Consider the following 111,972-nt stretch of genomic DNA (forward strand, 5'->3'; position numbering starts at 1 on the left):
GCCCCGCTCAATGTCGTCGTCATGCAGGCCGACTTCGTCCGGCTCAACCTGATCCGTCGCCATCCCAAGGGCATCATGCGGGCCATGCGAGTCGGCGCGCGCACCTACTTCGCCAAGTGGACCGGTAAGCATATCCTCGGCATGGGGCAGGCGATTATCGCTGCCATGCGCAAGGGGCTCATCGACGCGAATGTGCCGCTGCTGCTGAACACTCCGCTGACCAAGCTCATTGTGGAGAACGGCGTGGTCTCCGGCGTCGAGGCCGAGCACAACGGCGAGACCGTGCGGTTCACCGCCAAATACGGTGTGGTGCTCGGCAGCGGGGGTTTCGAGCACAACGCCGAAATGCGCACCAAATACCAGCGCCAGCCCATCACCACCGAGTGGACCACGGGCGCGGCCGCGAATACCGGCGACGGCATCAATGCGGGGATGGAAGTCGGCGGCGCGGTCGACTTCATGGAGGATTCCTGGTGGGGGCCGACCATCTTCAAGGGCGGAAAGCCGTGGTTCGCGCTGGCCGAGCGAAATCTGCCCGGCACCATCATGGTCAACGCCGACGGTAAGCGATTCGGAAATGAGTCCGCTCCTTACGTCGAGGCTGTGCACACCATGTACGGCGGCGAATATGGGCAGGGTGAGGGTCCGGGCGAGAACATCCCCGCATGGCTGGTGTTCGACCAGCGCTACCGGAACCGCTACATCTTCGCCGGACTGCAGCCTGGTCAGCGGTTTCCGTCCCGCTGGATGGAAAACGACCTGATTGTCAAGGCCGATAGCCTCGCGGAGTTGGCCACCAAGATCGGCGTGCCGGCCGAGAATCTGACATCGACCGTCGAGCGGTTCAACAAGTTCGCCGAGACCGGAAAGGACGAGGATTTCGGCCGCGGCAACAGCCACTACGACCGGTACTACGGCGATCCGACCGTGAAGCCGAACCCGTGCCTTGCCGGGCTCGTCCAGGGTCCGTTCTACGGGGCCAAGATCGTGCCGGGCGACCTCGGCACCAAGGGCGGCCTGGTCGCCGATACAGCCGGACGGGTCCTGCGCGAGGACGGCACCGTGATCGAGGGTCTGTACGCCTCCGGCAATAGCGCGACCCCCGTAATGGGGCACACGTACGCGGGCCCGGGCGCGACCATCGGCCCCGCGATCACCTTCGGCTACCTGGCGGTGCTGGATATCGCCGAGCGCAAGAAGCAGCAGTCGGTCAAGGCCACCGCCGAAGCGTAGGCAAGGCGTCTCACCGAGCGGACGCCACCTTGTCCGCCGCGACACAGCCGCCGCACGATCGATCCGAGGCAGCTGCCACAAGAGCCTCGGATCGCTGGGGATACGCCCACGACAGGTCGCCCGCATGGCGCGGGCGACCTGTACACAAGCATTCACAAGGAGGACGCGATGCCCATCGACCCGAAAATCGCACTCGGTGCGGAACTCCCGAGCGGGGAGTTCGCCTGGACGCCGACCGAGGTACAGCTGTACCACCTGGGCCTCGGGGCGGGAGCGCGCTGGACGGATCCGTCCGAACTACGCTACGTCGACGACCGCAACCCACAGGTGCTCCCGACCTTCGCGACTGTGGCACCCACTTTCCACGACACCGAACCGCCGAAGGTGCAGTTCCCCGGGATAGATATCGATCTGGCGAAGGTCGTGCACGGCCACCAGGAGATCGAAGTGCACCGCCCGATTCCGGCCGCGGGCAAGGCCACCATCACCAGGCACATCACCGAACTCTGGGATAAAGGTTCCGCCGCTGTCGTGGTGCAGGAGCATACGATCACCGGCTCCGACGGCGAACCGCTCTGGACCGCACGCTCATCCATTTTCGCCAAGGGTGAGGGCGGCTTCGGCGGCGAACGCGGCCCGAGCACCAAGGCCGAACTCCCCGATCGCGCACCGGATTTCGACGTCACCACACGCACCCTCCCGCAGCAGGCCCTGCTGTACCGCATGTGTGGCGACCGCAACCCGTTGCACTCGGATCCCGAATTCGCCCGCGCCGCAGGCTTCCCCAACCCGATCCTGCACGGCCTGTGCACCTACGGCATCGTCTGCAAAACCGTCACCGACACCGTGCTCGATTCGGACGCGAGCCGCGTCACCGGCTTCCGCGCCCGCTTCGCCGGTGTCCTCTACCCGGGCGAAACCATCCGCACCCGAATCTGGCGCACCGACGGCGAGCTCATCATCAGCGCCACCGTCGCTGACCGCGCCGACGCCCCCGTCCTCGCCGACGTCAGCCTGCGCTTCACCTGAGCACTGGAGGTCTGATCACCAGGCGTTGGTGGAAGTAAGGGGGCACAGGTAGGCCTCGATGCGAATAAGCCTAGGCCGCTCGATTGCGACCATGGCTTCAACTGGGCGCGGTCGCGGTCTCGTTGCTGCGTGCCCGTTTGATCGCGACGCCCTGGATTACCAGGGCGTATAGCAGGGTCACCAGGATTGGGGCGGCGATCGGGACCCATGCCAAGTGCAACGGGAGCAGCGCCGCGCCGACAGCCACTGCGGAAAATGCCACCGCACCGGTGACGGACGGGACCGTGGTCGGCACAACTCCAACCGGCGCGGAGACGGTCGCGGTATTCAGCAGATAAGTCGTGGCCACCAAACCTGTTGCGGCGGCGGCCAGTACACCAGTGTCCGCGGCGGCAAGCACCCCGATCGCGAGCAGCACCGCGCCGACCGCGGGCAGCCGGAACCACCAGCCCGCTACCACCAGCGCCACCGCCGGAATCCCGGCCCATGGCGTCATCAACGTCACCGAGGTAACCAGTAGGACCCCGGACAGAATGGCGAGGAATCGAATCATCGGCGCACCCTCACGGTTCGGCGATGGTCGGGGATCAATCGCATGACCTGATCCAGTCGCGCGTCTTCGGTCCAGGCCACGATATCGACGCCGACGGTTCCCATATCCCGATACATCGAGGCGCGCTCCAGATTCCACATCCGAGCCAGGGTCGGATCGAGATTTTCGTGGAAGGGCGTGCCGCGCAGGACATCGACGACCACGACCACATGTCCACGCTTGCGCAGATCGATCAACGCCAGCGCGAACTGGGTGTCCAGCAATGTGGAGAAGGCGACGATGATCGCACCCAGCGGCACGGCAGCATGCGGCGCCAAGGTGCCGGTGGTCGGAATGTGCTCATCGCCGACATCCAGCACGGTATCCACGATCCGATAGAACTGCCGCCGCCCGATATCCGGGCGCAGCCAGCGCGGCGCCTGACCGAGGCAGACCACTGCGGTCCGGTCACCGGCCTGCAGTGTCGACTGCACCACCTGCGCCGCACCGCGCACCGACAGCTCGAGCGAATCGGTGGCCGGACCCGGCGCCTGCTGCGAAGTATCCACCAGCACAACCACATCCGCGGATCGGTTGGTCAACCGCTCGGTGACGTATAGTCGCCCGCGCCGCGCACTCACCGGCCAGTTCACGATGCGGAGCTGATCACCGGGCGCGTAGGCGCGGATATCGGCATACTCCACGCCCGGACCGTGCTTGCGGGTGAGGTGGGTGCCGAGCCGTTCGGGAAGTTCGGTGCGCGGCAACTTCATTCGCTGCGGATCGGTGATCGGGTAGACGAACAATTGCCCGGCGGGCAACACCGCTGCGGCCACGGACAGTCCCGCCGGGCTCAGCGCGGTGACCCGCACCGATAGCGGATAGCGACCCCAGCGATCCGCCGTCAGGGCCAGCCGCAGCCCGGCGGGCGCCGTCCCGGAATCGATCGCCTCCTCGATGTCGATCCCGAGTCCCGCGACCTTCTCCGGCTTCAACCGAAGCAACGCGTGACCCGATTCTACGAAGGCACCGATCGTCGTCACGACCTCCTCCGTCTCGAAACAGCGCAGCGTGCCGCCGCCGTCCACCTGGATGCGGGTCTTGGACTGCTGCCACGGCGCGGTGGCGAGCACGCCGAGCAGCGGAGCCGCGAAGACGACCAACTGCCAGCGCCCGAGCACCACGGCCAGTAGCAGCGCCACGGCCGCGCTCACCGCCAGCATGAACACCAATGGCGCTGGACGCCAGCGCAATTCGGCCTCGACAGCGGCGCTCGCATCCCGATGCCGCGCACCGCCGGCAATCGGCTCGTCGCGGGTCGGCGGTCGCGACGCTGCCGCGTTCGCCGCCGCGATCCCCTGGATGACGGGGCCGGTATCCGGCTGGGTCATACCCTTTCCCGCCGGGTCATGTCACCGATGCGCGCGGAACCGGCAGACGGCGCAGCAATTCGGTGATCACGTCCTCGCCGCGGATCCTTCGCACCCACATCTCGGGACGCAAGGTGATGCGGTGGGCCATGGCCACAACCGCGAGCGCCTTGACGTCTTCCGGAATCACATAGTCGCGTCCGAGCAATAGCGCCCGGGCCCGTGACATCTGCACCAGATCGAGTTCGGCGCGCGGACTCGCACCCACCTCGACCTGCGGATGCGCACGCGTCGCACCAGCCAGCGCGACCACATAACTGACCACATCCGGATGCACTGTGACGAATTCGACCGACTGCCGCATCTCGAGCAGTCCGTTCGCATCCACCACCTGCACCACCTGTGGTGTCGCCGAACCGCGCTCCAAGCGGCGGCGGATCATCTGGCGCTCGTCGTTCTCGGACAGATAGCCCAGCCGCAGCTGCATGGCGAACCGGTCCAGCTGCGCTTCCGGCAGCGGATAGGTGCCCTCGTATTCGATCGGGTTATCGGTGGCGAGCACGATGAAAGGCTGCGGCAGCTGGAAGGTTTCGCCGTCGATGCTGACCTGGCCCTCGGCCATCGCCTCGAGCAGCGCGGCCTGGGTCTTCGGTGGGGTGCGGTTGATCTCATCGGCCAGCAGCACATTGGTGAAGACCGGTCCGCGCCGGAAATTGAAGCGGCCCGAGGACATGTCGTAGATGGTGGAGCCGAGCAGGTCGGCGGGGAGCAGGTCGGGCGTGAATTGCACGCGGGTGAATTCCAGGCCGAGCGCGGCTGCGAAGGACCTGGCGATGAGCGTCTTGCCGAGTCCGGGCAGATCCTCGATCAGGATGTGACCGCCGGAGAGTACGGCGATCATGATCAGCTGCAACTCATCCCGCTTGCCGACGATCACCCGAGAAAGTTCCCGGAGCACCGCCTCGCTGCGCTGGATGGTCGCGTCCATCGGCACGGTCATATGTCTACTCGCACTTGCTCAAACCCATTCTCCTAAGACGGTATTCAATTTGGCATGCCCCGGGTCGGTTACATCTTCTGCAGGCGGCGCAGGATTTCGTCCAGCGCCGACCGCCCCGGCGCGGGAGTCGTCTGATCGCGCAGTGCCGAGTTGGCCGGGTCGACCCAGCGCCACAGCTCCGGGCCGAACTGCAATATTCCGGCGGCCTCGGTCGCCTTGCGGTTCTTGGCGACCCGCAGGCCGGTGGACAACTCGAACTCCTTGGCCAGCAGCGGACGCAGATGCCGATCCCAGTCGGCTCGGGTGCCGTCCGCGCGATCGGCGAGCATCTCCGCTCTGGCATGCCAGTGCCGCAGCATCTCCGCCGGACCGTTATCGATATCGTCGGTTCCGGCGTCGGTTTCCACGGCCGAGCGGCCGGTCAACGACCAGACGAGCTGAATCATGGCCAGCGCCACCGGAACTCCGGCGGCGATGAGCAGCGCACCGCGGGCCTTGCCCAGAGTGATGAGCTCGATCAGCACGATGAGGATCAGCGCACCGGTCACGATCGCGCGGTTCATACCGTCTCCCCCTGCAGATCGGCCAGTACGATACGCAGCAACTGTTCGGCCCGCATCCGCTGCCATTCCAGCATCGAATGCGGACTGAACCTGGCCTCCTCGAACAGCGCGACCAATTCTCGGGCCGACGCGTCGTGCAGTGCGCCGCGCTCGAAGGCCCTGGCCAGCACCTCCATCGGGGTATCCGAAGCCAGTGGTGCGGCCGCGCGATCGAAGGACAGTCCGCGCTCCATCGCGACATAACAGGCGATGATGGCCTCACGCGGATCCTGGCCCGGCACATTCATCGCGGCCAGGCCCATCTCGGCCGCCCTGGCCAGCGAACCCGCGACCGTCGGCGCGGCCGGGGGCACCGGGACCGGCACCGCGCGCGGCCTGCGCCGCCCTGCCAAAGCGACCACGATGAGTCCGATCATTGCCCCGCCGACCAGCACGACGGCGGCGACCATGGCCACCAGTAGCGCCGTACCGGTGAGATGCTGCGTGGGTGCACTGTCGGGGGTCGCGGGGGCGGTGACCGCCTCCTGCGGGGTGTGGGTGGTGCTGGCGCGCGGCGACGACGGCGCCGGCTCACCCTCGCGGCCGAATCCGACGAAGAAGACAGCCGACGCCGCCGCGATGATCAAGGAGACGACCGCCAGCGCGGCCAGCACCAGCAGGCCGGTGCGGCCGAGCAGTCCATGCCTGCGCTCGGAATCACGATCCACCTCCGGCATAGCCAACGGCAGTCGATGCTGGCTGGCAATTACCCCGGCGATCAGGATCACCACCGATACCGTGAGCAGTACCGGCATCAATACAACCGAAATCGCCGATGGCACCGCGCGGTGATCGCCGGAATCGTGGGCCCCGGGGATGTGGCCGCGCAGCGCGATCGCGGCACACGCCAGTAGCGTGATCAGCACGATCACGCGCGATATCGGCGCTCCCGCCCTGGCCACCTGCTACCACCACATCTGAGTACAGCTCTGAACAGGCACATAGTTACATGCCGAGCGGTCCGCTCGGGAGTGAATCGAATACTTAGGATCGCCTCCTTTTTATCCGTAACCAGCCGTGCACTTACGTGGGTGCGCAGCTAGCCGAGCGTGACGGATTCGGGCTGACGGAGTTCACTGAGGCGGCTTGCGGTCCGTGCCAGGTCGGGGACGGCGGGGACGTCGGCCACCAGGTCCGACAGCGAGGTGCGGGCCTCGACGGTCAGTTCGAGATCGGCGTCGTAGAGCACGTCGACCAGATTGACCAAGCGCATCGCCCAGTCGGGTGGGACCTCGCGCAGAGCTGGGACGCCGCGCAAGGTCCAGCGGCGAAAGCGGCGTGCGAGTTCGACGTAATCCGAGGCGGCGGTGGCGGTGCCGCACAGGGCCGCGAAGTCGAAGGTAATGGCCGAGCCGTCGATGACGCTGGCGTAGATCTCACGGGTGCCCGAGATAGCAACCCGCGCGGTGTCGACGTCCCCAGCGTCGCCGATGCGGTAACACCCCGAGGCGAACCCAGCGCCGCCGTGCGCGGCGCGGGTGCGGTAATCGAGTGGACCGTCGACCGAGACGGTATCCAGATGCGCGCGGATGCGCGCGATGGTCGGTAGAAAGCGGTCGTGGAACAGCGGGTTGGGCAGCAGCTGCTCGGGCGGGTAGTTCGAAGTCACCACCAGGACGATGCGGCGGGCGAACAGGGCGTCGAGCATGCGGGCGATCAACATGGCGTCGCCGATATCGTGAACGTGGAATTCGTCGAAGCAGACCAGTTCGGCATGGCCAAGCAGGTGGTCGATGGCCTTGTCGATGGAGCCCGATTCGTGTGCCGCGACATGCAATTGGGCGAAGAAATTGTGGAAGTGGAAGCGGCGCTTGCGGTTCGACGCTGCGCTCGCGAAGAAGCCGTCCATCAGCATTGTCTTGCCGCGACCGGGTCTGCCGTGCAGGTAGATGCCGCGATGCCGCTTTATCGGCCTGCCGTGCCGGTCGAGTAGTTCGAGCAAGCGCGCCCGAGCCCGGAGTTGGTCGGCATCGAGTGTGACGCTGTCTTCCATGGCACCCTCCTGATCCTCTACAGTTGTAGAGGATCAGGAGATGCGGCCGCCAGAGAAGGTGATCATGTCCACAGCCGACCGACGCGCGGCACTCGTCGATGCCGCCATAGATGTGATTGCCACCCAGGGCATTCGAGCGCTCACCCACCGCGCCCTCGATACCGCCCTCGGGCTACCCGGCGGGTCGGCCTCCTATTACTTCCGCACCAAACGCGCGCTTATCGAGGCGATCGCGGACCGGATCACCACCCGCTCCCGCGACGACTTCGCCGCCGCCGAACTCGCCCCGTCGCCATCCCTCGACCCCGATGACATCGCGAAGGTCATAGCCGGTTGGCTCGACCGCCTACTCGTCGACCGTCGCAATCACCTGATCGTCCGGCATGCGCTGATCATCGATCTGCTCGGCGATCCGCAATTGCATCGGCGGCTCACACACAGCCTTTTCTCGACCGAGCGAGCGCGAGAACTATTCCACGCCTTGGATTTTCCCGATCCCGATGCGGCCGCCGCCGACTTCATCGCGGTGGTCGAAGGCGCGGTCTTCGACAGATTCGCGGGCGCGCGGGCGCACATTCCGGCAGGTACGCGGGACAGCACCGACCAACTCGCGGCCGTGCTGTCCCGCTATCTCACCCAGCCCCACTCGCTATAAGGCGTGCCCGTCGTGAACCCGCGGATTCCGGCAGCGGAATAGCGGATCAGCGAGTCTTCCGGCAGTGCGTCGAGCGAAAACCATTGCAGCCCATAGCTTTTATCCGGCTCACGATTCGCCGGCGCACCCACCCAGCGCAGCGCATGGAAGAACAGCCCGAGCCGGGCTTCCCGCCCGGAGCCGATCACGTGCGCGGTATGAATCAGCCGCAGATCCGCCGGGTCGATGACAACCCCGATCTCCTCCCCCGCCTCACGTGCGGCAGCAGCGGTCGCGGACTCGCCGGACTCCAACTTTCCCGCGGGCAGATGCCACAGCCCATCGAACTCGTCCGCACTGCGCCGCCTGCTGAGCAACACGTCACCATCACGAACAAGCAGAACGTGGACATCGACCAGATGTCGATCGGTCATATGAATCCCCTCACAACTGTCTGCCGCACCAATCGGTATACTCTGAGGTATGACTGCTACAACCATCAAGGTGCCGAAGGCAACGCGTGACCGGCTGCACCGTCTGGCGGCAGCACACGGATTGACGTTAGCCCAGCAAATCGACCGATTGATCGATGAGAGTGCGGCGAAACCACGCCCAACAACCGGTGGATACCGCAGCGACCGACCGCTCAACGCCGAAGAAATCGATGAGCAGTTGGCTCGAGGCTTCGGCGAGTGACCGCATTCATCGTCGATACCAGTGCCGTCCTCGCCGCCTTCGACGAGGCATATCCGGAGCAGCCAGCCATCGCACGCATCCTCGAGGAGGCCGATGATCTGCTTGTCGTCTCCCCCCTGATCGTTGCCGAAGCTGACTACATGCTTTCCTCCCGCCTGGGGGCGGACGCCGCGCGCGCCTTTGGTCAAGACGTCGTGACAGGCGCGTATGAGCTGGCCGAGTGGACTGCAGAGGACCATGCCGTGGCGCTGGCTATTACCCGCAAGTTCGACGGACCCAAGGACTACATCGGAATCGCGGACGCGTCCAATGTCGTGCTCGCAGACCGTTATCGCACGACCTCGATTGTGACCTTGGACCAGCGTCACTTCCGCCAGCTTCGTCCGCTCTGGGGCTCGGACCACTTCACTCTGTTGCCTTACGACACCGACTGAAACACGCTCTGCTGGTCGCGGAGGGCGGCGCTGGAGACCATCCCGTCGCGACGGCCGAAATCAGTTGGCGCTGAGTATCAATCCCGATGTCGGAACACCCGTACCCGCGGTGACCAGGATATTCGCCAAGCCCGCAACGGGATTAACCGAAGTGCCGCGGATCTGCCGGACCGCCTCGGCAATCCCGTTCATACCGTGGATATAGGCCTCGCCGAGCTGTCCGCCATGGGTATTGAGCGGCAGGCGACCACCGATCTCGATCGCGCCGTCGGCGATGAAATCCTTTGCCTCGCCGCGTCCGCAGAAACCGAGTTCCTCCAACTGCATGAGGACGAACGGGGTGAAGTGGTCGTAGAGGATGGCGGCCTGCATATTCTCCGGGCGCAAACCGCTCTGCTCCCAGAGCTGATCCCCGACCAGCCCCATCTCCGGTAGTCCGGTGAGCGCATCGCGGTAGTAGCTGGTCATCACATATTGGTCCGCACCGGAACCCTGTGCGGCGGCGGCGATTACGGCCGAACGCTGCGGCAGGTCCCGGGCGCGTTCGACGCTGGTGACCACGATCGCGACACCGCCGTCGGATTCCTGGCAGCAGTCGAGCAGATGCAGCGGTTCGGCGATCCAGCGCGAATTCTGGTGATCTTCCAGGGTGATCGGCTTGCCGTAGAAGAAGGCGGCCGGATTGACCGCGGCATGTTTGCGATCGGCGACGGCGACGCGGCCGAAATCCGCACTCGTCGCGCCGTACACATGCATATACCTGCGGGCGACCATGGCCACCTGCGCGGCCGGAGTCCCCAACCCCTGTGGATAAGACCAGCCCGCATCGATACCCGATGAGGTCGGCGCGCTGGCAAGTGCGGTGGAGAACTGGCCGAAGCGCGATACCGAACGCTCGTTGAAGGCACGGTAGGCGACCACCACATCGGCGATGCCGGTCGCGACCGCCATGGCCGCCTGCTGGATGGTGGCGCAGGCCGCACCACCGCCATATCCGATGTGGCTGAAGAACTTCAGCTGCGGAATACCGACCGCACGTGCCACCGCCGCCTGGGTGTTGGTATCCATGGTGAAGGTGGTCAAGCCGTCCACATCGGCCGGTGTGAGACCCGCATCGGCGAGTGCCGCGGTGACCGCCTCGGCGGCCAAACGTAATTCGCTGCGGCCGGAGTCCTTGGAGAAGTCGGTGGCGCCGATGCCGACAATGGCGGCGCGGCCGGCAATCCCGGTGGTGTTGTCAGCGGTCATCATGGCCTCCGCAGTGCGATAACGGCTTTCGCCGTGATGTGGTCACCGAGGCTGTCGCGACCGACGACATCGATATGGATGTCATCGCCATGGATCGCGGAGACGGTGCCGGAAAGCGTCAGGGTGTCACCGGCATACAGCGGCACACCCAGGCGCAGCGCGATCGATTTGACGATGGCGCGCGGTCCGGCCCAGTCGGTGACGAAGCGCTGCACCAGCCCGGTATCGGTCAGGATATTGACGAAGATGTCCTTGGAACCGCGGGCGAGGGCCTTGTCCCTGTCGTGGTGCACATCCTGAAAGTCCCTGGTGGCCAAGGCGGTACTGATCACGAAGGTCGGATCGGCGGCAATGACCAACTCGGGCAGCGCGGTACCGACCTGCACGGTGGCCGGTTCGACGTAGGTCATGCGATCACCCGCCAAACCGGCAGCACGGCCTCGTCGTCGAGCTTCTCGAACTCGACCTGCACCGGCAGGCCGATCTTCACCTCGGCCGGATCGACGCCGCGCAATTCACCGAGCATCCGCACACCCTCCTCCAATTCGACCAGCGCGACCACGAAAGGCAATTGCCGCCCAGGCACTTTCGGTGCGTGATGTACGACGTAACTGAACACCTCACCGCGCCCGGATGCGACGACATAGTCGGTCTGCTCCGACTTGTCCCGCCACAGCGCCGGAATCGGCGGATGCCGCAGCGTGCCGTCCGGCAGCCGCTGGATCCGCAACTCGCCGACCTTGGTGCCCTCCCAGAAGAATTCGGTATCCCAGGAGACCAGCGGTTTGACCCGTTCACCCGCGGGCGCTTTCGGGGCGGTGCCGGTACCGGGCGCGAATTTCAGCATCCGCCAGAGCATTTCGGCGACCACCTCGTCGCCCACCTGCCAACTGATCTGGAAGGTGATGAACCACCCTTCACCGAGCGCGGTCCGCTTCGGGCCGCGGATATCGCACAGCCTGCTGGTCACCGCCACTTGCTCACCGACATTCAGGTATCGGTGGTAGGTCTGCTGGCAGTCGGTCGCGACCACCGAGGTGAAGCCCGCGCTGTCCAGCAGCTCGATGACCTGGTTCGTAGGATCGTCCGCCGCGCGGGAACCATTGAGCCCGAGCATGGTCCAGACCTGGATCATGGCGGGCGGCGCCACGGTGCCGGGATGTCCGGCGGCACGCGCGGCGTCCTCGTCGACGTAGATCGGATTCCGATCCCCGAGCGCCTCCACCCAGTTGTTGATCATCGGTTGGTTCACCGGATCACGCCCGAGGCGTGGCGCGCAATCACCCGCCGCGATGATCTTCTCGGCGGCTTCGGTAATCGCTTCCGGAGTCATGGTTTCCGGCACGCGCGGCTCCTTAGTAGTCGTGGCGTACCGCGCGTCGGCGCGGATTCATCGAGGTACCCGAGGCAGTTTCAGCCCGGAGGAGGCGACCAGTTCGCGCATCACCTCATTGACGCCGCCGCCGAAGGTCACCACCAGATTCTGTTTGGTTCTGCGGTCCAGCCAGGTCAGTAGTTCGGCGGTGTCCGGATCGGCCGGATCGCCGTAATGCCCGACGATCTCCTCGGCCAACCGGCCCGCCTCCTGCAGCGATTCGGTGGAATACACCTTGGTTGCCGAGGCATCGGCGATAACGGTGGCCTGGTCACCGTTGACGGTCGCGGCGACCTGCCAGTTCAACAGTTCGTTGAGCCGAGCCATGGCGTGGATGCGGCCGAGCGAGCGGCGCACATCGGCCTCGGCGAGGACACCGCGCGACTGGGCCCATTCGCGCGCCCGGTCGTAGAGCTGTTCGATCTTGCCGGACGGGCCCAGGCTCACCCGCTCGTGATTGAGCTGGGTGGTGATCAGCCGCCAGCCCTTGTTCTCCTCGCCCACCAGCATGTTGGCAGGCACCCGGACATTGTCGAAGTAGGTGGCGTTGGTGTGGTGCGCACCGTCGCAGGTGATGATGGGGGTCCAGGAGTACCCGGGGTCCTTGGTGTCCACGATCAGGATCGTGATGCCACGGTGCCGCGATTCGACCGAGCCGGTGCGGCAGGCCAGCCAGACATAGTCGGCCTCATGCGCACCGGTGGTGAAGATCTTCTGCCCGTTGACGATCCAGTCTCCGGATTCGTCGCGCACCGCACTCGTGCGCAGCGCGGCGAGGTCGGTGCCTGCCTCGGGTTCGGAGTAGCCGATCGCGAAATGGATATCGCCGGAAAGGATTCCGGGCAGGAACTTCGCCTTCTGCTCGTCGGTGCCGAAGCTCTGCAGCGTCGGTCCGACCGTCAACAAAGTGACCAGCGGCAACGGAACATCCGCGCGCACTGCCTCATTGAAGAAGATCTGCTGTTCCATCGGCCCGAACCCCTGGCCACCGAACTCCTTCGGCCACCCGACGCCGAGCCAACCGTCGGCACCCATCCGGCGCACCACCGTGCGGTAAGCATCACCGTGCCGGTTGACCGCCATCTCTGCCTCCTCTTCGGGAGTCACGAGATCGGCGAAGTACGTGCGCAATTTATCGCGCAGCTTGCGCTGCTCCGCGGTCAGGTCGATGAACATCTGGCCCCCAATCGATCGAGTCGCAACGATTCGCCGCCGAGCCAGCGGGCGATGTCCTTGGCCTGCGAGTAGTAGCGGTGCATCGGATGTGTCACATCGACCCCGAGGCCGCCGTGCAGGTGATGGCATTTCTGCATGGCGGCGGGCAGTTCCGAGGCCACGGTGTAGGCGAGCACATCGAGGTCGTCATCGATGCGCTCCTGATGCGGCGGTGTCGAATCCGACTGTGCCAGTGCCCAATTTGCCGAAACGGCGGCGCCGTGCAGGGTCCGCGATACGACATACACATCGGCGATCTGCTGTGCGACCGCCTGGAATTCGGCGAGCGGCCGATTGAACTGCCGTCGGGTCCGCAGGTGCTCTGCGGTGAGAAGTAGCGCACCTTTGAGCAGTCCGTCCGCGGTCGCGCCGATCGATGCGATGGCCAGGCGGTGCAGTTCAGCGATGCCGTCGGGCAGCAGTTGCTCGGCCGGAATCTCGACCTGGTCCAGGCGCACCGAGCATTCCGGAATCCCGCCGGAGACCGGCGACGGCGTCAGGGTGAGCCCGGTTGAATCCGAACCCACCAGTGCGATACCGGAATTCGTCGGAATCAACAGCCAGCGCGCCTGCTGCGCATACGGCACCGCCACCTTGTGACCGGTGATGCGTACGGTGTCGCCATCGGAAACCGCGGTGGTCTCCGGCTTGACCACGAACGGGCTCGCACGCTCGCTGAGGGCGGCGGTGAGCACCGCGCCCTTGGCAACCTCCGAATAGACCCGCTCGGCGAGGCTGTCCGGCAATACGGCCAGCAGCGGCAGCAGGCCGAAGCCGAGGGTCGGCAGGGCGGGCACCGCCACCGCTTCGGTGGCCAGTTCGGTCAATAGCACCGAGACCTCCGGCAGGCCCATGCCGTCACCGCCGAAGCGTTCCGGCAGCGCGAGCGAGAGCAGTCCGGTCTCGATCAGACTCGGCCACAGCTCGATATCGCGTGTCGATTCACGCTCCAGCAAACTCACGACGACCTCGGCCACGGCGTCCTGGCCCTCGTCCCGGGTGAAGTCCACGCTTTACTCCCAGTTGGTGTTCGTCGACTAGCTGTCCGTATCGCGAGGCAGTCCGAGGATTCGCTCACCGGCCACGGTCAACAGAATCTGCTCGGTTCCACCGGCGATCGACAAACAGCGCGTGAGCAGGAACTCTTTTACCACCTCCGAGTCCTGCGCACCGGTGGGACCTGCCGTCTCCACCGCGAATTCGGCCACCGCCTGGCGGTGGCGGACCCCGACGAGCTTGCGCACACTGCTCTGCGCCCCCGGGTCACCGCCCGCCAGCATCCGAACCGCGGCACGCTGTTCCAGCAATAATCCAGCGATCGCATCGGCGACGAAGCCGCCGAGCCGATCGTTCAATAGCTCCGCACCCGGCCCGGTGGCCGGCAGTTTGGCGATGAGCTCCTCCAGCACCGGCCCGATCCCATTGCCGCCCATGGCGACTCGTTCGGTCGACAGAGTCGAGCGGGCGATCTTCCAGCCATTGTTCAGCGCGCCGACCAGGCAGTCGTCGGGCACGAACACATCGTCGAGGAACACCTCGCTGAAGCGCGCCTCCCCGGTGATCTGCACCAGCGGACGCACCTCGAGTCCGGCGCTGTGCATATCGACAAGGAAGTAACTGATCCCGCGATGCTTCGGCGCATCCGGATCGGTGCGGGCCAGGCAGATCGCCCAGTTCGCCCGATCGCCCAGCGACGTCCAAACCTTCTGTCCGCGCAGCACCCAGCCGCCATCGACCTTCTTGGCGGTGGTGCGCAGCGCCGCCAGATCCGAACCGGCCTCCGGCTCACTGAACAGCTGACACCAGACCACCTCGCCGCGCAGCGTCGGCCACGCGAAGCGGTCGATCTGCTCCTGGGTGCCGTGCTGCAGCAAGGTCGGAATGGCCCAGCCGCCGATCGTCAGATCCGGCGACTCCACGCCCGCCCGCCGCAGTTCCTCCGAAATCACCAGGCCCGTCATAGGATTCGCGCCACGCCCGTACGGTGCGGGCCAATGCGGCATGGCGAGCCCGGCGTCGACCAGTGCATTGCGCTGTTGATCGACCGGCAGCGCGGCGATCGCGGCCACCTCGGCGGCCAGCTCGTTCGCATTGCTGTCGTCGACCTCGACACCAGCTGTGTTCAATTCGCGTCGCTCCCGGGCCCCTCCGTGGTTACGCTCCGCTGCCTCCTCCGGGGCCGCCGCTCGCGCCGCTGTGTTCAATTCGCGTCGCTCCCGGGCCCCTCCGTGGTTACGCTCCGCTGCCTCCTCCGGGGCCGTCGCTCGCGCCGCTGTGTTCAATTCGCGTCGCTCCCGGGCCCCTCCGTGGTTACGCTCCGCTGCCTCCTCCGGGGCCGTCGCTCGCGCCGCAGAGGCGAACACCCGGTCCGCACCGGTGGTCCGGCGCTGACCGGCCCGGGTCAGCTCGGTAACCCTGGCCCGCCACCGCGCCGATCCTCCGAGCAGCTGCCGCAGTGCGGTGGCCCGGCGCAGGTAGAAGTGCGCGTCGTGCTCCCAGGTGAAACCGATACCACCGAGCACCTGAATGCAGTCCTTGGCGGTCTCGACCGCGGCGTCCAGCGATATCGCGGCGGCGATGGCGGCCGCGATGGGTAGTTCCGCACCGCCCTCGTCGACCGCGGCCGCGGCATCGGCCGCGACGGAACGGATCAGCTCTGCCCGACAGAGCATCCACGCGCAAATGTGTTTGAGCGCTTGGAACGAGCCGATCTTGCGGCCGAATTGTTCACGCACCTTGGCGTATTCGACGGCGGTCTCCAGGCACCAGCCCGCCACGCCGGCGAGTTCGGCCGAGACCAGAACCGCGAGAAGATCTTCCACCGCATGCGGCGACTCGAACACCCGGTCCGCAGGCACCCGCACTTCGGCGCAGTGCACACGCGCCAGTGGCGTACTCGGGTCAGCAGGCGCGAGCACCTCGACGCGCAGGCCTTCGGCCTCGGGCCCGATCACGCACCAGCGCAACCCATCCGGCGTCTGCATCGGCAACAACACCGAGGTGCCCGGCGCCGCGCCGAGTACCGATTCCCAGACACCCGTGAGCAACAACTCCTCGGATGCGGACGCTGTGCTGATGGTTCGTTCGCTACGCTCACTCGCGACATCCCCGACAACGAAGTCGAGCGCGACCCCGCACGGCATATCCTCGGCGAGCGCGCCGGCGGTGACCAGGTTCGCCAATGCGGTGGATAGCACCGGCCCACCGACCAGATCGTGCGCCGCCTGCTCGACCAAAACCGCGAGGTCGGCGACCGATCCACCGTGGCCACCGGCCGCTTCGGCAATGGCGACCCGGAAAATTCCGAAGTCCGCCAATCCCGGCCAATAGGTGCGCCAGAAGTCCGTCGGTTCGTCCCGCATTGTTGCAATCGGACGTACCGATCCGGCCCATCCGCGCATCGACTCCTGAACGGCTTTATGCTCGTCAGTGGTGGCGATGGTCACAGTCCGTACCGCCTTTCCGGCGTGACTCCCACACCTAGAACATGTTCTAATATCCTAGCTGGGCGGAAGTCAAGAGACGACCGATGCCCGTTGCCGGAATGCAGGAAAGGACTCTCATCAATGGCCAGTCCCTCCCGATCGCAGCCAGCCGATTCGAATGCGGCGGGGCGAGCATCGGCTACCGCGACGGTCACGACGCTGAGCGAGGACGAGCTCAGCTCGGCCGCGCAGCGGGAACGGCGTAAGCGAATTCTGGACGCGACGCTCGCGCTGGCCTCCAAGGGCGGCTATGACGCCGTGCAGATGCGCGCGGTTGCCGAACGCGCCGATGTCGCAGTCGGCACGCTCTACCGGTATTTCCCGTCCAAGGTGCATCTGCTCGTCTCCGCGCTGTCGCGGGAATTCGAGCAGATCGAGGGCAAACGCAAACCACTTGCCGGCCAGACGCCGAACGAGCGCATGCATCTGCTGCTGACTCAGATCACCCGGATGATGCAGCGCGACCCATTGCTCACCGAGGCGATGACGCGCGCGTTCATGTTCGCCGACGCCTCGGCGGCCGCCGAGGTCGACCGGGTCGGCAAGGTGATGGACCGGGTATTCGCCAGGGCCATGAACGACGGCGAGCCCACCGAACGTCAGTTGGCGATCGCGCGGGTGATAAGCGATGTCTGGTTGTCGAATCTGGTTGCCTGGCTGACCAGACGCGCCTCGGCAACCGATGTGACCGAGCGGCTGGAACTCACCGTGGATCTGCTGCTCGGCGACAACGGCGCCAACCGCTAGCGATCGCTTGCGGTTCACTCGAAAAGGTCAGCTGCTAGCACCGATCAGCTCATGCCCGGCAAATCGACCGGGCCTGTCACGCAGCATCAATCGGATCCGCTGACGTGAGCCTGCACACGCTGGTAGTTGTGTAAAAACGCGTCAGCTGGGCAGATCCAGTAAGGGGCGGCTAGACGCGTGCGCAATCATGCGCACGCCACGCGGCGCGCTTCGGTGCGGCAAATTCAACAAAGTATTGTCACGCGTGCCCCGGAAAAAACTCCTCCGATCACTAGGTTGGATGCGTGAGCGCACAGGATCTGCCACTGGAACTTCGCCGTGCACTGTCGACGGTCGCGCGCGTGCCACGGCTTTTGGTCGCATCGGACTACGACGGGACGATCGCACCCATCGTGTCCGACCCGTCGAAGGCCTTTCCACATCGAGAATCGGTAAGCGCGCTACGAGCGCTTGCCGGTCTCACCGGAACGACCGCCGCCGTGATCTCCGGCCGGGCACTGCGAGATCTCGCGGCATTGTCGCGACTTCCGGTCGAGGTGCAACTAATCGGCAGTCATGGTTCGGAATTCGATGTGGGTTTCGTGCACGCCATCGACAATGATGCCAAACAACTGCTGGTCGAAGTACAGACCAGTCTGACGCAGATCGCCGCGGAAAATCCCGGCGCCAGCGTCGAGATCAAACCGGCCAGCGTCGCGCTGCATGTTCGCAATGCGAGTCCGGAAATTGGGCTACGCGCACTGAAGGCGGTGCGCCAGGGTGCGGCCTGCTGGGTCGGCGTGCAGGTGACCGAGGGTAAATCGGTTATCGAGCTCGCGGTGATCCAGACGGATAAGGGCGTCGCGCTCGATACCGTCCGACATCAGGAAGGCGCGTCGGCCGCGGTGTTCTTCGGCGACGATGTCACCGATGAGAAGGCTTTCCGCATGCTGTCCGGTCCTGATGTCGGCATCAAGGTCGGCGACGGCGAGAGCCTGGCCAAATACCGGGTCGACAGCACAGAGGCGGTGTCCTGGGCGCTGGCCTACCTGCTCGAGGAGCGACGCACCTGGTTGGCCGGTGCGAGCGCGCCGCGCATCGAGCGGCTGAGCATGCTGGCCAGTCCACGCTCGGTGGCGCTGCTCACACCCGACGCGACGGTCACCTGGTTCTGCCATCCGGAGCCGGATTCGGCCGCGGTCTTCGCCCATCTACTCGGCGGACCGCAGGCCGGACACTTCACCATCGAACCGGAACGTCCTGGGCTGCCGCTGTCGCAGCGCTACGTCGACGGCACCATGACCGTCGAAACCCGCTGGGCCAAACTGCAAGTGGTCGACTACCTGCCGCACGATGTGGCACCCACCCGCACCGACCTGACCCGAGTGATCACCGGCGATGCCAAGGCGGTCGTAACCTTCGCGCCCCGACCGGAATTCGGCCAGGTTCCGGTCAGCATCGAAATCGAATCGAACGGACTGCGCGTGGTCGGCACCAATGATCCGATGGTGCTGCGCTCGCCCGGGGTGCACTGGCAGATCCAGTCCGACGGTATGCACAGCTCCGCGCGCGCGGTCGTCGATCCGTCCCGTGGCCCGATCGTGCTGGAAATGCGCTGCGGCACTCAGGATCTCGCGCCGGCAATGGTCAGCGAGCCGGAGCGGCGCAGGGATGCCGAGGACTACTGGTCCAAGTGGGCGGCCAAATTGCAACTGCCGCCGCTGAAGCCGGATCTGATGAAGCGTTCGGCACTCACGCTGCGCGGGCTGGTACACGCACCGTCGGGTTCCATCCTGGCCGCCGCCACCACCTCGCTGCCGGAAGATATTGGCGGCGTACGCAACTGGGACTACCGCTACTGCTGGCTGCGCGATGCCTCGCTCACCGCACAGGCATTGGTGTCACTCGGCTCGCTGACCGAGGCCGAGGAATTCCTCGGCTGGGTGCATCGGGTACTGGAGACGCTGCCCGGGCCGGAGCGCCTGCACCCGCTGTACACGCTCTACGGCGAAACCCTGCCGCCCGAGGCATCGATCGATCAGCTGCCCGGCTATGCGGGTTCGCGTCCGGTCCGCGTCGGCAATGCCGCGAATATGCAAGTGCAGCTGGATGTTTTCGGTCCGATCGTCGATCTCATCGCATCGCTGGCGCACGGCCGCGAGGCGAAGGGGCTGACCGATCCGGCCAAGGCACTGCCGGACGCCGACTGGGAACTGGTGCACGCCATGGTTTCCGCGGTGCAGCGGCGCTGGCAGGAACCCGACCACGGCATCTGGGAGATCCGCGGCAACCCTCGCCACCACGTGTACTCCAAGGTGATGGGCTGGCTGACCGTGGACCGGGCGATCACCCTCGCGCAGCGGTTCCAGCGTCAGATCGATCCGCTCTGGATCACATTGCGCGAGACCATCGCCGACGAGGTGAAGACCAAGGGCTGGAACGATGACGTCCAGTCCTACACCGCCGCCTATGACGGCACCGATCTGGACGCGGCCACCCTGCACATCGGCCTGAGCGGACTGATCGAACCGTCGGATCCACGTTTCGCGGCCACGGTCGTCGCCACCGAGGCAGAGCTGCGCAGCGGTTCGACGGTGTACCGATACCACCACGACGACGGCCTGCCCGGCGGCGAGGGGGGCTTCCACCTGTGTGCGGCCTGGCTGGTCGAGGCGTATCTGCTGATCGGTAAGCGCTCGGATGCCGAGGCGCTGTTCGCGCAGCTGATCGATGTCGCCGGACCGACGGGTCTGCTCAGTGAGGAGTACGACCCGGTCGCCGAACGCTCACTCGGCAATCATCCACAGGCCTACAGCCATCTGGGCCTGCTGCGCTGTGCACAGTTGCTGGGTAAGCCGGTAGAAGCATTCGTCTGAGCCGACCACCTCGGGCCCGCGAACCGATCGGTTCGCGGGCCCGACCCATATCCGGCGCAGCGTGATGCGGCAAACATCGACTCGTGCTTTAGCAGGGCCTGCTGCTACAGTTCAAATGGTAACGATTTCCATTATGATCTAGAGCACGCTCAGATCTGCCGCATTGCCAGGAGTACCCCGCGTGAGCACACGGATTGCCCTCAGATTCGCCGGTATCGCCGTGGGGGTCGCCACCGCACTGGCGCTCACCGCGTGCGGTAGTTCGAAGGCTTCGGATAAGCCGAGCGTCGTCGCATCCACCAATGTCTGGGGCAATATCGCGGCAACGATCGCGGGCCCGGATGCCTCGGTGACGGCGCTGGTCACCGATCCCGCCGCCGATCCGCATTCGCACGAGACCTCGGCCGTGGAATCAGCGAAGATCAGCGATGCCGATCTGGTCGTCTTCAACGGCGGCGGCTACGACGAGTTCATAGAGAAGGCGATCCAGGGCAAGGACAAGCACACCGTCGACGCATTCGAATCCCGCACCAATAAGAGTGACGAGAACGAGCACGTCTTCTACGACATCGGCACGGTGAGCGCGGTCGCCGACCGGATCGCGAGCACCCTCGGCGAAATCGACTCCGCCCACGCCGGCGCCTACACCGACCGCGCCGCCGCATTCAAGAGCCAACTGACCGCGATCACCGCCATCGCCACCAAGATCGCGGGCGAGCACCCCAAGACCCCGGTGCTGCAGACCGAACCGTTGGCGCACTACCTGCTGGTCGCCGCCGGAACCCAAGATCTGACCCCGCACGAATTCCAGGAGGCGATCGAGCAGGAGACCGATCCGGCTCCGGCCGCCGTCGCCGCCACCCAGGATCTGTTGACCGGTAAGAAGGTCCGCGCCCTGGTCTACAACATCCAGACCCAGGACAAGATCACCAAGGATTTGCGGGCGCTCGCGCAGTCGAATGGGTTGCCCATTGTCGAGGTGACCGAAACACTGCCCGACGGTGTCGATTACATTCAGTGGCAGACCAAGAACGCCCAGGCCCTGGCCGCGGCGCTGGCCTGATCAATATGACAGCATCGCGTAGCGATTCCGTGAGGGGTGGTGGCCGGGTGACGGGTGGGCCAGCATCGCGTAGCGATTCCGTGAGGGGTGGTGGCCTGATGACGGGTGGGCCAGCATCGAGCAGCGATTCCGTGACGGGTGGCGGTCGGGTGACGGGTCCAATGGGAGCCGCGTTGACCACCGAAGACACCGACAGCGTGGAGCGGCAGTCCGATACCCGCTCAGCTGCCGTAAAACTCGATTCCGCCAGCCTGTCATTCGGCGAACGCAGGCTTTGGCAAGGGCTGGATCTAGAGATCGCGGCCGGTGAATTCGTCGCGGTTCTGGGGCCGAACGGGTCAGGCAAGACCTCGCTGCTGAAGGTGCTGCTCGGTCAGCTCGCGCTCAGCTCCGGCACCGCCGCTATCGCGGGCGGACCCGCGCGCGCTGGCAACCCGGATATCGGCTATGTGCCACAACAGAAGACGATTGACGCCGGTGTGCAGCTGCGCGGGGTCGATCTGGTCGGCCTCGGCGTCGACGGACACCGCTGGGGCCTCGGACTGCGTCGTCGAGCCGAGCGCAGGCGCAAGGTTCGCGCGGCCATCGCCGATGTGGGCGCGGAGAAATTCGCTTATGCGCCACTGGAATCCATGTCCGGCGGCGAACAGCAGCGGCTGCGGGTCGCGCAGGCGCTGGTCGGCGATCCCAAGGTGCTGCTCTGCGATGAACCGCTATTGAGCCTCGATCTGGCGAATCAGCGGTTGGTTTCGGAACTTATCGATCGACGCAGGCGAACCCATGACACCGCAGTGCTTTTCGTGACACACGAGATCAATCCCATTCTGCCGCTGGTGGATCGGGTGCTGTATCTGGTCGACGGCAAGTTCCGGATCGGCACGCCCGATGAGGTGATGACCTCGGCGGTGCTCTCGGAGCTGTACCAGACCGAGGTCGACGTGCTGCGGGTGCGCGGGCGGCTGGTCGTCGTCGGCACCGGCGACACCATGGATGCGCTCGGCGCGGCCGGGGCCCAACACTGCGACGGCGCAACACTTTCCGATGAGCTGTCCGAAACGAGCGGGGTTCGTTCGTGATCGACAGGCTCTCCGATGTCGTCACGAAGATGTTCGACTTCACCACCACCGCCGACCTGCTCTCCTACTCCTTCGTCCAGCAGGCGGTGTTCGCGGCCGCACTGCTCGGACTGCTGGCCGGTGCGATCGGGCCACTGATCATCAGCAGGCAGATGTCATTCGCGGTGCACGGCACCAGCGAGCTGTCGCTGACCGGGGCGGCCGCCGCATTGCTCGCCGGAATCGGAGTCGGGCTGGGCGCGATCGTCGGCTCGGTGGTGGCGGCGGTGCTGTTCGGTTTGCTCGGAACCAAAGCCAGAGAACGCGATTCGGTGATCGCGGTGGTGCTGTCGTTCGGACTCGGACTCTCGGTGCTGTTCCTGTGGCTCGGTCCCGAACGCGCCGGGTCGAAGTTCTCGCTGTTGACCGGCCAGGTGGTCAGCGTCGGATACAACGGGCTCGCACTCCTGCTGACCTGCACAGTTCTGGTCCTCGCCGTACTTGCGGTGGTGTACCGGCCGCTGTTGTTCGCGAGTTCGGATCCTGAGGTCGCACTCGCACGCGGGGTTCCGGTGCGGGCGCTTTCGGTGGTGTTCGCGGTCATGCTCGGCATTACCGCGGCCTTCGGTGTGCAGATCGTGGGCGCGCTGCTGGTGCTCGCGCTGCTGATCACGCCCGCGGCCGCTGCGGCGCAGTTGACCGCGAATCCGGTGCGCGCCACGGTGCTGGCGGTGCTGTTCGCGGAAACGGCGGCAGTGGGCGGCATCCTGTTGTCACTCGCGCCGGGCGTCCCGGTCTCCACCTTTGTCACCACCATATCCTTCCTGATCTATCTGGTCTGCCGAGTCATCGGGCCCCGACGCCGTCAAGCCGCCCGCACCCGCTGACTCCTCCTCTCCAACCCGAGCCGGTGCCGCGCACTTATTGCTCGCCGCGTACGGAATAGCCGGCAAGGCCGTGCGTGGCGCGCCCAGTGCGCACGGACTACCGGGCACAGCGCACGCGGGCAGCGCGGATCGCCGCACGCGGATCGGGTGCCGAACTGGCGAGCACCTGGCAGGTGGGCGGTCGATCAGACGGTTGCACAGAGCGATCAGGACCACGATCGAACCGCCGAAGACGATGATGTGGCGCAGGTTCTGCAGGTACGGGGTCCCCCAGCGGGGAAGGCGGCTTCGGCTACGTCGAGGAAGCTCTGGACGTCGATACGGGCCAGTTCCGGGTCACCCTTGCGGGCGAAGGCGATCGCGGTCATCACCAGCGCGATCCCGACCGGGGCCCAGGTCTCGTGGCCACCGGCGTCGAACCGCATGCCGTTCTCGGCGAGGACCCTGGGGCGCACACCCTGACGGGCCAATTCGGCATCGGCGGCGGTCTGGGCGGCGGCACCGTAGCGTGGCACACCAGCGGAATGCTGACGAAGGCGAGAGCGATCAGCAGTTGGGCGACGGCGGCGACGGTCATCTTGGCGGTTTCTCCTCATCGGGTTGTTCGTCGAGTGGGCTCCTCGAATGACCGAACGATCTCCCGCCGCGCCGACAGCGCGCTGACACCTGATCAGCCCGCGCTGACATCAGATATCAGCAGGTCAGCAAGGCTCTAACCGGCCGTGCACAACGTTTGATGGCAGTCGCCTTCAGTCGGACACCCCCGGTTTCGTATGCTCGATCCACGCGCCCCATCGAACGAATGGTGACCAATGATCGACTTCACGATTCCCGCCGAACTCGTCGCCGAACGCGACCGGGTCCGCCAGTTCGTCATCGACAAGATCGTCCCCTTCGAACGCGACCCTCGACTCACCTCGCACGGCCCGACCGACGAACTGCGCCAGGAACTCGTCGAGCTGGCCCGCGCGGAAAAACTGCTGACAGTGCAGGCCCCGGAGGACCTCGGCGGGCGCGGCCTCACCCATATCGAGCAGGCCGTGATCTACGAGGCGGCGGGCTGGTCCACCCTCGGCCCCGTCGCCATGAACTGCGCCGCACCCGATGAGGGCAATATGTTCCTGCTCTCCAAGATCGCCAACCCGGAACAGATCGAACGTCACCTCGCCCCCGCGGTCGCCGGACACCGCCGCACCGTCTTCGCCATGACCGAACCGGACGGCGCGGGTTCGGATCCGAATCAGCTGGCCACCGAGGCCGTCTTCGACGGCGAGAACTTCACCATCAACGGCCGCAAATGGCTCATCACCGGCGCGGACGGCGCGAAGACCTGGATCATCATGGCGCGGGTCGCACCGAATCCGCATGTGCCCGACGGCCCGACACTGTTCCTGACCGAAGGCGACCACCCCGGTATCGTCATCGAACGCACCATGAACACCATGGACCGCAACTATGTCGGCGGTCATGGCGTGGTGCGCTTCGAGAATCTGGTGCTGCCCAAGGCGGCGCTGCTCGGCGAAACCGGTCAGGCACTGCGCTACGCCCAGTTGCGACTGGCCCCGGCCCGGCTCACCCACTGCATGCGCTGGCTCGGAGCCGCCGAACGCGCACAGTCCATCGCGGTCGAATACGCCAGGACCCGCACCGCCTTCGGCAAACCGATCGGCGACCACGAGGGCGTTTCGTTCATGCTGGCCGATAACGAGATCGCCCTGCACCAGTGCCGCCTCACCATCTGGCATGCCTGCTGGCTGATGGACCAGGGCGAGAAGGCCAGGCACGAGAGTTCGATCGCGAAGGCATACGTCTCCGAGGAACTGTTCAAGGTCGCCGACCGCTGCGTGCAGGTGCTCGGCGGCATCGGCATCAGCGATGAGACGGTCGTCGAAATGATCTTCCGCGACATGCGCGCCTTCCGCCTCTACGACGGCCCAACCGAGGTACACAAGTACGCCATCGGCCGCCATGTGCTGCGTTGAATTGCCGCGCCTTCGGCGCGGCGTGTTCACGGCCCGTCTCGCGTCCGACCCTTTCGAGCGACCTGCAAGCAGTCCGCTAGCGGGTGCCGTCGAGACTCGCGCCTGCGGCGCATGCGCTTCGTCGACTCGACTCTGTTGAATGGCCGCGCTTCGGCGCGGACGCGAGACGGGCCGCGAACTGCTCGCTCGTAAGACTCGCTCCATGGGGGTGATCAGTGCTTGAACGGCCTTCGTCGGGACGGGCACGCAGCCGCGCGGGTCGACTACCATCCAGTGGCATGAGTTCGGAACTGCTCGTCGATGTCTCCGCGGGCATCGCCGTCCTCACCCTCAATAGACCCGCACAGCAGAATGCCGTCACCCCGGCCATGGCCGCCGAATTGAGTGCGGCACTCCAGCGTTGCGATGTCGAGGATGCGATTCGCGCGGTCATCATTACCGGCACGGCACCCGCGTTCTGCGCGGGTGCGGATCTGTCCAATCGGGTCGGCGAGGTCAGTGCGACCATCGAACCGGCGCCGTGGCGGGTGCGCAAACCGGTAATCGCGGCGGTGAACGGGCATGCGGTCGGCATCGGACTCGCACTGGCCCTGCAATGCGATCTGCGGTACATGGCACGCGACGCGGTCTACGGACTCAATCAGGTGCGTCGCGGTGTACTCGCCGACGGCTACGCGCACTGGACGCTGCCGCGGCTGGTCGGCATGGCCAATGCCGCCGACATCATGCTGACCGGTCGCACCTTCGACGGCGACGAGGCCAAGGCCATGGGCCTGGCCAATGGCTGCCTGCCCGGAGGCGAGGTGCTGCCGACGGCACTGGCCATCGCCCATGACATCGCGAACGGGGCGGCGCCGCTGCCGGTAGCACTGTCGAAGCGGCTGCTATGGGAGAGCCTCGGCATGAGCCCGGCCATGGTCGGTCAACTGGAGACCGATCTGAACCAGCACGTCAGCAAGAGCATCGACGGCGGTGAGGCAATGGCGGCCTTCCGGGATCGCCGCCAGCCCAATTGGACCGGCAGCATCAGCGAGGAATGGCCCGCCTGGGACAGCAAGGACGATAAGCAACGGCCAAGCCTGGATTGACCCGCATGGCTACGCGCGGCCGCCGATCAGGATGAGCAGGAATACGATCGCCATGCAGACCATGAGGATCGTGCCGATAACGCCGAGGATGTAGCCGACCAGCACCTGGGTGCGTCCGCCGTAACCACCGTGGGATTCCTCGATCTGGTCGAGCGCGCGTCTGCCGAGCGCCCAGGCAACCGGTCCGAGCGCACCGCAGCAGAACAGACTCGCCGCACCGAGCGCAAGCACCGCCGTCGCATGCGGATGCTCGACCGTCTCCTGGGGAGCCTGATTCGGGATGACCACGAGTCGAATTCTACGGGGCCGGAGTCGATTTGCGGTTCAACCCCGGCGGCCGATTTGCTCGATCGCTGATTCGCGGGCCGCCCGTTGCGGTTCGAACAGGTCTGCCGATGAACCAGCTTCGGTATTCAGACTCGGCGCTGGCGCGCGATCTCGGAGAGTACGACGCCCGCCGCGACGGACGCGTTCAACGATTCCACCGGCCCCGCCATCGGAATGCCGAGAATCGAATCACAGGTCTCGCGAACCAGCCGGGACAGGCCCTTACCCTCCGAACCGACCACGACCACGGTCGGGATGCGACCGTCGAAATCATCGATGGTGGTATCACCGCCTGCGTCCAGACCGACGATCTGGAATCCCTTGGACGCCCAATCCTTCAGTGTGCGAGTGAGATTCGTCGCTCGCGCGACCGGAAGCCGGGCCGCGGCACCGGCACTGGTGCGCCAGGCCACCGCGGTCACGCTCGCGCTGCGGCGCTGCGGAATCAGCACACCCTGGCCACCGAAGGCGGCCACCGAACGGATCACCGCACCGAGATTGCGCGGATCGGAGATATTGTCCAGCGCGACCAGCAGGGCGGGTTCGGCCGAATCCTGGACCCGCGCAACCAGATCATCCGGGTGAGCATACCGATACGGCGGCACCTGCAGCGCAACACCCTGATGCAGTCCGTTGGCGCTCAACCGGTCCAACTCGGAGCGCGGCACCTCGAGAATCGAGATGCCCGCATCTGCGGCAATCTTCACACTTTCGGTGAGCCGGTCGTCGTTCTCGGTGCCCACGGCAACGTACAGCGCGGTCGCGGGCACACCGGCACGCAGACATTCGACGACCGGATTGCGGCCGAGCACCATCTCCGGACTGTCGTCGCTCTTACGTCCGGCCGGACGAGCGCCACCGCGCGGACCCGACTTGCCTTGCGCCGCTGCCTTCGCCTTGGCCGCCGCGCGCTTGGCGGCGGGATGTTTGGTGCGCGCCTCGGCGGGCGGGGTCGCACCGCGCGGTTCCAGACCGCGCCGCCGCTGCCCACCGGAGCCGACGACCGCACCCTTCTTGCTGCCGCCCTTGCGGATCGCGCCTCGACGCTGCGAATTACCTGCCATCAGTTCGCCTTTCCACGCTGTACCGCGCCCGGCGAATGCTGTGCCGCGCCCAGCGACCATTCCGGACCCTGTGGGGTATCGGTCACTTCGATTCCGGCCGCCTGCAACCGGTCCCGCGCCGCATCGGCGCTGGCCCAGTCCTTCGCGGCGCGCGCCCGCTGGCGCCGGTCGAGTTCGGCACGCACCAACACGTCCAGGGCATCCAGTGCGACGGAATTGTCCTGTGGGCTGTACCACTGCGGGTCGAACGGGCAGACGCCGAGGATATTCAGCATGGCCCGCACCTGCCCGGCCAGTTCGACCGCCTCATCGATCGCGCCCGACTCCAGCGCCTTATTGCCCTCGTGCACAACGCGGTGCACCTCGGCCAAGGCCCGTGGAATCGCCAGATCGTCGTCGAGCGCCTCAGCGAACGCATCGGTCCACTTGCCGACCGCGATCTCACCGGCCCGCTCGGCCACCCGATGCACGAAGGCCTCGATGCGCTGATACGAGGCCGCGGCATCGTAGAGCGCCTTATCGGAGTACTCCAGCATCGAACGGTAGTGCGCGCTACCCAGGTAGAACCGAAGTTCAACGGCCCGAACCTTTTTCAGCACATTCGGCACCGATAACACATTGCCGAGCGACTTGGACATCTTCTCGCCGCCCATGGTCACCCAGCCGTTGTGCAGCCAGTACTGCGCGAAACCGGCACCGGCCGCCTTGGACTGGGCGATCTCGTTCTCGTGATGCGGGAAGACCAGATCCATTCCGCCACAATGGATATCGAATTCGGAACCGAGGTAGAACTCGGCCATCGCGGAGCATTCCAGATGCCAGCCGGGCCGACCGGGACCCCACGGCGACGGCCACGTCGGCTCGCCGGGTTTGGCGGCCTTCCACAGCGTGAAGTCGCGCGGATCGCGCTTGCCCGCACCGGCGCTCTCGCCCTGGTGCACGTCATCGAGTTTGTGCCCGGACAGGCTGCCGTATTCCGGATAGCTGACCACGTCGAAGTAGACGTTGCCCTCCGAGGCATAGGCGTGCCCGCGCTCGATCAACCGCTGCATCAGATCGATCATCTGGGTGATGTGGCCGGTCGCGCGTGGCTCCACCGAAGGCGGCAGTACGCCGAGGGTTTGGTAGGCGTTGTCGAAGGCGCGCTCGTACGTGGACGCCCATTCCCACCAGGGCCGACCCGCTTCGGCGGCCTTGGTCAGGATCTTGTCCTCGATATCGGTGACATTGCGGATGAACCACACGTCATAGTCGTGGGCGAGTAGCCAGCGCCGTAGTACGTCGAATGCGACTCCGCTGCGCACATGGCCGATATGGGGTTCCCCCTGCACGGTGGCGCCACAGAGGTACACCGAGGCACGGCCGGGGACCAGTGGCGCGAAATCGCGCATGGTCCGCGTGTCGGTGTCAAAAAGGCGCAGAGTCACGGAAGTCGATCCTAGCTGGTAGATAAGGCCGTTCACGGAGCGGCTCAGGTCGGCGGAAGCTGGATCAGCGACACTCTTGTAGCAGGGCGGTAGCCACTGCCGCAATGCCCTCGCCGCGGCCGGTCAATCCGAGGCCGTCGGTTGTGGTGCCCGACACCGAGACCGGGGCGCCGAGCAGCTCGCCGAGTACCTCTTGGGCCTCGGCGCGACGCGGTCCGATCTTCGGCCGATTGCCGATCACCTGGACCGCCGCATTGACGATTTCGAAGTCTGCCGCGTCAAGGAGCCTTCGCACTTCTTTGAGCATGGCCGCGCCCGAAACGCCTGCCCATTGCGGCCGACCGGTGCCGAAGACCGCGCCGACATCGCCGAGTCCGGCCGCGGAAAGCAGCGCATCACACAGTGCGTGCGCGGCGACATCGCCATCGGAATGTCCGGCGCAACCATCGTCGCCGTCGAAGAGCAGACCCGCCATCCAGCACGGCCTGCCCGCTTCGACGGGATGGACATCGCTGCCGATGCCGACGCGCATGCTCATGCCTGCGCCTCGCTAGCGCTCGGCTCCAGCACGACCATGCACATGGCTGTGTCGAACGCTCGCTCGCTGCGCTCACTCATGCCTGCGCCTCGCTAGCACTCGGCTCCAGCACGACCATGCACACGGCTGTGTCGAACGCTCGCTCGCTGCGCTCACTCATGCCTGCGCCTCGCTAGCACTCGGCTCCAGCACGACCATGCACACGGCTGTGTCGAACGCTCGCTCGCTGCGCTCACTCATGACAGGCCTGCCGTCCGCGCACCCTCGAGCGCCGCATTCGCCAACACCAGATCGAGCCGAGTGGTGATCTTGAAAGCCATGGGGTCGCCCGGAATCGTGCGCACCCGGGTGCCGAGCAGTTCGACCAGACCGGCGTCGTCGGTGGCCTGCAGGCGCTCATCGGCATAGGCCGCGCGCAGCAAGTCGGCGGCGAAACCCTGCGGAGTCTGAATGGCGCGCAGACCGGCACGGTCGGGCGTACCGGTGACCTCGCCGCGCACGTCGACGGATTTGATGGTGTCGACCACCGGCAATGCGGGCACGACAGCTTCGGCACCGGCACGCAGTTCCGCGACCACCCGGGCGATCAGCTCGGGCGGGGTCAATGCGCGGGCGGCGTCGTGCACGAGGAAGTGGGCGGCATCGGGGGCGGCGGCGATACCGGAGCGCACCGAATCGGTGCGCTCGGCGCCACCGATGACCACGCGCACCGACTCCGAGGGCGGCAGCAGGGCAACGGCGCTCTCGACGAGTTCGGTGGGGACCATCACGATGATCCGGTCGACCACCCCGGAGGCGATCAGGCCGTCGACGGCCAGCCGGACCATAGGTGTGCCGCCGACCGTGACGAACGCCTTGGGTGTCGATTCACCCAGACGAACGCCACGGCCGGCGGCAGGCACCAACGCAACGACGGATCCGTCGTTGTTAGAAACGTTCACGGTCAGGAAGCCGCGGCGAGAACCTCATCGAGGAGCGTCTCGGCCTTGCCGTCATCGGTCCCCTCGGCGAGCGCGAGCTCACCGACGAGGATCTGACGGGCCTTGGCCAGCATCCGCTTCTCACCCGCAGACAGACCGCGGTCCTGCTCCCGACGCCACAGGTCGCGAACGACCTCGGCCACCTTGTTCACATCGCCGGAGGCGAGCTTCTCCAGGTTGGCCTTGTAGCGGCGAGACCAGTTAGTCGGTTCTTCGGTGTGTGGCGCACGCAGCACCTGGAAGACTCGATCGAGACCCTCCTGGCCGACGACGTCACGCACGCCGACGTATTCGGCGTTCTCTGCGGGAACGCGCACAGTCAGGTCACCTTGGGCGACCTTCAGGACCAGATACTCTTTCTGCACACCCTTGATGGTGCGAGTCTCGATTGCTTCGATCAGCGCCGCTCCGTGGTGGGGGTAAACGACGGTGTCTCCGACCTTAAAAATCATGTGTCCCGTGCCCCTTTCGATGTTCACAGTTTAACATGCGACTCGGTAACGGCGCGATCAACTGTGCAGGTCAGGGCCACAACGAGCCAACCGCGGGGGTTGACAGAACCGGCGCGGTGTGCATTGCGTTGTGCCAGAACAGGTTATCGACCGGCGCGAATAGCGCACCGAACGGTCCGCGAGCCCAGCAGCGTGTCCGCAACCACGCTGCCGCCACGCAAAACCGTTACCCAACGGATGCCGAGCATTGGGGTGTCCGAACCTTCCAACCCTGGGGACCATAGATTCAACACAACCCCCGCGCCCCCGCCGCGGAGGCTACTACTACGCTGCCTAGTTATTACTCTCCCTAGCGGAGTGAGCCCGGTCGACATGGAGGGACAACCCGTGACTGCCCTGAAAGCTGTGACCGCCTCGACAGGGGCGCGTCGTCGCATGGTTTCGGTCGCCGCGCTCGCCGCCGGAGCGGCCCTCGTGCTGTCCGGCTGCGGTGCGGGCCAGGTCGCACAGACCGCGACCCAGGTCGCCGCGGTCAACGGCAATCACGCCGACATCGACCGGATCTCGTTGCGCAATGTGCACATCGTCTTCCCGGCCGCTGGCACCGACTACACCAATGCCAAGGGCGGCAAGGCGATCATCGCGCTGTCGGCCATCAACAATGGCGAAACCGTCACCGACGAGTTGACCAGCATCACCACCGACCTCGGCACGGTGAAGATCACCCCGCCCGCGGGTGCCTCGGCCTTCCAGATCGCCCCGCAGCAGACGGTCGTCGCGGCGACCTCCCCCGCCGCCAAGTCCGACGAGCACGGTGCGACGCCCAGCAGCACCGCCGCTCCGACCACTAGCGCCGCGCCCGGCTCGGCCAGCGAGAAGACCCCTGTCGATCCGGAGAAGAAGCCGGGCCTGATCGAGATCACCGGCCTGACCAAGGACATCACCCCCGGGCTCACCTACGCGGTGACGTTCAACTTCAAGCAGAACGGCACCGTCACCGTGCAGGTGCCGGTCGACGCCGGTGCGGGGACCGAACGGCACGAAGGCCAGGCCGCCGCGACCGAGGGCGAGCACAAGGGCGGACACTGATCCACTGCCCCTGGTCGAGGTACGGCTGTCGCGCATTCGCGCGGCAGCCGTTTTCGTATCCCGATTGTCGGGGGCGGTACGTAAGGTGCGCGTGTGGCCAAGACCAAGTCGATCTTCCGATGCTCCGAATGCCGGTACGAGGTCGCCAAGTGGGTGGGCAAATGCCCGGACTGCGGCGCATGGGGCACCGTCGACGAGGTAGCCGGATCGGCGGCCACCGCGGCATCACCGGTCGGCCGCAAGGCCATGCTGCCGAGCACCGCCGCCGCACCCATCTCGCATATCGATTCGAAGGTCACCAAGGCCAGGCCGACCGGTGTCGAGGAACTCGACCGGGTGCTCGGCGGAGGCATCGTGCCCGGATCGGTCGTACTGCTCTCCGGTGAGCCCGGCGTCGGCAAGTCGACGCTGCTGTTGGAGGTCGCCCATCGGTGGGCCACCCAGCGCGACGAGAAGTCGCTGTATGTCACCGCCGAGGAATCCGCCGGACAGGTTCGGCTGCGCGCCGACCGGACCAATGCGGTGCACGAAAGGGTCTATCTCGCAGCGGAATCGGATCTGTCGATCGTGCTCGGCCATATCGAACAGGTGCGCCCGACACTGCTGGTGGTCGACTCGGTGCAGACCATGCTCGTCCCGGAGGTGGACGGCACCATCGGCGGCGTCACCCAGGTGCGCGCGGTGGCGGCGGCGCTCACGTCACTGGCCAAGGCGAGCGGAATCGCGGTGCTGCTGGTCGGACATGTCACAAAGGACGGCAATGTCGCCGGCCCGCGCACGCTCGAGCATCTGGTTGATGTGGTGCTGCAATTCGAGGGCGACAAGAACTCCACACTGCGCATGGTGCGCGGCATCAAGAACCGCTTCGGCAGCTCCGATGAGGTGGGCTGCTTCGAATTACACGACGACGGGATCTCCTGCGTCACTGATCCGTCCGGACTGTTCCTGCACCACCGCACCGATTCGGTATCGGGTACGGCGGTCACGGTGGCGATGGACGGTAAGCGGCCGCTGGTCGCCGAGGTGCAGGGGCTGACCGTGCACACCGAGATCCCGAATCCGCGGCGCGCGGTGAGTGGACTGGACTACAACCGGGTCGCGATGGTGCTCGCCGTACTACAGAGCCGCGGTCGGGTTTTTCTCGGCAAGCACGACGTCTACGCCGCGACCGTCGGCGGCATGCGTCTGTTGGAACCGGCCGCGGATCTCGCTGTTGCACTTGCCATTGCGAGTGCCGAGCGTGATCAGGCGCTGCCGGTCGGCTGGGTCATCCTCGGCGAGGTCGGGTTGGCGGGCGAGGTGCGCCGGGTCACCGGCCTGGAGCGCAGACTCGCCGAGGCCGAACGCCTCGGCTTCACCACCGCCCTGGTGCCCCCCGGTTTGGCACGCACCAAGAGCGGCATGAAGATCCACGAGGTGGCCGACGTCAAATCGGCCATCCGCCTCGCCGGTCTCCGCAAACAGCGCGCCGCACCCACCGAAACAGCCCCCGACTTCTGACCCGCTGCCGCACAACCAACTGATCACGACAGCCAATGGCTATCTCGCACTACCCCCAGGCTATGCGCGATGACCACTGGTTATGCGATGTTGAAGGGTTCGGCGGCGCTGCGTAGTGAGCCCAGTTGGGCGACAACGGCGTACGCGCCGGGTGGGACCTGGACGCGGTCGCCCACGCAGTTGGGTTGGGACGTCGAGCCGGACCAGGTGACCATGAAGGCCGCCTGTTCGCCGCGGTTCAGGGTGCGGACATCGGGGGCGCCATCCGGGTAGCAGTCGGTGCTCGACCACAGGCGGCGCTGACCGTCGAGGGTGGTCACCGAGACCTGCTGCAATCCGGAGCCGACATCTCGCGAGCAGGCAGTGGACGAGATATTGGTGATCACGATGCCGAATACCGGATTCTCGCCGGTCTTATAGGTCGGCTGCTCGACGGTCACCTTCACCGCCAGCGACTGATCCGGGCAGGTGCCCGCGGCGACCTGACTTCCGCTCGCGGCCGCGGCGGTAGTACCGGAGGGCTTCGCACTGGATTCGCCGGTGGCCGGTGGCGGCGTCGAGGCCGACGCGCCCGCTGGCTTATTCGTCGCCAACGCCGAACTCGTCGCGGCCGCCTTCGTTGTACCGGGCGAATCGCCGCCGCGCGTGACCGTCAACACCAACCAGATCACCAGTACGAGCGCCACGACCAGGACGCCTACGGCGAGCGCGCGGCGTCGCCAGTAGATCTCCGGAGGCAGCGGTCCATTCGGTTCCAGCACGGAGTCAACGGTAAGGGCACGATCCGGTGCAGCGACTCAGGACCCCGGCGTGTCGGATCGGAAAACGCGCGCACGGCAGGTAAATTCCGCTCCCGCCGGCGGCCGTCTCAGATCAGCGGTATCAGACCAGCTCACCGATATTGCCGACGACCCGCTGCAGCTTGACCTCGCCCTCGGCCAGTTTGTATGTGACGCAGGCAATCGCGCACTCACCCGTCGCGACGCGCTGCGAAATGATCATCGAGCGCTGCATGAGCAGTCGGCTGGTCTCCACCACATGCCTGGCCTCCATCTCGTCGACGGTGGACAGTCCCTCCCTGCGGCCGATCAGAATCGACGGCGTGACCCGCTCGACCACACTGCGGATGAAACCGCCGGGCACCTCGCCGCCGTCGAGCGCGTCGAGGGTGGCCTTCACCGCACCGCAGCTGTCGTGCCCGAGCACCACGATCAGCGGCACATTCAAGACCTGTACGCCGTACTCGATCGAGCCGAGCACTGAGCTGTCCACGACATGGCCCGCGGTGCGCACGACGAACATATCGCCGAGGCCCTGGTCGAAAATCAGCTCGGCGGCAACGCGGGAATCACCGCAGCCGAACAGGATCGCGTGTGGGTGCTGGCCACTGACGAGCTTGGCCCGGTCGGCTGCGCCCTGACTAGGATGCAGCAGGTTGCCGTTCACGAAGCGTGCATTGCCCTCGCGAAGGGATTTCCAGGCACTGATCGGGTTGGAATCCGGCATACCGACCATTGTGCACATCGCAGTGGTTACCAGCGAGTCGGTTTCGTTACGGCTCGGCAAATATAGACCGGCCGCAGGACAATAGGAACGGTGAGGGCAGTGTCGGAGGGCGGCGCAGCGCAACGGCGTGCAGGCGGAAAACCCAAGATCACGACGGGTACCAACCGGATGGATGCCGAGTTGTTGCTGGACTGGTACCGGGCGACCGCGCGGGATCTGCCGTGGCGGCGCAAGAATGTCACCGCCTGGCAGATCCTGATGAGCGAAATCATGCTGCAGCAGACCCCGGTGGTACGGGTCGAACCGATCTGGCGCGAGTGGGTCGCGCGCTGGCCGGTCCCCTCCGCCATGGCGGCCTCATCGCAGGCCGAGGTGTTGCGCGCGTGGGGCAAGCTCGGCTATCCGCGGCGGGCGTTGCGGCTGCACGAATGCGCCAAGGTGCTCGCCGAGGAACACGGTGACGAGGTGCCCACCGACGTCGATGTGCTGCTCAGCCTGCCAGGTATCGGCGCGTATACCGCACGGGCGGTGGCCTGTTTCGCCTACGGACAGCGAGTGCCGGTGGTGGACACCAATGTTCGCCGAGTAGTCGCGCGGGCGGTGCACGGGCGGGCGGCGGCCGGGAACCCCTCGTCGCGCGATCTGCCTGAGACCGAAGCGCTGCTACCGCGCCGAATCGACCATGCCGCGATATTTTCCGCCGCGCTGATGGAACTCGGCGCGACGGTGTGCACGGCCCGCACACCCGACTGCTCGCGCTGCCCGCTGCCGGAATGTGCGTGGGTTTCCGCGGGCAGGCCGGTCTCCGATGTGGTGCGCAAGACGCAGAAGTACGAGGGCACCGATCGTCAGGCGCGCGGTCGGCTGCTCGATGTGTTGCGGGACGCAACCGGTCCGGTCGAGCGAATCCGCTTGGATCTGGCCTGGACTCGCGATCCCGGCCAGCGCGACCGCGCGTTGGACTCGCTGCTCGTCGACGGCCTCATCGAACAGACCCCCGACGGGCTGTTCGCCCTGGCCGGCGAGGGCTGAACCAATCGCAACCCGGGGTTGTAGTGGCCGCAAACCCAACCACATGCTGGTCATCGAACGAACGCGACGACTTGTCAGCCCTGGCCAGCGGACTAGATCAATCTTGTACGCGGTGGTCGAGAATTTTGCGAAGGAAGGCTTCGACCTCGGTGCGGTAGCGCTCGGGCTGATCGTCGTGAACCAGGTGTCCGGAGTTCGGAATTCGGACGTAGACGGCGTCGGGATGGACCTCGGCCATCTGCCGCATCTGCCCCTCGGGAGTGATGGTGAATTCGCCTTCGATCAAGAGCGCCGGCGCTTCGACCGCGCGCCATTGCGCCCAGAAGTCGCGGGTCCCCCACTCCTCGGAGATATCGCGGAAGGTCGCGACCGAACCGTGTAGGCGATAGCCGTCCGGACCCTGATCGAAAGAGTCGAGGAAGTACCGCCCGGCGACCGGGCCGAAGAAATCCAACACCGCGTCCGCATTCGGAAATGGCTGCGGCCAGGCCTCGATCATGGCCGCCCAGTTCGCGGCGGTGCGGCCGCGGAAGTCGGGGGCGATATCCTCGACCACCAGCGCGCGCACCCGCTGCGGATACTGCGCCGCGAATACCCAGCCGTGCAGGCCACCCATCGAATGTCCGATGACCACCATGGGTTCGGAAATTTCGGCCGTCGCCGAAGCGAGGTCATCGATGAAAGCCTCGGTGGTCAGCTCCACGGGTGCGGGGCGACCGTGACCAGCGGCGTCGAAGGTGTAGATGTGGCCGAACTTCCGCAGCCAGCCCAGCTGATCGCGCCAGGTGCGGGCACTGCCCATCAGTCCGTGCAGCAGCAGGATCGGCACTCCCGCTCCGCCTTCGTCGTACAACACTGGGTCATCTTGCCGCGCCTGCGGCGCGGCGTGTTCGCGGCCCCCTGGTGTCTCGCGTCCGAGCCGTCGAGACTCGCGACTTCGTCGCATGCGCTTCGACGGCTCGGACGCGAGACGGGCCGCGAACGGTCGCTCGTAAGACTCGCTCCGTGGTGGTTGGTGATGGCGGGGCCGTTCGGCACCCGGTGCACGCATGCGGGAAGGCGAGTCCCGTGACTTCGTCGCATGCGGTTCGACGGCTCGGACGCGAGACGGGCCGCGAGCTCCTCGCTCGTAAGAGCCGTCATTGCAGAGTCTCGCAATCGACTCGCCTTCGATGGTCTGCCCCGTATGCGCTGCGGGGTGCCCGGTTGGCACGGACGTATCGTCGGAGCCATGGCTGTTGTGAAGATCAATGCGATCGAGGTTCCGGAGGGCGCGGGCCCCGAGTTGGAGAAGCGATTCGCCCATCGCGCACATGCGGTCGAGGGCTCGCCGGGCTTCCTCGGCTTCCAATTGCTGCGGCCGGTGGCCGGGGAGAACCGGTACTTCGTTGTCACCCAGTGGGATTCGGAGGAGTCGTTCGCGGCGTGGCGGGACGGGCCCGCGCGCGAGGCGCACGCCGGCGAGCGGCAGAAGCCGGTTTCGACGGGTGCCTCGCTGCTGGAGTTCGAGGTCGTACTGGACGTCGCGGCCAAGTCCGCTTCCTGAAACCGCTGGACAGACGCGGCGCGCGACTCGCCCATCCCGGCCTGGGCAAGTTGCCCGCCGTGTTGACGGCGAGTGCGAGGGGATGTCACAGTTCGAAATGACAAACGCGAGGGTGACGCGGTAATTCGGTGAAATTCCGAAGCGGTCGCGCCACTGTGTTCTTGCACCGAGTCCTTGGTGCCGGAAAGCCAGACACCGGCACCTTCGCACCGAACAACTCACGGGACGCGCATCCCTAGGAGGACTCGAATGGCTATCGCGCATTCACCGAGTCGGGCAACTGATTCACTCGGCACGCTGCTCATCGCAGTAGGCGTCGTTCTTCTCGCATTGCTCACGCTGTACCTGGTCGGCTTCGATCAGGGCGTCATCTCGCGCAGCGGGATGTATCTGCATGAGCTCATGCACGACGGACGCCACCTGCTCGGTGTGCCGTGCCATTGATCGGATCGCTCAAGACCCTGCTGCTCCGTGGCCTGCTGGCCGGCCTCATCGCCGGCCTGCTGGCTGCGACAGTGGGCTACTTCGTCGGCGAACCCAAGATCGACACCGCCATTTCTATCGAAGAAGCCAATTCCGCTAAAGAACAGGCCGCCGAGCACGCCCAGGAACCAGCCGGGCATACACACGGCGACGAGGAAGAACCGCTGGTCAGCCGTTCCGGACAGAAGTTCGGGCAGTTCCTTGCCCTCGGACTTGCCGGGCTCGCGTTCGGGGCGATCTTCGCTTCGGTCGCGTCTTTCGCGCGCCGATACACCACCTTGTCCGGACCGAAGCTCGCGCTCGGATTGGCATTGGCAGGTTGGACCGCGATCGTAGCGGTGCCGTTCTTCAAGTACCCGGCCAATCCGCCCGCCGTGGGTGAACCGGACACAATCAACCAGCGCACCCTGCTGTGGTTGGCGGCGGTGCTACTCGGACTGGCTGCGGTCGGCATCGGGCTGTACGTCTACAAACTGCTTGCCGCGCAACTCGGTACGATCCGGCTGATCGCCGGGGTCGCGGCGTTCGTGCTCATCGTCGTGCTCGGGTACATCCTGTTGCCCGGCGTCAACGAGGTGAACGACGACTTCCCGGCCGTTCTGCTGTGGCAGTTCCGTGCGACATCGCTCGGCGAGACGGCCACGCTGTGGGCCTGCCTCGGTCTCGGATTCGCGGCACTCACCGAATTCGCCACGCGCGATAGCACTCCGGTACGAGAAACGGCTGCTACCGCAGGCTGATCCGGAGTTCGGAACGCGAAAGGCAGTGTCGGTTGTATGACCGGCACTGCCTTTTCCGCACAGCCACGAACCGACCCACCGCGCTCGATTTCCGTGGCATTCATCGGACTCGTAGTAGCGCTGCTGTGCGGCGTCGGCGAGGCCATCACATACATCGCTGTGCAATTGGACCGCCCGAACGCCGATATCGGCTCGCTCGCAACAGGTCTAGCTATTCGCGGCGGCATCTATCTGGTGGTTCTCGGCGTTGCCGTCCAGATGGCGCGCGGTGCCCGCTGGGCCAAGACGGTACTCACCTTGGGCATCGGTGTGATCGGCCTGGCCTCGTTGATCATCGAACCACTGGCAGCCACGTTGTCCGCCAAGCAAATCGGCGACCTGTTCGACAACCTCACCGCATCCGCGGTGATCACCGGAACCTTCCGCACCGGGCATATCCTCGCCGTCCTGATCGCCATCCCCGCCATGTACCACCCGAGTGCCCGCCGCTACTTCCGAGGGGAAGCGAGGCAATTGGTGTCGCATAGGTAGTGGCTATCGCGCACAGGCTATTCGGTATGTGCGACAGCATTATTGCCAGCCGGGGCGGACCAGGCCGGATTCGTAGGCCATGACTACGAGTTGGGTGCGGTCTCGCGCGTCCAGCTTCATGAGGATGCGGCTGACGTGGGTGCGGGCGGTGGCGGGGCTCATAAACAGGCGCTCGCCGATTTCGGCATTGGTGAGACCCTCCGCCACCAGGGTCATCACCTCGCGCTCGCGGTCGGTCAGTTCGGTGAAGGCGGCGGGTGGGGGCTGTTTGGCATGGGCGGAGAATTCGGCGATGAGGCGGCGCGTGACACCGGGCGAGAGCAGGGCATCACCCGCGGCGACAACTCGGATAGCACGGACGAGATCAGCGGGCTCGGTGTGTTTGACCAGGAATCCCGTTGCCCCCGCGCGCATGGCCTCGAAGACGTATTCGTCGAGTTCGAAGGTGGTCAGGACGACCACCCGCACATCGGCGAGTTTCGGATCCGCAGCGATCATTCGGGTGGCGGCAAGTCCATCCAGAACGGGCATTCTGATATCCATCAGGACCACGTCGGGGGTCAGACTGCGGGTCATGCGGACGGCTTGTTCACCGTTATCGGCCTCACCCACCACCTGGATGTCGTCCTGTGCCTCGAGCAGTGCGACGAAACCGCCGCGCACAAGTGCCTGATCGTCGGCAACAAGCACCCGAACAGGCCCACCTGTCGAATTGCCGCGGGATCCCGCGTTCATCGCGCCTCCTCCTGAGCCCCCATCTGGGACGGTAGCCGAGCCACCACGCGGTATCCGCCACTCGGCCGAGGGCCGGCGATGAGCTGTCCGCCGAGGGCGTGTGCGCGCTCGCGCATGCCGAGAATGCCATTGCCGCCGCTGGCTCCGGACTTCGATTGTGTGCCGGTGGCGCGAGCATTGTCGATGGTGATCTCGACCGAATCGGCGGCATACCGGATGGTCACCGCGGCCGGCGCGCCGGGCGCGTGGCGGACCACATTGGTCAGCGATTCCTGGATGATGCGCGCCGCCGCCACATCGACGACGCTGGGCAGTTTGTGTGCGGTGCCGATAATGCGGGTGTCGACCGTGAGACCGGCCGCACGGGTGCGCTGCAGCAATGCGTCCAGGTCCTCGATGCTCGGGGCGGGACTACGTGGGGCGGGCGGGCGGGTCTCGAGGCCGTGGGCAACCGAATTGTCTTGGACCCGTTGGAATTGCGCAGGCGTGGATTCGGGGCCAGGCGCGAGGTCCGAGTCGCGCACTTCGGCCGCACCGAGCGTCGGGCCGCCGCTGCGGATCGCGTGCAGCAACGTATGCACCTCGGCCAACGCATCCTTACTCGCCGTCTTGATCGCCGCGAGCGCCGATTCGGCCTGCTCCGGCTTCTTGTCGAAGAGCTCCAGCGCCACCGACGACTGCACATTGATCAGCGAAAGACTGTGCGCCAGTACATCGTGCAGCTCACGGGCGATCGCGAGCCGCTCCTCGCTGGCCCGCCGTTCTCGCTGCGCCTCCTCATCACGACGCGCCGCCTCGGCCCGCTGTCTGCGCGCGACCAGCACTGCCTTGCGTTGGCGGATCCCCTCCGCGATCGCGACCAGTATCCCCAGCCAGGCGATCATGCCGAATGCCAGCCACGGGTCGGCCGGATGCCCGATCAGCGCGGGCAGCGGCCAGAGCAGCACGAGATAGCCGATCGGTGCGAGCGGATATGTCCACCAGCGTGATCCGACGATCGCGGCGCTGATGAATGCGATCACCAGCGAGATGAAAATCGGGCCGTAGCCGTAGCCGCACAGCAGATACACCGCACAGGTCGTGACCGTAACGAGCAGCGCGGGCAGCGGGTAGGAACGGCGTAGCAATAGCGCCACCGGTCCGATGAGCAACAGCACATAGCCGAGCCAGTCGAGCGAGTGCACTCCGGTCTGGCGCAGGTTGGCATTGCGGCCCCCGGCGACCTGGATCACCGCGACGACGAGCGCGAGTACCCAGTCCTGGACGGCCGGGCCACGTTTCGATTCCCCTAGCGCTGTCACATGTGCAGCCTATTAGCCCGGACGAGTCACGACGTCCGCCGCGCTACGTATGCCCGTCCTCCTCCCTGAATATATTTCCGATCGCGGCTGCCCACATGGTCACCTCACGGGCCGTCAGTCGAGGTGACGCCCAGGATTTGGGCATTCCCGAACCCCCTCGCTCCGCGACATTGGCGGCGCATACGCCGCGCTGGTGCTCATCGTCGGCGCCGCTGCGGTGACCGGAGCATATGCTGGGCGACATCAATCCTCGCGGCCGCTTTCACCGTCTGTTCGTATGCCGCCGTACGTACGCCGAGCATCGCCGCTCGACGGATGTGTCACCCCTGGTCGGTGGCGGATTCTCGGTGCATGACAGATTCCATCGTGGTCACCGCAGGGCTGACCAAACGCTACGGCACCCACGCAGCCGTCGACCGCGTGCATATGAATGTCGCGCCCGGCGAAATCTACGGCTTCCTCGGCCCGAACGGTGCGGGTAAGACGACCACGCTGCGAATGCTGGTCGGTTTGATCCGCCCCACCGAGGGCACCGCCACCGTGCTCGGACATACCCCCGGCGATCCGGCCGTGGTCCGCCGCATCGGCGTCCTCATCGAGGGACCCGGCTTCTATCCCTATCTCACCGGCCGCGACAACCTGCGGGTACTCGCGAAATACCGCGGCATCGAGCCCGTCGAGGTAGAGCACGCACTCGACCGCGTCGGCCTCGCCAATCGCGCCGACGATAAATTCCGCACCTACTCCCTCGGCATGAAGCAGCGCCTCGGCGTCGGCGCGGCCCTGCTCGGCCGTCCCGATCTGCTGATTCTAGACGAGCCGACCAATGGCCTCGACCCGCAGGGCATGGCCGAAATGCGGGAGCTCATTACAACTCTCGCCGGGGACGGTCACACGGTGCTGTTGTCCAGCCACATGCTCAGCGAGGTCCAGGAGATCTGCGATCGCGTCGGGGTGATCTCCGGCGGACAACTGCTCACCGAATCCACCGTCGCCGAATTACGCGGCGCCTCTTCGCTTTTACTGCGCGCCGAACCGCTGGAGGTGGCATTTCCCGCGGTACGTCGCGTGGTCGGCGAGCGCTCGGCCATGTTGACCGCGGGTGGAATTCGAATCGAGGCGGGTGCTGCCAGCGCCCCGGTGGTCGCGCGTGCGGTCGTCGAATCGGGCGCGGACCTGCTGGAACTGCGGACCGACGAAAAGTCCCTGGAAGAAGTGTTCTTCGAAATGACCCGATTGGAGCCGGTGAAATGATCGGGAAAGACCTGGTGGCAAGCACGCAAGCGGAAATGCTGCGACTGCGCAAGTGGCCCGCATTCTGGATCATTCTCGGCACCTGGATCCTGCTGAATCTCACCTTTTCCTACCTCTTCAACTACCTCGCCTACTCCTCCGGCGATATGAAGACGATGTCGAACGGTGTGCCCAAAGACGTGCTGCTGCACCAGATGTTGCCCGCCGCGGTGCCGGAGGTCTTCACCCAGGGCATGGCAATGTTCGGTGGCGCGCTGATGCTCATTCTCGGCGCATTGACCATCGGTAGCGGTTACGGCTGGGGCACTTGGAAAACCGTGCTCACCCAGGGTCCGTCGCGAAACAACGCCATCGGCGGTGCGCTGGTCAGCCTGGCGGTCACGGTAATCGGGCTGGTGTGCGTCGCATTCGTGGCGGATGTCGGGGTCGCGTCGACAATCGCGATGACCCAATCGCAGTCGCTCGCACTGCCCGGCCTGGGGCAGGCGGCGAACGGAATCATCACCGGCACAGCGATTCTCGGCATGTGGACGCTGGCCGGTGCGCTGATCGGCGCGATCGCGCGCGGTCCGGCCCTGGCTGTCGGGCTCGGACTGGTTTGGGTGCTGGTGGTGGAGAATCTGCTGCGCGGCGTGGCGGCGATCTTCAGTCCGATCAAGGTGCTCACCGATCATCTGCCGGGTACGGCGGCGGGCTCGATGGCCGGTGCGATGCGGACCGTCGACGGGCCTTCGACGCCGGGTGTGCTCGATATCCTGCCGCGGGCTCAGTCGCTCGTCGCGCTGCTGGTGTACGTGGCACTGTTCGCGGCGGGCACGATGTGGCTGGTGCGACGGCGCGATATGGTCTGATTTTCAGTAGCCGAAAACCGTTGGCGGACAGCAGTTCGTCAACGGTTCGGCGCATTCTCCGACAGTACGGAACGGGCCAATTCGGCCAGCGCCGCCGCGATCTGCGCGGAGGTGAGGCCCCGTGTCCGCTGCTGCTGATAGACCTCGGCAGCCAACGGCGCGAGCAGCGAATCGACCATGGCGTCCGGTTGACCGACACCGGCTGCAACCAAGAGCGACCGGACGTGCGCGAACCAGAAGCCGTAGGCGCCTGTCGCGAATCGTGCGCCGCCGGTCTCGGCACCGAGCACCAAATCCGCGTGCTGGTCCAATAATTCGACCATGGCGGCATAGAACGCAGCGAGTCGTTCGGCGGGTGGCGCGCCGGGACCGAGCGGCGGCGCACCGCGCAACAACTGCTCCTGCAGTGTGCGTTCGTGTTCGTCGAGCAGTGCGACGGCGATCGAATTCGTATCCGGATAGCGGCGATACAGCGTGCCGCGCCCGACCCCCGCCGCCTTGGCGATGTCGTCCATCGTGACGGTGCGCGGATCCCGCGTTGCGAACAGTTCGGCGGCCGCGGCGAGCACCTTGGCCCGGTTGCGGGCCGCGTCCGCGCGCTCGGTCGGCGCCGCCGGATGCCCGCTGAGCAGGTCCATATCGCTGTTCATGATCCCGACTGTACTCGACATTCCATGTAACTGGACAATGTGTCCGGTTGTCCATTACGGTATCAACCGGACAAAGTGTCCAGTTATATCTACGGGAGAAATCATGAGCACGTTGTTGCATCTCGATGCCAGCGCCCGACGTTGTTCCATCAGCCGGGAACTGAGCGCGGCATTCGCCAAGGCATGGCGCGCCGAGAATCCGGACGGCAGCTACATCTATCGCGATTTGGCTGCCGAGCCCGTGCCGTTCATCGACGAGGCATGGACCGAACTATGCGATGCCGTCCTCGCCCAACCCGGCACCGACCTGCATCGCCTCACCGAACTGATCCGCACGCCGAAACAGACCGCCGCGTGGGCGATCGTGGAGCCACTGCTGACCGAGTTGCTGGCCGCCGACGTGATTCTCATCGGCACCCCGATGTACAACTACTCGATCCCGGCCGCACTCAAGGCTTGGCTCGATCAGGTCACCTTCCCGCGGATGTCATTGGGCGACAAGCGTTTTGTCGTCGTCTCGGCGCGTGGGGGCTCCTACGCACCCGGCGCCCCGAAGGCCGCCTTCGACCACCAAGAGAGCTACCTGCGCGATTTCTTCGCGGGCCATTTCGCCGTCACCGACACCGTTTTCGTCAATGCGGAACTCGCCAACTCGAGGCAGGACCCGGCATTAGCACATCTGCGCCGCAAGCATGACGAGTCCTATTCGGCCGCAATGGAATCCGCGCGCGAGCTGGCCAAGGGGCACTGATGAACTGGATAATTCTCGGCTTCGCCGGACTGGTGGAGATCATCTGGTCACAGAGCATCAAACCGACGCAGAACTTCACCCGCCCGGTCCCGACCCTCATCTGCTTCGTGCTCGGTGCGGTCGCGGTGTACCTGCTCTCGCGGGCCATGCAGACGCTGCCGGTCGGCACGGCGTACGCGGTATTCACCGGAATCGGCGCAGTCGGGGCGATCAGCCTAGGTGTGGTGATCAACAAAGATCCGATGAGCGCCGGACGGCTGCTGGCGCTGTCGCTGATCCTCGGCGGCATCGTGCTGGCGCGCGTCACCAATCCGGAGTGAGCAGGTCCGGCGGTACAGTCCGAAGCATGTTCGAACCAGTGCGGGTACCCGATCTATCGTCGCGCCCCTTCAGGCTCGAGGTCGAGCGCACGATGGCCGCGCTGCCACCGGCGCTGTACCTGGCCTGGACCGAGCGGTTCGACCACTGGTTCGCGGCCCCCGGCTCGGTCCTCATGCGCCCAGTCGTGAACGCGCCGTTCTTCTTCGAGACCGACCACCAGGGCATGCGCAGCCCGCACTACGGACGGTTCATTCGTCTGATTCCGGACCAGATCGTCGAGCTGACCTGGGTGACCGGGGCCGGTGGCACCGAGGGCGCGGAAACCATGGTGACGGTCGAGCTCATGCCGATCGACTCCGGCACTCGACTTCGCTTGGCGCACGCGGGATTTGCCGATGAAGCTGCCCGCGACCGGCACTCACAGGCCTGGCCGCTGGTACTCGAGCAACTCGATCAGCACACCGGCGAGCCCGCCTGACCACTGTCCACCGAGGCGCTCGATTCGGGCTGGCCTTCGCACGCGCCGCTGGGGCGGCGGGGGTAGGTTCGACTGCGAATTGTGATTCACACATCTTCGAAAGGATCGTGATGCCCACACGTACCGCGCGCACCGCTTGGACCGGAGGCCTCCAGGACGGCTCCGGACAGGTCGAGCTGGCCAGTTCCGGTGTCGGCAAGTACGACGTCTCCTTCCCCAAGCGCGCCGCCGACGATGCCGACGGCACCACCAGCCCCGAGGAACTGATCGCGGCCGCGCACTCCTCCTGCTTCGCCATGGCCCTCTCGGCCCAGATCGGCAATGCCGGCGGCACGCCCGAGAGCCTGGACGTCACCGCCGATGTGACCCTCGGCCCGGATCCGGACGGCGGCTTCCGCATCAGCGCCATCAAGCTCACCGTCCGCGGCCGGGTCTCCGGTCTGGACGCCGACGGCTTCGCAGCTGCCGCGGCCGCCGCCAAGGCGGGCTGTCCGGTCAGCAAGGCCCTCGCCGGGGTGGACAACATCACCCTCGACGCCGCCCTCGCCTGACTTCCCGGCTCCTCGCACCGCAGGTGCGAGGAGCCCAGTGGTTATGCGAGCGCATGCATACCGCCCCAGCGCATCCGGTATCGCAACCGCACACCCCACATGAGTGTGTGAGCCTGCGACAAGGGGCGCATGCTCACTAACCGTTTCGACACCCTGTAGTCCTGGCTTGTACGCACGTAGGCGTATGGCGAATGCCGTCGACAGGCCGATGTACGGGTGGGGGTATCAGGAGCAGGGTTGCGGCATGAACATTCTTACTCAACCCGAGGCCATCACCTTTTGGGCCGATCACTATGACGGCGGATGGCATCCCTGGCCGTTCTTCTGGATCTTCCCACTGCTGTTCTGGGCCGCCATCATCGTCTTCTTCGTCGCGCGGCGGCGGTTCTGGGGTCACCAGAGCGGAATCGGCGTGCTGCGTACCGCATTCGCGCGCGGCGAGATCACCGAGCAGCAATATCGGAGTCGACTTGCGGTGCTGCGCGAACGCGGAGGAAAGCCGCGCGGCGGTGAAACTCCCACCACTTGAGCCGCATTCCGCCCCAACGACCATCCGACCCGATTCACGGGAGACCACACCATGAGCATGACCTTCGGCATCGTCATCACACCGCGTTCCGGCGCCGAATGGGCCCGCGCGGCCCAGCGCGCCGAGCAACAGGGCTACCGGACGATCCTGCTTCCGGACACCCTGAACACCCCATCCCCATTCCCGACACTCGCGACCGCCGCCGCAGTGACCACCACCGTCCGGCTGCGTCCGAACGTCCTGGCCGCGCCCCTGCGCAATCCGGCGGTCACCGTGCGGGAAACCGCCGCACTGCAACTGCTTTCGGACGGACGATTCGAACTCGGCATCGGGTCGGGGCGTCCCGATGCGAGCGCCGAGGCCGAACGGCTCGGTATGCCTTGGGGTTCGGCCGCCGAACGTCGCGAGCAACTCATCGCCACCGTGCATGCGGTTCGCGAACAGGTCGACCCGGCGCCGCCGATCATCGTCGCCGCGAATGGTCCTCGAATGCTCACTGTCGCAGCGGATTTCGCTGATCGCGTGCTGCTGGCCGCCGGACCGGACGCCACCGAATCCGATCTCGCCGAGATGGTCCGGATCGTGCGCGACAATACCGATCGCGATGTGCGCTTCACCCATCAAATGGTCGGCATCGGTGACGAACTGCCGTTCTGGTTGAGCAAGCGGCTCGGACTCACCGCGCACGGCCTGCGCGCAGCCGGCTCGGCGGGTGTGCTCGACGGCGATCCGGCCACCATCACCGAGGTGCTCGAATACCGCAGGGAGAAGTACGGCATCGATGAACTGATCGTCCCCGGCGAACTGGCCGAAGCCTTCGCCCCGGCGCTGGCCCGGTTCACGAGCTGATACGAAAAATGCCGCCCACCGGAATCCGGTGGGCGGCATCTTCTAGCCGTTGCGACTTACTCGCCAGCTGCTTCGGCCGCGGTGCCTTCGCCCGCACCCGTGAGCACGACTTCTGGCTTCTCCTCGGTCGCTGCCGCCTTGGTCAGCTTCGCCTTGCCGGTGAAGGTGAACTTGGCATTCTCGCCGGAGCCCTCTCCGTCCCAGCCTTCGACGTCGACCACGATGGTCTGACCCGCACCGATCTCGCCGAAGAGGATCTTCTCCGACAACTGGTCCTCGATCTCGCGCTGGATGGTCCGGCGCAGCGGCCGAGCGCCGAGCACCGGATCGAAGCCGCGCTTGGCAAGCAGTGCCTTGCCCTGCGGGGACAGCTCGATCTCCATGTCCTTGTTCCTCAGCTGCGTAGCGACGCGGCCGATCATCAGATCCACCATCTCCACGATCTGATCCGTGGTGAGCTGGTGGAAGACGATCACGTCGTCGATGCGGTTGAGGAACTCGGGCCGGAAGTGCTTCTTCAGCTCGTCGTTGACCTTGAGCTTCATCCGCTCGTAGTTCGAACCCTCGGCGTTGGACTGGGTGAAGCCCAGGCCGACCGCCTTGGAGATGTCCGAGGTACCCAGGTTCGAGGTGAAGATCAGCACGGTGTTCTTGAAGTCGACCGTACGACCCTGGCCGTCGGTGAGACGACCGTCCTCGAGGACCTGCAACAGGGTGTTGTAGATCTCCTGATGTGCCTTTTCGATCTCGTCGAACAAAACGACCGAGAACGGCTTGCGGCGCACCTTTTCGGTGAGCTGGCCACCCTCTTCGTAGCCCACGTACCCGGGCGGGGCACCGAAGAGCCGCGATGCGGTGAAGCGGTCGTGGAACTCGCCCATATCGATCTGGATGAGCGCGTCGTCATCGCCGAACAGGAAGTTCGCCAGCGCCTTGGACAGCTCGGTCTTACCGACACCGGACGGACCGGCGAAGATGAACGAGCCCGAGGGCCGCTTGGGATCCTTCAGACCGGCGCGTGTACGGCGGATCGCCTTGGAGACGGCCCGGACCGCATCCTCCTGGCCGATGATCCGCTTGTGCAGCTCGTCCTCCATGCGGAGCAGACGGGTCGTCTCCTCCTCGGTGAGCTTGAACACCGGAATACCGGTCCAGTTGGCGAGCACCTCTGCAATCTGCTCGTCGTCGACCTCGGCCACGACGTCCAGATCACCGGAGCGCCATTGCTTCTCACGCTCGGCGCGCTTGGCGACCAGCTGCTTTTCCTTATCGCGCAGCCGCGCCGCCTTCTCGAAGTCCTGCGCGTCGATGGCGCTTTCCTTCTCCCGGCGCGCATCGGCGATCTTGTCGTCGAATTCGCGCAGGTCCGGCGGGGCGGTCATGCGACGGATACGCATGCGAGCACCGGCCTCGTCGATCAGGTCGATCGCCTTGTCCGGCAGGAACCGGTCGTTGATGTAGCGGTCGGCCAGCGTCGCGGCGGCAACCAGCGCGCCATCGGTGATGGAGACCCGGTGATGCGCCTCGTAGCGGTCACGCAGACCCTTGAGGATATTGATGGTGTGCTCGACCGTCGGCTCGCCGACCTGCACCGGCTGGAACCGGCGCTCCAGGGCGGCATCCTTCTCGATGTACTTGCGGTACTCGTCGAGAGTGGTCGCACCGATGGTCTGCAGCTCACCGCGGGCCAGCTTCGGCTTCAGGATGGAAGCGGCGTCGATCGCGCCCTCGGCGGCACCCGCGCCGACGAGCGTGTGCAGCTCGTCGATGAACAGGATGATGTCGCCGCGGGTGTTGATCTCCTTGAGCACCTTCTTCAGGCGCTCTTCGAAGTCACCGCGGTAGCGGCTGCCCGCGACCAGGGAACCCAGGTCGAGGGTGTAGAGCTGCTTATCCTTCAGCGTCTCGGGGACCTCACCGTTGACGATGGCCTGCGCCAGACCCTCGACCACGGCGGTCTTACCGACACCGGGCTCGCCGATGAGGACCGGGTTGTTCTTGGTGCGGCGGCTCAGCACCTGCATGACGCGCTCGATTTCCTTCGAGCGGCCGATGACCGGGTCGAGCTTGCCTTCGAGGGCGGCCTGGGTCAGATTCCGACCGAACTGGTCCAGCACCAGCGAGGTGGACGGTGTCCCGGCCTCGCCGCGTGAACCGGATTCGACCGGCTCTTTGCCCTGATATCCGGACAGCAACTGGATGACCTGCTGGCGCACCCGGTTGAGATCGGCACCCAGCTTCACCAGCACCTGCGCCGCGACACCCTCACCTTCACGGATCAGGCCGAGCAGAATGTGCTCGGTGCCGATGTAGTTGTGGCCGAGCTGCAGCGCCTCGCGCAGACTCAGCTCCAGCACCTTCTTGGCACGCGGGGTGAACGGGATATGACCGGACGGGGCCTGCTGGCCCTGGCCGATGATCTCCTCCACCTGGCTACGCACACCCTCCAGCGAAATACCAAGGGATTCCAGCGACTTCGCCGCTACGCCCTCGCCCTCGTGGATCAACCCAAGCAGGATGTGCTCGGTGCCGATGTAGTTGTGGTTAAGCATCCGGGCCTCTTCTTGGGCCAGGACAACGACGCGCCTCGCGCGGTCGGTGAACCTCTCGAACATCGCTCCCTCACTCTCCTGCTCCGACATTCTGGCGTCCGACGCTTCTGTGGCGTCAGCCTGCCATGAAGCCCGGGGGTTGCGGCCCCGGACTCCACTCTAGTTGGCCGGGGATTACGCCGCCTCCAGTCCACCCTATTGGGGACCAGCGACAGCACGGTCATTCACTCATAACGTGCTTGTTGCGGGATACGTTTCCGCTCGGGTTTTGCCCTCAGCGAAATCGCCGGTCGTCGCTTCCCAGTCGTGGTGTCAGCCGGTGAACGGCGGGACGAACTCGCACGGCACCTCGCGCGCATGCCCCGGATCGAGGGCGTTGAGCACGAAGCGGGCGGTGCGGGGACTGCCCGCGATGGCCAGATGTTCGGAGTAGTCGGACGCGCAGCCGTCCTGGACGACGATATTCGTGGCATTCGGCCCGGGCACGAAGCCCGAGTCGTAGGGGACGACGATCTCGTCGAGGCTGCCCATGATGTTGGTGTAGGTGATGCCGGGAACGTAGACGCCGTCGCTGTTGAGATCCCGCAGGAAGGCCGAGTCGCGCAACAGCTCGGTGCAGGCTTCGCACAGCGAACCCGCCGCCGCGTGGAAGTAGGCCCCGGCGCCGAGCCGGTCGGCGAACGCGGCCACATCCGCACCGCCGCCCGCATTGGTACCGCGCCAGGCCGGTGCGATCGATACATATTTATCGATCTTGTCCGCCCCGCCGAGCCGCTTGGCGTAATAGTTCGGCATTACCGTGCCCTGCGAATGCCCGACCACATCCACCTTGCTCGCCCCGGTTGCCGCGAGGACCCGATCCACGAACGCACCGAACTGCACCGCGCTCTGCTCGATCGGCAGCATCCCGCCCACCGCGGAGATCGGCCACGGCAGATCGTATGCGCCATAGGTCAGCGAGAAGACGCAGTAACCTTCGTTCGCGAGCAGCGGTGCGTAGAGTCCCCAATTCGTCTGTGCCCCACCACCCGTACCGTGCGCGAGCACAACGGGATTGGGATGCTCCGCACTGGGCCGGCACCCCCAATCATTCGAACCCGGCAGCGAGCCACCATGATTCACCAGCTCGTTCGGAATTCCGGCAAAGAAGTTGTAGTCGACCGGATACTCCGCCTGCGCAATGCCACCCGCGCCAATCCACAGCACAGCCAGCACGGCAACGACGAGCGCGGAACCGGAAACACTCCGCATGAAGACCTCCAAATCTGGAACGTGTTCCAGAACGTAGCGCAACTTATCCTCACCCGGAGGGCAGTTCGCGCAAGTCAGCCGCGAATCCAGTTCCCCTCCCGATACTCACCAGCTATGCGCCCGACAGTGTTTCGACCGCTCGCAGGGTGCGAGTTACCGGCGTCGATTCCGGAGGCGTACGGCCCTCGCGGCGGAGACGCCTTGCTGGAACACGTTGCCGTATTGGCAGGCGAGCCGACTTGACGGTGGCTCACGGCATGCCGGTCCCGCGCTCGCGCAATTGCCGCGACCGAACCACGCCGGCCGGTGCGCCGACGTGCTGCCCGCCGGCCGCGCAGCAGTGCCCGATTGCCGTCCTGGTTACCGCACGGCAGGCCCGCCAGAGTCCGGTAAGGGGCCGAACTCAAAAGCACCGTTTTCGGCCCGCAGACGGCCCGTCAGGCGGTTCCCGCCGGCGCTGCGGCATCGCCCCTCCGGCGCGTGGCCCGCAGTGCGGAATTGGATGTGCCTGCCGCGTAATCGTTCGCGAGAATGTAGTCCGACCTGGCGGATTCGCAGTTCGCATACCGAAACCGCCGTCGACGAGCCGATTGCTGATCGACCCGCCGACGGCGGCATAGAACTAGCAGTTACTGCGGTCGATTCCTATGCGAGGGGATGCACACCAGTCCGCTGCGCACCGAACTGCCCGAATCCATGCTGCTGGGCCATGATCGGCGCCCGGTAGTACTGACCGGCGGTCTGCGGGCCGCTGCCCGGCACCGACTGAACGGGTGAAACCTGCTGTGCGCCAACCGAACCCGCGGCATGCGCGCGGCCGTGCTGGATGCCCGCCACGAACAGCGCCCCGGTCAGCACCAAAAATGCCAGTGTGTGCAGAATCGCACGGAGGATATTCCAACGGACCCAAGCGGATTCGAAATCGGCACGCACCTTTGCCAGATCACCGATCTGGCCCGGATCGCCCGCGGCGGCCAGTTGATCGTTCAGAGGAACATTCAATCCGGAGGTGACCGCGAAGGCGATCACATTCAGTGCCAAGGCCACACCGAGCCAGATCAAGATGGTGCGGTGTTCCTTGCCCAGGTGCAGCGCCGCCGCGAGGAAGGTGAAACCGACGGTGCCGAGGAATCCGAGCATGAACCACGGGTTGATGATGACCACATTGATCTTCTGCATCACATCGATCATCGCGCGATCATCGGTGCGGTTCAGCGCGGGCATCACCGATATCGCATAAGCGTAGAAAACGCCCGCGATCAAGCCGGTTGCGAGCGTGGCCGCCACCAGCGCGGCGAGTCGTAGCGCGAACATGAATTTCTCCTGCCTCGAAACCCGGACCTGGTCCGATTTACTCGGTCCGGCGATGTTTCAAGTACACCGGTAACCGTCGCGACCATCCATGGTTCAAGCGCTCGGCCACCTAAGCGAGAGTCCACGCCGCTACGGCGTCACAAGTCGCGGTCGGAGATCAACCCACTCTGCATGGCCAAACCGGCCAGTCGGACTCTTTTCTGATTCTGCGGCAGATTTTCCACACCGAACTTGGCGAACAGTGCCCGCAGATGAGTCTTGATCGCATCGACGCTCAGGAACAATTCCTCGGCGATCTGTTGATTCGAAGCCGGCGACGCGAAACCAGCACCGTTCTTATATGGGCGGCACAGCGCGACCAGCACCGCGCGCTGGGTATCGGTCAGCGAGCGCAGCGTGGGAATAGTGCCGGTCGAGGTCCGCGTCGCGTCATCGACCACACCACCGAAATCGTGAAACGACACCAGCGAGGTGCCGACCCGGATCCGATCGCCCGCCATCAGCCGCCGCCGCCCGACCAGTCGCTCTCCGTTGACGAAGGTGCCGTTGCGGGACAGGCCGTCATCGACGATCGTCCAGTGCGCACCCAGATATTCGACCGCCGCATGCAGCCGCGAGACCTCCGCGTCCCAGCGCAGCGCCAGATCGGCCTGCGGGGAACGCCCGATGGTGACGCGCTGCTGGTCCGGGGTGAGCATGAACTCCTGCTGCCGACCCGAGTCATCAGTGAATCGCAACAGCGATCCGACGAAACCAGTCACTGCGCCGATACCTCATCTCTCCATACCGCCAGTGACGCTCTTCGCACAGTTCCATGGTGCCGCGTCCTGGTACCGCGAGCAAGATCGAGTCGACTGCAGACCTTCCTCATATCGAAGGCCTATCACAAACGACCGCCGCCCGGGCGTCGCACGATTCGCCCGGGCGGCAGCCCAATAAAATAAGAACTCAGCCCTTCGCGGCCTTGTTGTACGCATCGGTGATGTCGGCCGAGATACGACCCCGCGCGGACACCTTGTGTCCATTCCGGCGCGCCCACTCGCGAATTGCCGCGCTTTGTTCACGATCGATCGAGACCCGGCTCTTTGCGGCTCCGGGAGCAGCAACCGCCGCCTTGACCCGCCGCCGGCCACTCACTCGCCGAGCACTCGAAACCCACTCTTCCAGGCCGTCGCGCAGCTTCGCCGCATTTGCCGACGACAGGTCGATCTCGTACGACACACCGTCGATCGCAAACTCAATGGTCTCGTCCGCGATGGACTCACCATCGACATCGTCGATCAGGCTAACGGTGACCTTCTTTGCCATGAGATGAACGTCCTCTCGAAATCGTGCGACCCGCATACTAGGCCGATTACCCGAGGCAAGAATACCCCGAATTCGAAAAATTCCAAGACGAGGGCCGAGCTATGCAATCCGATCGTCAGCGAGCGACTGGACGCACAATTGGGAACAGTATCGTTTCCCGGATTCCCAATCCCGTGAGTGCCATCAACAACCGATCGATTCCCATACCGGTACCTGTTGTCGGAGGCATGCCGTGCTCCATCGCCGCGAGGAAGTCCTCGTCGAGTGCCATCGCCTCGTCATCACCTTGTGCGGCAAGCCGCGCTTGATCCACGAACCGCTCGCGTTGGATCACCGGATCGACCAACTCCGAATAGCCAGTTGCCAACTCGAAGCCGCGCACATAGAGGTCCCACTTCTCGGTAACTCCGGGATTGCTGCGATGCTGTCGGGTCAGCGGTGATGTCTCCACCGGGAAGTCGCGCACGAAAGTCGGGGCGTAGAGCTTGTCACCGTACTGGTGCTCCCAGAGTTCTTCGACAAGTTTGCCGTGGCCATAGCCCTTGTCCTCGGGAATTTCCAGTCCGACCCGATCGGCGAGTGCACGCAATTCCTCGATCGAAGTTTCCGGAGTCACCGAAACACCAAGTGCATCGGACAGCGACGGGTACATCTCGACCGTGGTCCACTCGCCGCGGAGATCGTATTCGGTGCCATCGGCAAGGGTTACCACCTGCGTGCCGAAGACCTCCTCGGCAACTTCCTGCACCAATTCCCGAATCATCCGCGCAGAGTCATCATAGGTGCCGTATGCCTCATAGGTTTCCAACATTGCGAACTCCGGGGAATGCGTGGAGTCCGACCCCTCGTTACGGAAGTTCCGGTTGATCTCGAAGACCTGTTCCAGCCCACCGACCACGCATCGCTTGAGGAACAGCTCGGGCGCAATTCGCAGGTAGAGATCGATATCGAGGGCATTGGAATGGGTGACGAACGGCCGCGCCGCCGCACCACCGTGCAGCGTCTGCAGCATCGGCGTCTCCACCTCGAGGAAGCCCCGGCGTTCGAGCGCATTGCGCAGCGCGCGCACCACCGCGACCCTGGTCCTGGCCATTTCCCTGGCCTCGGGACGCACGATCAGATCGACATAGCGCTGCCGTACCCGCGACTCCTCGTTCATCTCCTTGTGCGCCACCGGCAGCGGCCGCAGGGCCTTGGCCGACATGGCCCAGGAATCGGCCATGACGCTCAATTCACCGGTCCGTGAGGAGATCACCTCACCGCGCACGAAAACGAAGTCTCCGAGGTCTACATCGGCCTTCCAGGCCGCCAGCGCGTCGGCTCCGACACCGTTGAGGCTGATCATCGCCTGCAGTTTGGTGCCGTCGCCCTCCTGCAGCGTCGCGAAACACAGCTTGCCGGTATTGCGCAGGAAAATGACGCGCCCGACGACACCGACCCGCAGACCGGTCTGGGTGTCGGGCTCGAGCTCCGGATAGGCGCCCCGAATTTCGCCGAGAGTATGTGTGCGCGGCACCACTACCGGATAGGCCTCACCGCCATCGGCGATCAACCGCTCGCGCTTCTCGCGCCGAATCCGCATCTGCTCCGGAACGTCGTCCGCGGCGGGCGCGGGACGGTTGGCTTGCCCCGCAGGAACCGAACCCGCGGAGCGACCGGATGAAGGCGTGTTCGGGTTGCTCACGTTCAACAACACTAGCGGGCACCGGAAATCGATTTGCGGGCCGCCCGGGCACGACCGACCGCTAACGAATCAGCCGCGCCCGGAACTGTCCTTCATGTCCTGTTTCGCGGCCTTCTCCGACACCACGAATAGCGGGCGCGCTCCGGCAATCCCGCGAAAGCCATTGCGCACCCGTATGTTTCGAGATGGAAGTGGTTCGGCCAGAATTTACAGTGTCGCCAGTGCCTCGACCTCGCGGGCGAAGTGCGGCGCGCGGACCCCGACACCGAGCAGGCCGGCCGCCTTCAATGCCTGATAGCCACCGATCACATCGGTGGCCCGATGCAGACCGAGTTCCTGCAGCGCGGCCGCGGCGAGACTGGAGGTATAGCCCTCCGAGCAGACGATGATCCATTCCACATCGTGATCGGTGGCCAGCGCCAGCCGGGCCGAACTCGACGGATCCAGCCGCCATTCCAGGACATTGCGTTCGATCACCAGTGCGCCCGGCAGTGCGCCCTCACGTGCGCGCTGCGCCTGCGGCCGGATATCGACCAGAATCGCGCCCCGATCCAGCGCCTGCGGCGTTTCGAAGGCATAGATCCGATTCAGGCGGGCCCGCGCGTTCTGGAGCATCTGATCGATGGTCAAACGGGTCATCACATATCACCTTCGGGCTGGTCGGTGAGGACTGTTCGGGAGCGCCGCAGGGTGCCGTGGCCGGTCACCTCGTAATAGGACATCGCGGTGAGCGGCGGTGAATAGGCGTGCACGCTGAGCGTCGGATCGAGCGGCCCGACGGATTCCACGGCAGTGCCGTTTCGAGCGACCTGCGAGCAGTCGCCAGCGGCCGGTGCGCGCATCACATCGTGCACCCAGCCGATCGGGAACGAGGCCTGATCCCCCGCGGTCAGGGTGCGTCGGCGCAGTTCCGTTCCGTTCCAGCGGAATTCCGAAAGCGCGCCGCTGAGCACGGTCAATGCGCCGAGCGAGCCGGCGTGATCGTGCAATTCGGTGGATTTGCCGGGCGTCCAGCTGATCAGCCAGACATCGACCTCGTCGTCGGAAAGCAGCCGGGTGGCCCAGCGCTCATCGGTCGGCCAAATTCCATTGGCGGGCAACAGATGGTCGTAACGTCCCGCGAGTACGTCTTCGGCGCCCTCGTCGGTCAGCCGCAGCAGATCGGCGGGACGCAGGCGGGTGGGTAATGCAGAAGAGACGGCACGATCCAGCGGCGGGGTAGCCGAAAGGGCATTACGTGCGGAATTGAGCGAAAGAACGGAAGAACGCATCAGCGAATCTCCAGGAGTATGTCAACGGTCGAGGGACTTGGTCAGCCTCGAACGGTCGAGGCAGGTCAGCCTCGACAACACTCCTGGGTGCTCACGCGGGAATACACGGGAGCGAGTGTAGCAGTGCCGAAACCGGCGGCAAAGTGGCCGGTCATGCGCGAGCACCCCGGATCGGCATATCAAGCGCCCTTACGGCGCTGATTGCGCTCGTAGACCAGGCGCAACCCGGTCAATGTGAGATGCGGCTCGTGGTGGTCGATGGTCTCCGATTCCGGCACGATCAACGGCGCGGTGTGGCCGGTCGCGACCACCGCGACATCGTCACCGGCGAATGCGTCGAATTCATCGCGAATCCGATCGATCAGGCCGTCCACCAAACCGGCGAAGCCGAATATCGCACCGGATTGGATGGCCTCGACGGTGTTCTTGCCGACCACCGAACGCGGCCGCGCCAACTCGACCCGGCGCAATGCGGCGCGCTCGATGAGCGCCTCGCCGGAGATCTCCACACCCGGCGCGAGCACACCACCGAGAAACTCGCCCTTGGCCGATACCAGATCGACGGTGGTGGCCGTACCGAAATCCACGACAATCGCGGCCGTACCGAAACGATGATGGGCGGCAAGGGTGTTCACGATGCGGTCCGCGCCGATTTCCTTGGGATTGTCCACAAGTAGCGGAATACCGGTTCGCACACCGGGTTCCACCACCACATGCGGCACGTGATCCCAATAGCGAGTGAGCATCGATCTGATCTCGCGCAGTACCGGCGGCACGGTGGACAACGCCGAAACCCCGACGATCTCCTCCACCTGCTCACCGACCAATCCGCGCACCTGCATGGCGAATTCGTCCGCGGTCAGCAGCGGATTGGTATGTATCCGCCAGTGCCGCACCAACTTCGCGTGATTACCACTGCCCGAGAACAATCCGAGCTCAATGCTCGTATTCCGGACATCGATGGTCAGCAGCATCGGCTCAGGCGTGAGCGACGGACACGGCGGCGGCAGCCCGCGTAACCACGGAGGGCCCCGGGAACGCCGCATCGGGCACAGCGGTCAGCGAGCGCGGGGTGACCAGACCGGAACCCTCCGGGGCATGCGCCGGATCGGAACCGAGATCGGTCGCACGATTGTGCTCGTCGACGAATACGACCTTCGGGGCGTATTCCTTCAGCTCCGCCTCGTCCATCATGCCGTAGGCGATCAGGATGACCAGATCACCGGGATGCACGAGATGTGCGGCGGCGCCATTGATTCCGATGACACCCGAACCGCGCTCACCGGCGATCACATAAGTCTCCAGGCGGGCGCCGTTATCGATATCGACAATGCAGACCTGCTCACCCTCGAGCAGATCGGCGGCGTCGAGCAGATCCTGGTCGACGGTCACCGAACCGACATAGTGCAGATCGGCATGGGTCACCGTGGCGCGGTGGATCTTCGACTTCATCATGGTGCGCAACATCGCTGTCGCCCTTCCTAAATATTGGCCTGGGCAGGCTGGGAGTCGGTCGCGGCGGTGCGCGAATCAGGGAGTGTGGGGCCGCCAGCGACTGCTTGCAGGTCGCTCGAAACAACGTCGCTCGACACAACGTCGCTCGACACAACGTCGCTCGACACAACACCGCCACCATCGACGGGCGCGCCGAGTGCGACGGCGGTGTTGTCGATCAAGCGGGTCGAGCCGACCTTGGCGGCGACGAGCAGGCGCGCATTGCCGTTCGCGGGGGCGGGGCCGAGTGCGGACGAGCGCAATTCGAGATAGTCGACATCGACACCGGGAGCCGCGTCGAGCACTGCGCGGGCCGCGGCCAGCACGGCATCCGCACCGAGCGCGCCGGCATGCCGACCCGCGGCCAGCGCCGCCGACAGGGCCAGTGCCGATTCCCGTTGTGCCGCATCGAGATACCGATTGCGGGAAGACAGTGCGAGGCCGTCGTGTTCGCGAACCGTCGGCAACGGGACGATCTTGACGTCCATATTCAGATCGCGCACCATCTGGCGGATCAGGGTGAGCTGCTGATAGTCCTTCTCTCCGAAGAATGCCTCGGTCGGGCGCGCGATATTCAGCAGCTTGGCGACCACGGTCAGCATGCCCGCGAAATGCGTCGGGCGGCTGGCACCTTCGAGCTCGGCGCCGATCGGACCGGGATGCACGGTGGTGCGCGGGCCGTCCGGATACATATCCGAGGCGCTCGGCGCGAATACCAGCTCCACGCCCTCCTTGCGCAGCAATTCGACGTCTGCGTCGAGGGTTCGCGGGTATTTGTCCAGATCCTCGTTTGCGCCGAACTGCAGCGGATTCACGAAAATCGAGACGATGACCACCTGATTGGTCCGCTTGGCCCGGCGCACGATCTCGAGATGCCCCTCGTGCAGTGCGCCCATGGTTGGTACCAGGCCGACGGTACGTCCGACGCCGCGCAGGGCCTTGGAGACCGCGGCGATCACCTCGGGATCGTGGTGCACCGTCAGCTCGCCGCGCCGATACGCGCTCTGCTCGATATGGCGCTCTCCGGGCCCTCCGTGGTTACGCACGCCGCCTCCTCCGGGCCCGTCGATCGCGCCGGGAAAACTTCGGATCCATCATCGGCCTCCCTCCAGCAGCTCGATCAGAGCCGGATTGGTCTTGGCGCGCTCGGCCGTGCGCAGCGACATGGCGCGATAGCCCGCGGCCAAGCGGGTATCGACGGCGGCCATGGCGCTCAGATGTGCGGCAACGGCATCCGCATCACCACGCGCCACCGGACCGGTCAGCGCGGACTGACCGCGGCGCAGGGCGTTGTCGAGGGCGGCCGAGGCCAATGGGGCGAGCAGACGTTCAGCCAGACCGTTCGGTTGATCGTCGACGATCTGCTGGCCGAGCAGGCCGGGGCCAGCGAGTGCGGCGCGTAATGCGTCGACCGCGTCCAGCACCACCGTGACCAGGTGATTACTGCCGTGTGCGAGTGCGGCGTGATAGAGCTGGCGATTCTCTTCCTGCACCCGAACCGGCTCGCCGCCCATCTCGATCACCAGCGATTGCGCGATGGCGAAGCCGATTTCGTCGGCGGCGGTAATGCCGAAGCAGGCATTGCCGAGCCGGGCGACGTCCTCGTCGTGTCCGGTGAAGGTCATGGCCGGATGGATGGCCAGCGGCAATACGCCACGCTCGGCCAGTGGAGCAAGCACGCCCACACCATTGGCGCCAGAGGTATGCGCGACGATGGTGCCGGCGCGGACCACATCCGCGGATACGAGCCCGCGCACCAGCCCGGGTAGTTCGGCATCGGGTACCGCGAGCAGCAGCAATTCGCTGCGTGCGGCCACCTCCTCGACCGGCAGGATTTCGGATTCGGGTAGTCGCGTGCGGGCCCGATGCACCGAGGCATCGGAAATGGCAGCCACGCCGAACACCACGTGTCCGGCGCGCTCGAGCGCCGCGCCGAGTGCGGAACCGACGCGTCCCGCCGAGACGATTCCCACCGTCAAGCGTGCAGGCGCGGGGTCACCCGAAGCAGCGTTGTCAGGGTTGACGCTTCTCGAGGTCAACGTTGTCCTCTCGATGTCGTTCCAGTCCCGGACAGCCGGGTACCAGACGTTACGCACCGAGAATATCGGCCCATCCTTCGCCGATGCCACGGGGCACCCGCGTGATTTACACCGCAGTGTTGGATTTGCTCTGTCTTTTGGCAGCGCCTTCGGCGCCGCGTGTTCGCAGCCAGGGAGTGCGTGGCCCTCACCGCTCGCGCCGGATCAGCGTCCGGTACGGCGTCCGTTTTCTTCCGACTGCAGGTTGGCCATGATCTCGGCCACCGAAAGTCGACGCGACGAATTGCCGGAGTCGGCTTCCGGATCGACGCGGCGACGGCGGCGGGAGGTGGCGGTGCCCGGCGGCGGGACCGTGGTCGTCGGGCGTGGGGCGGGCTCCGGATTCGGGGTCGGCTCCGGTGCCGAGAAGTCCTGCTCGGCTTCGGACGCGGTCGGCTCGGGCTCCGGCAAACGCGGCGGCACGGTGTACTCGAGCGGCTGTAGCCGCGGCGGAACACCGGTCTTATCCGGATCCTCGGTGAACGCGTCGGCCCAGCCGCCAGTGGTGGCCAGCGGGCCGGTGTCGTGCATATCGTCGACCTCGGCGTCGGTGATCTCTGAATCGTCGAGATCGTCGAGATCGTCGAGATCGTCGAGATCGTCGAGATCGTCGATCTGGACGATAGCGGTCTCCGCGGTCACCGGATCGTCGAAGGGACTCGCGAAGCGTGGAGGCTCCGGATGATCCGAGTCGAAGACAGGGGTGAAGGTGCTAGGAGATTGCTGAAACGCCATGTCCAGCCAGCTGTCGGCATTCGCCGAGCTATTGTTGGCCGAATTTCCGGATGCGCTCGGCAACTCCTGAATCCGGGTCGCATCGGCGCGCAATGCGGGTCGATCCATCGGCAGATCACCGTCGAAGAGCCGCTGCAGGCTCTCCCGGAGCACGGTGAGTTCGGCGCGCAGGGCGGCCATTTCGGTCGCATCGGCACCCACTTCCGCGCGCACCCGCGCCTCGACGCCGAGCTCGTATTCGCGTCGGGCGGTCACCTCGCGTTCCAACTGGAGTTCGTACACCGTCTGCAGGTCACGGACCTTGGCCTTATCGATCGTGGCTTCCTTGCGGTACCGCGTCGCGGCCAAAGCGCCGATCACGGCCGCCCACAGCGCCGCCACCAAGCCGATCCGAACAAACTGCAGACGGTCACTGAAAACCAGGAAAACGCTGGCAACCAGACCGAGCAGAATCAATACGCCGATGAACAATTTTCCCGCGTCGTCCCGCCGTCGACGAGAGGTGCTGCTACGGGAGGGTGAAACCATGCACGCCAGGGTAGCTTGATCAGCCAGCCGCGCCCAGATTCTCGCGCAGTGATTCCGCCAGGATTATTTGCTATGTAGTTGCCGGATCATCTGAAGGATCCTCCGGAGCCCGACAGCAGTACTCCAGCCACAGTGCCGCAGCTACCAAAGCCACCCCCGCCAGCATCCCGACAATTGCGCCGGGGCTATCCGCCCCCGCCGCATTCAAGGTGTCGCGCTGTGGATAAACCCACAAAAGGAAACCCAGCCATACCCCGGCAGCAAGCGAGCCGACTTGCGCGGACGCCTTGGCCAATGCGACCGCGCGGGCCGCGGTGATCGGATGCAGCTGATGGCTGCCGTCACCGATCTGATGTTCATTGACCCGCGCGCGGATTACGAAACCGAGTGCCACTTCGATCGCGGCGACCGGATAAAGCGATGCGCCCGCGTAAATCGAGATCGGCGGGAAACTGCCATAGGCCATCCGCGTGAGCAACCAGGCGATGAGGGCCGCGACGACGACATTCGCGATGAGATCGAAAATCCGGGTCGGCTTCAGTTTCACGACGCCGATCCCTCCGCGGCTGCCGGCAGCACGAATTCGGTCGGTCGGACACCCGCGCGTTCGGCCGCGTCTAGTTCGGCGAGCCAGTCGCGCACCAGCCGCACGGTGCCATCGACCTCGAGTTCCGCGTCCGGCTGCACATCCAGCCACGGGATCAGTACGAAGGCCCGCTTGTGCGCCTGCGGATGCGGCAGGGTCAATTCCGGATCGTCACTGCGACTGACCGCGCCGTCCTCGGCACACCACACCACATCGACATCGAGAGTGCGCGCGCCCCAACGCACTTCGCGCACCCGACCGGCGGCCTGCTCCAACTGCTGGCCGAAGCGCAACCAATCGTGCGGGCCGAATTGCGGATCACCGACCAGCACAATGGCATTGAGATAGTCGTCCTGTTCGACACCGCCCCACGGCGCGGTCGAGTACACCGGCGACACCGCCACCACCCGCTCCCCCAGCCCGTCGACAACGCTGCGCAGATGCGCGAGCCGATCGCCCAGATTCGAGCCGATCGACAAGACGGCGTGACTCATGCCACCACTCCCCGCTGCCGCGAGGTGACCACGCGGACATCGGCGAAGGTATGCGGAATGGGCGCGGACGGTTTGTGCACGACGACCTCGACCGACTGGATGCGTGGATCGGTCATCACATCGTCGGCGATATCGGCGACCACCTTTTCGATGAGATTGCGCGGCGGCCCCTGGATGATCTGCACGGCCCGCTCGGCGAGGGCGCCGTAGTCGATGGTGTTCGCGAGGTCATCGGTGGCCGCGGCGGCGGCGAAATCGGTCCATACCGTCAGATCGACCAGGAATTCCTGGCCGTCGCGGCGTTCATAGTCGAAGCAGCCGTGATAGCCATACGCGCGCAGGCCGCGCAGCTCGATCCGGTCGGGCTGGTGCCCACCAGCCTCCCGGCCGCTATCCCTCATCGAATCGCTGCGCGATGCTGCGGTCATAGAACGGCTCCTCGGGGGCTCTGCCTCGCAGCGCGCTGCCAGGCATCGGTCACGGCAATGGCATCGAGCGAGGCACGCACATCGTGGACGCGGACACCCCAGGCCCCGTGCAGGGCGGCCAGCGCCGACACCGTCGCGGTGGCGGTCTCCCGGCCGTCGGGCGGCCGCGGGCCGGTGGCATCGGCGAGCAGGGAGCCGAGGAAACGTTTACGAGAGGCGCCGATAAGTATCGGCAGCCCGCGGCCGACCAATTCGGGCAGCGCGCCGAGCAGCGCCCAATTGTGTTCGGCATTCTTGGCGAAACCGAGGCCGGGATCGAGCACCAACCGGGACCGGTCGACACCGGCCGCGACGGCCAGTTCCACCTGCGCGGTCAATTCGGCGAGCACCTCGGCGACCACGTCGTCGTAGTAGTCGGCCGGACCGGTGTGCCGATAGTCCGCACCCGCCCGCCAGTGCATGAGGATCCACGGAACCTCAGCCGCCGCAATGACTTTCACCATATCCGGATCGGCGCGACCACCGGAGACGTCGTTGACGACCGAAACTCCGGCCGCGATCGCCGCCTCGGCGACACCGGCCCGCATGGTGTCAACACTGGTCGGCACACCCGCGGCAACCAAACCGCGAATGACCGGAACCACCCGCGCGGCCTCGGTTTCCGGATCGATCCGCACTGCACCGGGCCGGGTCGACTCGCCACCGATATCGATGATGTCGGCGCCCGCCTCGAACAGCTCGATGCCGTGTGCGATGGCCAGACTCGGATCCAGATAGCGGCCGCCGTCGGAGAACGAATCACTGGTGACGTTCACGACCCCCATCACCACACAGGAGCGGTCACCGCTAGCGATTGCTTGCAGGTCGCTCGAAACGACACCGCGCGGCGCGACACTGCTCCGGACGGCATCGGGGGCGTGGGTCGACACCGCGCGGGGCCTCACTTCCGCAGGATCAGATCGAGGGCCTCGGCCCGCGAGGCGGCGTTGGACTGCAGCAGACCGCGCACGGCGGAGGTGGTGGTGCTGGCACCGGGCTTGCGAATACCGCGCATGGCCATGCACAGATGCTCGGCCTCGATCACGACAATGGCACCGCGCGGATCCAGCTTGCGCATGACCGCATCGGCGATCTGGCTGGTCAGCCGCTCCTGCACCTGCGGACGCTTGGCGTACAGATCGACCAGCCTGGCCAGTTTGGACAGTCCGGTCACCCGGCCGTGCGGGCCGGGAATATAGCCGACGTGCGCGACGCCGTGGAAGGACACCAGATGGTGTTCACAGGTCGAGTACAGCGGGATATCGCGAACCAGCACCAATTCCTGGTGCCCCTCGTCGAAGGTGGTGTTCAGCACCGCATCCGGCTCGGTGTAGAGCCCGGCGAACATCTCCCGATAGGCGCGGGCCACCCGCGCGGGCGTATCGATCAGGCCGGGCCGGTCCGGATTCTCGCCGACCGCGATCAGCAGTTCTCGGATCGCGGCCTCGGCTCGGGGCTGATCGAATGGGCGGCCGCTCTCCAGTGCGATCAGGTCCGGCTCGGGGCCCGCACCGTTGTACTTGACCGGTTCATCGAACTCGTCGAAATTGCTGGCATTCGCAACGGCACCGCCGCTCCCATGCCCGGGGCCACCGACGTGATTGTTGGCCGACAATCGAGGACACCTCCAAAATCTCGGGTACGAGCAATCACCCCGCACCCAGATGGTCGAGCCTAATCGGCACGTGTCAGTGCCGACCGTTCGGTCCATCCCAATCGTGGTTCTCGCCCTCGTTATTCCCGGTGCCGTTGGCGGGCTCGTCATAGCCGTCGTTGCCCCGGCCCGGCTGACCCCATGGCTGTTGCGGCTGCGGGTAGCCGTGGCGCGGCTGCGGCTCACCCTGCCAGCCGCCGTAGCCCGGCTGACCCGACTGCTGCTGCTCGTCGCGCGGCGGCCACCCCGGGGCCGACCAACCGGCCGGAGCACCATAATCCGGCCGTGAGCCGTGCGTCGCGCCCTGTCGCGGATAAGCCGGGGAGGGGGCCTGCGGCAACGGGTAACCGGGCGCGGGCTGCTCGGGGTGACCGCCGCCGTAGCGCGGTTCCTGATAACCACCGTCCGGGTAGCCATTGGCCACGGCGGGTTCACGCTGCGGCAGCTTCGGCAGCGCCGGCGCCTGCGGGGGCCACGGCTCGCCGCGCTCGGCGGCCAGTTCGCCCGGGGTCTTCACCGGCGGCTTATCCGATGGCACGCGCTCGCCGAAATCGTTGAACGCCGTGATGCGCGGCCGCTTCTGCACCGCGGCGAGGATCTCCTCGAGATCCTTGCGGTGCAAGGTCTCCCGCTCCAGCAGTGCCGTGGCGAGCACATCGAGCACATCGCGGTACTCGTTGAGGATTGCCCACGCCTCGGTGTGCGCGGCCTCGATCAGGTTGCGCACCTCCTCATCGATGGCGCCGGCGACCTCGTGCGAGTAATCCGAACCCATGCCCATCGAGCGCCCGAGGAACGGGTCGCCCTGCTCTTGGCCGTAGCGCACCGCGCCCAGACGTGCGCTCATGCCGTATTCGGTGACCATCGCGCGCGCGATCTTGGTGGCCTGGTCGATATCCGAGGACGCACCGGTGGTCGGCTCGTGGAACACCAGTTCCTCGGCCGCGCGGCCGCCCATCGCCATGACCAGGCGGGCGATCATCTCCGAGCGGGTCATCAGGCCCTTGTCGTCCTCGGGCACCGTCATGGCGTGGCCGCCGGTGCGACCGCGGGCCAGGATGGTCACCTTGTAGACCGGCTCGATATCCGGCATCGCCCAGGCGGCCAGGGTGTGGCCGCCCTCGTGGTAGGCGGTGATCTTCTTCTCGTGCTCGCTGATGATGCGGCTCTTACGGCGCGGACCACCGACGACGCGGTCCACCGACTCCTCGAGTTGCTCGCCGGTGATCACCGCGCCGTTCTCACGGGCAGTGAGCAGTGCGGCCTCGTTGACGACATTGGCCAGATCCGCGCCGGACATGCCGACGGTGCGCTTGGCCAGACCGTCGAGATCGGCCTCCGGCGAGATCGGCTTGCCCTGCGAATGCACCCGCAGGATGGCACGACGCCCGGCCAGGTCCGGATTGCTGACCGGGATCTGCCGGTCGAACCGGCCCGGACGCAGCAAGGCCGGATCGAGGATGTCGGGGCGATTGGTCGCGGCGATCAGGATGACGCCGGTGCGATCGCCGAAGCCGTCCATCTCGACGAGCAACTGGTTCAGCGTCTGCTCACGCTCGTCGTGACCACCGCCGAGTCCGGCGCCGCGCTGGCGGCCGACCGCGTCGATCTCGTCGACGAAGATGATGCACGGGCTGTTCTGCTTGGCCTGCTCGAACAGGTCGCGCACGCGGGAGGCGCCGACACCGACGAACATCTCGACGAAGTCCGAACCGGAGATGGTGAAGAACGGCACCCCGGCCTCACCCGCGACGGCACGCGCCAGCAGGGTCTTACCGGTACCGGGCGGGCCGTAGAGCAGCACGCCCTTCGGGATCTTCGCGCCCAGCGCCTGGTAGCGCACCGGGTTCTGCAGGAAGTCCTTGATTTCGTAGAGCTCTTCGACGGCCTCGTCGGCGCCGGCCACATCCGCGAAGGTGGTCTTGGGCATGTCCTTGGACAGCTGTTTGGCCTTGGACTTGCCGAAGCCCATCATGCCGCCGCGACCACCGCCCTGCATGCGCGACATCACAAAGATGAACAGGCCCAACAAGATCACCATCGGCAGCACGAACAACAGGATCTGGGTGAACCAGCTGTCCTGTTTGACCACGGTGTTGAATGGTGCGCCGGACTTCTGTACGGCATCGAAGACCTGGTTGGAGGTCTCACTGCCACCGGGATACTTGGCGATGACCTTCTTCGAGCCCGAGGTGGCGTCGTTCCCGTTGTTCAGCTCGATGCGCAGCTGCTGCTCGCGATCGTCGATCTGGACGTTCTTGACGTTGCTCTTGTCGTTCAGCTGACTCAACGCCACCGAGGTATCGACGCTCTTCCAGCCGCGCGTGTCATTGCCGAAATAGCTGAACGCATAAATCACGAGCAAAATGCCCGAGACTATGGCCAGGGTGCGAAACACAGTCTTGCGGTTCATAGAGCTTAGGCCGGGCGGCCAGTCCTTTCCGGGTGTCTCCGGTGCATGCCTAGCGTGGCGTCGGGCGCGTCCCGTCCGGTGTTCGGATGCGGACATGCCACGTTACCGCGTACGGTCTAGTCGATACATCGCGCAGTTCGGCAGCTGGTGTAGTTCGACAGGTAAACGGTCGGGGAACGTCCGTGGTTCCCGAAGTCTCCGGTCGGGTTACGCCAAGTGGTCACAATCATGTCATGTTCGGCCTATCGTGAGCGACGACACATAAGAGCGCAGGGGGTATGGACATAGTTGAGCTACGGACACCCACAGCGATAGTGCGGCACGGCCGAGGACGACTTATCGTTCTACGCCCGGGCAGCGAGGGCGAGCGCGTCCTGGATGTGCCGGTCACCGACCTGCTCAAAGTTAGGCTGAACCGCCGGGCCGACGATGCGGTCGTCATCGAGATCTATCTGCGTTATCCCACGCCGGTGCTCACCGGCGTCCCCGCCGACCGCACACCATTACCGGTATTGATAGCCGAACACGATTTCCCCGCGGCCGCCGAAATCGTCGAGCGCATCAACGATCAGATCCGGGCCAGCCAGCGCATCGATGTGGCCGCACCCGATCTACAACCGCCCGCCCCGCAGTGGGGTAAGAGCGGGCCGACCCGAGCCGATGTCGATCGAGCCGTGCGGCGGATGGCGCCCAAGCGCGAAGCCAAGGCCGCGATAGCCGCGCTGCATCGCTACGTCACAATCGACGAATACGTGCTGGAGACCGCCATCGTGGTGGCCCATTCGCCCGCGGGCAGCGGTCCTGGCCTGCTGGCCGCGACCACCGGACGGCTGCTGTTCATCTCCATCGGCCCCGGTGACAGGTACGCGCACGAGCTACCCATCCCGGTCGTGATGTGGGCGCGCACCACCGACGGCGCGTTGACCACGCCCGGTGAGATCGGCTCGGTGCGCGGTGAGACCGGCATCGATGTGCACGACGGAAACGTCACGTTGCATTTCACCGGCACCGATCGGGCCGATACCGAGCGCGTCACCTGCGCGGTGAATTTCGCCGTCCGGCGCGATTCGGCCGACGGTGCGGCCGGTCCGTCCGATCCGGGTGTCGCCCAGCTCTATTCCGAGTGGGAATTACTGGTGGAGCGACACTCCCTTGGCATGGTCGATGACGGACAGTTCCAGCGCTACGGGCGCGGGATCCTGCGCTCACTCCCCGACGGGCACTGATTGCAATGTGATCCGCCGCCACGGGCTGGTCGGACGCAACCACAGGCGCAGCAGTTCCATGCGCCGATCCACGCCGCCGTTCTTGAGTTCGGCCAGATCCTCACAGGCCTGCCAATAGGTCCAGCCGGTCAGGTAGGCATCACCGAATTGGCGCCAATTCTGGTATTTGCGCTGGGCCAGCGGCAGTGCCCGCATCAGATAGTCCCAGGCCATCTCGGCGTCGAGATAGCCCGCGGTGAAGGCCATTCGGGCCACCGCGACCACCCGGGCCAGATCCCAGGCATGGATATCGCTGGGCAGCGGGCGGGCCAGATGTTCGGTGAAACCGATTTTGATCGCCTGCGACCAGATGTCGTAATCGCGGACCAGCGCCTCCGGATTGTCCATCCCCCGGAACGAACCGACCTGCCGCAGGAAGGCCCGATGTCGATCGGCCCGCTCACCGAACCGGTCGCGCTCACTGGCATTGATCGATGCCATCACCAACGGGTGCACCATCGCGTACAGCGGCGCGTGCATCCCTTCGAGCAGCTGCTCCATGGAGGCCTGCGCCTCGGTGCCGTCGGTGATGCCCCACGCGCCGGTGAGCGTGTCGATGGCGAGTTCGCGCCGGTCACCGAGCGGATGATCGCGCTCTGGGCCGAGCAGCAGCGCATCGTGGAAGGCATCCCAGCGCGCCGAATAGAACCCGCCGAGTGCGAGCGCGCGCAGCTCGTCATCCGATACCGCCGCGCCGGACCAGTGGTCCTCTTCCCTCTTGTCGAGCTCGTCGTAGGGGAATGTTGTCAAGGTCGGTACACCGCGGGCAGGCATACCCCCGATTGTTCACTATGGATCTTGGATGGACCTGTGTAATCGCTCGGCTTCATCGGATCTGTTTCTTGGCCTGCCTTACCTCGACAATGGGCAGTAGTGTGCTCCCATGAGTAGCAACATCACCCTCCTTCGTGGCCTGGATCCTGCGCCTACCGAGCAGGAAATCTATGCTGCCGCACTGCAGTACGTGCGTACGGTCGGTGGCGTGTCCGGCCTGAGCACCACAACCAAGGCGGCCGTGGACAAGGCGGTGAACGCCATCGCGGCAGCGACCACGCAATTGCTCGCGGATCTACCGGATGTGCGGGTCGCACCGGCCACCGAACCGCCGCTACGCCGCGATCGCGCGGTCGCGGAGAGGGAGTAGTTCGTAGCGTTTCAAGGTAGGGCGTCTGCGCCGTAGGTGGCGACGCAGGCCAGTGCGATCTCCAGCGGCAGACTGCGCGCTTCGATCGGATGGCCGAGCAGTTCCTCGATCCGCTGGATCCGATAGCGGACCGTGTTCTTGTGCACACCGAGTAATTTCGCCGTGGCCTCCGGGCTGCGATGGCTTTTCAGATATGCGTGCAGTGTTTCGCGCAGCCGTGTGGCATTGACATCACGGCCAGCCAGCGCGCGAATTTCGCGCCCGATCAGACCGCGCATGGCCGCGTCGTCAGCGCCCACCAGGTAGGCGATCTCCACCTCGCGATATGCGGTGACCCGCGCTCGATCCGCCGGAGCGCGCTCGGCGACGTGCCTGGCCGCGACGGCCTCATGATGGCTGCGCCGGAACCCGGCGGTCTGCGGCGCGGGCACCCCGAACGCGGCCCGCACCGGCGACTGCACCTGACCGAGCACCATTCGCTCGATCTCCCCCGGCACCGCCAATTCGGCGGCATGCGCGTCGTCGTCCAAACCCACCCAGGCCCACATGCCGCTCGCGCCGGAAGCGACCGAGAGCACCTGGTTACTGCCGAGCGCGGTGCCCAATCGTGTCGCCACCCGATCCAGCAAGCCGCTCGACTCACTGTCCGGCTCGCCGGTGGTCTCATCGGTCCACAGCACAAATGCCAAGTGCTGCTTGGCAAGTCGGTAGCCGAGCCGGACCGAAGCCTGGTCGATATCGAGTTCGTCACCGGCGAGCAGCGCACGCACGATTTCGGTGCGGCGGTTGAGGGCGGCGCGCATTACGCGCTCGCGTTCCTCCATGTAGGTATCGGTGAGCGTCTCCACGGAAATGCTGACCCATCGGGTGGAACGCTCGAACAGCCGCAGCATTACCGCCCGCTCGATTTCGGGTGGCGGCTGGCGTTCGTCGACGGCGTCGGTCATGTAGTCGAGCACTGCCTCCTGCCCGACATGATAAGTCCGCAGTAGTAGCCGAAGGTCGTAGCCGCGCCGGGCGAGGGTTCTGGCGAAGGCGTGCGCCTCCTCCGGCAGGGCGAATTCGATGGTGTCGCTGGTGAGGTTGGCCAGCACCACCCTGGCATGTGCGCGGGTGCTGGCGGCCAGGTCGCGACGCATATCGCGATCGGCGAGTTCCGGGATGTGCGCAATGATCGCGTTGTCGAGGCGGTCGACGACCTGTTCGAGGGCCTGGGTGCGCATGGTCTCGTAGACGTATTGGGCCAGCCAGTCGCGGACCACTGCGCTATTGGGGCTGATCCGGCCGGTGCTCATGCAATCTCCGAATTGTGCTTCGAGAACAAAAACGGCCTCATTCGTTGACAAATCGGGCCAAGAAAGTCCACCAACCTTGTGTCACGATCATAGGTCAGTGAACTGATTCACAGCGATCAGCGGTGCACAGCACAACGTAGTGGGAGAACAGCGTGACCGATACCGTGCCCGGCGCGGCCGAGAAGAAAACTGCGCGCAAGACAGCCGCCGAGAAAGCGGATCCGGAACTCATCGAGGTGCGCAACCCGGGCACCGGCGCGGTGGTCGGCACCGTGCCGAACGAGAGCGCCGACGCCGTCGCGGCCAAGATTCGCGAATTGCGCCTGTTCCAGCCGGAGTGGGAGGCCATCGGTCCCGACGGGCGCAAGAAATGGCTGCTCGCGCTGCAGGACTGGATCATCGACAACACCGAGCACCTGGCGGATGTACTGCAGGCCGAGGCGGGTAAACCACGGGTGGACGCGCTGATCGACCCGGCCTTCTCCACCGATCTGATCGGCTACTACGCGCGCCGGGCGGGCAAATTCCTCGCTGATGACCACCCCTCACCGCACAGCCCGCTGGCCCGGGTCAAGAAGTTGACCACGGTGTACAAGCCGTACCCGGTGGTCGGCGTGATCACGCCGTGGAACTTCCCGCTGGCCATGCCGGTCATCGACGTGATTCCGGCGCTGGCCGCGGGTGCCGCGGTGATTCTCAAGCCGTCGGAGGTGACTCCGCTTTCCGCGGTCGAATTGGCAAGAGGCTGGGCCGAAATCGGTGCGCCGCCGGTTTTCGCGGTGGTCACCGGTGCGGGCGCGACGGGTGCGGCAGTGGTCGAGAATGCCGACTACATCCAGTTCACCGGTTCGACCGCGACCGGGCGCAAGATCGCCGCCGCCTGTGTCGAGCGGTTGATTCCCTACAGCCTGGAATTGGGCGGTAAGGATCCGGCGATTGTGCTGGCCGACGCCGATTTGGATCGGGCCGCGCACGGCATCGCCTTCGGCGGCATGTTCAATTCGGGCCAGGTCTGCATTTCGGTGGAGCGGGTGTATGTCGAGGCTCCGGTCTACGACGAATTCGTCGCCAAGCTCACCGACGCGGTCAAGAATCTGCGGCAGGGTCTCGACGGGCGCGAGTCCAAATCCGACGTGGGCGCGCTGGCCAATGAGAACCAGGTCCAGATCGTGCAGCGGCATGTCGACGAGGCCGTCGCGGCGGGTGCCAGGGTGACCACCGGCGGTAAGCGCACCGGTGTCGGCACCCTGTTCGAACCGACCGTGCTGGTCGATGTCGACCACACCATGTCCTGTATTACCGAGGAGACCTTCGGCCCGACCCTGCCGGTGATCAAGGTCGCCGATGAGGCGGAAGCCGTTCGGCTGGCCAATGATTCGATCTATGGCCTGTCGGCCTCGGTGTGGACCGGCGATAAGGAACGCGGCGAGCGGGTGGCCCGTGCCCTCGAGGCCGGTGCGGTGAATATCAACGACGTCTTCGTCAATCTGTTCAGCTTCGCGCTGCCGATGGGCGGCTGGGGGCAGTCCGGTGTGGGTGCACGTTGGGGCGGCGCGAACGGGATCCGCAAATACTGCAGGCAGAAGGCGATCACCACGCCGATCCTGCCGACCCAGCAGAAGGAACTGCTCTGGTTCCCGTACCAGATGCCGAAGGTGCTGTTCGGGCTCGGCGCCATGCGTGCCGCCGGCGCTCGCGGACTGCGGCGCATCGATATCGCGGCAATCCTGAAACTCAAGGGAGACAACAAGTGACCGGGGACCGAGACGCGGCGAAGATTCGCGGCAAGGTCGTCGTCATCACCGGCGGCGCGCGCGGCATCGGACTGGCCACGGCGACCGCGCTGCAGGCGCTCGGCGCCAAGATCGCGATCGGCGATATCGACGAAACCACGGTCAAGGAATCCGGCACCGCGCGCGATTTCGAGCTCTACGGGCGGCTCGATGTCACCGACCCCACCTCGTTCGAGAGTTTCCTCGACGAGGTCGAGCGCACCATCGGCCCGATCGACGTGCTGATCAACAATGCGGGCATCATGCCGACCGGCAAATTCGCCGATGAGCCGGATCAGATCACCCGCCGGATCCTGGATATCAATGTCTACGGCGTCATCCTTGGCTCCAAACTCGGACTGACGCGCATGCTGGCGCGCAAAAGCGGGCACATCATCAACATCGCCTCGCTCGCGGGCGAGACGCATATTCCGGGCCTGGCGACCTATAACGCCAGCAAGCATGCGGTGCTCGGCTTCACCGACACCCTGCGTGAGGAGTACCGGGGTTCGGGTGTCGCGTTCTCGTCGGTACTGCCGACGCTGACGAATACCGAACTCGGCTCCGGTGTGAGCGGCCCGAAGCTACTGCGTGCGGCCGAGCCGGAGGAGATCGCCGATGCGATCGTCGCGCTGATCGCCGCGCCGAAATCCAAGGTCCGGGTCACGGCGGTGGCCGGATTCCTGTCGCAGCTGGTGAATCTGCTGCCGGAGCCGGTGGCCGATGGGCTGGCCAGGGCGCTGGGTTCGAGCAATGCCTTCCTCGAGGACGTGGACGCGGCCAAGCGCCAGGCCTACGAGGATCGGGCACGCAGTCTCTGAGCGATCGATGAAGGCGCCGTGGTCGGGTCATCGACCACGGCGCCTTCGCGTTGAACGGCCTCGGGACGGCGGTTTCCGAGCCGATCGAACGAGATGGCAAACATAACAGTGACGAACATCACTATCTGCCCCGGTAGCAGCAGCACCCCCGTTGCGGGCCGGTTTCTCGACAGTGACCGACCACACTTCAGCACTCGCACGAACACATTCAGCGCCACATCGTTGCTGGTCATACGCCCAATTAACTTTGCACGCCGCGGCGCGAGTCCAGGGTGCCGGAGATTCGCCGAGTCGATGATGCAAATGACCATGACAAGCCATATGCTGTGTCTAACAAACCTGCCGACTGTTTCGGCTGCCATATCCAGACTTTCCGGCCTTAATAGGCTGGAAATTCAGGACCGATTCTGATAGCAAGGGGCTATGGACCCGCATTTGCGCGACCTGCGGTATTTCGTCGCCGTCGCTGAGGAACTGCACTTCACCAACGCCGCCCAGCGGCTGCACATCGCTCAACCCACCCTCTCGCGTCAGATTCGTCAGCTGGAACGCCAGCTCGACGTGGTCCTGTTCGACCGCAACCAGCGCAGTGTCGCGCTGACCGTCGCAGGTAAGGAACTGCTCGAAGGCGCCCGCAAGATCCTGGAGCTCTGGGAGGTCACCAACGTCTCGCTGCAGGAAGCGGGCGAGGTGCTGCGCGTCGGCATCCAGTCCGCGCTCGGCCGCGGGCTGCTCAACGATCTGGAGAGCGCGAGCGGACACCGCCTCGCACTGCACGCCGCCTCCTGGACCGACCCGTCCAGCGGTCTGGCCGGCCGACAGGCCGACCTGGCATTGGTCTGGCTTCCGCTACCCGACTCGAACCGCTACCGCTGGCAGGTGCTGCGCACCGAGCCGCGGTGGGTGCTGCTGCCGGAGAACCATCCACTGGCCGAGAACGAGACCATCGACTTCGCCGACCTGCTGGACGAGCCGTTCATCGCACTGCCCACCGAGGCCGGTGCGGTGCGCGACTTCTGGCTCGGCAACGATGCTCGCAACGGCCGTCAGCCAAAGATCGGCGCCGAGGCGGCGACGCCCGAGGACAAGCTGGAGGCCGTGAGTCTGGGCCTCGGCGTCTGCCTGCTGGCCGAGAACAATGTGCCGATGTACCGCTGGCCGGGTCTGACCGCCCGCCCCCTCGCCGGACTCGCCCCGTGCGAACTGGCAGTGGCCTGGCGCGCCGACGACAACCGACCGACCATCCTCGAATTCGCCGCGCGCGCGGTGGACGGTGGTTTCGCGGTGCAGCATCAGCCCGCGGTCGCGAGTTAGTCGCTCGTCCCGTTCACACTCCTCCCAGCCCGACGGAGCGAGCTTACGAGCGACGTTCGCGGCCCGTCTCGCGTCCGAGCCGTCGAAGCGCATGCGACGAAGTCGCGAGTCTCGACGGCCTTCGCTAGCGACTGCTTGCAGGTCGCTCGAAAGGGTCGGACGCGCGACACCAGGGGCCGCGAACACGCAGCGCCGCAGGCAATGCAAATCAGACACAGTCGTTTACCGTTCGCTTCCAGGGGTGAATCGACTCGAGTTGCGCCGCGAGGCGCAGCAGAATCGATTCACTGCCGGGCGGTGCCGTGAGTTGAGCGGCGACCGGAGTTTTGGATCTGGGGTGCATGCCCATCGGGATCGACGCGGCGGGCCAGCCGACCAGATTCCACAGCGGTGTGAACGGTGAATACCGAGCGCTGATAACAACATTCGCGAGCCAACCCAGCATGTGCCAAGCCCTGGCCCGCGGTGGTGGCGCGGCGAGCGTCGGGGTGATCACCACGTGGTAGCGCTCGAAGAAATCCAGCAGTCGCGCCTCGACCCGGTCCACCTGGGCCGGGCGCACCAGCCGAAACCGCTGGACGAGCCGACCGAGTGCGACGTGACGGCGGGTGCGCCGCTGCAGACGTTCGGGGCGGACGAGATTCGCCGCCTCACGCGCAGCGAATGCCAACCAGCGCAGGCCGACCGAGACGAGCGATTCGCCGTAGGGCAGTGTCACCGATTCCACCAGGTGCCCTGCCGCGGCGGCGGCCGAAGCAGCGGTACGGGCCGCCGCGGTCCAGTGCCGATCGACCCGGAACAACCGGGACGGGGGCGCAACGGCCAGCCCGATGCGTAGTCGGCCCGGCGGTTCCAACTCGGCTAGGTCCGGGCGCGCGGCCAGCACGGACAGCGCGAGCGCGGCATCGCCAACCGTCGTTGCGAGCACACCGTTTTCGACCATCCCGGACCAGGAATCGACGCCTACCTCGGCGGGCACGGTATACCGTCCGGGCTTGATCCCGAAGACCCCGCAGCAGGCCGCGGGAATGCGCACCGAACCGAGACCGTCGTCGCCGTGCGCCACCGGTACCAATCCGGCCGCCACGGCCGCGGCCGAACCGCCGGAGGAGCCACCAGGGCTGCGCGCGGGATTCCATGGGTTCCGGGTGATGCGGCCCTCGCTCTCGGTCGTGCCCCACAGGCCCAGTTCGGGGACCGCCGTCAGCCCGACCACCACCGCGCCCGCGGCCCGCAGTCTGCGCACCACCGGATGGTCGGCGGTTGCCGGGCGGGTATCGGTCGCGGTGGAACCGGCGAGCGACGCTTCACCCTCGACCGCGATGTTGTGTTTTATCGCGATGGGCACACCCGCAAGCGGCAGCAGATCCAGATCGGAACGCTGTTCGAGCGCGAGCGCCTCGGCCCGTGCCTTAGCGGAGCGGACGACCGTGAACGCATTCGTCTTTCGGTTCCCGGCGGCGATCAAATCCAGGGCAATATCGACGGATTCGATCGGCGTCAGCGAGCCATCGCGGACACTCGCCGCGATTGCCGCCGCCGGACCTCGTGACAGGCCGGATTCGCGTGGCATGCTGGAGTCCATCGAAGCATGTACGGCGTCGGTCTCGCCCACCGCAACCCCATGGGCGGCCTGCACCTCCGGGGCTTCAGCAGCCTCCGGAGCGGTGGAATCCGTCGGCGTCGGCTCCGTGGCCGCGACGCCACCGGTCGTCACGGTATTCGATTTACGGCGCTCCCGGGTCGTTCCGTGGTCGCGCTCTGCCACTTCAGCGCCCGCTACTCGCGCCGTGTTGTTCATGTGCTGGTTCTCCCCCGTCGCATGGTTGTCGAATTCGGGTGATCCGCTGTTGTGGCGCAAGTTATCATTTCGATTACTGCTCGGGGGACGATGTCGTCGGGTGTGGCGGAAATTCACGGGCACATCCACCGAACGGCCACTGCGGATACTCGACATCCGCTCAGTAGCTAGGTCCGAAAATGAGTGCTGATCCCGAAAATACGCGCCGAACCGATCTCGACGCCGAGCCGACCAGAGACTGGGGTGGACCGTTGTCGCGCACCGAGAACGACGTGGTCGGGGCCTTCTCGACCGCATGGGAATCGTCGCGGCGACCACCGGAGATCGGCGACTTTCTCCCGGATGCCGAATCCTTGCGCCGGGCCGCCCTGATCGAATTGATCCGCGTCGACCTGCGACATCGCTGGATCCGCCGAGCGCCTGCGGCGCGAGCGACGGACGCGGAGGCGGTAGCGGAGCATGACCACGAAGCGCCCCGGGAGCGCCGCGAATCCAATACTGCGCCGTCGCCGCGTAAACGGCTTTTCGACTACTGCGCCGAGTTTCCGGAACTCGAACCGAGCGGCATTCCGGCCGGTTTGGTGTACGAAGAGTTCGTCATCCGACGGCACAGTGGTGAACGGGTCGATCCCAAGGATTGTCTGCGGGAATATCCGGAACAAGCGACGGAATTGCGTGTGCTGCTCAATGCCGACGATCTCGACCAGAGCACCCGCCGAGCGGCGCTCGAGGATTCGGTGCTGACGGAGTTCGCCAATACCCGCGCGGCGGCCGAACTGAGCCGAACGGTGCGAGCCGATCAAACCGTCGGACTGAACCAAACCCGGGAGTCCGATCGTAATACTGATGTGACTCGCGCCGCCGTCGATGCAACCGAGGCCGCGACCGCCATTCCGACCACGATCGGTACCGGTCCGGGGAAATTCGACGCCCTCGACCGGATCGAGGTCGGCCAGTCCATCGACGATTTCGACCTGCTCACCGGACTCGGCAGCGGCGCCTTCGCCCGGGTGTTCCTGGCCAGGCAGCGATCAATGCAGCGCTTGGTGGCGGTGAAAATCTCCGCCGACCACGGCACCGAACCGCAGACCCTGGCCCAGCTCGACCACGACTACATCGTGCGCGTCTTCGATCAGCGGCTGCTCGGCTCCGATGACGCGCGCGATCCGGCCATGCGCCGACTCCGGCTGCTGTACATGCAGTTCCTGCCCGGCGGCACCCTGCTCGGGGTGCTGCGCTGGGTGCGCTCGACCCCACCGGCCGAACGCAGCGGACAACTGCTGCTCGACGCGGTCGACGCGGCCATGGAGGAGAAGGGCGAAATCCGTCCGACCGATTCCAGCGTGCGCGCCGAGATCGCCGGACTCAGCTGGCCGGAAACCGTGGCCTGGCTGGGCCGCAGAGTGGCCGAGGCGCTGGAATACGCCTCTGCGCACGGCGTGCTGCACCGCGATGTGAAACCGGCCAATATCCTGCTCACCGCCGAGGCGGTACCGAAACTGGCCGATTTCAATATCAGCTTCAGCCGCAATGTGGCCGGCACCAGTCCGGTGGCCTATTTCGGCGGCTCACTGGCGTATATGTCGCCCGAACAGTTGGAGGCCTGCCATCCCGGCCGCGAGCGCACGGCCGAGGATTTGGATACCCGTTCCGATATCTACGCCCTCGGCGTAGTGCTGTGGGAATTGCTCACCGGTGCGAAGCCGTTCGACGATTCCACCGCGACCGACCACGGCGACGATACGGCGCTGGAGGGGATGCTGGAACGCCGCACCTCCGGGGTGGATGACGCTGCGCTGCAACGAGTTCCGGCGAACTGTCCGGCGGCTTTGCGGCGGGTGCTGCTGACCTGTCTGGAATCGGATCGGACACTGCGCTGGGCCAATGGCGGGGTGCTGGCCAAGCAGTTCGACCTGTGCATGGACCCGAGGGCCAGGGATCTGGTCGACCCGCCGCCCGGCAGTTGGCGGCTGAAGTTGCGGTCGTGGCGGCTGGTGATCGTGTCGCTGGCCATCGGCATCCCGAATATCCTCGCCTCGGCATACAACATCCAGCACAACCAGCATCTGATTGTGGACCGGCTCCCCGAGGACGCCGGACGCACCTTCATGATCATCACCACCGTGGTGAACGGAATCTTCTTCCCGCTCGGGGCGACGCTGATCCTCTATCTGTCCCGAAGAATGCTCACGGTGCCGCACGGGCTGCGCCGCCACCGCCGCTACGATGCCGAGACGCTGCGGCTGGCCAGAGCGGATTCCCTGCTGTTCGGCGACCGAGCGGTGTGGGTGGTCTTCTCGCTGTGGGTGATCGCCGGATTCACCTTCCCGATCGCGCTGCAATTGGCGGCCGGGGACGTGCCCGCCCGCGCGGTGGTGCACTTCCTCACCTCGATCGTGGTGTGCGGCGCGATCGCGATGGCGTACCCGTTCTTCCTGGTGTGCTTCTTCATGGTCCGCTGCATCTATCCGATCTTCCTGCGGCACGGGGAGATCAGCACCGAGGACGCGGTATGGCTGCGCGGCCTGGATCGCCGCGCCAACGGATATCTGGCGGTCGCGGCCTCGGTGCCGCTGCTCGCGGTGGCGGGCGTCACCTTCCTGCCGCCCGAGGATATTTCGATGGTGATCGCCGCGGTGCGGGTGCTCTGTGTAGGCGGCATCGTCGCGTTCATCGGCTCCTACCTGCTCTTCCGGGCGCTGGAGGCCGATCTGCGTGCACTGGAGCGGGTGGTCGCGCCGGTGGATTCCCTCGACCGCGAACACATTTCTGCGGACCGGGAGCGCGGTAAGCCCGCCGTGCCGGAGCCGCGATCGTGACAGTTGCCGATTTCGCGGATCGAGGCGAGACCGACCCCATAACCAGATTTACCGAAGATTGGCAGCACTGCCTGCGTGGCGAACGGACCGACCCACCTCCGATCGCCGAGTACATCCCCGACGGCACCCAGGTGCGGCTGGCGGTACTCACCGATCTTGTCCGCATCGACCTGCGCCACCGCTGGGATCGCGAGGGCCTCGGCAAACGCATCGCCGAGTATCGCAAGGAATTCCCCGAGGTCGAGCAGAGTGCGGAACTGGTCGATCTGCTCTGCGAGGAGTTCCTGGCCCGACGCCGGTACGGCCCGCTGGAACTCACGGATTTCCTCGCCGAATATCCGGAGCTGGCGCAGCAGGTGCGCGCGCGGCTGACGGTCTACGCCGACGATGACGATTCGGCCGATACCGAACGCGCCGCCGCGCTGGTCGCCGGGCTGACGCCGGGTCATCGGATCGATGACTTCGATCTGCTCACCGATCTGGGTACCGGCGCACTCGGGCGGGTCTTCCTCGCCAAGCAGCGGTCCATGCAACGCCTCGTCGCCGTGCGCCTTTCGGCCGGTTGGTCGGCCAGTGGGCACAGCATGGCGAAACTGGACCACCCAAATGTGGTGCGGGTTTTCGACCAGCGACTGGTCACCGCCACACCCGCCACGGCACCGGAGGCCATCGCATCGACCCGTCTGGTCTACATGCAGTATCTGCCCGGCGGCACCGCAGCCGGCGTGCTCGCACAGCGTCGGCGCGGCACTGCAGCCGACGGCGGCGCCCTGCTGTCGCGCGCGATCGATACGGCCATGGAGGCGAAGGGCGAGATCCGTCCGGCCGATTCGAGTGTGCGTCGCGAAATCGCTGCGCTCAGCTGGCCGGAGACGGTGGCCTGGATCGGCAGGCGACTGGCGGACGCGCTCGATTACGCCGAGCAGCATGGCGTACTGCACCGGGAAATCAAACCCGCCAATGTGCTGTTCACCGCTGAGGGCATACCCAAACTCGCCGATTTCGCCGTGCGTACGGCCGCGCCGCGATCGCTGACGAATACGATTGCGGTAGACCCGGATTCGCTGCCGTACCGCTCCCCCGAACAACTGGCCCAACTGCTCGACCCGGCTGCCCCCGCGCCGGGCCCGCGCAGCGATATCTTTTCCCTCGGCGCATTGCTGTGGAAACTGCTCACCGGCGCAGCGCCTTTCGACGATCCGCCGATGCCTACCGATCCGGACGCCCGCGCCGAAACCTTCGCGACCATGGTGCGCCTGCGCGAACACGGCATCACCGACGCGACGCTGGCGCGACTGCCCGCGGACACCCCCAGCGCCCTGCGCCGGGTGCTGCTCGGATGTCTGCAGGCGGATCCGCATCAACGCTGGAGCAACGGCAAAGTACTGGCACAGCAGTTGGATCTGTGCCTGGATCAGCGAGCCCGCGACCTCATCGACCCGCCACCCGGGAGCTGGCGGCAACGGCTGCGCGCATGGCGTATCCCGCTCGTCGTGTTGGCCGTTCTGGTGCCGAATGTGCTTGCCTCGCTTTACAATATCCAGCACTCGCGGCAGTTGATCACCAACCGGCTATCCGGGAGCGGCCAGCATCACCTCGACATCGGTACCGGAGTGGTGAACTTCGTCGGCTTCCCACTGGCCGCAGTGGTGCTGGGGTACCTCGGCCGATATCTGATCACCGTCCCACATGGGTTGTATCGCGGTGTCGATTACCCGCCGCAGACGCTGCGCCATGCCCGCACTGACACAATCCTGTTCGGTCACTGGGTGGTGCTCGTGACATTCACCTTGTGGATGCTCGCGGGGATCAGCTTCCCGGTAGTGCTGTACGGCTCCGCCGACAATGTCACCGCCGCTGATTACGCCCATTTCGTGGCCGCGCACGCGGTGTGTGGCGCAATCGCCGTGACCTACCCTTTCTTCCTGGTCACCTTTTATGGCATCCGGTGCCTCTATCCGATGTTCTTGCGGTACGGCGAGGTCGGCGATGCGGATGTGCTGCGTTTACGCCGAGTGCGGCGTCGGTGCGGCCAATATCTGACCGTTGCAGCGTCGATCCCGCTACTTGCGGTCGCGGGTGCGACGCTGCTGCCCCCCAGCGAGCTTGCACAGATCATCGTTCAGGTGCGCGTTCTGTCCATCGGCAGCATCATCGCGTTTGTCATCAGCTACCTGCTGTTCCGGGCAATGGAACGCGACTTGGATGCCTTGGAGCGGGTGATGACACCGAGCAACGTTGAGCCGTAAGAGATTCCACTCGCCGCCTGCATCACCGACCGCCGAAATCGGCGACGCGAGAGCCAACCTCACCTTCGGCTCCATCATCTTCATGCTCGAATGCCAAGCGCGGTACATCGCCGCACTGCTCACCCGAGCGGCACCGCGGGAAGCCGACACAGTCGAAGTGCGCCGAGAAATAGCGGACAGATTCGACGAGTGGCTACGCGGCCGTCTCGCCGACTCGGTCTGGTCGCGCGTCCGGAGCCCGTATCGAGATGCTTCCGGATCGGTGACCGCGCTCTGGCCTGCCACGATGACGCGCTATCTGGCGTTGACCCGGCGGCCACGGACCGGCGACTACCTGTGGAATACCCTACCGAGCCGATCCCGCCGGTCCGCCGCGGAAGGCATGCGAACGGTATGAGAACACTCATGGGCGCTCGGTCGGCTGATACCTACGGTTTGCGACTACTCTTCCTGGATGACCGCACGGCCATTCGGACGCCTGGTGAGCCTGTCACACGTACACGACCCAGCTACTACGCCGCTGTTTCCCGGGGATCCCGAATTCCGGACCGATATTGTCGCGACCGTCGCGAACGACGGTTATTACCTGCGCTATATCCAGCAGGGCGAGCACACCGGAACCCATTGGGGCGCACCGATCCACTTCCATGCCGACGGACTGGCCGCCGACGAATTGGACCTCGACGATCTGCTGCTGCCCGCGGTGAAGATCGACGTGCGTGACCAATGTGCGAACGATCGGGATTACGCGATCGATATCGCTGATCTGCGGGAGTGGGAGGGTAGACACGGGCGGATACCCGACGGGTCGGCGGTGGTGGCCTGGACCGGGTGGGACGAGAAATGGGGTACGCCGGAATTCATCGGAACCGGCGAGAGTGCCGATCATCAACCGGGATTCGCGGTCGAGACGGTCAAATGGCTATTGCGGACCGGGCGGCTGGGGCGCCGTGGCGCGCTCGGCATCGATACGTTCGGACCCGATTTGGGGACCGACAACACCTATGAGGTGTCCAAGCTGCTGTATCGCGAGCATCGGATCAGCTTGGAATGTCTGGCCAACCTCGCCGAACTGCCCGCCACCGGCGCCTGGGTGCTGGTCGGCAGTGCGCTCTACAGCGGTGGATCCGGTTCGCCCGCAACGATATTCGCAATGCTGCCCTGATTACGCGCCGCCGTAGACCTTCGGGTCGAGGGTGCCGATGTAGGGCAGGTCACGGTATCGCTCGGCGTAGTCGAGACCGTAGCCGACGACGAATTCGTTCGGAATATCGAAGCCGACGTGCGCGACTTCCACATGGGTGCGTAGCGCGTCCGGCTTGCGTAGCAAGGTGACGACCTCGAGTGAGGCCGGATTGCGGGTGGACAGATTGCGCTTGAGCCACGACAGCGTGAGACCGGAGTCGATGATGTCCTCGACGATCAGCACATTGCGGCCCGCGATGTCCTTGTCCAGGTCCTTCATGATGCGCACGACACCGGAGGACGAGGTGGACGAGCCGTAGGAGGAGACGGCCATGAATTCCATCTGGGTGGGAATCGGCAGCGCCTTGGCGAGGTCGGTCATGAAGAAGATGGCGCCCTTGAGCACGCCGACCAGCAGCAGATCGCCCTCGGGGGCGTCGGCCGGATAACGCTTGGCAATCAGCTCGGCCAGCTCCTGGGTCTTGGCCGCGATCTGTTCCTCGGTGATCAGCACCGACGCGATATCGCCCTCGTACACGTCAGTTGGTTTCCCTTCCGGTGTTGTCCGCGGCGCTCCCGGGACCCTTCGTGGTCACGCTTCGCTACCGCCTTCGGGCCCGTCGCTCGCGCCGCGGGTGCCTCCCCCGGCCGATCCATTATGTGTCATCGGCTCCCTTGTAGACGCAAAGTCAGCCTGCCATGTTCGCGCGCGGCGACCAACCTGTGTCCCGGTGTTGCGCCGCCCACCGCGACACCGCCCTGCCCGCGCCATGCGGTAATCAATTCGTCAACCGCCTGTAAATGCTTGTTGGTCAGGGCTTTAGCGCCACCGGCCAGCAACCAGGCACGGATTGCGCGGCGACGCAAGGCCGCGGGGGCAGTGGCGAGGGTCTCTATCGAGAGGGTCGGGTCATCACTCGTCGGACCGGAACTCGCGGCTCGCAATAGCTCGTCGGCCAGCGCATCCAGTACCGCACCGTCGTCGCGCAACTGTTCGGCCGTGCGCGCCAACGCCCTCGCGACCCCGCCCCCGAGCACGTCCTCCAGCAGCGGCAGAACTTCATTGCGCAACCGCACCCTGGTGAACTCCGCCGCCGAATTATGCGGATCCTCGAACGGCGTCGTACCGATATCGACACACAACTGCCTGGTCACCGCCCGCCGCACCCGCAGCAGCGGCCGCCCCCACGGATCCGCGAACGCCGCCATCCCCTGAATCGACCGCCCGCCCGAACCCCGCCCCAACCCCAACAAAACGGTCTCGGCCTGATCATCGAGCGTGTGCCCGAGCAGCACCGGCAATCCGCCCCGCGCAGCGTCGAGCGCCGCATACCGAGCTGCCCGCGCCGCCGCCTCCATCCCCCCGTCCGCACCGACCTCGACCGCCAGGACATGTGCCGACCGACACCCCAGCGCCAACGCCGCAGCCGCTGCCTCAGCCGCCACCCTGTCTGATCCCGACTGCAACTGATGATCGACAACAAGCGCGTCGACCTGATCCGCCTCCACCACGGCAGCGGCGGTCAATGCCAACGAATCCGCGCCCCCGGACAACGCGACCGCCACATCACCTGTCGGGTAATCGGCCAGCCACCCCCGCACCGCCCGCCGCACCTCGAGCACCGCCTCGGTTTCCGGCAGCCGCCGCGCATTCCCGGGCATCGCTCCCGCCGTACGGCTCATATCCGGAGACTACCGATGACCAGTGCGCTCGATCCGCCCGGCAAGCGGCCCGGCGCAGCCGCCTGACCGCCACCACCACATTTCCGCACTCGCCCAGGCGACCCGTGCCGCCGCCAGTGATCGCCTCGCAAAGGTTGTGTGACTTGTGCGAGGCGCTCACTGGGTATGCGACGCCGCATCGACCGAAGGTTGAGTTCATCGCCAGGGCCCTCGCGTTTGCTCGAGACGCCGACTGGTGCGAACCGAAGACCTTCGGACGCAACGCATAGACGATCGAGAACCGCTGCGAACTATCCGAGAACGCGAGCCACCCAGCGCTCAGGGGCCTCGATTTCCGTTGCGAGAGGCAGGGTCTCGGGATTGGTCCAGATGGTGTTGAACTGGGCCATGCCGACTTGGGCCACCACGGCGTCGACGAATTTCTTGCCCCGGACGTACTGGGCCACCTTGGCATCAACGCCGAGCAGAGCGCGCAGCAGGCGTTGGAGAGGATTGGTGGGGCGTTTGCGGCGCTTATCGAAGGCGGCGCGGATTTGTTCGACGGTGGGGATGACGGCCGGGCCGACGGCGTCCATGACGTGGTCGGCGTGGCCTTCCAGAAGGGTTCCGAGCATCAGCAGGCGGTCAAGGGCCTCGCGTTGCGGTGGGGCCTGGGTGGCGCGCAGTAAGCCGACGACGCCACGGGAATTCGGGTCCGCGGGGCCGGCGCCGCGACGGCGGTCGCGCACCTCTTCGACGAGGCGGCCGAGCATATCGGCGAGCGGTTCGTCGCCGACCTCGCCGAGGGTGTCGACATTGGCGCGCATGTAATCGGCCAGCCACGGCGCGGAGGAGAACTGCACCCGGTGGGTCACCTCGTGCAGGCAGACCCAGAAGCGGAAGTCGGTCGGCGAGACGCCGAGTGCGCGCTCGACGGCCATGATGTTCGGCGCGACCAGCAGCAGCGTCCCATCGGGTCCGGTGAACGGGTCGTATTGGCCGAGGATCGCGGTGGACAAGAACGCCAGCATCGCGCCCGCTTGCACGCCCGCGGGTTTGCCCGCGAGCAGGCCCTTGTCCGATGCCGGTCCGGTGCCGGTCAACTGGGCCATGGAATCGGCGGCCGCGTTGATCCAACCGGGCCGGTCGACGATCAGGGCCGATGGCACCGGCTGATCGTCGAGCAGACCGCTCACCTCGCGAACCGGCCGCTCCGCCCGCACCGATGCCTCGGCCAACTCGCTCACTACCTGCTCGGCCGAATATCGCGAGGTCCGCGGGCCTGACGGCACCAGCGCGGCACCGGTGCGCGCGGCAAGGCGCCAATCGACGGCACCGGAAAATCCGGAACGTCTGCGCTCGGCCGGAGCGTCCGCACCCGAATTCACGGCGGGCGCGGCGCCCGATTTATCAGTGCCTTCGAACATGGTCAACCACCCGTCACGAGCATCCACAGTTACGCAGCGTGCCGGCGATGGCGTCCAATGCGGGCCGGCTCAGCTCCGGTGGCCGATCGTTCGACATCAATGCGAAGGTCAATACCCGCCCGTCGCTGTCCAGCACATAACCGACCAACGTGCTTGCCACCGAGAGAGTTCCGGTCTTGGCCCGCACCCATCCCGCGCCGCCCCGGTTCTGCGTAACATAACGGCTGCTCAGCGACCCCGTCGCACCCGCGATCGGCAAATCATCGAGCAGCGGCGCCAGCGTGGTCGCGACTCGGTCGGTTTCCGGCCTGGCCTTGGTGTTGCTCGGCTGCACGGCATTGGCGCCGCTCGGCTTCGCCGCGGTCGCGATGATCTTGTCGAGCAGTCGGGCAGGCACCCGGTCCTCGGTCGACAGGCCGCTGTTATCGCGCATCGAAAGACCGGTGAGATCGAATCCGCCCTTGCCGAGCGCGGTTTCGAGGGCGGCGACAGCCCCGGTGAACGATGCCTCGTTACCGGACGCGACCGCGATCTCGCGGCCGATGGCCTCGGCGAGCACATTGTCGGAATGGACCATCGTGTCGCGCAGCCGGTCCCGCAGCGGGGCGGATTGCACGCTCGCCACCTCCATCGCATCGGCGGCCGCATTGCCGATCCGCACCTTGGCAGGATCGAGTCCGAGCTCGATGGCCAGGCGCTGCCCAGTCGCCAGGGCCGGAGTCGGGGTGCGCGGCGAGTACTCCACCAACGGGTCGAGGCGGCCGCCGTCGAGCATTACCGGATCCATCGGCGCGATCGAACCCTCACCGATATCGACCGGATCCCAGCCGGGCGCCATGGGCGGGCCGGAATACGCGGAAGTGTCGACCACGATGGTGTCGGCGATCCGGCCGGAGTCCTTGATTTGCGACACCAGATCCGACAGGCGCGGCCCGTTCGGGTAGTACCCCTTGCCGTCGGGCTGCGCGGTCAACGTGGGATCGCCGCCGCCGACCAGCACCAACTCATTGGGCGCGGAACCGGCGACGACGCGGGTGGTCACCCGATGATCGGAGGGCAAGGTGAGCAAGGCGGCCGCGGTGGTGAGGGTCTTGGCGGTGGACGACGGGATCATCGGCTTATCGGATTCGGCGCCCCACAGCACGGTCGCGGAGTCCGCGTCGGTCACCTCACCGGCGAACGCACCGAGATCGGGATTGGCGACCACCCCCGCGAGCGCGGCGGCGACACCGGCGGGAGTCGGCGCGGGCGCATTCGACGGCGCGGGCTCAACCTGTGGAAGCGGTTTCACCGGCGCGGGCGGTGCGGCAATGGTGAGCCCGCGGTGCCGGAATGCCTCGGTCCACGGCTTGACCGCGATCACTACGCCTACCCCGGTACCGAGCAACACGGCCAGCATGAACGCGACGCCGATCCAGATAAAGCGGCGTCGCTTGGCGGCCGAGCCACCGATATTCCTGTTGCTGCCACCCACCACGTGCCCGCCGTCTCTCCGTCTCGTTTCGCCCGACCGTCGCACAGTCGCCGGGGCGACCCACCTACCGCACCCAAGTGCCCGCGGACCACACTATCCTCGTTCCGGCACCGTTCCCCCCGAACACCTGTCGAGTCGGCGTTCCGACGACCGCACGGCGACAGTCCCACAGAAGCATCAGTAAGGAGATGGCGTGGAGTTCGACGTCACCATCGAGATCCCCAAGGGTTCTCGGAACAAGTACGAGGTCGATCACGAGACCGGTCGGGTCCGGCTCGACCGCTTCCTTTACACGTCCATGGCCTACCCGGCCGACTACGGCTACATCGAGAACACCCTCGGTGAGGACGGCGACCCGCTGGACGCGCTGGTCCTGCTGCCGGAGCCGGTATTTCCGGGCTGCCTGATCGAGGTCCGTCCGGTCGCGATGTACAAGATGGTCGACGAGGCCGGCGGCGACGACAAGGTGCTGTGCGTGCCCGCGGGCGATAAGCGCTGGGACCACATCCAGGATCTGGCCGATGTGCCCGAATTCGAACTGGCCGCGATCAAGCACTTCTTCGAGCGCTATAAGGATCTGGAGCCCGGCAAGTACGTCAAGGGCTCGGAGTGGGTCGGTCGCGCCGAGGCCGAGGCCGAGATCGAGGCCTCGCTCAAGCGGTTGCAGGAAAACGGCGGCCACTGAGTCTCGTTGAGGTGGTGGGTGATTCGGCCCACTACCGACGAAAGCGGGAAGTCCGGGTGTTCGGACTTCCCGCTTTTTGTTGTGACGGACTTGCGTTGCGGATCGCGACGGTTTGTCCAGCCGATCAAGCACCCTTCAAAGTGCGAATCATGTTCACAAGCACTGGCGCGGCCGCTTGCGTCCCCTGTTCATCACCCCCTGCGAATTCGAGTTCCCCCTCCCATCCGTCGATACGGGCAGTCAGTTTGTAGGAGGGGCGCGAAGTGGCGGGATCCTTAAACGAGTCCAACGGCTCCACAACTTCAGAGACAGCCACACCGTCGACAGTCACGACCCGGGATGCGGGATAGTGGGTTTTAGAGTCTGTCGCACCCTCGAACAAAGAAATATATCCAAGATATTTTCCTTCGGGATTACGATAGTCGCAGCCATTTCCACCGTCGATCTTGTCGGTCATCGGCTTGGTAGCCCCCAGACCAACTTTAAGACTTGTCGCATTATATCGAGTGGAGAAGAACTGCTTAGGAAAGTCGCACAACTCCTGGAGCGTATGAACACTTAAATGCGCTGTTGGATCCTCGGGATGAGTGCGCGTCGACAACCCGCAGCCCGCGAGGAGTATCGCGAGAACAGGAATAGTGGCGAGCATTCGTCGATTCACGTCGCCTGCCATTCGGTTGAGTTCGGGTTATTGATGTTGAAGGCGTCGGATCTGCTATCCGGCCAGCGGTCGTCGTGGAAACCCTTGGCATTCTCCGTGGCCGAAACTATTGTGTTGATATTACGTTTTTCGGTAAGCAGAGCACTGGCGAGTTTTTTGCTGTAATCAACCGCGTTCTTGATAATCTTGGCTAGGAGATCGATAGCGTCTGAAATCCCAAATGGAGTTGCCACTCCGGTCGCAATCTTCCCCAAAGCAGCGGCGAAGTCAACCAGAAATCCCGCTATATCGTTGACGATGTCAGAATAGAAGTCCCAAGCGGAATTCGATACCGCGCCAAGACTGTCACTCAATTTGTCGCAGATTGATTTAGCCGTATCCATGGCGGTGTCCTGAAGGGTGCGTGCCGCCGTGTATTTGAGGGCTGCAGCCCCCGCCCAGTAGCCGGTCAAGCTCCCATTGACCACCTCATTGTTCTGGGCCTCGCCGATCTTTGATTTGAGCTTCAGCCAGTCCTCGCTGGTCTGCAAGAATGCGATGGGCGCCTTCAAGCCGTCTACGGCGTTCTGCAGCTTCTCCAGCAACTCTTGAATCTTCTTCTTTATCTCTTCTTTGTGATCCTGCAGGTAGCCGGTCATGTCGTCTTCGGTCATCGAGCCGTAAGCTGCGCCGACTGCCGCGCCGATGATGCCGAACACGGACCCGCCTTCAGCCGCCGACATCGCTATGGCCGCCTGGTTGAATTTCTTCTCTACCTCGTCGGGCTGAGTCCTGATCTGCTCAATCTGCTGCGAGAACTGACCGAGTACATCGTTGAGCTCGTCGAGAGTTTTCGTGGCGCCCATCAATATCCTTCGTCAAGTTTGATCACGGCATTGGCAAAGTTCTGATCTTGCTCTTGATAAACTTTGGCAACATGTTCGAGGACCGCTCCGATCGAATCCGTTTCAGTGGCCCCCTCGGTTAGTCGGTTGTACATGTATTGCGCGGCTGCCACCTGAGCATCCCATGCGTCCTGAAACACTGCCCAGACAACCTCTTTATTGCTGTTCTGGATGTTCTGCGCCTTTGTCGCGGCCTCGCCCAGGCTGTCGGACGCATGACCCCATGCCCGCGCAGCGGAAATCAATTCATTCAGATCTACCGAATAATTGGCCATTACGATTTCCTCATCAGGTAGTCTTTGTATTCCGCGAGTTCGTACTCGAGTTCTTCGTCGGATCGGGCCGCCCATGACCCGTCTTCACGAAAAGGCGGGCGCTGCTGGCGAACCTGGTTCGCGCAATCCACGATATCGTAGGCCAGATAAGAGGGGTCGACCGTTGCCGCCCATCGTGGATTGATATTGATATCACTGATCCGCGCGATACTCGCCGTGACAGTGACCGAGGGCGTGCCGAAATCGGTGATGGGTCCTCGACCGACGAATTCGTCACGCAGATGCAGTGCTCGTTCGACTGCCTCGAATTCGGCGAGCGACTGCGTATCGAGAAGCGTGATCAATTCGGCACGGCGGGACGGAGACGTGCTCAGCGCGGCCCAGTTCCCGGATTTGATGATCGGCGCGTCGTGACGCCACAGCGCGACGTAGTATCCGGTCATTGCCGCTGCCGAGAAATCTTGCGGATCCAAGCGATTATGGAGATTGCGGTTCACGTCGATATTTACCGGAAGGCGACCATCGTCGAGATTCATCTCGAATAGTCCCACCCCGATCAATCCAGTAGTCACTCGCTCATTCACTTTCTTTGTTTCTATGAAGCATCTTTGTGCACGGCGTAGCCGGTCGCGAATGAAGCACCATCGATTTATTACCGCCGACTACTCGACGGACTTCCGCGACGATATCTAGAGTGATACCCCCCTGTTTTGCTGATTCCCCTGCACAGTCGTTGCGCACCAAACACATTCGGCATTTGGCTACCCCGACTGTCGTCTGAGCAAACCCTACCGTCCGGTGCACACCCCGGCAAGCCAAAGCAAAGCGGGAAGTTCGAACACCGGACTTCCCGCTTTGCGTTCTATTACGGTGCGGTGCCGCCGATTTCAGTTATCGGCGGATCGGTCAGTAGTAGATGTGGAGATCCCAGCCGCGGTAGGTTTTCGACGCGCTGCCAGTAGTAGCCGCCGGGGGCGGCCACCGCTGAGTGCCCTCCCCCTGCCAGTTGCGGGCCGCGCGGCCGAAGTCGCTGCCGGACTGTGGAACGCGCGCCTCAGCGACGCCTTCCAGGCCGAGCTCACCGCGCTGGACGCCATCCGATGGTGCCGCGACCTCCCGTGCGACGAACTGTCCGGAATCATCGGCCCTGACACACCCGAAGAGGATGCCGCTAGCCTCAGCGACCTCGAGGAACTCGCCCGACATTGAATCGCCACGTGGGCGATCTGTCTGCTCAGCCGTCTTGACGACGACTGGATGGAAGTCCGGGACCCGACTCGACGAGGCCCATCGGCAAGGTTTGCGGCCGACGGATGCGGTGGAGCACCGGATCGGCGCGCCCGAAGATCCGGTCGGCGGTCACTGAGCACAACGAAAAGCGGGAAGTCCGGTGTGTTCGGACTTCCCGCTTTCGATTACGCTGCGGTGCCGCTGATTTCGGTTAGCGGCGGATCGGCTCAGTAGTAGATGTAGAGATCCCAGCCGCTGTAGGTTTCGACGCACTCGTAGTAGTAGCCGCCGGTGGTGGGTGAGGCGCCGTCCGCGGCACATGCGGCGGAGGTGGCATAGGTGCCGTAGTAGTAGCTGGGGGCTGCGGACGCGGTTGCTGCCGTCGACACCCCGGCGACGGCAGCGGTGGCGAGAAGACCGGCCGCGATGAAGGACTTGATTCGCATTTCACTGCTCCTGAAAGCGAGTTGATTGATTACCTCGCTTACGTTAAGGACGATTCGCGCCCTGAACAGCCAACCCTAGGGCTCGAAGGATCGCCCCCTTGGGCAATACCACCTTCCCCACCCCGCGTCCGTTCGACGGTGTGCCCGAAGGATTTTCGGCGAACCCATCATTCGGCGATCGGTATCGGAATGCCAGCCAGCCCGGGTGGCACGATCGACTCGCCACCGATTCCGCACGGCCTTCGACAGCCCAAACCCACCAGCACACGAACACTCAGCAGCGGCAAGGCAGATCCACGCGCCACCAGACAAGCAGCACGAATCAGCCGCAGTCGATCCTGCGCGCGCCCCTCGACAGCCGAAACAGCATTGGTACCGGTGTCGGCGTCGGCGATGGGGAAGACATTGAGGGCGTTGATCTCCTCGCGCCGCTGCTGCAGGCCTTCGAGGCGGATTCGGCCCCAGCGCAGTAGACCCGTGCCGTTCAGCTCATTCGGCCCGGCAACGGCAGGCAGTCCCGCGTCGGGGCCATCACCCATCATGTCCCCGTACTCCGGGCACCGCCACCTCTCTCCGCGATCGTTCACACCGCCATCCCACCCGGACCCAAGCGACTGCTGGAAGTACGGGCACCAGTCGTCTGGCGACGCGCCCGTCCGGATGGTAATTCGGCGTCTCCGCTGCGGAATTCAGCGATCCCGCAATCGCTCGGCCCGCGGAGTTCGAGAGTGGTGGGATATCGTCATGGGCCGCCGGGGAGTCGGCGACGGCCCGCAGTGACTTCGGCTGCCAAATCCTCGTAACCGATCGACAATTCGGCCAGCGACTCCCAAGCGTCGCCGAGGGCGTCGTCCGTGGCGCTTGCCAGGGCGGCGTATGCGGTGGCGGTGTATTGGGCGAGGCGGTCGAGTACCGCGCCCAGCGTTTCGGTGTGCACCGAGGCGCTGCCGTGCGCGGGCGGCAGGTGCGCATGCACCCAATGATTGATCTCGCGCACCAATTTCACTCTCCGGCAATCGATGTCATCGGTACGGCCGCCATCGGCGAGTCGACTCTCGTGCAGGCAAGTGAGTTCGTAGGCCGCGTATAGCAGCGGGTGCGCGGTGTGCTCGACGCCGCGGCACGCCCGCAGCACCGCACCCTTCGTCGGCAACGGTTCGATCAGCAAGGTCGCGTACACAGCTGGGCCGCGGCGGCGACCGCGATGTGGTCCATAAGATTTCCGATTCGTCCAAGGCCTGCTTCGAAGTCCCTCTCCGAGGCCATCCGGCGTCGAACCGAGTCGAAAGGCGGTTCCGGACAGTGCGCGGTACCACCATTCGACTCGACTCGATGGACGCCTGCCACTTCGAGACAAGACCTTTGCGTTTTCGGATGCGCCCGGCCGAAGCTCGGGATGCATCGCCATCCCCGTTGATCCATCGACTGCCTCGATTCGTCTCGGTGAATTCGAAAGCGCCCGGCCGAAACTGCGGATACGCGGCAATCCGTTGTGATCCAATAGGTTTCTCGAGTTTCCTACGGCTCTCCGACCGGGCGCGGCAACAGCACAGCACGCGACAGGCGGAGGAGTCAGCGTCTACATGGGGTCTGCATTCGAATCGCGCCGAAAGGCGAGGACAAGTTCCGTGTCCGCGGATCGGTACATCCGCGGACACTTCACACTCGTTTCCGAAAACTGAGGTAGGGGGCCATGACGGATTCAGGAAGTACGGTGCCACGACGACAACTGGGGCGCCATCTGCGTGACCTGCGCTTACAGGCCGGGATGACCATGCCCGAGGCGGCGCAGTTGATCGAACGCGGTAAGACGACCTTGCAGCGGTTGGAGACCGGGCAGGCGAATCGGATACGGCTGCTCGATATTCGAGAGCTGTGTGCGGTTTATGACGCAGAAGAGGTGGTGACGGCGGGGCTGCTGGGGTTGGCGCAGCAGGCGTCTGGGAAGTGTTGGTGGCATGAGTATGGGAGGTTGATCCCTGAAGACTTCGATGTGTACGTGGGGCTGGAGGCTTCGGCGCGGCGGTTGACTTCGTATGCGCCCGACGTCGTGTTGGGATTGCTGCAAGCGCCAGATTACTCGCGCGCAATGCTGCGACGCGGTTTCCCAAACGCTTCGACCGAAGAAATCGAGCAGCGCGTCGAACTGAAACAGCGCCGCCAGCGAATCCTCACTCGTAAACGCAAACCAACCGAGTTGAGAATCGTGCTGCTCGAGTGCGCACTCCGCCGCGTGGTCGGCAATCGTAAAGTCATGGCGGCGCAGATGCGGCACCTTGCCGACCTGTCAACGCTGCCAAACATCACACTCCAGGTTCTGCCGTTCTCAGCTGGCATCCCACTGGGCGACCCGGTCGGGCTGTTCACCATCATCGAGTTCGGGATGGACAAGACGAGGCAACCAACCGAGCCATCGGTTGTATATCTCGAAAACCTCACTGGCGATTTGTATCTGGAACAGCAGAACGACGTCGAGCGCTACCATGTGGCTCATGTAGCGATCCGGCGCGCAGCGCTGGATGAGACAGCGAGCCGGAGTTTTCTTCGGCAGCTAGCAAGGGAGTACGCCACGTGACCCACAAGCACGACGTCGACCTGTCAAAAGCGTGCTGGTTCAAGAGCACTCGCAGCTCGGCTGCCAAAGACTGTGTCGAGGTCGCATTCCTTTCCAGCGGCACTGTTGGCGTGCGCGATTCAAAGAATCCCGACGGCACTGCACTGGTGTTCAGCGGCGGCGAATGGGATGCCTTCACCACCGCCATCGCCGTTGGGAAGTTCAGCCAGTCCTGAGTGATTGATACGAAACCTCCCGCACGATGTGAGTGAGTGCGGGAGGCTTTCGGCGTCTGATCATTGCCTCGTCGCATTGCCGGTCTCCCACGCCAGACGGTAGGGTTGCGGGGCAATGGGGGATGCGCGGGGCCCCTCGGGACGGGTGGCAGCGAAGGGGTTCGCAGATGGTCGGTACAGCGAAGATGCCGCGCGCTGCGGCCCTGATCCTCGGCGCGGCGCTGGCGCTTGTTGGATGCAATGACAACTCAGGGGATAGCGCGCCGCCGCTGAGCAGCACGAAAGCATCGGCAAGCACGACAGCCGCTGCGACTACATCGAAAGACCCCGAAGCAGCTATCTGGAATCCCTGCGACATACCCGATTCCGCGATCTCCGCCCTCGGACTGAACGCCGCCAGCAAGGACACCAAAGTCGCCGGAGTCGACCCGACTGGCTGGAAGGTATGCAGCTGGCAATCGGTGCCGAAGACGTACACGCTCGGCGTCTTGTCGTCAGACCACACGCTGGAAGAGAGCCGGCAGCGTTCCGACTACACGGACTTCGAGTCAACGACCGTCGGTTCGCGTCAAGCGCTCCAGTATCGCAGCGTCGGAAGTTCGCACGACCTCGGTTGCTGGCTCAGTGTCGAGGTGCCCCACGGGATGGTCGATTTCAGTGTGCTGAACCGGTATGGCTCTGCCGGTGCCAGTGCCGGCGAACCCTGTGGCGAAGTGCGCCGTCTCGGCGAAGCCCTGGAGAAGTATCTGCCTGCGCGATGAGGAGGGGGAATGATCAACGGTGTTGATCCTGACCAATGGAAACGCTTGCTCGACAGGGCGAATGCCGGTGAGCTGTCTCTGGACCCAGAGGTCGGAAAGGGCTTGGACAAAGTCTGTGATGATCACCTCGACCGGCTGAACACAGCGCTCGACAACATTCGGTTCATCAGCCGTGTCACAGGGTTCGGAACCTTCAATTCAGGTCAGATTCTTGAGAAGAAATTCTCAGAAACCGCCAGCGGGACCGAACGGTCCCTGGATACCGTGATCAAGCAGCACATCGACTCAGTTGAAACCGTGAAACAGGTTGTGGCGCAGGCGATCGCTAACTTCGTCGCGCAAGACCAAGCCCGCGCCTCCCAGTTCGAGCAGGTGACTCCGGAATGACCTACGAGGACTACCAGCGCCGGGTCATCGAGACCCAAGAGCAATGGAACCGGGACCGCGACTGGATCTACAAAACCGAGTCGGGTTACAACGGTTTCGACGGCGAGACGCAACCGCCGCACATCACGACTCCGGACAGCTACGACCATCTCACCCTCGAGCAAATGCAGACCGCCGTCTCGGCGATGAAGCCGAAACTCGTCGATGACGCGGTCACCATGTGGGCGAATATCGGCGCGGACCTGACCGGCACCTTCGAGGTCTTCAAGCGCGAATTCGGTCGCACCATCACCGGTCAGAACGGCCACACCGGATGGACCGGTGCCGCAGCGCAGGCAGCCTCCACGGCAGTGAACAACTACTACGACAAGTCCGTTCCGCTCGCGCAGGCAGCCACGCTGACCAGCCTGAAGCTCGCGGAAATGAAGACCGGCTTGGAGCAGACCCAGGCGTTGATGCCGGGTCTGACCGAACGCCCGGATATCGCGGGAAAGACGCTGCCCAAAGATGGCGTCATGAAGACCGACGAATACACCAGCACCGAGGCCGAGCAGGAGGGGCGCAGAATCCTGCGCACGGTTTACGGTCAGGTCGCGGGGCAGACCGATGTCGGCCTCCCCTACATGCCCACCGCGCCGACGATCGTCGACGGCCCCGGCCCGGTCACGCCAGGCCGCGATGCCGGTGGTGCGCAAGGATCTTCGGGTCCCGACGACGGCTCCTCGGGTACCGGTGGCGACGGTTCGGACGGCTCGGGCAACCAGGGCCAGGATTCGGGCAAACCGACAGGCACCGAACAATCCACGACCCCGTCGACGACAGCACCGGATGCCACCACCCCCGCCAGCACCATCCCTCAAAGCACAACCGCGACAACGCCATCCGCTTCCACCACCACCGCGACCCCGAGCTCATCCACCCCGAGCACATCCACCCCGAGCCTCAACACACCCGGCATCGGAACCAGCACCGGCCGCCCGACCAGTACCGGCCTCCCCGGCACCACTCAGGGCAGCCCCGGCCGCACCGTCGCAGGCACACCCGCGACCATCACAACCACGGCCGCCGCGACCACCCGCCAGAGCACCGGAACAACGGGCCGCTCCGGCATGTCGGGCATGGGTGCGCCCGGGCAGAGCAAGGGCAACGACGACGACCGCAAGAAGGGCGTCCCCGACTACCTCATCACCGCCGAACACGGCGAAGAACTCACCGGCCTGAACTCCCACCCCAAAACCGTCCCCCCAGTAATCGGCGAACCCCCCACCAGTGACCCCGCCTACTAACCCTGCCCCACCAACAACGCACCCAATACCCCACCGCCGCGCACCAATTCGCACGCCACGCACGAATTCGCCAGGCAAAACATGCGCGCCACACAAACCGGTGCGCACCAGCAGCCCAACCCAGACAACACGCGCGCCGCACGCGTCCGTGCGCGGCAGCGGCCCATGCGCGGCAAACGGATCGATGCGCGCGATGAGCGTGAGCGAGGCTGAGCAGTGGAGGGGTGAGCGCAGAGAATGACAATTGATGAAGGCGGCGGAGTGGGTATGGGCAGCGGGACGGCGGGCGGGCGTGTGGATGGGACGGGTAGTCACAGGCTCACGGGTCTGGAGTTCGAAATCCTCTGGGCCGCATACGGTCGCGACCGCTTGCCCTATCCGCTGCACTATCGCACCGACATCGCCGACTTCGATGAGCTGAAGCGGCACCGCGAGGCCGCCGTCGATTCCCTGCTGGCCAAGTACGCGCCCGAGCTCGAACGTGCCGTCGAGGTTCTGCTCGAGCCGGATGTCCGTGTCGAGTCGAAGGGTTTCGGAGGTGTCGATGTTTTGCGTGCCTACCGGTTCCACGGCGCGGTCCGCGCTCAGGCCGGGGCAGCGCTGCAACAATTCCCCGGCTCGAGTCCGGACACCGGCGGCGATATTCTCGTAACCTATTGCGCCGCAGAGCGCGTCGCCCGACTCGCGGTGGCCGCGCTACCGGCGTGCGGACCCGGCGCCCACCCACCGCTGGAGATCCGCCGCGCGGAAATCGCCGCCGAGCGCGAGCGCCACATCCGCCGCGCCCACGACGTCGGCCCCATCGACCAACTGGACCGCATCTTCCAGCGCCCCCGCTCCGCCTTCGGCGAAATAACCATCTGCCCCGGCCCGGCCCTCGACGCCCGCCCCACCCCGTCCCGCGGTTTCTGGTGGATGGACTACCCCGACGGCCGCTACTACGTGAAAACCGGCGACCCCATCGTCGCCAAACCCATCGAACCTCATGCCATGGCCGCCGAAATCCACCGCCTCACCACCCTCACCCAGCGCTATCACCGCGAAGACCGCGAACACGACGAATACCTCCGCACCCGCCACTGAACATCCCCACAACCGGCACCCGCGGCCAGGTTCAGAATTTGATGCGTTCGAGCCAGGTCGCGAGCACGGACAGGTCTCCGGAGGTCTCGAGCCGTGGGCTGTCGGCTGGGATCCGGCGCAGCAACAGGAGATACAGATCCACGGCGGTGCCCTTCACCGTCAACGATGCCGGTGCCTCGCTGTCGCCGCTGGTGATCGTGTCGCCGGATCGGAGGATCGTCCAGGCGTCATCGGTATCGACGGCGCGCAATCGCAGGCTGGTGCCTTCGTCGAGCGGTGTTTCGAAGCGCGGGCCTCGCTCGACGATCTCGAGAAACTCCGACAGTCCATCGCCGCCGAGTTCGGGGGCGATGGCCACCTCGCGGTCCAGGGCGAGCAGGGCGTCGGCGCGGTGCGCGGTCGCCTCGTGCAGGCGTCGGCGCACCCACCATTCGGCCGGGCGCGGGGAGCCGAACGGCGTCCAGACCGGGACATCGGAACCGACTGTGTCGATGTTGTCGATCACCGCTCGGGCGCCGGCTCGCAGCCAGCGGTCTGCCTCGTCCAAGTCACGTGGCCGACGGATATCGGGAACCTGCTGGAATTCCAGGAATTCGGTGGCCCGGTCGGCAATCATCGCTGCGGCCCAACGGTTTCCACCGCCGACGTGCGCGATCAGGTTCGACAGGGTCCAGTCCGGGCAGGTCGGTATCGGCGTCTTCGGGTCGGCGGACCGGTAAAGGTCGGCGAGCAGATCGGTCTCAGTCAGCAATGCTTTGCGCAGCGCCGATGTGTCGAGCGAGGTCACGAATTCGACTCTAACTCAGCGCAACTCGATTCGATGGGCACGCTGAGGTTCGATGAGTTGGAATACGACATCATCACCTCGACGCAGGGGCGATTGGTGGTGAACAAACGATGTTGTGAGGTGGTTCGCCGAGGTGTTCGACGACATCGACGGGCGCACGAGGGCGTCGAGCGCGAGAGGGTATACCGAGCACCGCGACTCGACCATCGACCTACACCTAGGCGTCGCTGAATCGTCGGAGAGCACACAGATCGAGACGCGCGGCTCACGGCGGATGTCGGCGCGCCCGGAGGTAGGTGGAAACGACGATTCGCACTGCTGATCCGGTCCGCAGGTTACCGGCCGCGGGCTGCCATCGGCATGGACGGTGACGAGTGCCCCGTAGTGGCGGGAATCAGGAAGTAGGGCGGCGCGGTCGACGATAGTGGCGCTGGGCTGACGCGACATCAAAATGTCACCAGTCGACACTGCCTTCGGGACCAGCGAATGGGCCACATCGAGAGGAAATAGCTTTACGCTATGAAAGGCTCGCGTGCTCAGTTGAGTGCCCGGCCCTTCTCAGTCCAGTGAATCCGCGTGTCAATCGACCAGTCGAGGAGCAGGACGATGCCTGTTGTGAACATCTGGGGTTCGCTCAGTCCCGCGGCGCGCGCCGCGTACCCCACGCCGCAGGAGCCAGACGATGAGTGGCCCCTCCGCGGTGGAACCGCATGGGTCTACTACAGCCCGCTGAACCAGCGGCAACTCACCAAACCGGTCATCCTCGCCGACGGGTTCTCGCTGGGCGCGAGTGACCTCGGCGAGCTCTGGGCCGGTCTGGAGAATAACGGGCGATACCGCTTCATCAGCGAGTTGCACGCGATCGGCCGGGATGTGATCGTGCTGGGCTACGACAACCGGGCGGCGTCGATCCCGGACAACGCGAACACAGCCATCGAGTGCATCCAGACCGCCATTCGCAGGCGTGCCGGTAAAGCGAAACTGGCGGTGGGTGGTTTCAGTATGGGCGGGATGGTGACCCGCTACGCGTTGGCCAAGATGCAGCACGATCCGGACCTGCCCGACCCCGAGACCAGCATGTACCTGTCCTACGACACCCCGCATCGTGGTGCATGGCTGCCGATCTCGATGCAGGCTTTCGCGCATTTCCTCAAGGACAAGTGGGGTGCGACTTCGCCCATCTTCGGCCAGTTCTCCGACCTGATCAACAGCCCGGCCGCGCGGCAGATGTCTCGCTGGCACCTCAGCAAGATCGGCGACCAACCGGACCAGGCGTTGGAACGACGCACCTTCCTGCAGCAGTTGGATGCGGTGGGTGGATGGCCGCAGGGTATCCGCAAGATCGGTGTCGCCAACGGGGTCAGGACCGGTAACGGAAACGGGATCGGTCCCGCGCTGACGGCGGTGAGCGGTGGCGGCGACCTGCTGATCGACGCCACACTGCGCACCCAGGCACCGGGTCAGCAGGCCGTGGCCACCCTGCACGGGGCAGATCAGCCCCCGATCGAGATCCGCACCGACGGACTGCCCGATATCGATGGCGCTCCCGGCGGCCTGTTCCCCGAGAACCCGGTATTGCCGGGCAACCCAGCCAGTTTCGGGATGGCCGCCATACTTATGGGGTTGCTCGGATCCGAGGTCGAGTTGCAGTTCAACACCTCGTGTTTCATTCCCTCCATCAGCGCCGTCGCCGCAGGCGAGATCGACAACCGTGACGCGCTGTACAGCGAGATCCGCGACGGCGGTAGCGAACTCGACGCTTTCGCCTGCGCCAGCAGGAACGAGGGACATACCACTATGACCCAGGAACTGGGCACGTGGCTCGTGAACGAGATCGACGCTCATTCCTGAGGGCACGGTGAGCAGATCCACCCACCGCTGAACGTGGCAGCCGCACCGATACGCATCACGGTGCGGCTGCTCCGTCTCCACCATGGATCTTCATTCTCGAACGCCATGCCCCCAACTTCCTCGGCGCGGTACGGGTCGTTCCGGGCGAGGCCACCGGACTACCCCGCTGCCTGGCGAACGCTTCTATCCAGACCGTGAAACGGGTCGCGCCCGGCCCCGGCAAGTGCCGGAACCGGGCGCGATTCGGCCGGGTTCACGCGGAACCGGCACCGCCGGACCTCGGTCCGGCACCGTTGGTCGAACCGGCCGTGCCCGGCACGGATTTCGCCAGCTCATCCAAAGCGTCCTGGGATGGGCTCACCGCCTCGCCGCCCGCGGTCAACAGGCCCGTGCGCTCCACGACATCGGGTCCGGCACCATTGGCCGCCGCCGCACCCTTGGCCGCCTCGATTCCGCCGACCGTCCGCAACGGCACTTCCTTCCAGAACAGCACCAGGATCAGACCGAGCAGCGCGAGACCGGTCACCCAAAGGAACACCGTCGACATCGACTCGGCGAACCCGACCTTGAACGGCCGCGCCAGCTCCGGACTCAGCTGCTGCACGATCGAGCTGTCCTTCAGCACCCCGCTGGCTGCCGAAGTATCCTGCGCGAGCAGGCCTTTCGCGAGCGCGGCATCAGCGGGATTGCTGCTGTGCGCGGCCTCGACCACGGCGTGTTGGAACGCCGGATCGGTGGCCGCGGACTTCATCTCCGTGGAGATATTCGGCGTCAACTGCGCGAAGAGGATCGAGAGGAATACCGCGACACCCATCGTGCCGCCGATCTGCCGGAAGAATGTGGCCGCGGCGGTGGAGACGCCCATATCCTTGGGCGGCAACGCATTCTGCACCGCTATGGTGAGCGGCTGCATGAGATTGCCGAGTCCGAATCCGGTGCAGGCCATGAAGATCATCGCGACCCACAGTGGGCTGTCGGCATTCACGAAGTGCAGCAGGAACAGGCCCAGCGTCAACATGCTCGCGCCGATGAGCGGGAAGATCCGGTAACGACCGGTACGCGAGATCAGCTGACCGGATACGATCGAGCCGGTCATCATCCCGAGCACCATCGGCAGCATCTGCAGACCCGCCAGCGTCGGACTGGATCCGCGCACCACCTGTAGGTACTGCGGCAGCAGCGAAATACCGCCGAACATCGCCGAGCCGACCACGACCGAGATCACCACGCCGAGCGCGAAGGTCTTATTGGCGAACATCCGCAGCGGAATCAGCGCCTTATCCTTCATCGACTTCTCGACCAGCACGAAACCGATGACACCGAGCAGTCCGATCACATAACAGAGGATGGAACGTCCACTGCCCCAACCCCATTCGCGACCCTGTTCGGCAACGATGAGCAGCGGCACCAGGCCGATCGCCAGCACGAGCACACCCCACCAGTCGACCCGGTCGGTGGAATGCGGCCGCTTCGGCAGCTTGAGCACCTTGGAGACGACGCCGAGCGCGATCAGGCCGATCGGCACGTTGACGAGGAAGACCCAGCGCCAGCCGCTGATCCCGAGGATGCTGTCCTGTCCGGCCAGCACACCGCCGAGCACCGGGCCGATCACACTGGAGGTGCCGAATACCGCGAGGAAGTAGCCCTGATACTTGGCGCGTTCACGCGGGCTGACGATATCGCCGAGGATGGTCAGCGCCAGCGACATCAAGCCGCCCGCACCGAGTCCCTGGAATGCGCGGAACGCCGCGAGCTCGTACATCGACTGCGCCATCGTGCACAGCAGCGAACCGACCACGAAGATCGAGATCGCGGCCATGAAGAAGGGCTTGCGGCCGAACATGTCGGACAACTTGCCGTACAGCGGTGTCGCGAGCGTCGCGGTGATCAAGTAGGCGGTGGTCGCCCACGCCTGCATCGAATAGCCGTCGAGATCATCGGCGATGGTGCGGATCGCGGTGGAGACGATCGTCTGGTCCAACGCCGCGAGCAGCATGCCGAGCAGCAGACCACTCATGATGGTCAGGATCTGTCTGTGGGTGAAACCCGTGGGCTCCGCCACGGTGGCCGGTGCGGTCACGAATCGTTCTCCGTATCGAGGTCGAATTGGTGCTGGTCCTGGCGGATTGCCGCGACCATCGCGGGCTTGGCCCGCTCGAAGTCGTCGACGAACTGCCGCAGCAGTTCGGCGAATGCGGCACGGTCCTGCGGAGTCCAGGCCGCCATCACCCGGGTCAGGTTCTCGCGCCTGCGCCTGCGTATCCGCTCGGCGATCTCGCGGCCTCGTTCGGTGACGACGAGCACGGTGGCGCGGCCGTCGTTGCGATCGGCTTGCCGTTCCACCAAATGTCGGTCGACGAGGTGGGCGACATGCCGACTGACCGTCGACGCGTCCGAATGCACCGCCTCGGCGAGCGCGCCCGAACGCATCGGTCCGTCACAGAGCAGCCGGAACAGGACCGCGAACGCCGCTGGATCCACGCCGTCCTTGCTCCGCATTTGCGCCGCGGTCCGCTCCCGGATCCGTTGCAGCCGGGTGAGCTGCATCGCGATCGCGTCGACCGACAGCTCGTCCTCATCCACCCGACTCGCACCTTTACTTGCGTCAATCAATTAGTTGCGTGATACAAGTATGTGCGCGGACCAAAGGCTAGGGCAAGTGAATAACCGGCCTTTACCGGCCCTTGAACTCCGGAGCTCGCTTCTCGAACACCGACTGGATGGCCTCGGTGAGATCCTCCGACGGCAGGAATGCGGAGTTCCACGCCGAGACATAGCGCAGCCCGGCCGCCACCTGGTCCTTGGTGCGCTGCTCGAGCACATCCTTGGCACCCTGCACCACCAGCGGCGGATTCGCGGCAATCTCGCGCGCGATGGCATGCGCCGCGTCCAGCGTCGCCTCCTGATCGGCGAATACGTCGTTGACCAGGCCGATCTTCTCGGCACGCGCCGCGTCGATGTCCTTACCGGTGTAGGCGAGTTCGCGCAGATGCCCCTCGCCGATAATGCCGGGCAGCCGGTGCAGCGAGCCGATATCGGCGACGATCGCGACCTTCGCCTCGCGCAGGCTGAACTTCGCATCCGCGCTCGCGTAGCGGATATCCGCGGCGGCGATCAGGTCCAGCCCGCCGCCGATGCACCAGCCGGAGACCGCGGCGATGACCGGCTTGCGGCAATCGGCCACCGCGGTCACCGCGGCCTGCATCCGGCGCACCTCATAGAGGAAGTCGGTACGCGGCGCGGCCAACGCTTTATCCGCCATCAACGGACCGAAGGTCCCGGCCATCGCGGGCAGGTCCAGTCCGTAGGAGAAATGTTTCCCGGAACCGGTGAGCACAATCGCACGAACCTCGGGATCGGCATCCAGTTCCCGGAAGATCTCCGGCAGCTCCCGCCAGAAATCCGGACCCATAGCATTGCCCTTGCCGGGGCCGGTCAGCGTGACCTGGCCGATGTGATCCTTGGTTTCGACGGCGAAAGCCTGCCAATCAGTCATTCGTATAGCGTAAAGCAGAAGTGCCCCGGCCAGCAGACCAGTCCGTACTGCCTGCAAATGCTGTGCAAAGCCGGTGCGCCGCAGTGGTTCTCCCGCCTGGCTATCCGACCACTGACTGAGAACTAAACCGGCACACTGCCCGCAATCGCTCTACTCTGGTTCCATGCGCAGGTCGCTTCCACCAGTCGCATGCCGGGTCGCGGATACCCTGATCGCGCGCGGCCACCATGGTGTCATCGTCACTCAGCCCGCCCCCACGCCCACCGCCGCCGATGCCGCACGTGCACTCGGCATCGATGTGGGCGCCATCACGAAATCACTGGTGTTCCTCCTGGATGATGATCCGGTGCTGCTGCTGGTTTCCGGCGCACACCAGGTCGACCTCGGGCGCACCGGCGAACGGCTGGAAGGCAAACTCACCCGCGCGCCCGCCGAGATGGTGCAGGAAGTGACCGGTCAGCCCATCGGCGGCATCGCACCCGTCGGCCATCCCACCAACCTGCCGACCTGGGTGGATAACGCGCTGTCCACACACCGGGAGGTCTGGGCCGCGGGCGGACATCCGAATACCGTGTTCCGCACCTCGTTTCGCGAACTCGTGCGCATCACCGCCGGGCTACCCATTGATGTGGATTGAACGCCACACCGGCACACGGCGTAGTTTCGTCATGTGAGCGCGCGAACCATCAACACCGCACCAACGGTCGCAGCGCAGCCGAGCGCTAGCGAGGCGCAGCTGTGACCGAAGCTCGACCCCCCGCTACGGATATCCAGATTCCCGATGATCTGAGCGGTATCACCGCCGAGCTGTACCGCGCTTCCATGCGGCACTATCCGGCGGGCGTCACCGTTGTCACCCTGGGCTCCGCGAACGGCCCGGTCGGCTTCACCGCGACCTCCTTCGCCTCGTTGTCCCTCGAACCCCCGTTGATCTCCTTCAATATCGCCCACACTTCGTCGAGCCTGACGGCATTGCAGGCGGCCGACTCCGTGGTGATCCATTTCCTCGGCGAACATCAGCACGAGCTGGCCAAGCGCTTCGCCCGCACCGCCGATCAACGCTTCAGCGATCGCTCACTTTGGACCACCCTGGACACCGGCGAGCCCGTGCTGCACGGCACGCCCATCTGGATCCGCGCCACCATCCAACAGCTGATCCCCATCGGCGATCACACCTTCGTCGTCGGGTTGGTCACCCGGGTCCACGACAGAACCGACGAACAGCCCAGCGCCGCTCCGCTGCTCTACTACCGCGGCCGCTACTACCGCCCGACCTCGCTCGAAGACTGAGCGCGGCCGGGCGGATTCGCCTGCCCGGCAACGCTGCGAAGTCCGAGGGGGATCCGATCAGCCGATCGAGCAGGGCGCGGCACCATCTGTGGAATCGGGGCGGGCGAAGGGGCGGGTCTCGGGTGTCGGATTCCAAACTCCGTCGGTGCTGGCGTAATTCCACGACGCACCCTTGTCGACCAGAGTCGCGATGGCCTCGACCAGCCGATCCACATCGTCGGAGCTGGTGCCGAGGCCGATGCTGGCGCGCAGGGCACCGTCGAGGCCTAGGCGCTCGAGCAGCGGGTGGGCGCAGAAGCGGCCGTCGCGAATGCCGATTCCGTGTTCGGCGGAGAGGTAGGCCGCGACGTGGCCGGGGATGAATCCGTCCAGGGTGAAGGCGACAATGCCGACGGTGTCGGGGCTGTCGTCCCAGATGCGCAGCAGGTTGACACCGGGAATTTCGGACAGCCCGGCGCGCAGGCGATCAGCGAGCCGTCGCTCGTGCACGGCAAGGGTTTTCGGATCGATCGCGCACAGCGCGTCACATGCGGCGGCGAGTGCGGCCGCACCCAGGACATTCGGCGAACCGGCCTCGTGACGCTGCGGCGCGGCCGCCCATTCCGCATTGGTGGTGGTGACCTCGCGGACCGCACCGCCGCCCGCCAGATACGGTTCGGCGGCATCGAGCCAATCCCGGCGTCCGACAAGCACTCCAGCGCCGAACGGTGCGTAGAGCTTGTGGCCGGAAAAAGCGAGGTAGTCGATTCCGGTGGAGCGCAGACTGATTCGACGGTGCGGTGCCAGCTGCGCGGCATCTACCAGGATACGGGCACCGCACTGGTGTGCGATGGTGGCCAGGCGCTCGAGCGGCAGCACCTCACCGGTCACATTGGAAGCACCGGTCACCGCGAGCAATGCGGCTGGCTTACTGCACAATTCGGCGATCAGCTGGCGGATCGTCTCGTCGACGGTCGCCGCGGCCTTGACGACGCGACGGCCGTGGCGGGTCCAGGGCAGGAAGTTCGCATGATGTTCGATATCCAGCACCACGGTGTCGCCGGGTACGCAGGCGGCGAGCAGATTCAGCGAATCGGTGGTGTTGCGGGTGAACACCACGACCTGGTCGTCGGCGGCGTCGAGGAACCGGGTGACCGAACCGCGCGCGGCCTCATAGCACTCGGTGGAGATCCGCGAAGCGTAACCGGCACCTCGGTGCACGCTCGCGTAGAACGGCAGCAACTGCTGCACCCGATCGGTGACCTGCGCCAATGCCGGTGCGCTTGCGGCATAGTCGAAGTTCGCGTAGGTGGTCTTTCCGCCCTGTACGAGCGGCACCTGGAGGTCGTCGCCGGAGACCCGGGCGAGGGCGGCACAGCTCTGATCGATTACAGCGGTCATCACAAAATCCCATCGGCTTTGGGACCCGAAATCCGGTGATCATCCGAGTCCGCGCTTGCCGCACCCGGTCGGGCTGCGGCCCGGTCGTCACCCGGAGCACCCCACCGCGGAGGAGGGTTGCCGACCAGCTAGCCGGGGCTTGACGCTGGTACTCATGACCTGAACCGAGATTGGCAGATGTCCCACCGCCCTGTCAACCGCGTCTTGGCTGCATACACATGCAGTAGAATAAATAACCTTGCAATGCCGAGTGATGTGCGGTCTGATCGAGAGGTGACGCTCTCCCTGTTGCTCAGCTTTGTCGGCCTGTGCATCCTGCTGTCGATTACGCCCGGCCCGGATTCGTTCCTGGTGCTGCGATTCTCGATCGTGGACGCGCGACCCGGCATCGCCGCGGCGATCGGCTCGGCACTGGGCGGGATCGTGTGGGCAGTCGTGGTCGCGGCCGGCGTCGCCGCACTGCTGGAGCAATCCGCGACGGCCTACCGGACGCTCAAGGTCATCGGCGGAATCTATTTGGTGTACTTGGGAATTCGGGCGCTGATCGATCACCGCAGGCAAGACACCGCCGCGACGTCCGGACAGTCGGCCACACAGGCTCCGACCTCGATTCGCTCAGCATTCGCCGCTGGCTTGGTGTCGTGCATGTTCAACCCGAAGGTCGGACTGTTCTATCTGGCGGTACTGCCGCAATTCCTCACCGATGTCACGTTTTTGAACACCCTCGCGCTCGGGGCCATCGAATGCTCCATTGCCGCCGTCGAAATGATCCTGCTGGCCCTGCTGGCGTCCCGGGCGGTTGCCATGTTGCGGCGCCCCCGGGTTCGCGATCGGCTCGAGCAGATCAGCGCGGCCATCCTCGCCACGCTCGGCATCGGGACCGCCGCCTCGGCCGCGTAACGCGCCGGGCCGGATATCCACCGACCCGGCGCACAGCATCACAGCTTAGGCTGAATCTCCTTGCGCCACAGCAATAGCGACGCTACCAACGAAATGACGGAGGCGGCGGTGAGCCACCAGAACGCCTGCCGGAATCCGGCATCCACCGACAATCCGGCATCGGCCGCACGGTACAGCACCACCGCGAGCAATGCCGCTCCGATCGACCCGCCGACCCGCTGCAGAATATTCACGAACGCTGCCGCATCGGGCAACTGCTCGGGCCGCGCCGAGGCGTAAGCCGCGGCGACGATCGGCACCCCGGTCAAGCCGGTCGCCATGCCGCGGATCAACAGAAGTACCTGTACGACAACAGGATTCATAGAGGCATCGCCGAGCGCGAACGGCACCGTGACCGCTACGGTTACCGCACTGCCGACCACCGCGACCACTCCCCCGCCGTACCGATCTGTCAACCGACCGCCGACGGGCAGCGCGATGATGCCACCGATCCCGAAGGACATGAGCAGCAACCCCGTCGCGATGAGACCGTCATGATGCAGTACCTGAAAGTACAACGGCAGCAACAGCATTGACCCGAAAAGTGACGCACCGGCGAAGGAATTCGCCACATTCGCCGTCGCGAATACCGGATGCCGGAACAGTCCCACATCGAGCAGGCGCCCACCGCGCACCGACCGTGCCACGAACAGCCCGAGCGCCAGCACCCCGACCACCACCGACACCGACACCGTCGGCGCGGAAATGCTACCGCGACTACCGAATTCACCCAGTCCATAAACCAACGCCGATAGCCCGACCCCGATCAATGCGAACCCGATGGCATCGAATCTGCCGCCGTTGCCCGACGCCTGCGCCCGCGGCAATACCCGACGCCCCAGCACGAACGCCACCAGCCCGAACGGGATATTGATCAGGAACAACCACTCCCAATCCAGATTCGCCAGCATGACACCGCCGATGGTCGGCCCGATCGCGGGTGCGGCGACCACCGCGATACCGACCACACTCATCACCCGGCCCAGCCGCTGCGGTCCCGCGACCTGACCGAGCAGCGTCTGCCCAGCGGGCACCAATAGCCCCGCCGTCAGGCCCTGCGCGATCCGAAAACCGATGAGCCAGCCGATATTCGGAGCCAGCGCACACAGTCCGGATGTCACCGTGAACCCGGCGAGCGCGGTCAACCAGACCCGGTCCATTCCGAACTGCCGCCCCAGCCAACCGCACAGCGGCAGCGTGACGGCGAGTGCGAGCAGATAGCCGCTCGCGATCCACTGGGCACTGTCCAGTGCCGCACCGAGATCCGTCGCGATCGAGTTCAGCCCGATATTCACCAGCGACGTGTCCAACATGCTCATGACGGCGCCGAAGACCACCACACCGGCCACCCGCCATACCCGCGCGGGAATGGGTTCGAGTGCGGGTGCGGTGGCGGCGACGGCCGTTCGAGTATCCGACATGGATCCTCCGCTATTTGTAGACAACCTAGATTGCGGAGGTTATCAACAATCTGGCACCTCAACAATAGATATAATTACCGAATGCCCGCTGACCACATTTACCCTCGCGGCCTGCTCCGCTTCCCGACGTACGCGCTCGGCAAGCTGCACAAGGCCGTTCACGCCGAGATGGGCACGTCATTGCGCGAACACTGGGTGCTGGTCTGCCTGGAGGAGTTCGACGATCTGTCCCAGCAGCAGGTCTCCACCGCTCTCGGCATCGACCGCAGCGAGGTGGTCCGGCTCATCGACGGCCTGGAGGAGGCCGGATTCGTCATCCGCACCCGCGATTCGATGGACCGGCGCAAATACCGGCTGTCTATCACCCAGTCCGGGCGCGCCGAGCGCCGCAAGACCGATGAGCTCATCGAAAAGGCCGCCGAGCGGGTGCTGTACCGACTCGACGAGGACGAGCGGCGCACGCTGCACCGCCTGGCGCTGAAGGCGCTCGGCGAAGAGGTTTGAGGCGATAGGGCGCAGGTACCGTAGAAAGTTGGTCACCGTGGCGTTTGCCCACTGGTAACCCTGCTGTGAAACAACAACGAGGAAGCGCTAGGCAGGTCTATGAGAGGTGGGCACGACGTGATGCTGCGGCCGCAGGTCGACACCGCGGCGGGCACGGACCCCGTGAACGGGCTCCGCACACCCGATCCCTTGCTGTGCGGCGCACTCGCGCCGCAGGCCAGGACCCTTGTCGACATCCTGAACAGCACCGCGGCGGCCCATCCGGAGGCGCCCGCCATCGATGACGGTCGGGTAGTGCTCAGCTACACCGAATTGCTGACCGAAATCGACGCCGGAGTCGTGCGCTTGACCGCGGCGGGTGTGCGCCCCGGCGACCGCGTCGGCGTGCGCCTGCCGTCCGGCACACATGAGCTTTACGTCACTATTCTGGCCATTCTTTTCGCCGGTGCGGCCTACGTCCCGGTGGACGCCGATGACCCGGAGGAACGCGCCCGACTCGTCTTCGGTGAGGCCCGCGTCACCGCGATCGTGACCGCGGCAGGCATCGAGCCGATAGCCGTCGAACGGCCCGAGTCCCGCGAGGCATCGACCGTTCGTCCCACACCCAACGACGATGCCTGGATCATCTTCACCTCCGGATCCACCGGAACCCCGAAGGGCGTCGCCGTCACCCACCGCAATGCCGCCGCCTTCGTCGACGCGGAAGCGCGCCTGTTCCTGCCGGATGCCCCGATCGGTCCGGACGACCGGGTCCTGGCCGGACTCTCGGTCGCCTTCGATGCTTCGTGTGAGGAAATGTGGCTGGCCTGGCGCAATGGCGCCTGCCTGGTCCCGGCACCGCGCGCCCTGGTCCGCACCGGCGCGGATCTCGGTCCCTGGCTGGTCCGACACGAAATCAGCGTCGTCTCGACGGTCCCCACCCTTGCCGCGACCTGGCCCGCCGAGGCACTCGAGCCGGTCCGGCTGCTGATCTTCGGCGGCGAGGCGGTACCGCCCGAACTCGCCGAACGCCTTGCCGGAAGCCCCGCGGCGCGAGCGCCGGGCCCGGAGGAGGTAGCGGAGCGTGACCACATAGGGCCCCGCGAACGCCGCGAATCAGATACCGAACGTGAGGTCTGGAATACCTACGGCCCCACCGAGGCGACAGTCGTTGCTTGTGCGGCACTGCTGGACGGCAGCTTCCCGGTCCGGATCGGACTGCCGCTGCACGGCTGGGATCTGGCCGTTGTCGACGCCGCCGGAAACCCGGTGGACGAGGGCGAATCCGGTGAACTCGTGATCGGCGGAGTCGGCCTGGCCCGCTACCTCGATCCGGCCAAGGACGCCGAAAAATACGCTCCACTACCGTCACTCGGTTGGGACCGCGCCTACCGAAGCGGCGATCTGGTGCGCAAAGACAGCGCTGGTCTCATCTTCCTCGGCCGCGCCGACGATCAGATCAAACTCGGCGGCCGCCGCATCGAACTCGGCGAACTCGACAATGCCCTACAGCACCTACCCGGCGTCACCGGGGCCGCGGCCGCGATCCGAACCACCAAGGCGGGCAACAAAGTCCTGCTGGGCTACCTGACCGGCACCGCACCCGATTTCGACCTCAGGGCCGCGAGAGCTCAACTCGCCGAACAACTTCCGGCACCGCTGGTTCCCCGACTCGCCATCGTCTCGGACCTGCCCACCCGCACCTCGGGCAAGGTCGACCGCGATGCCCTGCCGTGGCCGCTGCCGAACACCTCCGAAACCGACACCGTGAC

General features: G+C 65.4%; 115 protein-coding genes and 2 riboswitches (2 of these 117 running past the window's edge). Of the genes, 49 read left to right on the top strand and 66 right to left on the bottom strand.

The window, feature by feature from the left end; translation table 11 throughout:
• Together kstD and ACIBI6_RS23045 are read left to right on the top strand one after the other, a co-directional pair.
• Window positions 1–1,233: the 3' portion of a 3-oxosteroid 1-dehydrogenase gene (gene kstD / locus ACIBI6_RS23040; protein ID WP_364357510.1), read on the top strand. The gene continues 477 nt to the left of window position 1, outside the view; the window shows 1,233 of its 1,710 coding nt (coding positions 478–1,710); its start codon lies beyond the left edge, outside the window; its stop codon occupies window positions 1,231–1,233.
• 168 nt (window positions 1,234–1,401) lie between these two features.
• Window positions 1,402–2,262 carry a MaoC/PaaZ C-terminal domain-containing protein gene (locus ACIBI6_RS23045; protein WP_364357513.1) on the top strand — a complete coding sequence of 287 codons (861 nt, stop codon included), beginning with the start codon at window positions 1,402–1,404 and terminating at the stop codon, window positions 2,260–2,262.
• Between the two features lie 97 nt (window positions 2,263–2,359).
• Here ACIBI6_RS23045 and ACIBI6_RS23050 read toward each other — a convergent pair whose 3' ends face one another.
• From ACIBI6_RS23050 to zapE, 6 genes are all read right to left on the bottom strand, one after another.
• A complete protein-coding gene (locus ACIBI6_RS23050) occupies window positions 2,360–2,815 on the bottom strand; it encodes a hypothetical protein (RefSeq protein ID WP_364357516.1) in 456 nt (151 codons plus the stop codon).
• Window positions 2,812–4,017, bottom strand: coding sequence for a DUF58 domain-containing protein (locus tag ACIBI6_RS23055; RefSeq protein WP_364357604.1), 1,206 nt, complete (start codon window positions 4,015–4,017; stop codon window positions 2,812–2,814). The genes ACIBI6_RS23050 and ACIBI6_RS23055 overlap by 4 nt, the downstream gene beginning before the upstream one ends.
• A 184-nt stretch (window positions 4,018–4,201) precedes the next feature.
• A complete protein-coding gene (locus tag ACIBI6_RS23060) occupies window positions 4,202–5,164 on the bottom strand; it encodes a MoxR family ATPase (protein ID WP_364357519.1) in 963 nt (320 codons plus the stop codon).
• Between the two features lie 68 nt (window positions 5,165–5,232).
• A complete protein-coding gene (locus ACIBI6_RS23065; RefSeq protein WP_364357522.1) occupies window positions 5,233–5,727 on the bottom strand; it encodes a hypothetical protein in 495 nt (164 codons plus the stop codon).
• Window positions 5,724–6,668, bottom strand: coding sequence for a DUF4129 domain-containing protein (locus ACIBI6_RS23070; RefSeq protein WP_396957682.1), 945 nt, complete (start codon window positions 6,666–6,668; stop codon window positions 5,724–5,726). The genes ACIBI6_RS23065 and ACIBI6_RS23070 overlap by 4 nt, the downstream gene beginning before the upstream one ends.
• Window positions 6,669–6,805: 137 nt before the next feature.
• Window positions 6,806–7,759 (bottom strand): cell division protein ZapE, encoded by a 954-nt coding sequence (zapE, locus tag ACIBI6_RS23075; protein ID WP_396957684.1) that lies wholly within the window; start codon window positions 7,757–7,759, stop codon window positions 6,806–6,808.
• 64 nt (window positions 7,760–7,823) lie between these two features.
• Here zapE and ACIBI6_RS23080 point away from each other — a divergent pair, with 64 nt between their 5' ends.
• Window positions 7,824–8,414, top strand: coding sequence for a TetR family transcriptional regulator (locus ACIBI6_RS23080; protein WP_364357531.1), 591 nt, complete (start codon window positions 7,824–7,826; stop codon window positions 8,412–8,414).
• Here the strand turns inward: ACIBI6_RS23080 and ACIBI6_RS23085 are convergent.
• Window positions 8,387–8,827 carry an NUDIX domain-containing protein gene (locus ACIBI6_RS23085; RefSeq protein WP_364357534.1) on the bottom strand — a complete coding sequence of 147 codons (441 nt, stop codon included), beginning with the start codon at window positions 8,825–8,827 and terminating at the stop codon, window positions 8,387–8,389. The genes ACIBI6_RS23080 and ACIBI6_RS23085 overlap by 28 nt on opposite strands.
• 49 nt (window positions 8,828–8,876) lie before the next feature.
• On the opposite strand from ACIBI6_RS23085, the gene ACIBI6_RS23090 reads away from it, so the two are divergent.
• Together ACIBI6_RS23090 and ACIBI6_RS23095 are read left to right on the top strand one after the other, a co-directional pair.
• On the top strand, window positions 8,877–9,089 hold the full coding sequence (locus ACIBI6_RS23090) for a hypothetical protein (RefSeq protein WP_364357537.1): 213 nt from the start codon (window positions 8,877–8,879) through the stop codon (window positions 9,087–9,089).
• Window positions 9,086–9,523: a PIN domain-containing protein gene (locus ACIBI6_RS23095; RefSeq protein ID WP_396957687.1), complete on the top strand. Its 438-nt coding sequence runs from the start codon at window positions 9,086–9,088 to the stop codon at window positions 9,521–9,523. The genes ACIBI6_RS23090 and ACIBI6_RS23095 overlap by 4 nt, the downstream gene beginning before the upstream one ends.
• Window positions 9,524–9,583: 60 nt before the next feature.
• On the opposite strand, the gene ACIBI6_RS23100 is transcribed toward ACIBI6_RS23095, so the two are convergent.
• Genes ACIBI6_RS23100 through ACIBI6_RS23125 form a run of 6 tightly spaced genes read right to left on the bottom strand, consistent with a single transcriptional unit; the run spans window position 9,584 to window position 16,807 of the window.
• On the bottom strand, window positions 9,584–10,771 hold the full coding sequence (locus ACIBI6_RS23100; protein WP_364357543.1) for a lipid-transfer protein: 1,188 nt from the start codon (window positions 10,769–10,771) through the stop codon (window positions 9,584–9,586).
• Entirely contained in the window at window positions 10,771–11,181 is a 411-nt protein-coding gene (locus tag ACIBI6_RS23105) for a MaoC family dehydratase (protein WP_364357546.1), read from the bottom strand. The genes ACIBI6_RS23100 and ACIBI6_RS23105 overlap by 1 nt, the downstream gene beginning before the upstream one ends.
• Entirely contained in the window at window positions 11,178–12,104 is a 927-nt protein-coding gene (locus ACIBI6_RS23110; RefSeq protein WP_364357607.1) for an OB-fold domain-containing protein, read from the bottom strand. The genes ACIBI6_RS23105 and ACIBI6_RS23110 overlap by 4 nt, the downstream gene beginning before the upstream one ends.
• 57 nt (window positions 12,105–12,161) lie before the next feature.
• Window positions 12,162–13,322 (bottom strand): acyl-CoA dehydrogenase family protein, encoded by a 1,161-nt coding sequence (locus ACIBI6_RS23115; RefSeq protein WP_396957690.1) that lies wholly within the window; start codon window positions 13,320–13,322, stop codon window positions 12,162–12,164.
• Window positions 13,307–14,371 (bottom strand): acyl-CoA dehydrogenase family protein, encoded by a 1,065-nt coding sequence (locus tag ACIBI6_RS23120; RefSeq protein ID WP_396957692.1) that lies wholly within the window; start codon window positions 14,369–14,371, stop codon window positions 13,307–13,309. The genes ACIBI6_RS23115 and ACIBI6_RS23120 overlap by 16 nt, the downstream gene beginning before the upstream one ends.
• A 27-nt stretch (window positions 14,372–14,398) precedes the next feature.
• Window positions 14,399–16,807, bottom strand: a complete 2,409-nt coding sequence (locus ACIBI6_RS23125; protein WP_396957694.1) for an acyl-CoA dehydrogenase family protein — start codon at window positions 16,805–16,807, stop codon at window positions 14,399–14,401.
• A gap of 120 nt (window positions 16,808–16,927) precedes the next feature.
• Between ACIBI6_RS23125 and kstR the strand changes: the two genes are divergently transcribed.
• The 5 genes from kstR to ACIBI6_RS23150 all read left to right on the top strand — a co-directional run bounded on the left by kstR (window position 16,928) and on the right by ACIBI6_RS23150 (window position 23,453).
• Complete coding sequence (gene kstR, locus ACIBI6_RS23130; protein WP_364357558.1) at window positions 16,928–17,593, top strand: cholesterol catabolism transcriptional regulator KstR; 666 nt, start codon at window positions 16,928–16,930, stop codon at window positions 17,591–17,593.
• Window positions 17,594–17,877: 284 nt separating this feature from the next.
• Entirely contained in the window at window positions 17,878–20,448 is a 2,571-nt protein-coding gene (gene otsB / locus ACIBI6_RS23135; RefSeq protein ID WP_364357561.1) for a trehalose-phosphatase, read from the top strand.
• Between the two features lie 181 nt (window positions 20,449–20,629).
• Window positions 20,630–21,511: a metal ABC transporter solute-binding protein, Zn/Mn family gene (locus ACIBI6_RS23140; RefSeq protein WP_364357564.1), complete on the top strand. Its 882-nt coding sequence runs from the start codon at window positions 20,630–20,632 to the stop codon at window positions 21,509–21,511.
• A 161-nt stretch (window positions 21,512–21,672) separates the two neighbouring features.
• The gene (locus ACIBI6_RS23145) at window positions 21,673–22,587 is read left to right on the top strand and encodes a metal ABC transporter ATP-binding protein (protein WP_364357610.1); all 915 of its coding nucleotides are present in this window, start codon (window positions 21,673–21,675) and stop codon (window positions 22,585–22,587) included.
• Between the two features lie 29 nt (window positions 22,588–22,616).
• Complete coding sequence (locus ACIBI6_RS23150; protein ID WP_396958001.1) at window positions 22,617–23,453, top strand: metal ABC transporter permease; 837 nt, start codon at window positions 22,617–22,619, stop codon at window positions 23,451–23,453.
• 206 nt (window positions 23,454–23,659) lie between these two features.
• On the opposite strand, the gene ACIBI6_RS23155 is transcribed toward ACIBI6_RS23150, so the two are convergent.
• Window positions 23,660–23,968 carry a hypothetical protein gene (locus ACIBI6_RS23155; protein WP_396957698.1) on the bottom strand — a complete coding sequence of 103 codons (309 nt, stop codon included), beginning with the start codon at window positions 23,966–23,968 and terminating at the stop codon, window positions 23,660–23,662.
• 297 nt (window positions 23,969–24,265) lie between these two features.
• Between ACIBI6_RS23155 and ACIBI6_RS23160 the strand changes: the two genes are divergently transcribed.
• Both ACIBI6_RS23160 and ACIBI6_RS23165 read left to right on the top strand, forming a co-directional pair.
• Window positions 24,266–25,435, top strand: coding sequence for an acyl-CoA dehydrogenase family protein (locus tag ACIBI6_RS23160; RefSeq protein WP_396957700.1), 1,170 nt, complete (start codon window positions 24,266–24,268; stop codon window positions 25,433–25,435).
• Window positions 25,436–25,713: 278 nt separating this feature from the next.
• Window positions 25,714–26,523 (top strand): enoyl-CoA hydratase-related protein, encoded by an 810-nt coding sequence (locus ACIBI6_RS23165; protein ID WP_364357576.1) that lies wholly within the window; start codon window positions 25,714–25,716, stop codon window positions 26,521–26,523.
• A 9-nt stretch (window positions 26,524–26,532) separates the two neighbouring features.
• Here ACIBI6_RS23165 and ACIBI6_RS23170 read toward each other — a convergent pair whose 3' ends face one another.
• From ACIBI6_RS23170 to carD, 6 genes are all read right to left on the bottom strand, one after another.
• Window positions 26,533–26,811, bottom strand: a complete 279-nt coding sequence (locus ACIBI6_RS23170) for a DUF4190 domain-containing protein (protein ID WP_364357579.1) — start codon at window positions 26,809–26,811, stop codon at window positions 26,533–26,535.
• A 125-nt stretch (window positions 26,812–26,936) separates the two neighbouring features.
• Entirely contained in the window at window positions 26,937–27,914 is a 978-nt protein-coding gene (gene rlmB, locus ACIBI6_RS23175; RefSeq protein ID WP_364357582.1) for a 23S rRNA (guanosine(2251)-2'-O)-methyltransferase RlmB, read from the bottom strand.
• Window positions 27,914–29,341: a cysteine--tRNA ligase gene (gene cysS, locus ACIBI6_RS23180; RefSeq protein ID WP_396957703.1), complete on the bottom strand. Its 1,428-nt coding sequence runs from the start codon at window positions 29,339–29,341 to the stop codon at window positions 27,914–27,916. Before cysS ends, rlmB begins: the two co-directional genes overlap by 1 nt.
• A gap of 64 nt (window positions 29,342–29,405) precedes the next feature.
• Window positions 29,406–29,873, bottom strand: coding sequence for a 2-C-methyl-D-erythritol 2,4-cyclodiphosphate synthase (gene ispF / locus ACIBI6_RS23185; protein WP_396958002.1), 468 nt, complete (start codon window positions 29,871–29,873; stop codon window positions 29,406–29,408).
• 242 nt (window positions 29,874–30,115) lie between these two features.
• Entirely contained in the window at window positions 30,116–30,820 is a 705-nt protein-coding gene (gene ispD / locus ACIBI6_RS23190; RefSeq protein ID WP_364357588.1) for a 2-C-methyl-D-erythritol 4-phosphate cytidylyltransferase, read from the bottom strand.
• Window positions 30,821–30,822: 2 nt separating this feature from the next.
• The gene (gene carD, locus ACIBI6_RS23195; RefSeq protein ID WP_040686206.1) at window positions 30,823–31,311 is read right to left on the bottom strand and encodes an RNA polymerase-binding transcription factor CarD; all 489 of its coding nucleotides are present in this window, start codon (window positions 31,309–31,311) and stop codon (window positions 30,823–30,825) included.
• A 387-nt stretch (window positions 31,312–31,698) separates the two neighbouring features.
• Here carD and ACIBI6_RS23200 point away from each other — a divergent pair, with 387 nt between their 5' ends.
• Window positions 31,699–32,400: a hypothetical protein gene (locus tag ACIBI6_RS23200; protein ID WP_396957706.1), complete on the top strand. Its 702-nt coding sequence runs from the start codon at window positions 31,699–31,701 to the stop codon at window positions 32,398–32,400.
• A gap of 93 nt (window positions 32,401–32,493) precedes the next feature.
• A complete protein-coding gene (gene radA, locus ACIBI6_RS23205; RefSeq protein WP_364357595.1) occupies window positions 32,494–33,900 on the top strand; it encodes a DNA repair protein RadA in 1,407 nt (468 codons plus the stop codon).
• Window positions 33,901–33,980: 80 nt separating this feature from the next.
• On the opposite strand, the gene ACIBI6_RS23210 is transcribed toward radA, so the two are convergent.
• The gene (locus ACIBI6_RS23210) at window positions 33,981–34,661 is read right to left on the bottom strand and encodes a hypothetical protein (protein ID WP_364357598.1); all 681 of its coding nucleotides are present in this window, start codon (window positions 34,659–34,661) and stop codon (window positions 33,981–33,983) included.
• A gap of 121 nt (window positions 34,662–34,782) precedes the next feature.
• The gene (locus ACIBI6_RS23215; RefSeq protein ID WP_364357601.1) at window positions 34,783–35,406 is read right to left on the bottom strand and encodes a carbonic anhydrase; all 624 of its coding nucleotides are present in this window, start codon (window positions 35,404–35,406) and stop codon (window positions 34,783–34,785) included.
• 168 nt (window positions 35,407–35,574) lie between these two features.
• On the opposite strand from ACIBI6_RS23215, the gene ACIBI6_RS23220 reads away from it, so the two are divergent.
• The gene (locus ACIBI6_RS23220) at window positions 35,575–36,438 is read left to right on the top strand and encodes an A/G-specific adenine glycosylase (RefSeq protein WP_396958003.1); all 864 of its coding nucleotides are present in this window, start codon (window positions 35,575–35,577) and stop codon (window positions 36,436–36,438) included.
• Window positions 36,439–36,535: 97 nt separating this feature from the next.
• Here ACIBI6_RS23220 and ACIBI6_RS23225 read toward each other — a convergent pair whose 3' ends face one another.
• Window positions 36,536–37,294, bottom strand: coding sequence for an alpha/beta fold hydrolase (locus tag ACIBI6_RS23225; RefSeq protein ID WP_396957709.1), 759 nt, complete (start codon window positions 37,292–37,294; stop codon window positions 36,536–36,538).
• Between the two features lie 375 nt (window positions 37,295–37,669).
• On the opposite strand from ACIBI6_RS23225, the gene mhuD reads away from it, so the two are divergent.
• From mhuD to ACIBI6_RS23245, 4 genes are all read left to right on the top strand, one after another.
• Window positions 37,670–37,984 carry a mycobilin-forming heme oxygenase MhuD gene (gene mhuD, locus ACIBI6_RS23230; protein ID WP_040686177.1) on the top strand — a complete coding sequence of 105 codons (315 nt, stop codon included), beginning with the start codon at window positions 37,670–37,672 and terminating at the stop codon, window positions 37,982–37,984.
• A 65-nt stretch (window positions 37,985–38,049) separates the two neighbouring features.
• A riboswitch (cobalamin riboswitch) is annotated at window positions 38,050–38,203 on the top strand.
• A gap of 30 nt (window positions 38,204–38,233) precedes the next feature.
• A complete protein-coding gene (locus ACIBI6_RS23235) occupies window positions 38,234–38,428 on the top strand; it encodes a CbtB-domain containing protein (protein ID WP_040686176.1) in 195 nt (64 codons plus the stop codon).
• Window positions 38,419–39,207, top strand: coding sequence for a CbtA family protein (locus ACIBI6_RS23240; RefSeq protein ID WP_396957712.1), 789 nt, complete (start codon window positions 38,419–38,421; stop codon window positions 39,205–39,207). Before ACIBI6_RS23235 ends, ACIBI6_RS23240 begins: the two co-directional genes overlap by 10 nt.
• Window positions 39,208–39,243: 36 nt before the next feature.
• Window positions 39,244–39,738 (top strand): hypothetical protein, encoded by a 495-nt coding sequence (locus ACIBI6_RS23245; RefSeq protein ID WP_364353870.1) that lies wholly within the window; start codon window positions 39,244–39,246, stop codon window positions 39,736–39,738.
• Window positions 39,739–39,777: 39 nt separating this feature from the next.
• Here the strand turns inward: ACIBI6_RS23245 and ACIBI6_RS23250 are convergent, their stop codons facing one another.
• Complete coding sequence (locus tag ACIBI6_RS23250; protein ID WP_364353873.1) at window positions 39,778–40,473, bottom strand: response regulator transcription factor; 696 nt, start codon at window positions 40,471–40,473, stop codon at window positions 39,778–39,780.
• A complete protein-coding gene (locus ACIBI6_RS23255) occupies window positions 40,470–41,774 on the bottom strand; it encodes a histidine kinase (protein WP_364353876.1) in 1,305 nt (434 codons plus the stop codon). Before ACIBI6_RS23255 ends, ACIBI6_RS23250 begins: the two co-directional genes overlap by 4 nt.
• Before the next feature lie 351 nt (window positions 41,775–42,125).
• Here ACIBI6_RS23255 and ACIBI6_RS23260 point away from each other — a divergent pair, with 351 nt between their 5' ends.
• Together ACIBI6_RS23260 and ACIBI6_RS23265 are read left to right on the top strand one after the other, a co-directional pair.
• Window positions 42,126–43,028 (top strand): ABC transporter ATP-binding protein, encoded by a 903-nt coding sequence (locus ACIBI6_RS23260; RefSeq protein ID WP_396957715.1) that lies wholly within the window; start codon window positions 42,126–42,128, stop codon window positions 43,026–43,028.
• Entirely contained in the window at window positions 43,025–43,879 is an 855-nt protein-coding gene (locus ACIBI6_RS23265; RefSeq protein ID WP_396957717.1) for an ABC transporter permease, read from the top strand. Before ACIBI6_RS23260 ends, ACIBI6_RS23265 begins: the two co-directional genes overlap by 4 nt.
• Window positions 43,880–43,917: 38 nt before the next feature.
• Here the strand turns inward: ACIBI6_RS23265 and ACIBI6_RS23270 are convergent, their stop codons facing one another.
• Window positions 43,918–44,529: a TetR/AcrR family transcriptional regulator gene (locus tag ACIBI6_RS23270; RefSeq protein ID WP_396957719.1), complete on the bottom strand. Its 612-nt coding sequence runs from the start codon at window positions 44,527–44,529 to the stop codon at window positions 43,918–43,920.
• A 103-nt stretch (window positions 44,530–44,632) separates the two neighbouring features.
• Between ACIBI6_RS23270 and ACIBI6_RS23275 the strand changes: the two genes are divergently transcribed.
• The 6 genes from ACIBI6_RS23275 to ACIBI6_RS23300 all read left to right on the top strand — a co-directional run bounded on the left by ACIBI6_RS23275 (window position 44,633) and on the right by ACIBI6_RS23300 (window position 48,008).
• Entirely contained in the window at window positions 44,633–45,280 is a 648-nt protein-coding gene (locus ACIBI6_RS23275) for an FMN-dependent NADH-azoreductase (protein ID WP_396957721.1), read from the top strand.
• Window positions 45,280–45,600 (top strand): DMT family transporter, encoded by a 321-nt coding sequence (locus tag ACIBI6_RS23280; protein WP_396957723.1) that lies wholly within the window; start codon window positions 45,280–45,282, stop codon window positions 45,598–45,600. Before ACIBI6_RS23275 ends, ACIBI6_RS23280 begins: the two co-directional genes overlap by 1 nt.
• Before the next feature lie 26 nt (window positions 45,601–45,626).
• Complete coding sequence (locus ACIBI6_RS23285; RefSeq protein ID WP_396957725.1) at window positions 45,627–46,079, top strand: SRPBCC domain-containing protein; 453 nt, start codon at window positions 45,627–45,629, stop codon at window positions 46,077–46,079.
• A gap of 110 nt (window positions 46,080–46,189) precedes the next feature.
• Window positions 46,190–46,630, top strand: a complete 441-nt coding sequence (locus ACIBI6_RS23290; RefSeq protein ID WP_040686169.1) for an OsmC family peroxiredoxin — start codon at window positions 46,190–46,192, stop codon at window positions 46,628–46,630.
• A 244-nt stretch (window positions 46,631–46,874) separates the two neighbouring features.
• Window positions 46,875–47,159: an SHOCT domain-containing protein gene (locus ACIBI6_RS23295; protein ID WP_364353897.1), complete on the top strand. Its 285-nt coding sequence runs from the start codon at window positions 46,875–46,877 to the stop codon at window positions 47,157–47,159.
• A 51-nt stretch (window positions 47,160–47,210) separates the two neighbouring features.
• Complete coding sequence (locus ACIBI6_RS23300; protein WP_396957728.1) at window positions 47,211–48,008, top strand: LLM class flavin-dependent oxidoreductase; 798 nt, start codon at window positions 47,211–47,213, stop codon at window positions 48,006–48,008.
• Window positions 48,009–48,064: 56 nt separating this feature from the next.
• On the opposite strand, the gene ACIBI6_RS23305 is transcribed toward ACIBI6_RS23300, so the two are convergent.
• The 19 genes from ACIBI6_RS23305 to ftsH all read right to left on the bottom strand — a co-directional run bounded on the left by ACIBI6_RS23305 (window position 48,065) and on the right by ftsH (window position 67,837).
• Window positions 48,065–50,623 carry an ATP-dependent Clp protease ATP-binding subunit gene (locus ACIBI6_RS23305; RefSeq protein WP_364353903.1) on the bottom strand — a complete coding sequence of 853 codons (2,559 nt, stop codon included), beginning with the start codon at window positions 50,621–50,623 and terminating at the stop codon, window positions 48,065–48,067.
• Window positions 50,624–50,872: 249 nt separating this feature from the next.
• Window positions 50,873–51,811 carry an alpha/beta fold hydrolase gene (locus ACIBI6_RS23310; RefSeq protein ID WP_364353906.1) on the bottom strand — a complete coding sequence of 313 codons (939 nt, stop codon included), beginning with the start codon at window positions 51,809–51,811 and terminating at the stop codon, window positions 50,873–50,875.
• A gap of 645 nt (window positions 51,812–52,456) precedes the next feature.
• Window positions 52,457–53,125: an anthrone oxygenase family protein gene (locus tag ACIBI6_RS23315; RefSeq protein ID WP_364353909.1), complete on the bottom strand. Its 669-nt coding sequence runs from the start codon at window positions 53,123–53,125 to the stop codon at window positions 52,457–52,459.
• Between the two features lie 137 nt (window positions 53,126–53,262).
• Window positions 53,263–53,823, bottom strand: a complete 561-nt coding sequence (locus ACIBI6_RS23320; protein ID WP_364354203.1) for an FHA domain-containing protein — start codon at window positions 53,821–53,823, stop codon at window positions 53,263–53,265.
• 250 nt (window positions 53,824–54,073) lie between these two features.
• The gene (locus ACIBI6_RS23325; RefSeq protein ID WP_040686163.1) at window positions 54,074–54,433 is read right to left on the bottom strand and encodes an Lsr2 family protein; all 360 of its coding nucleotides are present in this window, start codon (window positions 54,431–54,433) and stop codon (window positions 54,074–54,076) included.
• 115 nt (window positions 54,434–54,548) lie between these two features.
• On the bottom strand, window positions 54,549–56,015 hold the full coding sequence (gene lysS, locus ACIBI6_RS23330) for a lysine--tRNA ligase (RefSeq protein WP_364354206.1): 1,467 nt from the start codon (window positions 56,013–56,015) through the stop codon (window positions 54,549–54,551).
• 309 nt (window positions 56,016–56,324) lie between these two features.
• Window positions 56,325–56,747, bottom strand: a complete 423-nt coding sequence (locus tag ACIBI6_RS23335; protein WP_364354209.1) for a rhodanese-like domain-containing protein — start codon at window positions 56,745–56,747, stop codon at window positions 56,325–56,327.
• 8 nt (window positions 56,748–56,755) lie between these two features.
• Window positions 56,756–57,388, bottom strand: coding sequence for a cysteine dioxygenase (locus tag ACIBI6_RS23340; protein ID WP_396957732.1), 633 nt, complete (start codon window positions 57,386–57,388; stop codon window positions 56,756–56,758).
• A gap of 179 nt (window positions 57,389–57,567) precedes the next feature.
• Window positions 57,568–58,362, bottom strand: coding sequence for a type III pantothenate kinase (locus ACIBI6_RS23345; RefSeq protein WP_364353913.1), 795 nt, complete (start codon window positions 58,360–58,362; stop codon window positions 57,568–57,570).
• 4 nt (window positions 58,363–58,366) lie between these two features.
• Window positions 58,367–58,855 (bottom strand): aspartate 1-decarboxylase, encoded by a 489-nt coding sequence (gene panD, locus ACIBI6_RS23350; protein WP_364353916.1) that lies wholly within the window; start codon window positions 58,853–58,855, stop codon window positions 58,367–58,369.
• Between the two features lie 14 nt (window positions 58,856–58,869).
• On the bottom strand, window positions 58,870–59,928 hold the full coding sequence (gene panC / locus ACIBI6_RS23355) for a pantoate--beta-alanine ligase (RefSeq protein ID WP_364353919.1): 1,059 nt from the start codon (window positions 59,926–59,928) through the stop codon (window positions 58,870–58,872).
• Window positions 59,929–59,976: 48 nt separating this feature from the next.
• Window positions 59,977–60,921, bottom strand: a complete 945-nt coding sequence (locus ACIBI6_RS23360) for a DUF2520 domain-containing protein (RefSeq protein ID WP_364353922.1) — start codon at window positions 60,919–60,921, stop codon at window positions 59,977–59,979.
• A 204-nt stretch (window positions 60,922–61,125) separates the two neighbouring features.
• Window positions 61,126–62,223, bottom strand: coding sequence for a DUF6779 domain-containing protein (locus ACIBI6_RS23365; protein ID WP_396957735.1), 1,098 nt, complete (start codon window positions 62,221–62,223; stop codon window positions 61,126–61,128).
• Window positions 62,224–62,293: 70 nt separating this feature from the next.
• Entirely contained in the window at window positions 62,294–62,764 is a 471-nt protein-coding gene (locus ACIBI6_RS23370) for a DUF3180 domain-containing protein (protein WP_364354212.1), read from the bottom strand.
• A gap of 2 nt (window positions 62,765–62,766) precedes the next feature.
• Window positions 62,767–63,303 carry a 2-amino-4-hydroxy-6-hydroxymethyldihydropteridine diphosphokinase gene (gene folK / locus ACIBI6_RS23375; RefSeq protein ID WP_364353928.1) on the bottom strand — a complete coding sequence of 179 codons (537 nt, stop codon included), beginning with the start codon at window positions 63,301–63,303 and terminating at the stop codon, window positions 62,767–62,769.
• Window positions 63,300–63,704 carry a dihydroneopterin aldolase gene (folB, locus tag ACIBI6_RS23380; protein ID WP_364354215.1) on the bottom strand — a complete coding sequence of 135 codons (405 nt, stop codon included), beginning with the start codon at window positions 63,702–63,704 and terminating at the stop codon, window positions 63,300–63,302. The genes folK and folB overlap by 4 nt, the downstream gene beginning before the upstream one ends.
• 23 nt (window positions 63,705–63,727) lie before the next feature.
• Entirely contained in the window at window positions 63,728–64,555 is an 828-nt protein-coding gene (gene folP / locus ACIBI6_RS23385) for a dihydropteroate synthase (RefSeq protein ID WP_396957738.1), read from the bottom strand.
• Between the two features lie 116 nt (window positions 64,556–64,671).
• Entirely contained in the window at window positions 64,672–65,385 is a 714-nt protein-coding gene (gene folE, locus ACIBI6_RS23390) for a GTP cyclohydrolase I FolE (protein ID WP_396957740.1), read from the bottom strand.
• 73 nt (window positions 65,386–65,458) lie between these two features.
• Complete coding sequence (gene ftsH / locus ACIBI6_RS23395) at window positions 65,459–67,837, bottom strand: ATP-dependent zinc metalloprotease FtsH (protein WP_364353934.1); 2,379 nt, start codon at window positions 67,835–67,837, stop codon at window positions 65,459–65,461.
• Between the two features lie 278 nt (window positions 67,838–68,115).
• Here ftsH and ACIBI6_RS23400 point away from each other — a divergent pair, with 278 nt between their 5' ends.
• A complete protein-coding gene (locus ACIBI6_RS23400) occupies window positions 68,116–69,063 on the top strand; it encodes a hypothetical protein (protein WP_364353937.1) in 948 nt (315 codons plus the stop codon).
• Here ACIBI6_RS23400 and ACIBI6_RS23405 read toward each other — a convergent pair.
• A complete protein-coding gene (locus ACIBI6_RS23405; RefSeq protein WP_364353940.1) occupies window positions 69,043–69,876 on the bottom strand; it encodes a DUF1266 domain-containing protein in 834 nt (277 codons plus the stop codon). The two genes, ACIBI6_RS23400 and ACIBI6_RS23405, sit on opposite strands and share 21 nt — an antisense overlap.
• Before the next feature lie 109 nt (window positions 69,877–69,985).
• Between ACIBI6_RS23405 and ACIBI6_RS23410 the strand changes: the two genes are divergently transcribed.
• A complete protein-coding gene (locus ACIBI6_RS23410) occupies window positions 69,986–70,246 on the top strand; it encodes a DUF2277 domain-containing protein (RefSeq protein ID WP_364353942.1) in 261 nt (86 codons plus the stop codon).
• A gap of 11 nt (window positions 70,247–70,257) precedes the next feature.
• Here the strand turns inward: ACIBI6_RS23410 and ACIBI6_RS23415 are convergent, their stop codons facing one another.
• The gene (locus ACIBI6_RS23415; protein WP_364353944.1) at window positions 70,258–71,541 is read right to left on the bottom strand and encodes a helix-turn-helix domain-containing protein; all 1,284 of its coding nucleotides are present in this window, start codon (window positions 71,539–71,541) and stop codon (window positions 70,258–70,260) included.
• A gap of 152 nt (window positions 71,542–71,693) precedes the next feature.
• On the opposite strand from ACIBI6_RS23415, the gene ACIBI6_RS23420 reads away from it, so the two are divergent.
• From ACIBI6_RS23420 to ACIBI6_RS23430, 3 genes are all read left to right on the top strand, one after another.
• Window positions 71,694–73,295 (top strand): aldehyde dehydrogenase family protein, encoded by a 1,602-nt coding sequence (locus tag ACIBI6_RS23420; RefSeq protein ID WP_396957744.1) that lies wholly within the window; start codon window positions 71,694–71,696, stop codon window positions 73,293–73,295.
• Window positions 73,292–74,134 (top strand): SDR family oxidoreductase, encoded by an 843-nt coding sequence (locus ACIBI6_RS23425; protein WP_396957746.1) that lies wholly within the window; start codon window positions 73,292–73,294, stop codon window positions 74,132–74,134. Before ACIBI6_RS23420 ends, ACIBI6_RS23425 begins: the two co-directional genes overlap by 4 nt.
• Window positions 74,135–74,557: 423 nt before the next feature.
• Window positions 74,558–75,448 (top strand): LysR substrate-binding domain-containing protein, encoded by an 891-nt coding sequence (locus tag ACIBI6_RS23430; RefSeq protein ID WP_364353950.1) that lies wholly within the window; start codon window positions 74,558–74,560, stop codon window positions 75,446–75,448.
• Window positions 75,449–75,656: 208 nt separating this feature from the next.
• Here ACIBI6_RS23430 and ACIBI6_RS23435 read toward each other — a convergent pair whose 3' ends face one another.
• Entirely contained in the window at window positions 75,657–77,021 is a 1,365-nt protein-coding gene (locus tag ACIBI6_RS23435; protein ID WP_396958004.1) for an amidase, read from the bottom strand.
• 407 nt (window positions 77,022–77,428) lie between these two features.
• Here ACIBI6_RS23435 and ACIBI6_RS23440 point away from each other — a divergent pair, with 407 nt between their 5' ends.
• From ACIBI6_RS23440 to ACIBI6_RS23455, 4 genes are read left to right on the top strand one after another with little or no spacing between them, the layout of a single operon-like run.
• Window positions 77,429–80,068: a protein kinase gene (locus ACIBI6_RS23440; RefSeq protein ID WP_396957748.1), complete on the top strand. Its 2,640-nt coding sequence runs from the start codon at window positions 77,429–77,431 to the stop codon at window positions 80,066–80,068.
• On the top strand, window positions 80,065–82,317 hold the full coding sequence (locus ACIBI6_RS23445; RefSeq protein ID WP_396957750.1) for a serine/threonine-protein kinase: 2,253 nt from the start codon (window positions 80,065–80,067) through the stop codon (window positions 82,315–82,317). The genes ACIBI6_RS23440 and ACIBI6_RS23445 overlap by 4 nt, the downstream gene beginning before the upstream one ends.
• A complete protein-coding gene (locus ACIBI6_RS23450) occupies window positions 82,307–82,714 on the top strand; it encodes a hypothetical protein (RefSeq protein WP_396957752.1) in 408 nt (135 codons plus the stop codon). Before ACIBI6_RS23445 ends, ACIBI6_RS23450 begins: the two co-directional genes overlap by 11 nt.
• A 57-nt stretch (window positions 82,715–82,771) precedes the next feature.
• Window positions 82,772–83,482: a cyclase family protein gene (locus tag ACIBI6_RS23455; RefSeq protein WP_364353962.1), complete on the top strand. Its 711-nt coding sequence runs from the start codon at window positions 82,772–82,774 to the stop codon at window positions 83,480–83,482.
• Here ACIBI6_RS23455 and hpt read toward each other — a convergent pair whose 3' ends face one another.
• The 4 genes from hpt to dacB all read right to left on the bottom strand — a co-directional run bounded on the left by hpt (window position 83,483) and on the right by dacB (window position 88,068).
• Window positions 83,483–84,040, bottom strand: a complete 558-nt coding sequence (hpt, locus tag ACIBI6_RS23460) for a hypoxanthine phosphoribosyltransferase (RefSeq protein ID WP_063042806.1) — start codon at window positions 84,038–84,040, stop codon at window positions 83,483–83,485. It lies immediately after the preceding gene.
• Window positions 84,041–84,165: 125 nt separating this feature from the next.
• Entirely contained in the window at window positions 84,166–85,185 is a 1,020-nt protein-coding gene (gene tilS, locus ACIBI6_RS23465) for a tRNA lysidine(34) synthetase TilS (protein ID WP_396957754.1), read from the bottom strand.
• A 290-nt stretch (window positions 85,186–85,475) separates the two neighbouring features.
• Window positions 85,476–86,591 carry a zinc-dependent metalloprotease gene (locus ACIBI6_RS23470; protein WP_364353966.1) on the bottom strand — a complete coding sequence of 372 codons (1,116 nt, stop codon included), beginning with the start codon at window positions 86,589–86,591 and terminating at the stop codon, window positions 85,476–85,478.
• A gap of 13 nt (window positions 86,592–86,604) precedes the next feature.
• Window positions 86,605–88,068 (bottom strand): D-alanyl-D-alanine carboxypeptidase/D-alanyl-D-alanine-endopeptidase, encoded by a 1,464-nt coding sequence (gene dacB / locus ACIBI6_RS23475; RefSeq protein WP_396957756.1) that lies wholly within the window; start codon window positions 88,066–88,068, stop codon window positions 86,605–86,607.
• Window positions 88,069–88,258: 190 nt separating this feature from the next.
• Here dacB and ACIBI6_RS23480 point away from each other — a divergent pair, with 190 nt between their 5' ends.
• Entirely contained in the window at window positions 88,259–88,750 is a 492-nt protein-coding gene (locus ACIBI6_RS23480; protein ID WP_364353969.1) for an inorganic diphosphatase, read from the top strand.
• A gap of 124 nt (window positions 88,751–88,874) precedes the next feature.
• Here the strand turns inward: ACIBI6_RS23480 and ACIBI6_RS23485 are convergent, their stop codons facing one another.
• The 8 genes from ACIBI6_RS23485 to ACIBI6_RS23520 all read right to left on the bottom strand — a co-directional run bounded on the left by ACIBI6_RS23485 (window position 88,875) and on the right by ACIBI6_RS23520 (window position 93,426).
• A complete protein-coding gene (locus ACIBI6_RS23485; protein ID WP_396957758.1) occupies window positions 88,875–89,423 on the bottom strand; it encodes a hypothetical protein in 549 nt (182 codons plus the stop codon).
• Window positions 89,408–90,256: a hypothetical protein gene (locus ACIBI6_RS23490; RefSeq protein ID WP_396957760.1), complete on the bottom strand. Its 849-nt coding sequence runs from the start codon at window positions 90,254–90,256 to the stop codon at window positions 89,408–89,410. Before ACIBI6_RS23490 ends, ACIBI6_RS23485 begins: the two co-directional genes overlap by 16 nt.
• Complete coding sequence (locus ACIBI6_RS23495) at window positions 90,256–90,570, bottom strand: hypothetical protein (RefSeq protein WP_364353978.1); 315 nt, start codon at window positions 90,568–90,570, stop codon at window positions 90,256–90,258. The genes ACIBI6_RS23490 and ACIBI6_RS23495 overlap by 1 nt, the downstream gene beginning before the upstream one ends.
• Window positions 90,570–91,142 carry a hypothetical protein gene (locus ACIBI6_RS23500; protein ID WP_396957761.1) on the bottom strand — a complete coding sequence of 191 codons (573 nt, stop codon included), beginning with the start codon at window positions 91,140–91,142 and terminating at the stop codon, window positions 90,570–90,572. Before ACIBI6_RS23500 ends, ACIBI6_RS23495 begins: the two co-directional genes overlap by 1 nt.
• A 334-nt stretch (window positions 91,143–91,476) precedes the next feature.
• Window positions 91,477–91,776, bottom strand: coding sequence for a hypothetical protein (locus ACIBI6_RS23505; RefSeq protein ID WP_396957762.1), 300 nt, complete (start codon window positions 91,774–91,776; stop codon window positions 91,477–91,479).
• Between the two features lie 251 nt (window positions 91,777–92,027).
• Window positions 92,028–92,246: a hypothetical protein gene (locus tag ACIBI6_RS23510; RefSeq protein WP_396957763.1), complete on the bottom strand. Its 219-nt coding sequence runs from the start codon at window positions 92,244–92,246 to the stop codon at window positions 92,028–92,030.
• Between the two features lie 167 nt (window positions 92,247–92,413).
• Entirely contained in the window at window positions 92,414–92,833 is a 420-nt protein-coding gene (locus ACIBI6_RS23515; RefSeq protein WP_396957764.1) for a hypothetical protein, read from the bottom strand.
• Window positions 92,834–92,988: 155 nt separating this feature from the next.
• Window positions 92,989–93,426 carry a DUF4254 domain-containing protein gene (locus ACIBI6_RS23520; protein WP_396957765.1) on the bottom strand — a complete coding sequence of 146 codons (438 nt, stop codon included), beginning with the start codon at window positions 93,424–93,426 and terminating at the stop codon, window positions 92,989–92,991.
• Between the two features lie 513 nt (window positions 93,427–93,939).
• Between ACIBI6_RS23520 and ACIBI6_RS23525 the strand changes: the two genes are divergently transcribed.
• The 6 genes from ACIBI6_RS23525 (at window position 93,940) to ACIBI6_RS23550 (ending at window position 98,553) form a co-directional block, all read left to right on the top strand.
• Window positions 93,940–94,821, top strand: a complete 882-nt coding sequence (locus ACIBI6_RS23525; RefSeq protein ID WP_396957766.1) for a helix-turn-helix domain-containing protein — start codon at window positions 93,940–93,942, stop codon at window positions 94,819–94,821.
• Window positions 94,818–95,036, top strand: a complete 219-nt coding sequence (locus tag ACIBI6_RS23530; RefSeq protein ID WP_396957768.1) for a DUF397 domain-containing protein — start codon at window positions 94,818–94,820, stop codon at window positions 95,034–95,036. The genes ACIBI6_RS23525 and ACIBI6_RS23530 overlap by 4 nt, the downstream gene beginning before the upstream one ends.
• A 167-nt stretch (window positions 95,037–95,203) precedes the next feature.
• A complete protein-coding gene (locus tag ACIBI6_RS23535) occupies window positions 95,204–95,797 on the top strand; it encodes a DUF3558 domain-containing protein (RefSeq protein ID WP_396957770.1) in 594 nt (197 codons plus the stop codon).
• A gap of 9 nt (window positions 95,798–95,806) precedes the next feature.
• A complete protein-coding gene (locus ACIBI6_RS23540) occupies window positions 95,807–96,184 on the top strand; it encodes a hypothetical protein (protein WP_396957771.1) in 378 nt (125 codons plus the stop codon).
• On the top strand, window positions 96,181–97,470 hold the full coding sequence (locus ACIBI6_RS23545; protein WP_396957772.1) for a hypothetical protein: 1,290 nt from the start codon (window positions 96,181–96,183) through the stop codon (window positions 97,468–97,470). Before ACIBI6_RS23540 ends, ACIBI6_RS23545 begins: the two co-directional genes overlap by 4 nt.
• Before the next feature lie 237 nt (window positions 97,471–97,707).
• Window positions 97,708–98,553 carry an ESX secretion-associated protein EspG gene (locus tag ACIBI6_RS23550; RefSeq protein WP_364354005.1) on the top strand — a complete coding sequence of 282 codons (846 nt, stop codon included), beginning with the start codon at window positions 97,708–97,710 and terminating at the stop codon, window positions 98,551–98,553.
• A gap of 31 nt (window positions 98,554–98,584) precedes the next feature.
• On the opposite strand, the gene ACIBI6_RS23555 is transcribed toward ACIBI6_RS23550, so the two are convergent.
• Complete coding sequence (locus ACIBI6_RS23555; protein WP_364354008.1) at window positions 98,585–99,340, bottom strand: maleylpyruvate isomerase family mycothiol-dependent enzyme; 756 nt, start codon at window positions 99,338–99,340, stop codon at window positions 98,585–98,587.
• A 606-nt stretch (window positions 99,341–99,946) separates the two neighbouring features.
• On the opposite strand from ACIBI6_RS23555, the gene ACIBI6_RS23560 reads away from it, so the two are divergent.
• Entirely contained in the window at window positions 99,947–101,191 is a 1,245-nt protein-coding gene (locus ACIBI6_RS23560) for a hypothetical protein (protein ID WP_364354011.1), read from the top strand.
• Between the two features lie 253 nt (window positions 101,192–101,444).
• Here the strand turns inward: ACIBI6_RS23560 and ACIBI6_RS23565 are convergent, their stop codons facing one another.
• The 3 genes from ACIBI6_RS23565 to ACIBI6_RS23575 form a co-directional block, all read right to left on the bottom strand.
• A complete protein-coding gene (locus tag ACIBI6_RS23565) occupies window positions 101,445–103,208 on the bottom strand; it encodes an MDR family MFS transporter (RefSeq protein WP_396958005.1) in 1,764 nt (587 codons plus the stop codon).
• Between the two features lie 59 nt (window positions 103,209–103,267).
• On the bottom strand, window positions 103,268–103,774 hold the full coding sequence (locus ACIBI6_RS23570; protein WP_364354014.1) for a MarR family transcriptional regulator: 507 nt from the start codon (window positions 103,772–103,774) through the stop codon (window positions 103,268–103,270).
• A gap of 91 nt (window positions 103,775–103,865) precedes the next feature.
• The gene (locus ACIBI6_RS23575) at window positions 103,866–104,687 is read right to left on the bottom strand and encodes a crotonase/enoyl-CoA hydratase family protein (protein ID WP_396957773.1); all 822 of its coding nucleotides are present in this window, start codon (window positions 104,685–104,687) and stop codon (window positions 103,866–103,868) included.
• Between the two features lie 163 nt (window positions 104,688–104,850).
• On the opposite strand from ACIBI6_RS23575, the gene ACIBI6_RS23580 reads away from it, so the two are divergent.
• Both ACIBI6_RS23580 and ACIBI6_RS23585 read left to right on the top strand, forming a co-directional pair.
• Complete coding sequence (locus ACIBI6_RS23580; protein WP_364354020.1) at window positions 104,851–105,324, top strand: YbaK/EbsC family protein; 474 nt, start codon at window positions 104,851–104,853, stop codon at window positions 105,322–105,324.
• A 101-nt stretch (window positions 105,325–105,425) separates the two neighbouring features.
• Entirely contained in the window at window positions 105,426–105,977 is a 552-nt protein-coding gene (locus ACIBI6_RS23585; protein WP_364354023.1) for a flavin reductase family protein, read from the top strand.
• 57 nt (window positions 105,978–106,034) lie between these two features.
• Here ACIBI6_RS23585 and ACIBI6_RS23590 read toward each other — a convergent pair whose 3' ends face one another.
• Entirely contained in the window at window positions 106,035–107,357 is a 1,323-nt protein-coding gene (locus ACIBI6_RS23590; protein WP_364354026.1) for an aminotransferase class V-fold PLP-dependent enzyme, read from the bottom strand.
• Between the two features lie 46 nt (window positions 107,358–107,403).
• Window positions 107,404–107,517, bottom strand: a riboswitch (SAM riboswitch).
• Window positions 107,518–107,630: 113 nt separating this feature from the next.
• Between ACIBI6_RS23590 and ACIBI6_RS23595 the strand changes: the two genes are divergently transcribed.
• Complete coding sequence (locus ACIBI6_RS23595; protein WP_396957776.1) at window positions 107,631–108,257, top strand: LysE family translocator; 627 nt, start codon at window positions 107,631–107,633, stop codon at window positions 108,255–108,257.
• 38 nt (window positions 108,258–108,295) lie between these two features.
• On the opposite strand, the gene ACIBI6_RS23600 is transcribed toward ACIBI6_RS23595, so the two are convergent.
• Window positions 108,296–109,717: a DHA2 family efflux MFS transporter permease subunit gene (locus ACIBI6_RS23600; RefSeq protein WP_396957777.1), complete on the bottom strand. Its 1,422-nt coding sequence runs from the start codon at window positions 109,715–109,717 to the stop codon at window positions 108,296–108,298.
• Window positions 109,718–109,798: 81 nt separating this feature from the next.
• On the opposite strand from ACIBI6_RS23600, the gene ACIBI6_RS23605 reads away from it, so the two are divergent.
• Together ACIBI6_RS23605 and ACIBI6_RS23610 are read left to right on the top strand one after the other, a co-directional pair.
• Window positions 109,799–110,221, top strand: coding sequence for a MarR family transcriptional regulator (locus tag ACIBI6_RS23605; protein WP_364354035.1), 423 nt, complete (start codon window positions 109,799–109,801; stop codon window positions 110,219–110,221).
• A 120-nt stretch (window positions 110,222–110,341) separates the two neighbouring features.
• Window positions 110,342–111,972, top strand: the 5' portion of a protein-coding gene (locus tag ACIBI6_RS23610) for a Pls/PosA family non-ribosomal peptide synthetase (RefSeq protein ID WP_396958006.1). It continues 2,395 nt past the right edge of the window; 1,631 of the gene's 4,026 nt are visible here — the first part of the coding sequence; the start codon lies at window positions 110,342–110,344; the stop codon falls past the right edge of the window.

Source organism: Nocardia sp. NPDC050412, assembly GCF_044458825.1.
Lineage (GTDB): Bacteria > Actinomycetota > Actinomycetes > Mycobacteriales > Mycobacteriaceae > Nocardia.

What these genes read in the sequence shown, in the direction of transcription:
- ACIBI6_RS23275 (WP_396957721.1), top strand. Translation starts at nt 44,633, where the DNA reads ATGAGCACGTTGTTGCATCTCGATGCCAGCGCCCGACGTTGTTCCATC.
- rlmB (WP_364357582.1), bottom strand. Translation starts at nt 27,914, where the DNA reads ATGGCAGGTAATTCGCAGCGTCGAGGCGCGATCCGCAAGGGCGGCAGC.
- ACIBI6_RS23400 (WP_364353937.1), top strand. Translation starts at nt 68,116, where the DNA reads ATGGACATAGTTGAGCTACGGACACCCACAGCGATAGTGCGGCACGGC.
- ACIBI6_RS23310 (WP_364353906.1), bottom strand. Translation starts at nt 51,811, where the DNA reads ATGCGGAGTGTTTCCGGTTCCGCGCTCGTCGTTGCCGTGCTGGCTGTG.
- ACIBI6_RS23145 (WP_364357610.1), top strand. Translation starts at nt 21,673, where the DNA reads ATGGGAGCCGCGTTGACCACCGAAGACACCGACAGCGTGGAGCGGCAG.
- tilS (WP_396957754.1), bottom strand. Translation starts at nt 85,185, where the DNA reads ATGAGCCGTACGGCGGGAGCGATGCCCGGGAATGCGCGGCGGCTGCCG.
- ACIBI6_RS23600 (WP_396957777.1), bottom strand. Translation starts at nt 109,717, where the DNA reads ATGTCGGATACTCGAACGGCCGTCGCCGCCACCGCACCCGCACTCGAA.
- ACIBI6_RS23490 (WP_396957760.1), bottom strand. Translation starts at nt 90,256, where the DNA reads ATGGGCGCCACGAAAACTCTCGACGAGCTCAACGATGTACTCGGTCAG.
- ACIBI6_RS23300 (WP_396957728.1), top strand. Translation starts at nt 47,211, where the DNA reads ATGAGCATGACCTTCGGCATCGTCATCACACCGCGTTCCGGCGCCGAA.
- ACIBI6_RS23295 (WP_364353897.1), top strand. Translation starts at nt 46,875, where the DNA reads ATGAACATTCTTACTCAACCCGAGGCCATCACCTTTTGGGCCGATCAC.
- ACIBI6_RS23270 (WP_396957719.1), bottom strand. Translation starts at nt 44,529, where the DNA reads ATGAACAGCGATATGGACCTGCTCAGCGGGCATCCGGCGGCGCCGACC.
- ACIBI6_RS23325 (WP_040686163.1), bottom strand. Translation starts at nt 54,433, where the DNA reads ATGGCAAAGAAGGTCACCGTTAGCCTGATCGACGATGTCGATGGTGAG.
- ACIBI6_RS23525 (WP_396957766.1), top strand. Translation starts at nt 93,940, where the DNA reads ATGACGGATTCAGGAAGTACGGTGCCACGACGACAACTGGGGCGCCAT.
- ACIBI6_RS23260 (WP_396957715.1), top strand. Translation starts at nt 42,126, where the DNA reads ATGACAGATTCCATCGTGGTCACCGCAGGGCTGACCAAACGCTACGGC.
- ACIBI6_RS23115 (WP_396957690.1), bottom strand. Translation starts at nt 13,322, where the DNA reads ATGTTCATCGACCTGACCGCGGAGCAGCGCAAGCTGCGCGATAAATTG.
- ACIBI6_RS23215 (WP_364357601.1), bottom strand. Translation starts at nt 35,406, where the DNA reads ATGCCGGATTCCAACCCGATCAGTGCCTGGAAATCCCTTCGCGAGGGC.
- ACIBI6_RS23440 (WP_396957748.1), top strand. Translation starts at nt 77,429, where the DNA reads ATGAGTGCTGATCCCGAAAATACGCGCCGAACCGATCTCGACGCCGAG.
- ACIBI6_RS23235 (WP_040686176.1), top strand. Translation starts at nt 38,234, where the DNA reads ATGGCTATCGCGCATTCACCGAGTCGGGCAACTGATTCACTCGGCACG.
- ACIBI6_RS23110 (WP_364357607.1), bottom strand. Translation starts at nt 12,104, where the DNA reads ATGACTCCGGAAGCGATTACCGAAGCCGCCGAGAAGATCATCGCGGCG.
- ACIBI6_RS23315 (WP_364353909.1), bottom strand. Translation starts at nt 53,125, where the DNA reads ATGTTCGCGCTACGACTCGCCGCGCTGGTGGCGGCCACGCTCGCAACC.
- ACIBI6_RS23050 (WP_364357516.1), bottom strand. Translation starts at nt 2,815, where the DNA reads ATGATTCGATTCCTCGCCATTCTGTCCGGGGTCCTACTGGTTACCTCG.
- ACIBI6_RS23495 (WP_364353978.1), bottom strand. Translation starts at nt 90,570, where the DNA reads ATGGCCAATTATTCGGTAGATCTGAATGAATTGATTTCCGCTGCGCGG.
- ACIBI6_RS23080 (WP_364357531.1), top strand. Translation starts at nt 7,824, where the DNA reads ATGTCCACAGCCGACCGACGCGCGGCACTCGTCGATGCCGCCATAGAT.
- ACIBI6_RS23320 (WP_364354203.1), bottom strand. Translation starts at nt 53,823, where the DNA reads ATGCTCACCCCGGACCAGCAGCGCGTCACCATCGGGCGTTCCCCGCAG.
- ACIBI6_RS23165 (WP_364357576.1), top strand. Translation starts at nt 25,714, where the DNA reads ATGAGTTCGGAACTGCTCGTCGATGTCTCCGCGGGCATCGCCGTCCTC.
- panD (WP_364353916.1), bottom strand. Translation starts at nt 58,855, where the DNA reads ATGTTGCGCACCATGATGAAGTCGAAGATCCACCGCGCCACGGTGACC.
- ACIBI6_RS23435 (WP_396958004.1), bottom strand. Translation starts at nt 77,021, where the DNA reads ATGCCACGCGAATCCGGCCTGTCACGAGGTCCGGCGGCGGCAATCGCG.
- ACIBI6_RS23470 (WP_364353966.1), bottom strand. Translation starts at nt 86,591, where the DNA reads ATGTTCGAAGGCACTGATAAATCGGGCGCCGCGCCCGCCGTGAATTCG.
- ACIBI6_RS23505 (WP_396957762.1), bottom strand. Translation starts at nt 91,776, where the DNA reads ATGTCGGGCGAGTTCCTCGAGGTCGCTGAGGCTAGCGGCATCCTCTTC.
- ACIBI6_RS23405 (WP_364353940.1), bottom strand. Translation starts at nt 69,876, where the DNA reads ATGCCTGCCCGCGGTGTACCGACCTTGACAACATTCCCCTACGACGAG.
- ACIBI6_RS23485 (WP_396957758.1), bottom strand. Translation starts at nt 89,423, where the DNA reads ATGGCAGGCGACGTGAATCGACGAATGCTCGCCACTATTCCTGTTCTC.
- ACIBI6_RS23045 (WP_364357513.1), top strand. Translation starts at nt 1,402, where the DNA reads ATGCCCATCGACCCGAAAATCGCACTCGGTGCGGAACTCCCGAGCGGG.
- ACIBI6_RS23565 (WP_396958005.1), bottom strand. Translation starts at nt 103,208, where the DNA reads ATGAGTGGTCTGCTGCTCGGCATGCTGCTCGCGGCGTTGGACCAGACG.
- carD (WP_040686206.1), bottom strand. Translation starts at nt 31,311, where the DNA reads ATGATTTTTAAGGTCGGAGACACCGTCGTTTACCCCCACCACGGAGCG.
- ACIBI6_RS23245 (WP_364353870.1), top strand. Translation starts at nt 39,244, where the DNA reads ATGACCGGCACTGCCTTTTCCGCACAGCCACGAACCGACCCACCGCGC.
- folK (WP_364353928.1), bottom strand. Translation starts at nt 63,303, where the DNA reads ATGAGTCACGCCGTCTTGTCGATCGGCTCGAATCTGGGCGATCGGCTC.
- zapE (WP_396957684.1), bottom strand. Translation starts at nt 7,759, where the DNA reads ATGGAAGACAGCGTCACACTCGATGCCGACCAACTCCGGGCTCGGGCG.
- mhuD (WP_040686177.1), top strand. Translation starts at nt 37,670, where the DNA reads ATGGCTGTTGTGAAGATCAATGCGATCGAGGTTCCGGAGGGCGCGGGC.
- ACIBI6_RS23545 (WP_396957772.1), top strand. Translation starts at nt 96,181, where the DNA reads ATGACCTACGAGGACTACCAGCGCCGGGTCATCGAGACCCAAGAGCAA.
- ACIBI6_RS23285 (WP_396957725.1), top strand. Translation starts at nt 45,627, where the DNA reads ATGTTCGAACCAGTGCGGGTACCCGATCTATCGTCGCGCCCCTTCAGG.
- ispF (WP_396958002.1), bottom strand. Translation starts at nt 29,873, where the DNA reads ATGCGCGTCGGCATCGGCAGCGATGTCCATCCCGTCGAAGCGGGCAGG.
- ACIBI6_RS23605 (WP_364354035.1), top strand. Translation starts at nt 109,799, where the DNA reads ATGCCCGCTGACCACATTTACCCTCGCGGCCTGCTCCGCTTCCCGACG.
- ACIBI6_RS23150 (WP_396958001.1), top strand. Translation starts at nt 22,617, where the DNA reads ATGTTCGACTTCACCACCACCGCCGACCTGCTCTCCTACTCCTTCGTC.
- ACIBI6_RS23540 (WP_396957771.1), top strand. Translation starts at nt 95,807, where the DNA reads ATGATCAACGGTGTTGATCCTGACCAATGGAAACGCTTGCTCGACAGG.
- ACIBI6_RS23575 (WP_396957773.1), bottom strand. Translation starts at nt 104,687, where the DNA reads ATGACTGATTGGCAGGCTTTCGCCGTCGAAACCAAGGATCACATCGGC.
- ACIBI6_RS23250 (WP_364353873.1), bottom strand. Translation starts at nt 40,473, where the DNA reads ATGAACGCGGGATCCCGCGGCAATTCGACAGGTGGGCCTGTTCGGGTG.
- ACIBI6_RS23100 (WP_364357543.1), bottom strand. Translation starts at nt 10,771, where the DNA reads ATGACCGCTGACAACACCACCGGGATTGCCGGCCGCGCCGCCATTGTC.
- ACIBI6_RS23105 (WP_364357546.1), bottom strand. Translation starts at nt 11,181, where the DNA reads ATGACCTACGTCGAACCGGCCACCGTGCAGGTCGGTACCGCGCTGCCC.
- ACIBI6_RS23085 (WP_364357534.1), bottom strand. Translation starts at nt 8,827, where the DNA reads ATGACCGATCGACATCTGGTCGATGTCCACGTTCTGCTTGTTCGTGAT.
- ACIBI6_RS23410 (WP_364353942.1), top strand. Translation starts at nt 69,986, where the DNA reads ATGAGTAGCAACATCACCCTCCTTCGTGGCCTGGATCCTGCGCCTACC.
- ACIBI6_RS23305 (WP_364353903.1), bottom strand. Translation starts at nt 50,623, where the DNA reads ATGTTCGAGAGGTTCACCGACCGCGCGAGGCGCGTCGTTGTCCTGGCC.
- ACIBI6_RS23220 (WP_396958003.1), top strand. Translation starts at nt 35,575, where the DNA reads ATGGATGCCGAGTTGTTGCTGGACTGGTACCGGGCGACCGCGCGGGAT.
- ACIBI6_RS23365 (WP_396957735.1), bottom strand. Translation starts at nt 62,223, where the DNA reads ATGGTTTCACCCTCCCGTAGCAGCACCTCTCGTCGACGGCGGGACGAC.
- ACIBI6_RS23415 (WP_364353944.1), bottom strand. Translation starts at nt 71,541, where the DNA reads ATGAGCACCGGCCGGATCAGCCCCAATAGCGCAGTGGTCCGCGACTGG.
- lysS (WP_364354206.1), bottom strand. Translation starts at nt 56,015, where the DNA reads ATGCGGATTCGGCGCGAGAAGCGCGAGCGGTTGATCGCCGATGGCGGT.
- ACIBI6_RS23060 (WP_364357519.1), bottom strand. Translation starts at nt 5,164, where the DNA reads ATGACCGTGCCGATGGACGCGACCATCCAGCGCAGCGAGGCGGTGCTC.
- ACIBI6_RS23065 (WP_364357522.1), bottom strand. Translation starts at nt 5,727, where the DNA reads ATGAACCGCGCGATCGTGACCGGTGCGCTGATCCTCATCGTGCTGATC.
- ACIBI6_RS23055 (WP_364357604.1), bottom strand. Translation starts at nt 4,017, where the DNA reads ATGCTGGCGGTGAGCGCGGCCGTGGCGCTGCTACTGGCCGTGGTGCTC.
- ACIBI6_RS23345 (WP_364353913.1), bottom strand. Translation starts at nt 58,362, where the DNA reads ATGCTGCTGACCATCGATGTCCGGAATACGAGCATTGAGCTCGGATTG.
- ACIBI6_RS23290 (WP_040686169.1), top strand. Translation starts at nt 46,190, where the DNA reads ATGCCCACACGTACCGCGCGCACCGCTTGGACCGGAGGCCTCCAGGAC.
- folB (WP_364354215.1), bottom strand. Translation starts at nt 63,704, where the DNA reads ATGAGGGATAGCGGCCGGGAGGCTGGTGGGCACCAGCCCGACCGGATC.
- ACIBI6_RS23455 (WP_364353962.1), top strand. Translation starts at nt 82,772, where the DNA reads ATGACCGCACGGCCATTCGGACGCCTGGTGAGCCTGTCACACGTACAC.
- folP (WP_396957738.1), bottom strand. Translation starts at nt 64,555, where the DNA reads ATGGGGGTCGTGAACGTCACCAGTGATTCGTTCTCCGACGGCGGCCGC.
- ACIBI6_RS23535 (WP_396957770.1), top strand. Translation starts at nt 95,204, where the DNA reads ATGGTCGGTACAGCGAAGATGCCGCGCGCTGCGGCCCTGATCCTCGGC.
- ACIBI6_RS23430 (WP_364353950.1), top strand. Translation starts at nt 74,558, where the DNA reads ATGGACCCGCATTTGCGCGACCTGCGGTATTTCGTCGCCGTCGCTGAG.
- ACIBI6_RS23340 (WP_396957732.1), bottom strand. Translation starts at nt 57,388, where the DNA reads ATGCGTTCTTCCGTTCTTTCGCTCAATTCCGCACGTAATGCCCTTTCG.
- ACIBI6_RS23550 (WP_364354005.1), top strand. Translation starts at nt 97,708, where the DNA reads ATGACAATTGATGAAGGCGGCGGAGTGGGTATGGGCAGCGGGACGGCG.
- ACIBI6_RS23090 (WP_364357537.1), top strand. Translation starts at nt 8,877, where the DNA reads ATGACTGCTACAACCATCAAGGTGCCGAAGGCAACGCGTGACCGGCTG.
- ACIBI6_RS23560 (WP_364354011.1), top strand. Translation starts at nt 99,947, where the DNA reads ATGCCTGTTGTGAACATCTGGGGTTCGCTCAGTCCCGCGGCGCGCGCC.
- ACIBI6_RS23160 (WP_396957700.1), top strand. Translation starts at nt 24,266, where the DNA reads ATGATCGACTTCACGATTCCCGCCGAACTCGTCGCCGAACGCGACCGG.
- ACIBI6_RS23590 (WP_364354026.1), bottom strand. Translation starts at nt 107,357, where the DNA reads ATGACCGCTGTAATCGATCAGAGCTGTGCCGCCCTCGCCCGGGTCTCC.
- ftsH (WP_364353934.1), bottom strand. Translation starts at nt 67,837, where the DNA reads ATGAACCGCAAGACTGTGTTTCGCACCCTGGCCATAGTCTCGGGCATT.
- ACIBI6_RS23580 (WP_364354020.1), top strand. Translation starts at nt 104,851, where the DNA reads ATGCGCAGGTCGCTTCCACCAGTCGCATGCCGGGTCGCGGATACCCTG.
- ACIBI6_RS23280 (WP_396957723.1), top strand. Translation starts at nt 45,280, where the DNA reads ATGAACTGGATAATTCTCGGCTTCGCCGGACTGGTGGAGATCATCTGG.
- kstR (WP_364357558.1), top strand. Translation starts at nt 16,928, where the DNA reads ATGGCCAGTCCCTCCCGATCGCAGCCAGCCGATTCGAATGCGGCGGGG.
- ACIBI6_RS23510 (WP_396957763.1), bottom strand. Translation starts at nt 92,246, where the DNA reads ATGCGAATCAAGTCCTTCATCGCGGCCGGTCTTCTCGCCACCGCTGCC.
- ACIBI6_RS23265 (WP_396957717.1), top strand. Translation starts at nt 43,025, where the DNA reads ATGATCGGGAAAGACCTGGTGGCAAGCACGCAAGCGGAAATGCTGCGA.